Genomic DNA, 115,343 nt, shown 5'->3' on the forward strand with positions numbered 1-115,343 from the left:
GCCTCCTCGGCCTTCTTCGCAGCGGCGGCCCCGTCGGCCGCACCGCCCGGAGCCCCGAGCTTCGCATCGCGTTGGTCGGCCCCCTCGGGACCGCTCCTCGTGAAGGCGAACGCGGCGGCGGTGGCCCCGGCTATGGCGATCACGGCGACGCCCAGGCCCAGGCGTCTGCGGTTCTGCGCCTTCCTCCGTACTTTGCGGGTACTCCGAGACTCCGTCCGGGCAGCCGGAGCGGTGTCGGTATCGGCCATCGCAGTCGTCCCCCTGAGATCCCCGCAGCCGGGCCGCGTATGGATGGTTCATACGAATATAGAACTTGTCGGCACTCATCCCACACTCCAGACCCCTCAACCCGTCGCTTCACAGCCAACTCACAGCCCCACACCGGGTACCCGCCTCGGGGCCGGGGCCCCGGTCTCAGGGGCTGTGGCCGTGTTCGGGCGAATGCCGACCCGATGTCGACTTCACCGACGAGTGGCCGGGTGAGTGTTGGCCGGGGGCGTCGACCTGGCCGGCGAAGGGCGGCGCTGCCGGCGCGCTCGCCGACTGGAGCGGGCCGAGGCTGACCGGTTCGTCCGGCTGGTCGCCGGCGTCCATCAGTCACACCCGACCACGAGTGCGCCCGCCCGGCTCCCGGTCAGGTTCCGAGGCGGGGCGGGCCCCCGCGAAGGGGGCGACGACCCGGTGCCGTCACGGTTGCGGCGTGCTTGTCGTGCCCGGTGTCGGAGCGGGCGCGGGCGGGCTCGAATGCGGCGGCCAGGAGTAGTCGAACGGTGGTGGGCTCCATGGCGCGGGATCAGGCGGCGGCTTGAAGGGGCCGGCGCGGTTGGCCATCAGGATCAACGCCGTCCCGGCGAAGAGCAGGCTGATGACGATCAGCGTGAGCCCGAGGGGATTGCGAGGGTTGTAGTAGTAGCGGTTCGTGCCCCACTTGCTTCGTTTGAAGACCGGCTCGTCGTCATCGTTCACAGACCGGATCCTATGGAGAACGCTCGAGTGTTCCCAGGTGACAAGGTCTTGTCCCGTCAACCCATACGTCTCCTTGATGCAACACCCCTTGGTCCGTGCGTAGTTGCCATGTTTGGATCAAGAGAGGTCGAGGGAGGCGATATGTCGGGGGACTTCGAACGGGAGTGGCGCGGACGGTCCATGGCCTTGGCGGAGCGGTCTGCGGACATGAGGTTGAACGGGGCACCGGCTGGGCCTTTGGCGAACACCGCAGTGAAGGGCTTCGAGGGCTGGGACACCGCCCCGGGCCTGAAGAAGGTCGCCGACACGTGGGACAGGCAGGTCACGGTTCTGATGGGGAGGCTGGGGTCCGAGAAGAGCGCCGTGCGCGGCGCCTCCGGACGCTTCATCGGCAACGACATCGGCCTGGGTGACCAGTTCCGGCCGATCGGTCAGTCGAAACTCAACGGGCTGTGGGGGGTAGCAGGTGCTGACGTACTACGAAGTGATGACCACGGACCTGAGCCTGCTGACGACGGCGGCGGGCAAGTGGGATTCCATGGCGGCTGAGCTGAAGAAGGTCGAGAGCCGTTACGGGGAAAGCGTCCAGAAGATCACCATGTGTGAGAGCTGGAGCGGTATCAGCGTCGGGGTGGCCCATACGAGCTTCGCGGCCACGCGCTACGAGTACTCCGCCGCAGATCCAGGCCAAGGCCGTCGCAAGCCTCCTGCGCGATGCGCACAGCCAGTTCACCGAACTCAAGAAGAGGGTCGAGAGCGCGCGGGACGATGCGATCAAGGCCTGGCATAGGCGCCACGAACTCCCTGATCGACTCCTTCGCGACCCAGCAGCACGCCGACAGGACGGTGGCGCACAATCACGCGAAGGGCGAGGCTCAGCAGAGCTATATCACTGGTCGCGAGGACGCGTACTCCGCGCTCCGGACAAGGAAGTAGAGCGCCATGCCCACCACACCCGCGCAGCGGTCGCCCCGCCGCCCCCGCCGCAGGATGCGCGCCGCCATCATTGCCCTGACAGCCGTGGCGGGCACACTGGCCGGGCTGCACCTCTGGCTGAACACGAACGCGTTCGGCAGCTCCACGCTCTGCGGAGGCGCGGTGGCCACCGAGGAGGCCGAGGCCGTGCTCACCGGGCCGGGCAGGATCTCCGACCGCCCCGGACCGCGCAGGACAACGGCCGACGGTGAAACCGGGTTCGACTGCGTCATCGAACGCAGCGCGGCGGGGCTCCCCGGTTCGAAGACCGGGCGCCTGCATGTTCAGGGCACCCGCGAGCGCGGCGACTTCGCCTTCACCGGCGGCCGCTGGCCCGATCCCTCAACGGTGTCGTTCTTCCCGGGCGGGGGCGTGGCCCCGGGCCGCGGCTGGGTACAGCTCCCTGCGGCCTGCACCGACCGTCAGGCGGGCGTGGCCGAGGCGTACGCGGAGGTGGGCGCGGACCCGGCCAAGCTGGTTCGGCTCCTCACCGACACCGCGAACCGGATCAGTGGCAGGTCCGGCTGTGCGCAGAGTGAGCCGCTGAGCGCGCCCGACCGGATCGCGCCCGCCGCGCCGCAACGCCTGGCCACGGCAGGCAGCGTGTGCGGCTTGTCCGGCTTCACGCTCCCGGCCGTCCTGCGGGAGACCGTCCAGGACTCCGGCTCCACCTGGAGCTGTGGAACTGCCGCGGGGGAGGGTGCGGAGCAGGCCTACGCGACCTTCTCGGCGACCCAGGACCCCGCTGTCATCGCGGGGATCCGAAAGTCCGAGGGGTTCACGGGACAGGGATTCGACGCCACCCACACCGTCACCGAATGCTCCGGCAAGCCCACCTACTTCGCCATGGAGACGGGCTTCCGCTACACCGAATCCCTGGGCACCGGCGCGCCCGCTCCGCGGGACCTGTTCATCGCCTTCACCAAAGCGGCCGGGGCGAGATTCGGCTGCGCCAAGCCCGTAGAGGCCCATTGAGATGTCGGCAAGGCCCCGTCGTGGCCGCCGGGGCCGTATCGGCCAGGTGCCGAGAGAACGGAAGGTGCGCCGACCCCTGGACGGCCGCGCTGTGCGTCCTGCGCATGACCTCATCACCATATGACGCCGACCGGACCGACCAGATGGAGACCGTCCACCCATGTTCACGAAGATTGGCCTCGCCCGGGCCATTGCTCTCTCAGCCGTACTCAGCGCCACTGTGGCTGGATGCGGCGACGGCGCCGGGAAGGTGCCGGACGCAGACGCGGTGTCGCTCATCAAGGCTGCGAACACCCGGATGCTGAACGAGTCGTTCCATTCGTCGGGGAATACCACGGCCTTCGCCGGTGCGAAGCAGGAGATGTGGTCGGATCCTGCTCAAGGCCTCCATGTGGAGGTCACGGGGGGTATATCGGGCGACATCTACTGCAAGGACGGAACCTCGTACACCAGCGCCGATCTGTTCGCCGGTGCCCTGCGGCAGCGCGGCCAGCAGGTCACCGTCCCGGCAGAACTCAGGTCCTCTTACGTGGCCACGAAGGCGGAACAGGGCTGCGACATGTACTACAAGATCGCGGAGACGGGGCGCCGAACCGAGGGCAAGGACCGGGCCGTCGACGGCAGGCAGGCGCAAGCGGTAGAGGTAGCCGCAGGAAAGTCCGAAGACGTCTACTTCATCGACAAGGACCAGCAGCGGCTGCTCCTGCTGCAATCGCAGCGCGACGGCCGCACCAGCAGCACCACGTACGACGGCTTCGGGGAGAAGTTCACCATCACTCTTCCTGTCGCCGAGAAGATCCTGACCATGGACGCTTTCCGCTCCCGGGTCACGAAGTACTGACCACGCCCCTCGGACCGGGTCCCCGCATCGACCTCCGCCGCCCGTGCCATCCCCCGGTGCGCTGACACCTGGTAGCTCCGGCTCGCTGAGCGTCGCGGCGATCTGGAAGTCCTGCTTCGTCTCGTCCGAAGTGAGGACGTTCACGGGTAGCGGTTTCGCCACCTCGCCGTCACAGGCGGGCGACGGCGCGGCCTGGATGGCTTACGCGACCGCCCAGCTGGACCGCGGGGGAAGGCTTCAGATGATGAAGGTGGGCTGTTCGGCAATGCCCAGCAGGCTGCGGCCGTAGATCTCCCGGCCGAGGTCGGGGTTGACGACGCCGTGGCGGGAGGCGGTGTTCAGGTCGCGCCAGATCCGCTGGAGGGCATTGGTCCGGGCGAAGGCGCCGGCACCGGATACGGAGACGAGGCGGTCCACTGCCTCACGGCTGCGGGTTGCGGCGACTGCGGTGTCCATGCGGACCCGGGCCCGCTGCGCGATCGTGAGCTGCCGTTGCTCGGCGGCGGCGCGGTCGAGGTCGTCCGCGGCCCGGTAGGCGTGCAGGTGGGCGGTGTCGATCAGGGAGGCGGCGTCGGCGACGGCGAGTTGGACGCTCGGCGAGTCGGCCAGACGCGCGTAGGTGGTCAGGGACATGGGCTTGCGGGCAGCGGTGTCGAGGGTCAGGTCCAGGGCGGCCCTGGCCATTCCGAGCATGGGGGCGACGACCGTGAGGGCGAGCATCGAGGCGGCTGCGACCGCGATGCGGGGCTCGCCTTCGTGGCGGGTGGCGTAGGCGCCGGCCAGGACACCTCCCATGTCGAGCGTCCGGTGGGCCGGCACGTGCACCCGGTCGGCGACGACGGTGTTGCTGCCGGTACCCGCCATGCCCGCCACGTGCCACGTGTCCTCGACCCGGATCTCCTCGACCGGTACCAGGGCGATCAGCGGCGCCCGGTCCGCGGCCTGCGGAGCGATCGCCAGGGCCACCCACCGGGCATGGTCGATGCCCGAGGCCCAGCCCCACCGGCCCGATATGACCACGTCGCCGGTCGAGCCGGCGACTGCGGTGCCAGACGGGGTCAACGACGCGGCGACCGCCGCGTCGCGGTCCTTGCCCCAGACCTCGGTACGGGCGCGGTCGTCCGTCATGGAGGCGATGAGGCTGCCCCCGGTGAAGATGTTCGCGATCCAGGCGGCCGATCCGTCACCGCGGGCCAGTTCGGCCGTCACCTCCATGCAGGTGCGCACCCCGGCTCCGTACCCGCCGTGGGCGCGAGGGGTACCGAGACGGAACATGCCCGCTTCGCGCAGGGCCAGGGCAGCGCCGTCCGACACCCGGCGCAACCGTTCGCCCTCCTCGGCCTGCCCGGCGAGAACGGGTACGAGCCCGGCGGCCGCGGCCGTCAACTCGGCGCGGGCGTCGGTCTCCTCGGTCGGCGAGGGGGAGAGCGGAGGCGGGTTCTTCACGGCAGGGCTCCACGGGGTGGGGGTCGGTGCTGAGGGCGCACGAGGCCGTCCGCGGCCGGCTGTGCGGCCGCACTGACTCATCGCGTGGGCAACACTGTAGGAAGAGCAGCGCGGGCACGGGAGGAACATCCGTGCCACGACGGGGGGGATACGGGTGACACGGGCAGCGGCGGCAGCGGCAGCGGGGGCGGCGAGCGGCGCGGCGTGGCGGCAGCGGGCATCGTTCGACGTTCCGCTGCACCACCCGCACCGGCAGGATCTGCTGCACGAGCAGTGGGGGCGCCGGCTCGGCCACATCGCCCACGTACGGCACCTGCGGCTGCCTGCCGACCGCACCGCCGGGGTCCACCGGACCCGGGTGGAGCGCCGCCTGGTCGGCGACGTCGCCGTCAGCCGGCAGTTCAGCGACCCCATCGAGGGCGTCTCGGGCAGCGGGAACACGGACAGCCGCGCCGACCTCGTCGCCGTCCACGTCATCAGCAGCGGCAGCCTGCTCATCGAGGACACCGGCCGGCGAGCCGACATCGGCCCCGGCATGCTCTGCGTCCGCGACCTGCACGCCTTCTGGCGGTTCGCGTACACGGAGCCGACCGACTGCCGGGTGCTCATCCTGCCCAGGGCGGGCCTGCTCGACCATCTGCACCGGACCCGGCTGCCGCCCCTCACCGTCGTTCCTGCCACGACTCCGGAGTCCCGGCTGCTGCTCGCCCACCTCGACGCCGCCTGGGCCCTGGCGGACGAGCTCGGTCCGGCAGGAACCCGTGCCGCGGGCACGGCGCTGTCCGTACTGCTGACCGGACTCCTTCAGCCGCACACCGACACCGACCTCCCGCTGCAGACACTGCATGCCGCGGCCACCGCCCACGCCGAACGCCGGCTGATGGATCCGGGCCTGAACCCCGCCGCCATCGCCCGGGCGCTGAACGTCTCCGTCCGCACCCTCCATCGCGCCTTCGACGGCGAGACCGTCATGGCCTACGTCCGCCGAAGGCGTCTCGAGGGCGCCCGGAGCGACCTCGACCGCCCCGGCAGTCCGTACACCGTTGCCGAGGTGGCGGCACGCTGGCAGTTCGCCGACCCCAGCCACTTCCGCCGCGCCTACCGCAACGCCTACGGGCAGTCACCCCGAGCAGCAGGGGGGGCGTGATCGGGGGCGTCAGACCATGAGCAGCAGCCGCGTGTTCGGTGCCAGCTTCCGGTTCACGCTGGTGCTCTGCACGAAGATGGTGAAGTCGTCGTTGTGGTCCGGCTTGACGCGGACCTCCGTGTCGGGCAGGCCGAGCAGGGCCCGGGCCTCCGGTCCCGTGTACACCTGGTCCGTCTTCTTCTCCAGCACCGCGATCTGCTTCCGCGCCTGAATCTTTTCCGACTTGCTCAGCTGGTAGAACGCACAACCGGTCCGGTAATTCTGCCCGCACTCGATGACCCATTCCCGGATCGCCGCATCGCGGGCCACGGGAATCAGCTGGTACTGCGACGGATCGACCGGGGTGAGACCGGCCGCGGCGATGGTTTCCTTGTTGACCACCTCGGCGCCGGTGGAGAACACCGCCTTCGATCCCCGGATGCCCTTGGTGCGGCCCATCATGAAGTTTTCGGTGGCCTTCAGGATGACCTGTCCGGCTTCCTCCAGGCCCTGTGTGCTCGTGGCGTCCCAGATGGCGATGTTGTCCTTGGGGAAGCCGCACTGCATGGCCTCGCGCTTGCCCATCTGGTCCGGCACGAGGACGGCCAGCGTCCAGTTGTCCTGCTGCGTTTCGATCATCGTGGCCACGGCCTGCACCAGGTCACGAGGGCTGCGGGAAGGGGCGTCCGGGCAGCGGTGACTCGCGTTCTCCTGCCCGTCGGTCAGGACGAACGTGAGGAAGCTGTGGTCGCCGTAGAGCTGGGCCGTCTGCGCGAGCTCCCGCTGCGACTTCAGCGTGGCCGCCAGCAGGGCCGTCATTCCCCCGGCCCGGTACAACTGCTTCAGGGACGGCATGCGCAGCACGTCCTTGTCGTAGATGACGCACTCCACCTTGTCCGCGAAGACGTACACCGTGACACGGGTTTCCTGGTCCAGTTCCTGTGACCGGCGGGCCAGATAGGCGATCTGCTGATCGGCGACTTCGACCACCTTGCGGCTCAGGTGCGACATGGACGAACTGGCGTCCAGCACGAGAGCGACGTGATTGATGTAGTTCTGCTTTCCGGACATGGCGGCTCCCCCGTTTTCCGATTCGATACCTCGATCCTCCCATCCACCACTGACAATCGATCTTGGAAGAGACCCGGGTCCGGATGCGGCGTTCGGGGACGTGCGCGTGGCCTCCTTGACCGGTCGGGCCGCCGCCCGCAGAGTCGGCATGCGGTGCCGTGACAGCGCCGCTCGACCCCGTCCCAGCCGGCTGCGCCGCCCAACGGCGGTGGACGGCCTCGACCCCCGGGAGTGACTGCGCTGATGGTCGTCGACCTCGTCGTGATCGGTACGGCCATCACCCTGGGCCCCCTGCACAACAGCGCCTTCATCCTGCTGCTCTCCTCGCGGCGTGGCGCCCGCAAGGGCCTGGCGTTCCTGCTGTCGTGGCTCGTCGACCTGGTGGCGGTCATCGCGTGCGTGCTGCTGCTGACCGGTGGCGTGCCCCCGGCACTCCACAGCGCGCCGTCGACCGCCGTGGCCTGCGCGAAACTCGTCATCGGTGCGGGGCTGGTGCTGTACGGCGCACACCGCCGCCGTCGCCCGCCCCGTCCGCACGGCCCGCCGCGCTGGACCGCCCGGGTGGACGGTGCCTCACTGGCCACGGCCGCCGGGCTGGCCTGGCTGCTCCAGCCCTGGGCGCTGGTCGGAGCCGGCGCCGCCACGGTCGTCGCCGCGGACCTCTCCTCCGTCGCCGACTGGCTGGCCCTGACCGGCTACTGCCTGCTGGCCACGCTCAGCCTCGTCGTCATGGAGATGTACACCGTCTGGGCGCCGCAGGCCGCGGGCGCGAAGCTGAACGCTCTGCGCAGCTGGCTCGCGCACCATCAGGAACAGCTGGTCATCACGCTCTCCCTGCTCGTCGGCCTGTGGCTGGTGGCGCGGGGCATCTACGATTTGGTCGCCTGACGGACGGCCGCGTTTCACTGCCTGCCGGGGCTCGTAGCCGTGGCTAGGCTCGGGTCGTGGGACAGCCCGAGCAGCGAGCCGAAGGCGCAGGACCGTTCACCACCCGCCTCCTCTGGAACCGCCCCGAAGGGGGAACGGTGGTGTGGGAGTCCCGGCCCGCGCGCAGGCGCGGGGCACTCTCGCTCCGCGGCCCCGGGGACGCGGTCACCCTGTCCGCGAGCGCCGACGCAGAGGCCCTCGGCCGCCTTCGCAGACTGAACGCCATTGCCTCCGGCGCGTTCGTCGTCGGAGGAGCGCTCTTCGCTCTCGGAGCCGCCGTGGCCCAGTTCGGCTCCGGCGACGCGCTCGTGAGCGCCTCGATCTTCTTCGCGGGCGGTCTGTTCTTCAACCTCGGGGGCTACACCTCGCTCCTGCAGGTGCTGAACGCGCCTCGCCACACACCGGGCAGCGGCCGACTGGCCACGGCCGACTGGAGGTGGTGGGGGTACGAGCCGATGCGGCTGGACTGGCTGGGCACGTTCGTGCTGTTCATGGGGACGCTCGTATTCGCAGTCAACCTGCTGGACTCCTTCCTCCAAGGGCTCACGGCCCAGCAGGTCAACCGGCTCGTCTGGACCCCCGACGTGGTCGGTTGCGTACTGTTCCTGGTTTCCGGCCATCTCGCGTTCGCCGAGATCTGCCACCGGTTCCGGCCCTGCCTGCGCTCGCGGAGCCTGGGCTGGTGGGTCGTCGCCGTGAACCAGCTGGGGTCGGTGCTCTTCATGGTGTCGGCGCTGGCCGCGTTCACCCGGCCGGCCACCGGAAGCCTGGTCAACTCCGACATCGCCAACTGGGGGACGCTGTCAGGCGCCCTGTGCTTCTCGGCCGGTGGCGTACTCCAGGCCTTCGAACGACCGTAGGCACCGACCGGCAAGGGGCCGAACCCCGTCACCAGGAACACCCGGCCGGTGCTGGTTCGGTGCCGGCTGGGGAGAGTTGGGCGCGTCCCGTTTCTGTTCGCCGACGATCACGGCGCGTAATCGTGTCCGGAAACGCGCCAAATCGCACACAGCGCCTACCGTGAGGAGGAAGGGTCAGTCCGCCAGTAGCTCGTCGCGAACCGGAATCCAGTTCAGGGCAGACCGGATGCCGTCCTCCAGGGACAGCTTCGGCGTCCACCCCAGCAGCTCGGCCGCCCGGTCGCTCTTGGTGTAGCCGCCGGCCACGTCACCGGGCCGTGGGTCGGCGTCGATGGTCTGCAAGGGCGTGCTGACGACGTTGTTGAAGGCATCGCACAGCTCGCGGACGGTGGTGCCGGAGCCGGTGCCCAGGTTGATCGCGATCGAGCGCTTCTCCTCCGTGAGGATGGAGTCGAAGCGCTGGATCGCGGCGATGTGTGCCGCGGCGAGGTCCCAGACGTGTACGTAGTCGCGGATGCCCGTGCCGTCGCGGGTCGGGTAGTTCGTGCCCGTGATCGGGAACGGGCGGCCCTCCTGGTGTGCCTGGATCAGTACGCCCAGTGCGTGGCTGGGCCGCTTGAGCTGGAGACCGGTGCGCAGCTCGGGGTCGGCGCCGACGGGGTTGAAGTACCGCAGCGAGAGCACGCGGGGCCCGGCGACGGCGATGTCGGCGAACATCTCTTCGCAGTGCGCCTTGGTCCGCGCGTACGGGCTTTGCGGGGCCAGCGGCGAGTCCTCGTTCACCGGTGAGCCGGCCTCGGCCTGGTAGATGGAAGCCGAGGAACTGAAGATGATCCGGTCGCAGCCGTTGCGGTGCAGGTGGCCGACAAAGGAAAGGCTCTTGGACACGTTCGCGTCGTAGTAGCCGATCGGGTCCGCGACGGACTCCGGCACCACGATCAGCGCCGCGCAGTGGACCGCGGCTGAGATGTCCGGGTGCTCTGAGAAGATCCGGTCCACCAGCGCGCCGTCCGCGATGTCGCCTTCGTAGTAGGTGCGGCCCTTGGTGAACTCGAGGCGGCCACGGACGAGATTGTCGAGGATCACGGGGGTGATCCCGGCATCCAGGCAAGCTGAGGCGACGGTGCTGCCGATGTAGCCGGCTCCTCCGGCGATGAGGACGGTTGTCACGATGATCTCTTCCTGGTCGATCCAGCCCAGTAGGCAACCAGCGGCCAGGCTAGCGGAGAGCGGGGCGACGCCGTCGCGGGTGCAACGGAAGGACGGACCCTCGGCGTAGGGAGCGGCAGCCTGCCAGTCGACGGGCTGGGACGGCCTGCTGCGTGGCTGACTCTCGGGCGTTTTCGGTCTGAGGACGTTCCCTATGCCGTGAGCTGCGTGAGCATGCGGGCTGAGTTCTCGGCGTGGAGGCGGGTGAAGTACTCGGTTCCGATGATTCGGTTCCGGGTCTTGTCCGGGAGGCGGGACAGGAGCGCGGGGAGCGGGCGTTCCCTGGCGACCTCGCTGCGGTGCGCGAGGATCGCGGACCACTTGCGGTCGAGCCACGGCCGGACGTCGACCGTCGCGGTGATCATTTCGTCCGGCAGGCTCAGGACCGACTTGTCCACCCCGGCGAGCAGCGGCCCCAGATCACCGAGGGCGGAGTGGGGGTGGGTAGCGGCGTACAGGGCCTTCGGCTGCCAGGGTTCCCCTGCGTCGGGGTAGAGCTGTTCCAGCCCGGCGGCGGTGAAGGCCAAGGTGGTTACGCGGTGGGTGTGGCGGTGGTCGGGGTGGCCGGTGAGCTGACCGTAGGCGTCGTGGGTCACCACGATCTCGGGCCGGAACTGCCTGATGTGACTCACGAGCCGCTCGATCACCTCGTCGAGTGGTGCGTCGCAGAGCCGTGGTCGGCTCGGGGCGGAGTCGGGGACACGGTGGTCGGCGTACCCCAGCATGCGTGGTGCGCCGGCACCCAAGGCCGCGACGGCATCGGCCAGTTCGGCGGCGCGGTGACTGTCGGGGGCCCAGGTGGAGGTGACGACGGCCGTCCGGGAGCCGGAGGCGGCGTGCTGTGCGAGGACTCCTCCGGCGACGAGGGCCTCGTCGTCGGGGTGGGCGAAGACGCCGAGCAGACTGGGCAGCGGCACGATTGCCTCCTGGGGCTTTTTCAGGACGGGCTTCACGGCCAGTCCGCTGGTGCTGGTGCTGGTGCTGGTGCTGGTGCTGGTACACGCGTGCCGGTGAGGTGGTGGGCGCGGCGAGGCGCGCTGGTGCCGATCCGGGTACCGGGAGGCAGATCGTCCAGGGTCGCGGGCGGTTGGCCGGCGGGCAGGACCAGGACGTCGCGGACGTCCTCGCGGGGCAGGACCACTCCGACCGTGATCCCGGGGTTCCGGTCGTGGGGGCCGGGGAGCTCCTTGGCGCAGGCGATGGTGGCCTCGACCCGGCCGTCGAGGAGGTGTTCGTCGGCGCGGCGGGTGAAGGCCCCTTTGCCGCCGATCTCCGCCAGCGGGCCGCGGTGTTGGTCGCCGCCAGAGGTGATCTTGAGGATGGTGAGGTCGATGTCGGGGTAGTGCGAACGGAAGGCCCGGCCTGATCCGTAAGACACCCCCTAGGCCGGGTGCCCATGCGGAAGGGCCTGGTCCTGGTGGTCGTGGTCATCGTGGATCGCTTTCACAGGAGGCGGCGCGGTGTGCGGTGGCCCGGAGACGCGCCAGTGCCTCCATGAGGGTCTGTGCGTGCAGTACGAGGTGGTGGAAGCCACCGGCGCTCCCGCCGCCGAACGGCCCGTTGGTCCAGGTGATCACCGTCCGCTGCCCCCTCCGCTCCTCGTGCCCTGCCCAACGCCGCGGCCGGCGGCACCGTCACGGTCCGGCCAGCTGACCACGATGCGAGCACCGGCCTTCTCGACGACGTCGCCCGCGGGGAGTGCGCTGTCGGGTGTGCCGGCGGGCACGATGGTCAGTGCGGGGACGGCGCGGCCGCGCAGTTCACGGTCCCAGGTGTGGACGGCGGCTGCCATGGTGTCCGCAGCGGCCCTGCCATCGGGGCCGAACCCCTGAACTCCGAACTCCCACGTGGATGCGCCGGTCGCGTCGTCGTGCTCGCGGCGCTCCACCATCAGGCAGGCCAGCGACCGGCCGGTGACGATGGCTTCGGCACCCACCCTCTTCGGCAGCCGTACGGGGCCGGGCCGGTCAGGGTCGCCGGTCACCCGGCAGAACCCGGTCAGTGAGGTGGCCAGCCACAGTTGCAGGTCCTCGAACGACTCGCCCCCGCGCACGGTCACCCCGGTCCAAACCTCCACCCGGTCAGCCGCAAGGGCCCGGTCCAAGCCGTCCACCGGGGCCGGCGGAGTGTCCTCCCACTGGATTGCGTAGCCAGTCTCCCCGAGCGGCACCGCCGTCTCGTCCCACCGGCCGATGCCCTGCATCGGCACGAACCCGCAGGGGCTGGTCCCGGTCGAGCGCAGCGTGCCGCCCCGGTGGCGCAGCCCGATGGCGCGGGTGAAGCCGCCGATCCGCAAGGGCAGGACCAGGTGCCCGCCTTCGGCCAGCTGAGCACGCCAGGCCCACGGCACGTCGTTGGCGGCGACCGTGACCAGGATGGCGTCGAAGCCCGCTTCCGGCAGCAGATGCCCGGGGGCTCCGTGGGCGCCGTCGCCCAGGACGGGCCGTGCTCGCTCCGCGTACCCGGTCTCGGCGAGGAACCGCTCGGTCCGGGCGTGTACGTACGGGTCGATCTCCATGCACACCACCGACCCGGTGGGCCCGACGAGTTCGGCGATCAGGCACGCGTTGTAGCCGCCGCCTCCGATCTCCAGCACCCGGTCTCCCGACCGCAGGCCCGCCCGGTCGAGCATGACGGCCTGCATCCCGGGCTGGGACACCGAGCTCGTCGGCCGGCCGGTGTCCTCGTCGAGCACGGTGGCGACGGCCTCGTTGGCGTAGGCGCGCCGGAGCGGCTGCTCGGGAAGGAACGCGTGTCGGGGGACGGCCGTGAAGGCCCGCCGGAGTTCGGGGGTGTCGGTCCGCCCGGCCTCGGTCAGGTCCCGCACCAGCTGCTCCCGCAGCCTGACGGCGGTCCGCGGCTCCCCGAACCTCAGCGTCACGTTCCCGGCGGGTCGTGGGGTGTGGTGCGCGGCCGGTACGCCGGGCAGCAGGCCGGGCCAGACGACGTTCAGGGCTTGGGCCGAGGCGGTGAACAGCGGTTGCGTCAGGCTCCGCAGCACGGGAAGGGCGTGCCACTCCCACCGCGTGACCAGCTCGGGCTCCCGCGCCGAAGGCTCGCCGGTGAACTCGGTGATCCGGGTGACCTCGGTGACGCGGGTGAAGCCGTGAGCGGCGTCGCACAGGGTGCCCAGCAGCAGCACCGCCTCCGGTCGCGCGGCCAGTCCCGCTTCCTCCTCCAACTCCCGTACGGCCGTGGCCTCGAACGCCTCGCCCGGCTCCACCTTGCCCGCCGGCAGCTCCCACATCGTGCGTGAGGGGTTCCAGCCGAGGAGGACCTGCCCGCGGCCGTTGGTGACGACGACCGCGACGCCGGCCATCGCGGCCGGCTTCGGAGTGCGCTTCTCCGCGTAGACGACGGCGCCGACCTTGGGCCGGCGCAGCAGCAGGATCGTGGAGTCGCCGGCTTCGACGCGTTCGGTGTGTACCCAGCCGTCGCGGAGCAGGTCGATCTCGGCGTCGTCCAGGCAGATTCCGCGCAGCTTCTCCGGGTGACGGTCGGCGTGCGGGGTGATGACGCACAGGGTGCCCTCGGGCTCCAGGAGCGCGGCGAGTTCGGCCACGGTGCGGGTGCGGTCGGGCAGGTGGGCCAGGGCCCGCCGCATGGTGATGACCCGGTACCCGCCGCCTACGGGGGCGATGGAGGCGAGGTCGCCGCCGGTGACGTCGAGCTGGTGGTAGTCGATCGTGTCCGACGGGGCGGCGGAGGCGCGCTCGACGGCGGCTTCGGCCCAGTCGACCGCGTCGACCCGGTACCCCGCTCCGGCGAGGAGACGGGCCAGTTCGCCGGTCCCGCAGGCGACGTCCAGCGCCATCGCCTCCCGAGCGTCGTCGGGGAGGGCAAGGTGTTCGCCGAGGACGGCCTTCTCGGTGTCGGTGAGCGCCCGGAAGTCGCGGCCGCCGTCGTAGTGGGCGTGCCAGTCCTGCATGGTGGGTGTGGTGCTCATGTGGTGCGTGCTCCTTCGGGGGTGTTCAGGGCTCGTCGACCGGTGCCGGAAAGCGGGTCATCCGCATCTCCGCAGCGTCGGCGGGTGTGGCGAGGAGGGGCGAGGGCCATGCCGTGGGCTTCCTCTTCGGGACTACGAGCGGTGGGCGGCATGGAGGCGGAGCAGGGTCCGGCGGCCGCGTTCGGCGACCTCGGGGTCGTCGTGGGCGCTGCCGTGGACGATGCCGGAAACGGCGTCGAAGGCCGACTCGCAGTCCAGGCGGAGCTCCTCGGCCGGCGTGAGCGGTCTGCCGTACCCGTCGAGGAATGCGGCGCGCAGGTCGGGCCGGCCGGTCCAGGTGTCGCTCAGGCGCACCATGTCCCGCGTGGCGGTGCCGTACTCCGACCGCTCGAAGTCGAACAGCCGAAGCCCGCCGTCCTCGGTGAGAAGGACGTTGCGGTACTGGAAGTCCCCGTGCGTCGGCACCACGACGGGCGGCGGCAGGTCCGCGTATGTGCGCGCCAGGGCGAGGACCAGATTCTCGTCCCCGTTCGCCAGGTACGGCCGGGCCGCGTCCAGTTGGTGCTTCACGTCGGCCGCAGCCGACGCCGGTTCGGCGGGCTGCTCCGGGGCGCTGCCGTGCAGGGCAGAGGTCAGGCGGCCCAACTCGTACTGGACTCTCACCTCGGAATCCGTATCGAGGACCGTGCCGTGCAGCGGCCGCCCCGCCAGCGAGGTGACGACGACGGCCAGCGCCGCGGTGTCGGCCGCGACGAGGCGGGGAGCCCCTGGGCCGAGCGCCGGCACCCACCTCCGGTACGCGGCCACCTCCCGCTCGTGGAACTTCGACCCCCGGTGCCGCTTGAGGTACCAGGTGCCGCCGCCGGAGTCGGTGATCCGCCAGACCCGGCTCCCGGTGCGCATCCAGGAGACCTCCACCGCCTCGGTGATCCGGCCGACGGCCTGCTCGGCGAACACCCGCAGCCGGTACGGCAACTCCACCCCTCCGATGGGCGGGCCGGGCAGGAGGCGGGTGCGGTCGGGGACGCCGGGGGCGTACCGGATCGGGTCGCCGGGCTGCTGGAAGTGCACGGCGGCGGGCAGCCCGGCGCGGTAGGCGTCCAGGCCCGCCCGGCAGTACGCCACCATCGGCTCCGCCAGCCCGTCCAGCGGGTACCAGCCCATGCCGTCGCACCGGTCCGGCTCCATCACCCGTGGCCGACCCGACCACCGCCGCACCTCGAAGAACACCCCGATCCGCGAAGTGGTGCCTACGGGAGGGCGGTGGTGGATGGTGGCCGCCGCGGTGACGTCCTCGGGGTCGATGAGTACGCCGGTCTCCTCGCGGGCCTCCCGGATCACCGCCTCGACCACGTCCTCGCCCGGGTCGAGGTGCCCGGAGGGCAGGTGCCACAGCCCGGACGCGTACACCGGCCCGGCGCGGCGGGACAGCAGCACCTCGGGGCCGTGCTCGCCGGTGCGGCGCAGGACGAGGTGGACGTCGACGGGCACGGTGTGCCGGGCGCCGCCGCTCACCGGCCCACGCACCCGCCGGTGCGTGCCGCGGTGGTGGGCACGTGTGCCTTGCGCAGCAGTGGCACGTCGGTATCGGTCATGCGCGGTCCTCGGCGGGAAGAGCGTCGTGGTCGCCGGCGGGCTGTGTGGGGAGGCCGTCGGCGAAGGCGGCGGCCTGGACGAGGTAGGCGTCGCGGAAGTCCCCGGTGCCGGTCTTCTCGTCCATCAGCTCCGCGAAGGTCCCCGACTCCGCGACCTGCCCGTCCTTCAGGACGTGGATCAGATCGGCGTGGCGTACGGAGTGCAGGCGGTGGGTGATCAGCACGATCGTCTGCCCGGTGTTCGCCGCCAGGGCCCGGATCTGGTCGAAGACCCGCTGCTCGGCGACCGCGTCCAGTGCGCTGGTCGGCTCGTCCACGATCAGGATCTCGGCCTGCCGGTACTTCGCCCGGGCGATCCCGACACGCTGCCACTGGCCGCCGGAGATCTGGTGCCCGCCCCGGTACCCGCGCGCCAGCAGGGTGCCCAGCCCGCGCGGCAGGCCGGCCAGAACCTCATCGGCCCCGGCGTACGCGGCGGCCTCCTCCACCGCGCGGTCGTCGATCGGCAGGCCGGACTCGCCGATCCCGACGTTGACGCGGAACGTGAAGGGCCAGTGGAAGAAGTTCTGCGACATCAGCGCGACCCGGGAGAACACCTGCCCGCGGTCCGCCGTCCGCGCGTCGACGTCGTCCCACCGGATGGTCCCGCCGTCCTCGTCCGGCAGGTACAGACCCGCGAGCAGTTTGACCACGGTGGACTTGCCCGAGCCGTTCTCACCCACCAGCGCGATGATCTTCCCCGTCGGGAAGGACACACTGACCTCCCGCAGCGTCGGCCCCGGCTCCTCGCCGCCGCTTCCGGGGTAGGTGAAGGTCACCTTCTCGAACCGGACCTCCCGCAGCCGCTCCGGCAGCGGCTCCCCGCCCGAGGGGATCGCACGGGCCTCGGCCTCACGGCACAGTCGCTCGTAGTCGGCGACGAAGAGGCTCTCCTGGTGCAGGTCGGTGATCTGCAGCACCAGGGAGTCCAGGCTGGAGGCTCCCGTCCGGATGGCCAGTACGGCCGTGCCCGCGACCGCGAGCTCCATCGCCCCGCCCCACAGCAGCAGACCGAGAGCCCCGTACGTGATGAGGGTGGCCACGCCGCCGGCGGCGTCGGCGACCAGGCCGATCCGTGCGGCCCGCCGGGCCAGCCGGGTCTGCTCCCTCTCGCTGGTCTCCGCCATGTTCCGGAAGTGCCCCAGGAGGAACGGGCCGACGTCGTGTACGCGCACCTCGGCCGCGGCCTCCTGCTGGGTCAGGAGCTGCCCCAACAGGTGCCCGGCACGCGCATGCTGGACGAAGGTGTGGAAGCTGATGTAGCGCTGCTTGGAGATCGTCAGCGAACTCCAAGCGCTCGGCAGGGTCATCAGCACCAGCAGCGGCAGCAGGACCGGGTGCAGGATGGTGAGGACGCCCGCCGCGGCGATCAAGGAGATCGCGGAGTTCAGAGTGTTGGTGCAGTAGCGGATCATGCGGCGGGCGGAGTCGGCCCCGTAGCGGGCCGCGTCCAGCAGCCGGTGGAACTCGTCGTCCTCCACGGCCGCGAGCTCCACCCTGTGCACCAGCCCCAGGTAGCGCTCGGTCGCCACCCGCTGCACCTTCGGCTCCAGCGTGCCGGTGGCCGCCGTGGACGCGGACCGCAGGAGCGAACCCAGCAGCGCCGTCACGGCCACGACGAGGAGCGCGGGCACCGCCCGGGCCAGCCGCTCGTTGGTGGTGCCCTCGGTGAGGAGGTGCCCGAGGACGCTGTTGACCGCGACCAGGCCGATGGCCTGGGTGATGCCGCGGCTGATCTCGGCGCCGAGGACGACCCGCAGGGCGTGGGCGTCGGCGAGGTGCGCGAGCCGCATGCCCGTGCCGACGAGCCGGGGCAGGCCCTTCGCCATCGCCCACAGGCCGAGCCCGAGCCAGGCGCCCTCGTGCCGGTCCCAGCCGATGTCGTAGGCGAGCTCGCCGCCGAAGAGGAGCCGCTCCGACTCCGACACCCCTGCGGTGCCGGATCCGGAAGAAGTCCTCTCGCTCATGCCACTCATGCCACTCACGCCACTCATGCTCCGCACCTCGTATCCGGTCGTGACCCACGGCGGCCGGCCGAGCCGTCAACATGGCGCCGCTCGCAGGGGCCGGGGCAGGGGGAGAGCGGCTGATGTTCGAATGGTGCAGGGGCTAAGCAGGTGGTGGGCGCAGGATTCACGACGTCCTCCTGATGGGCGCACGGTTGGTACTGGTGCTCCAAGAACGGCGCTGGATCGAGGTCGTCACGGCCGATTCGGGGGCAATTGGGGAACGCATGTTCTGGATCGTGCCAGTGGCCTTGGCGGGTCCGGGACGGTCGTCCTGAAACTCGCTCGAACAGGGATGCTCACCCGTGCGGGGGATTGTCTGCCGTGGCGAGGCGGCGTGTGGCGCGGCTCCCGGCGACGTTGAGCAGGTGCGGCGTACGGGCCACCCGGTCGCGGGCGCCGGTCCGTTCCGCACCACCAGGCCCGATGTCCGCTAGGTTCCGGCTCTGGCTCGTTCCGTGTACTGCGTATGTGAGAGGCCTTCACCGTGCTCGTCGCCAACACTCGTTTCAGCGTCCTGTCCGAGGACTTCGGCGCTGACCCCTACCGGTACTTCGCGCAGCTGAGGGAGCGGACTCCGGTGCACTACGAGCCGGCGATCGACAGCTACTTCCTCTCGCGCCACGAGGACGTGAAGCGGGTGCTGACCGACCATGACGCGTTCACCACCGAGACGCTTCAGGTGCGCGCGGAGCCGGTGATGCGCGGGCCGGTCCTCGCGCAGATGACCGGGGCCGAGCACACCGCCAAGCGGAAGATCGTCGTACGGGGCTTCACCGGGCAGGCACTCCAGGACCAGATACGTGCCATCCGCGCCAACGCCGCCGAGCTCATGGCTCCTTTCCTCGCCCGGGGCCGGATGGACCTGGTCAGCGATTTCGGCAAACCCCTCGCCGTCCACGTGACGCTGGACGTCCTCGGTCTGGAGAGACGGGACTGGCAGCAGGTGGCCGCCTGGCACGGCGGAGTCGCCGAGTTCATCACCAGCCTGGCCCTCACCCCCGAGCGCCGCCGTCACTGCCTGGACTGCGCCGAGCAGTTGGAGGCGTACCTCCTGCCCGTCATCGAACAGCGGCGCCGACACCCCGGCGACGACCTGATATCGAAGCTGTGCACTGCCGAGTTCGACGGCATCGCCATGAGCGATCGCGACGTCACCGCACTGATCATCAACGTTCTGGCGGCCGCCACCGAGCCCGCGGACAAGACCCTCGCCCTGCTCTTCAAGCACCTCATCGACCACCCGGAGCAGCTGGCGCAGGTCCGCCGGGACCCGGGCCTGCTGGCCGCCGCGATCGCCGAGACCCTGCGCCATACCCCGCCGGTCCAGCTCATCCCCCGTCAGGCCGAGGAGGACGCCGTGTTCGCCGGCGTCACCGTCCCGGCCGGGGCCACCGTCTTCTGCATGATCGGCGCGGCCAACCGCGACCCCGACGCCTTCACCGACCCGGACGCCTTCGACATCCACCGCCCGGACCTGGGCACCGCCCGCTCCTTCACCGCGGCCGCCCAGCACCTGGCCTTCGGTACCGGACTCCACCAGTGCGTCGGCGCGGCCTTCGCGCGCGCCGAGATCGAGACCGTCGCCGCCATGCTCCTGCCCCTGCTCGACGAGGTCCGTTTCAGCCCCGGCTTCCGCTACCGGGAGACCGGCCTGTACACCCGGGGTCCCCTCTCGCTGTCGCTGGACTTCACCCCCGTCCACCTCGGCGAAGGGGACCTCGGGCCCGCCCACAGGCACCTCTATTAGGATCTCCGTTCGGCCGGTCGAAGCCGGGTGGTGCACAAGGAAGTTGGGAGCCGCCATGGTGTCCGTGGGGGAAAGGCTGAGCAGAGCTCGCGTACGGGCCTTCGTCGGCCGGGACGAGGAACTCGGGCGCTTCGGAGAGGCTTTGGCCGGTGATCCGCAGGCGCCGTTCGCGTTCTACGTGTGCGGTCCGGGCGGCATCGGGAAATCGACGCTGCTGCGGCACCTGGCGGACCACGCCCGTGCGGCCGGGCGGCTGCTCGTCGAACTCGACGGCCGGTTCGTCAGCCGGGACCCGGCCGATTTCGAGCGCGCTGCCGGTCCGTTCCTGGATGTGCCGGGAACGGTCCTGTTCGTGGACTCCTTCGAGCACTGCCAGTGGCTGGAGGGCTGGCTGTGGCACCACCTCCTGCCCCGGGCCGCGGACGACACCCTGGTAGTCCTGGCCGGCCGGCGCGCTCCGCAGCCGCAGTGGACTGCCGACCCCGCCTGGTCCCGGCTCCTTCACGTGACCGAACTGGAGCCGTTCTCCGAGGAACAGGCCCGCAGCCTGCTGGTGGCGGCGCAGATCCGGCCCGAACTGCGGGACCGGGTACTGCGCTTCGCCGGAGGCAACCCGTTGGCCCTGTCGCTCGCGGCCGCGGCGGGATCGGAAGGCTGCGGCCGGGAGGAGATCTGGGCCCCCACGGCGGACGTACTGCGCACCCTGCTGGCGGGGCTGATCGGTGAGGTGCCCACGGCGGCCCACCGCCGCGCCCTTGAGGTGGCGGCGCAGGCCCATTCGACGTCCGAGGAGCTGCTCGCCGCGGTGCTGCCGGAAGAGGATGCCCATCTGCTCTTCTCCTGGCTGCGGGACCTGCCCTTCATGGAGTCCACCCACCGGGGGCTCCACCCGCACGACGCCGCACGCGAGACGCTCGCCGCCGACCTGCGCTGGCGGGCGCCCAACGCGTTCGAGGCGATGCGCCGGCGCCTCGCGGACGAGTACCTGCGCATACTGCGCGAGGCGCCCGAGGAGCGCGTGTGGACCGTCACCGACGAGCTCTTCTTCCTCTTCCGGGAGGGCGCCACCCTGGCCCGACTGCGGTCCTGGTCCCGTGAGGACGAGGTGCACGACCGTCCCCTGCACCCCGATGACATCGATGCCGTACTGCGCATGACCGAGGAGACCGAGGGAGCCGCCTCCGCGGAGCTGGTCCGGTACTGGACGCGGCGCCAGCCGCAGGCCTTCAGCGTCTACCGGCTCGTGAGCACGGGACGGATCGTGGCGTTCACGGCCCGGCTGGCCCTGCCGTCCCCGCCCGACCCCCAGGACCTGGCCACCGATCCCGTCGTCGCCGCCGCGTGGCGGTACACCGATTCCACCGAGCCGGTCAGCCCCGGCGAACACATCGGCGTCAGCCGCTTCTCGATCTACCCCGAGCGGTACCAAGTCCCCTCGCGCGTCATCGACTTGAGCAGCTCCCGGGCCCAGGCGGAGGCGGCCCGGGCCCGCGGGCGCGCGTACGGATTCGCCGTCTACCGGGACGCCGAGACCTGGGCGGAGCGCGTCAGGGGCACCCTCAGCGACACCGGGGCACGGCCGCGCGTCGGTGAGCACACGTACGGGCTGTTCGGCGTCGACTGGCGTCAAGTACCCGTGGAGTCTTGGCTCTTGCGATTCATATCCACCACCACCGACGAGCCGGTCCGGTCCGGACTGTCGCCCGTCTCGCGTACGGCGTTCGACCAGGCCGTGCGCGAAGCGTTGGCCCACTGGCGAGATACGGACGCCTTCGCGGCCTGCGCCCTGATGCGCGCCCGTCTCGCGGCCGACTTCGCCGATCCGGTGGGGGAGTTGCGTGCCCTGCTGCGCCAGGCCGTCGACGACCTCGCCCGTGACCCGCGCGGAGTACGCGCCCGCGAGGCCCTGGCGGCGGGCTACTTCTCCGGTGCGCCCACCCAGGAGGCCGCCGCCCGCCGCCTCGGCCTTCCGTACGGCACCTACCGCCGCCACCTGCGCCAGGGCCTGGACCTGCTCTCGGAAGCCTTGTGGCAGCAGGAGCTGCACGACCCCAGGTGACAACGGCAGTCGCGGGCCCCCGGCGGGACCGGCCGAACTGGCCGAACTGGCGGAACCGGCCGACCCCGGTGGACAGGTGCGGACACCAGTGGACACCGCCCCTGCCTGCCGGGCCTGGATAGTGGACACCGTCCGCGCCGAGTCTGTGCGCCATGAACGTTGCACACACGCAGACGGACCGGGCAGTACGCCGGACTCCCGGGCCGGGAGCGGTCCTCGCGGCGCTCGCCGCCGCCCAGTTCACCGTCATGCTCGCCACCTCGATCGTCAACGTGGCGCTCCCGCAGATCCGGGCCGGCACCGGGCTCACGGAGAGCGGGACCACCTGGGTGGTCAACACCTACGGCCTGGCGTTCGGGGCGCTGCTCCTGGCGGGAGGGCGGGTTGCCGACCTCCTCGGCCGCCGCCGGGTGCTGATGGCAGGGCTCGCCCTGTTCGCGCTCGCTTCGCTGGCAGCGGGGCTGGCCACCTCCGCCGGCGTGCTGATCGCGGCCCGTGCGGTGCAGGGTCTCGGGGCCGCCGCGATCGCCCCGGCCGCCCTCGCCCTGGCGATGGACCGGGCATCGTCCGGCCCCGAGCGCGGCAGGGCCCTGGGCGTGTGGGGAGCGGTCTCCGGCGCGGGAGCGGCGGGTGGCGTCCTGCTGGGCGGCGCGCTCACCCAGGCCTGGGGCTGGCCCTGGATCTTCCACTCGGTCGCGCTCGGAGCGGCGCTGGTCGTGGCCGCGGTGGCCGTACTCGTACCACGGGACGCAGGACGGGACACCGGACGGCAGGCCGGGCGGGACACCGGACGGCAGAGCGGGCGGTTCGACCTGCTGGGCACCGCCACCGTCACCCTCGCACTGACCGGCCTGGTCTGGGGCCTGACCACCGCACGCGGGGCCGGCTGGACAGATGCCCGGGTGCTGGGCGCACTCGGCGCAGCCGCCGCGCTGTTCGCGGCCTTCGCCGTGATCGAGCTCCGCCGGCCCGACGCGCTGATTCCGGCGCGTCTGTTCGCCACCGGCCGGGTCGCCGCGGGCAATCTGCTGATGGCCCTGCTGGGATCGGTATGGCTCGCCCTGTTCTTCTTCCTGCCGCTCTACCAGCAGCAGGTCCTCGGGTCGGGGCCCTTGGCCACGGGGGCGGGACAACTCCCGCTCGCCGTCGCCCATATGCTCGGCTCCGCCCTCGCTCCACGTGTCTCCCGGCGCTTCGGAGCCACCGCGACCGTGACCGCGGCCCTGCTGACCGAGGCCGCCGGACTGCTGTGGCTGTCGCGGATCAGCGCCGACGGAAGCTACCTGACGGACCTGCTCGGCCCGAGCGTCCTGGTCGGCCTGGGCCTCAGCATCGCCTTCGTCCAGCTCACCGCACTCGCCGTGGACGGCGTCCCGCGGGAGGACGCGGGCCTCGCCGGGGGACTGGTGAACACCACCCGGCAGGTCGGCGGAGCGATCGGCCTCGCCGCCCTGGCCACGCTGGCCGGCTCCGTCACCGCCGGCGCGTCCGCCGGTACGCCCCCACTGGAGGCCCTCACGGCCGGCTACCGCACCGCCTTCACGGTCTCGGCCGCGGTCCTGGCCGCCACGGCCCTCCTCGCGCTGTTCCTCACCCGCCCTACGAGTTCACGTACGCCGACCACCCCGACCACGCCGTCCCACCTCAAGTCCGTCGCCGAACAAGCTGTCTGAGCACACGTCACATCCACGAGAAAAGAGTCCAGCCATGACCACTGCGAAGCCGTACCTGACCGGCCACTTCACCCCCGTCGCCGACGAGATCACCGCCACCGGTCTCACCGTCGAGGGCACCCTGCCCCCCGAGCTGACCGGCCGCCTGCTCCGCAACGGCCACAACCCCAAGCCCGGCATCACCCCGACCCACTGGTTCAAGGGCAGCGGAATGGTCCACGGCATCCGCCTCAGCGGCGGCCGCGCCGAGTGGTACCGCAACCGCTGGGTGCGCACCCCCGCCCTCGACGGCGCCCCCTACATGACCGAGCACGGCCCGGACCTGACCGCGAGCGCCGCGGGCACGCACGTCATCGAACACGCCGGACGCCTGCTGGCGCTGTGCGAGGCGAACCTCCCGTTCGAGCTCACCCCCGAGCTGGAAACGGTCGGTGCCTACGACTTCGACGGAAAACTGCGCAGCGCGATGACCGCGCACCCCAAGGAGGACCCGGTGACCGGGGAGCTCCACTTCTTCGGGTCCTCGCCGTTCCCCCCGTTCCTGACCCACTACGTGTCCGACGCCAAGGGATCGATCACCCACAGCGCCGAGGTGCCGGCGGCGACCGCCGCACTCAAGCACGACTTCGCCCTCACCCGCCGTCACGTGGTCTTCGTCGAGGGCAACGTCACCTTCGACCACACGGAAGCCTCCGGCATCCCGTACAGCTGGAGCGACCAGCAGCCCGCCCGCATCGGCGTCATGCCCCGCGGCGAAGACGGCGCCCGGCACATCCGCTGGTTCTCCATCGAACCGGGCAACATGCTCCACGTCTCCAACGCCTACGAGGACGGCCAGGGCCGCATCGTCCTGGAAGGCCCCACCGTGGACCGCGAGGGCTTCCGGCTCTCCTGGAACTGGTGGGTCGGCGCGCCCGGGCGCGGCAGCGAGCCCGTCAGCCGCTCGTACACCCGCCGTTGGGTGCTCGACATGTCCGCCGGCACCGTCGACGAGCAGATCATCGACGACCTGCCGGTGGAGTTCCCGACCCTCAACGAGGACTACCTGGGCGCCGAGAACCGCTACCAGTACGCCATCTCCTTCCCGAACGAGGAGGGGCTCGGCGGCTACGGCGTCGTCAAGTACGACCGCGCCAGCGGTGCACGCCGCATCCACCAGGTGGGCGATGCCCGGATGCCCAGCGAGGCCGTGTTCGTCCCCGCCGCCGATGCCACGTGCGAGGACGACGGCTATCTGCTGACCGTGGTCTCCGACCTCAAGCAGGACGCCTCGCAGCTCCTGGTGCTTGACGCCTCCGGCCTCGAGCGGGTCGCCACCGTCCACCTTCCCCACAGGGTGAGCGCCGGACTCCACGGCTCCTGGATCCCCGACGGCGCCCTGTAAGGCGCCACGGGCCGACCAGGAGCAGGAACCTGCCGGAGCCGCGGCACCTCGCGGCTCCGGCACGGCCCCGATTCCGCACCGGCCGAGGCCCGTAGACGACCGGAGAAGGCGGACATGACAAGCAGTCGTACTTGAGGCGGAGCGGACTACCCGCGGCTCGGGCGGTGTTCGCGGCCTTGCGGAGGGATTCCGGAGCCGAATTTCGGCCAACTGCCCGGATTTCGCGTGGTACGGGAGAGGGACCAGGGACGGCTCTTCCAGGGGATTCGGCGACGCCCTCCGATGCAACACAGTGGGCACACCAGCGATTTCACCGGAAGAAGGACGGCATGCCTCCCATGAAACGCCTCGCACCGCTGCTCGCCACCGTCGGGCTCGTCGCCACCTCCCTGCCCCTGCTGACGGCTCCCCAGGCGGCCGCCGCCCAGACCCCCGGCTACATGCGCCAGAAGCCGGCCTGGCACCGCTGCAGCCCCGACCAGCCGGTGACGTACGAGTGCGCGACCCTCAAGGTGCCGCTCGACTACCAGCACCCCGAGGGGCGCACGCTCGACCTCGCGATATCCCGGATGAAGAGCGAAAACCCCGGAAAGCGGCACGGGGTCCTGCTCTTCAACCCGGGCGGTCCCGGCACTCCCGGGCTGTTCCGGCCGATGGTCCTGAACGCGGAGATGCCCAAGGACGTACGGGACCAGTACGACCTCATCGGCTTCGACCCGCGCGGGGTCGGCAAGAGCAGCCCGATCACCTGTGGCGGGCTGAGCCAAGCGGAGCAGGGCATCGGGGGCGCGTACCGGCCCGAGACCTTCCCCTCGGACGTGGCCTGGGCGCGGGGCATCGCCGACAAGTGCCGGGAGAAGTCGGGCGACGTCATCCCGCACATCACCACCCGCAACACGGCCCGCGACCTGGACGTGATCCGTGCGGCGCTCGGCGAGCGGAAGATCTCTTACCTGGGCTACTCGTACGGGACCTACCTCGGCGCGGTGTACTCCCAGATGTTCCCGCAGCGCACCGACCGCTTCGTGCTGGACAGCGCGGTGGACCCGCAGCGCGTCTGGCGCGGCATGATCCAGGTATGGGCCACCGAGGCGGAGCCCGCCTTCGCACGGTGGACGCGGTGGGCTGCCGAGCGCTCGGACCGGTACGGGCTCGGCACCACGCCCGAAGAGGTGTCCGCCACCTTCTGGGGCCTGGTGGCCCGGGCCGACCGGGATCCGATCGTCCACAACGGGCAGAAGGTCACGGGTGACGATCTCAGGGCCGACCCGTCGCTGTTCGCCTCCCCGTACGGTGCCTCGGCCGTCGTCAAGTTCCTCAAGTCCTTGGCCGAGAACGGGCCCCGGCCGACGGACGGCGACGCGCCGGATCTGAAGCAACTGCTCGCGGGCTCCCGGACCTCCGGGCCGAACGCCTCCGCGCCGAACACCGCGGCGGCGGGGCCGGCAGCCGCCTCCGAATCCGTTGACGGGGCCACGCCCGCCTACTGGTCCGTCGTGTGCGGGGACACGGACGCCTGGCCGCGCGACCCCGATCAGTACGCGCGGGACGCGGTGCGGGACAAGGCGAAGTACCCGCTGTACGGGGACTTCGCGTCGAACATCAAGCCGTGCGCCTTCTGGCAGCGGCCCGTCGAGCCCCCGACGCCCATGAAGACCCGGGCCGACGTACTGACCGTACAGAACGAATGGGACCCGATAACCCCGCTGGCCAGCGGCCAGGGCCTGCACCAGGCGCTCAAGGGCTCGCGCATGGTGCTGGCGCTGGGCGGCGAGAAGCACGGTGTGTACCTCTCCGACCCGGCTTCCTGCGCCGACGTCACGGTCAACAAGTACCTCGCCACGGGCCGGCTGCCCGCCGCAGACGTGACCTGCCAGGACCCGCCGCCGTTCCCCTAGGGATGCCGAAGCGCGGTGCTGACGGCCTGGCTCCGGCCGGACGAAGGTCGCCTACGGCCGCGACCCGCCCTGGAGGCGGCCGGTCAGGACCAGGTCGCCGTCCGGGGTGCGCCGTGCGAGTGCGCCGGTGCGGAAGTAGCCGTCGGCGGTGAAAGAGCGTGCGTTGTGGTCGGGAGCCCGGTAGTAGCCCCGCAGGGTGTACGGGCCGCGGGCGAGGAGTTCGCCGGACTCCCCGTCGGGCACGTCCTTGCCGTCGGCGTCGACGATGCGGATCTCATCGTCGGGCGAGAGCGGGCGGCCCTGCGCGGTGGGCACGGTCCCGTCCGGATCGGTGGGCCGGGTGAGCGTGAGCAGCCCCTCGGCCATGCCGAAGACCTGCTGGAGGCGACAGCCCAATTCGGGGCCCATCCGCTCGGCGGTCGTATGCGGCAAGGGCGCGGCGCCGCCGATCTGCACGAGTCGCAGACTGCTCAAGTCGGCCTTGGCCGTGGGAAGTACGTCGAGCCAGTCCTGGGCGGCGGCGGGCGTCACGGACGTGATGGTGACCCGCTCCCGTGCGATGGCCGCAAGGCATTCGGAGGGGTCCGGGTTCTCGGCCAGGACGACGGTACCGCCGACGGACAGCGTGCCGACGATGCCGGGGCAGCCGAACGCGAGGTAGGACTCGGCGGGCAGCGCGGCGAGATACACGTCCTTCTCGGTGAGGGACACCAGCTCGGCGGCTGCCCGCGCCTGGTAGGCGTAGTCGTTGTGCGTGCGCGGAACGAGCCTGGGCACCTCGGTGGCAGCGCCGGAGAGCAGGAAGAACGCCACCTGGTCGGCGCTCTGCGCGGGCGTCGGCCCGGGCGGGGAGTCGAGGGAGCCCAGCGGGAAGTAGTGGCAGCCCGCCGGGTCGGTCGAGAAGCCGCCGTACGGGGACGACTCGCCCGGGGCCTCGAAGGTGAACACCCGTCGCAGGAACGGCCCTTGGGCCGCGATGTCCGCGGCCATCGCGGTGTGGTCGAAGCCCCGGTACGTCGAGGGACCGACGTAGCCGACGGCCTCCGTGATCCGCACGACATGAGCCACCTCGGACGCGCGGTGCGAAACGGGACAGAGCACCGGGACCGCGCCGATCCGCATCAGCGCGAACACGGTGGTGACGAACTCGGGCACGTTCGGCAGCTGGACGACGGCCCGCTGCCCGGGCCGCAGGCCCCGCAGTCGAAATCCGGCGGCCATGCGGTCCACGCGCCGGTTCAGGCCCGCGTACGTGATGCGGGTGCCGCCGCCGTGGACGAGCGCGGTCCGCGGTCCGTACTGCTGGGCCCAGCCGCGCAGCAGGTTGTCCAGGGTGTTGCCACGCCAGTGCCCGGCCGCCCAGTAGCGGTCGGCGAACTCCTCGGGCCAGGGCGTGCAGCCGGCGAGCATGGATGCCATTCGTTTCCTTCTGTCCCGTTCCTGGGACAAGCCAATCCCTCACCACCCGCATGTGCAATGCGCCTTCCCCACCACGAAGGCCGCACGCGATCAGCGGAAAGTCCAATCAGGGACTGCGGACCAGGGGGCTACGACCAGAGCCGGAACCGTTCCCAGCCCTCGTCCGCGGTCCGTTCGTAGCGCAGGCGGGTGTGGACGCGGTTCTTCGCCGCCTGCCAGAACTCCACCTCCGCCGGAGCCAGGGTGTAGAGCGTCCAGGCGGAGTCGACGAGCGACGGCGCCTGCTCGATCAGGGCCAAGGACTTCGCCAGGGCGTGGTCGCGCTCCGCGGGGTCCGCCAGGTACTGGCTCTGGCGGGACAGGAGCGATTCGGCGCGGGCGGTGGCCGACCGGGCGAGGAAGTCGGAGGCGTTGTCCTCCGCGGATCCCGGGGCGACGGTCCCGCGCAGACGCACCTGCCGGCCGTGCTCGGGCCAGTAGAAGGTGAGCGCCGCCCTCGGGTGGACGGCCAACTGGTGCCCCTTGGGGCTGAAGCAGTGCCCGGCGAACTGCCATCCCGAGCCGTCCACCCCCTTGAGGATCAGGACCCGGGCGTCCGGATCGCCGGCCTCGTCGACGGTGGACAAGGTCATCGCGTGCGGATCGCGCAAACCGTCCGCCACGGCGTCGGACAGCCAGGACAGGAACAGCTGAACGGGCTCGGCCGGAGCCCGCTCCGGCTCGAACTCCGGAAGCGGTCCCGCGAACACCTCTAGGCCCCGCAACCACCCGCTGACGGTTCTGCCGTGATCGCCATCGCCATCGCCCACAGGGACCCGCCTCCTCCGCGTCGAACCTCTACAGTCCATCCTGCATCTGCGGCCGATGTTCGACAATCACCTGGCAAATGCTTGGCCGATGGCCTGAATCTCGCGGCGAGTGAGCAGGGGAGATATTGGAGGTAGCGACAACAACGGGTCCGGGCGGTGGCCGGGACGCACAAAGCCCCTGCGTGCCGAACACCGCTGATCGGCATGCAGGGGCGGCGCCATCAGCCGTGCAGCAGCCGCGTCCAGTCTTCGGGGACCCGGTCGGCCGGGCCGGGGGCCGGTTGGTCCGCCGGGTGGGCGGACGGCGGGGTCAGCGCGGGCCCGGACTCGTACAGGGCGTCGGTGTCGTAGTTCCAGAACCACTCCTCGCCCGGCTCGAAGCTCTGCACGAGCGGATGGCCGGCGGACTTCCAGTGGGCCGTGGCGTGCTGGGCCGGGGAGGAGTCGCAGCAGCCGATGTGGCCGCACTGGGCGCAGCGGCGCAGGTGGAACCACCAGCCGCCCACCGCGTTGCAGTCGGCGCAGCCGGTTCCGGCGGGCGGGACGGTCGGGTCGATTCCGTTGATGTCTTCGGTCATGCCGGCTCCTGGGCGGTCTCGGATTCGGGGGCGGTCAGCGGCAGCAGCACCTGGAACCGGGTGTCACCCGGTGCGGACTCGACCTGGAGGCTGCCGTGGTGCTTGTTGACCGCGATCCGCCAGGAGATGTCGAGGCCGAGACCGGTGCCCTCGCCGACCGGCTTGGTGGTGAAGAAAGGGTCGAAGATGCGGCTGCGGATGTCCGCAGGGATACCGGGCCCGGTGTCGCGGAACTCCACCAGCAGCCGGTCGCCCTCGCGTGCCGTGCGGACCGTCAGCGTGCCCTCGCCGCCGGTGCTCCCGATGGCGAAGACGGCGTTGTCGATGATGTTCGTCCACACCTGGTTGAGCTCCGCCGGGTAGGCGGGCACGTCCGGCAGGGAGCGGTCGTAGTCCTTGACCACCCGCACCCCTCGGCCGATCTTGCCGGACAGCATCAGCAGGGTGCTGTCGAGGAGTTCGTGGATGTCGACGACCCGGTGCGGGGCGCGGTCGAGCTGCGAATACTGCTTCGCCGCGTCCACGAGGTGGGAGATGCGGGTGGTGGAATCGTTGATCTCGTCCATCAACAGCTCGGTCTCGACCGTGTAGTTGAGCCAGCCGATGGCTCCCGGCAGGATGTCCTCGGCCACGGTCGCCGCGACCTGCTCCAGCCAGTCCGTGTCGAGCCCGGCCTGGACGAAGGTCGGCGCGATCCGCCAGCCCTCCTGGATGCCGTGGTCATCGAGCCAGTCGGTGAGTTCGTCCTCCCGGTCGGAGGCCTCCAGAGGACTCAACACCGGTGCCTTGGCCACGCGTTCGGCGGTGCGTTCCTGGATCTCGATGAGTTCGGCGAGCGCCTCGCGCGAGTAGGGGCCCTGGGCGATGACGGCCAGCTTGTGCCGCATCTTGCCCACCCGTTCCCGCAGCGTCGCGGTGGCCCGTACGGCCGCCGCGGCCGGGTTGTTGAGCTCGTGGGTGAGACCGGCGGACAGCGATCCCAGCGCCAGCAGCCGTTCGCGCTGGCCGATGGCCCGCTGCGTGTTCCTCGACCCGAAGAACAGTCCCTCCAGGAGGTGCGCGGCCATCGGGAACCAGTCCCGCATGATGTCCGCGAACGACTCGGCGGGCAGTACGAAGAACCGCGTCGGCTCCGTCACCCGCATCGAGTTGGTGTACGTCTGCGGCACCTGGTCGCCCAGGTAGGCCTGCATGGCTCCCGCGTACACGCCGCGCTGCGAGGTCCGGCTCACCTCGACGTCGTCGCCGCCGACCCGGCGGGACAGTACGACGGTGCCCTCGATCATCACGTAGAAGCAGGTGGCCGGGGCGCCCTCGGTGTAGACGGGGCCGACGTCGAACCGCTCCACCCGCCCCTCGGCGCACAGCCGCCCGAGCTGCTCCGGGGAGAGCTTCTCGAACAGGAACAGCGAGGAGATCTCCTGCGGACTGCAGGGCATGAACCGGCCATCGCTCATGACTGCTCCAGGTACCGGTGGACGAGCATCACGGCCATGGCTCCCTCTCCGACGGCGGACGCGACGCGCTTCGCGGACTGGGCGCGCGCGTCGCCCGCCACGAACACGCCGGGAATGTTGGTCTCCAAGTGGTAGGGCGGCCGGTCCAGTTCCCACTCGGCGGGCGGCCGCCCGTCCGGAGTGAGGTCGGGCCCGGCCAGGATGAATCCGTGCTCGTCGCGCAGCACCGTACCGTCCAGCCAGTCCGTCAGCGGGGCCGCGCCGATGAACACGAACATCCACTGGCAGTCGACGAGTTCGGTCGCACCGCTGTCCACGTCCCGCAGCGTCAGCTGTTCCAGGTGCCCGTTTCCGTGCGCCTCCTCGACGACGGTCCGGGTCCGCACCGTGATGTTCGCCGTCTCCTCGATCTGCTGGATCAGGTAGTACGACATCGACGCCCTCAGGGACTCCCCGCGTACCAACAGCGTCACCGACTTCGCGCCGCGCGCCAGGTACATCGCCGCCTGCCCGGCGGAGTTGGCGCCGCCCACGATGTACACGTCCTGCCCCTGGCACGCGGCCGCCTCGGTGAGCGAGGAGCCGTAGTACACCCCGCAGCCGGTCAGGGAGTCGCAGCCCGGCGCGTGGAGCTGCCGGTACGACACCCCGGTCGCCAGGATGACGCTGTGCGCGGCGACCGCCGAGCCGTCGGAGAAGTGGACGACGCGGGCCGCGCCGTTGACCTCCAGCCCCGTGACCTCGCACGCCGTGAGGATCTCCGCGCCGAACCGGCTCGCCTGGCGGCGGGCCCGGTCCGTGAGCTGCGCGCCCGAGACGCCGTCGGGGAAGCCGAGGTAGTTCTCGATGCGGGAGCTCTGGCCGGCCTGCCCGCCGGTCGCCGACCGCTCGACGAGGACGGTACGCAGCCCCTCGGAGGCCCCGTACACCGCCGAGCCGAGCCCGGCGGGACCGCCGCCGATGACGACGAGGTCGTAGAAGTCGGCGGTCGGCGTGGTCGCGAGCCCCACGTGGGCGGCCAGCTCGGCCGCCTCCGGCTCGATCAGCGCGGTGCCGTCCGGCGTGACCACCAGGGGCAGCCGCTGCCCTTCCGCCCCGGCGGCCTCCAGCAGCCGCTGCCCCTCGGGCTCGTCGGACGAGTACCAGCGGTACGGCACCTGGTTGCGGGCCAGGAACTCCCGTACGCGCGAGGAGCCCGCCGACCAGCGGTGCCCGACCACCTTGGTGGCGGGTACCGGCCGGTAGTCGCTGGAGCGCCACGCCGTGAGCAGGTCGTCCACGACCGGGTAGAGCTTCTCCTCCGGCGGGTCCCAGGGCTTGAGCAGGTAGTGGTCGAGGTCGACGACGTTGATCGCGTCGATGGCCGCGTCGGTGTCGGCGTACGCGGTCAGCAGCACGCGCCGCGCGCCCGGGTACACCGCCAGGGCCTGCTCCAGGAACTCGATGCCGTTCATCTGCGGCATGCGGTAGTCGGCGAGGATCACCGCCACCAGGTCGCCCCGCAGCTTCAGCTCGCGCAATGCCTCCAGCGCGGACTCGCCGGACTCGGCGCGCACGATCCGGTAGTCGGCGCCGTAGTGACGCCTCAGGTCACGGGCGATGGCACGGGAGACTCCCGGGTCGTCGTCCACGGTCAGGATGACGGTCCGCGCCGTATCGGCGGCCTGTGCCATACGTCTCCACCCCGAGTGCTCTGGGCGGGCCGCACGGCGAGCCGCCCGCGCCGGTTTCCCGCCCATCGTATGTTCGATGGTCCCGGCGCGCTCCGGAACGCCGCGAACGTGCGCTCCGGGTACACGCCTGGTCGCTCCCGGTCGCTATTCGGAGGGCATGGCCTTCTTGGAACGCCTTTCCATCTCCTCCGGGGAGACGTCCTCCACGTGCGTGGACACGTTCCAGCGGTGGCCGAAGGGGTCCTCGAACTGCCCGGTGCGGTCACCGTAGAACTCGTTCTTGATCGGCGAGCGCTCCGTGGCGCCGAGGGAGAGGGCCTTGGCGAAGACGGCGTCGACGTCGTCCACGTACACGTGGAGGGTGACGGGCGTGCCGCCGATCGACTTCGGGGAGCGGAAGTCGATGTCCGGGTACTCGTCGGCGAGCATGATGACCGAGTTGCCCAGCTGCAGCTCGGCGTGGCCGATCCTGCCGCCGGGCGCGGGCATCCTCATCCGCTCCGTCGCGCCGAGTACGGATACGTAGAAGTCGATCGCCGCCGCGGCTCCGTCGGCGCAGAGGTACGGCGTGACCCGCGGGTATCCCTCGGGAATGGGGTTGACGGCCACCGGGCTCCGCCTCTGCGAACCGTGGCGATCGCCGTCGACCGCCGCCTGCGACCACTGATATCCCGATCCCGCGTGACACGCTCCGGCGCCGCGCGACAGCGCCGCGACGGTTGCCCCGAAGGGCCCACGGCCGCTCTCCGGCGGGTTCAGCGGACCGCCACCACCACGTGGCTGTTGCCGAACTGCCAGACCGTGCCGACGTGCTCGAAGCCCGCCTCGCGCAGCAGTGCGAGGTGGTCGGTGAGGGTCAGCTCGTTGCCCTCGCAGTGCGGGTGGGTGCGGCGGTCACGGGTGGCGAGGAGGGGCGTCAGTTCCGGGTCGGCCCGCACACCCGACCACCACGACTCCCAGTCCTCGTGCGTGAGGGCCTGCTGGCGCTCGGCGCGCCGCCGGCCGATGTCCACGGCGAGCTCGTGGACCTTTGGGGAGTCCGGGTCCAGATGGTCACCGTTGACGAGGACTCCGCCGGGGCGGATGCGCCCGGCCAGCTCCGTGTACGTGCGCCGCAGCGTGTCCTCGCCGAGGTAGTGCAGGGCCGTCGTGGAGACGGCCGCGTCCACCGGGCGGTCCAGCGCGAGGGCGTCGAGCCAGTCCGGCTCCCCGATGCGGGCCTCGGCGAAGCGCAGGGCGGTTCCGTGGTGTGCCCGCCCCAGCTCCAGCAGCAGCGGATCGGCGTCGACGCCCACGACCTCGGCGGCGGGCATGCGCTCCGCCAGCCGCGCGGCCAGGGACCCCGGCCCGCAGCCCAGGTCGAGGAGCAGGGGAGCGGGGTGGCCCGCCGTGACGCGCTCGACCACGTCGGAGATGACCGTGAACCGCTCCTCGCGGTCGATCGCGTACCGCTGCTGCTGCCGCTCCCAGCGTTCCACCCACCGGCTGGCCGCCGCGACTGTGCCCGCGCCGCTCACGTTCATGTTTCTGTCCACTCGTGCTTGTGCCGTTCTCACGGCCCTGAACTCCACATGAAAATCATTGCAGATTGGTGAGGGTGCCGAGCAACTTCTCGATCTCCTCCGCCGTGTTGTGGACGTGCAGGCTGACCCGCACCGAGCCGTCCGGCTCCGTGGCGCCCGCCTGACAGTGGCCGTCGGAGCGCACCATGAAACCGCGGCTGTAGAGGATGAACCCGAGGTCTCGGGAGGGGATCTCGCGATGCTGGAACGCCACGATGCTCCGGCGCCGCTGCACCTCGGAGTCGGCCGCCAGGCTGGAGCGGCAGCCGAGCACCTCGTACGCGCCCAGCCGGCTCAGGCCGTCCGTCAGCCGGGCCGCCAGGGCCACCGTCCACGCCTCGATCCGGTCCGTACCGGCCGCGTCGAGCCAGTCGAGGGCGGCGGCCAGGCTCGTGATGCCGACGGTGTTCGGGGTGCCGGCCCAGCCGCCCGGGCGGAACTGCGGTCCGTGCCGGCCGCGGGCCCAGACCGCACCCGTACCCGGCAGCGCCATGGCCTTGTGGCCGGAGAACACCACGAAGTCCACGTCGAGTTCGGCCACCGAGAACGGCAGGTGCCCGATGCTCTGCGCGGCGTCGAGGCAGATCGGGACATCCGGCCCGACCACCCGGCGTATCCGGTGCACGTTCATGTCGACGCCGTACACGTGGTGCACGTGGGTGGCCGCCACGAAGCGGGTGCGCGGGCCCACCGAGGCGGCGAGCGCCGCCGGATCGTAGTCGCCGGAGCCGTCCTGGTACGGCAGCTCCCGTACCCGGATCTTGACGCCCTGCCGCGCCAGCAGCTCCCGTACCTCCAGCCACGGCGCCAGATTCGCCTCGTGATCGGCGAACGGGACGACGACCTCGTCCCCGTCGGCGAGCCGGTCCGCCAGCCAGTCCCGGGCGACCGTCCGCAGCCCCTCGGAGGCCCCGCTGGTGAAGTGCACGGACGAGCGGTCCGGCGCGGGATCGCCCAGGAACCGCTTGACCCGGTCCCGGGCCCGCTCCACCGCGGCCGTCGTCGCGTTGGCCCAGGGGTACGAGCCGCGGCCCGCGTTGGCGTTGGAGGTGGTGAGATAGCGCTGTGCGGCGTCCAGTACGGCCTGCGGCTTCTGGGCGGTGGCCGCACTGTCCAGGTACGCCAGCTCCGGGTTCGCCACGATGATCGGGAACTGGGCGCGCAGCGGGCGCTGCCAGGAGCGCAGTTCCTCCAGGGCGTCGGCCACGTCAGTCACGCACCAGCGGCGCGCCCGCATCCCGCCACGCGATGATCCCGCCCGCGAGGCTGCGTACGTCGGGATGCCCCATCCGGGTCAGCAGTGCGGCGTAGCGCGCCGACTGCTCGCCGACCGGGCACGCCAGCAGCACCGGCTGCCGCCTGCCGAACGGCAGCCCGCCCCGCACCAGTTCGTCGAAGAGCTCGTCCACGATGTTCACCGATCCGTCGATGTGCAGCGCGGCGTAGGCGAAGGAGCTGCGCAGATCGATCACCAGCGGCCGCTCCGCCGCGATCCACTTCTGCGCGTCGGCCACCTCGATGACCTGCGCCGCCCGTACCTCGGTATCGGTCAGCGCGGACACGGAGTTCCGCGCGGGCGGACGGCCCAGCAGCTCCGGGCGGCGCTGTTTGACGTAGCCGAGATAGCTCTCCACCCGGTCGCAGACGATGAAGACCGCGGTCCTTCGCCCCGGGCCTCCCGTCAACTCGGCGTCGATGGGCTGCAGATGGCGCACGGTGCCGTGGTAGGCGGCGCCGCCGGTCGGACCGGCGAGGATGCCGCAGCGCCGGACCAGGGCGAGCATGCCGTCGATCGCGTCGTCGGCGCTGACCGACTCGATCGTGTCGTACGTGGCCGGGTCGAAGAGGCCGACCTCGTGGACCTCGTCGATGTTGCGGATGCCGGGGATGAAGTCCGACTTCTCGCCCACCAGCCCGATCACCCGTACGGCCGGATCGTGTGCGCGCAGGGACCGGGCCACGCCGGTGGAGGATCCGGCCGTGCCGACGCAGGCGAGGAACCAGTCCGGGGCCCGGCCGTCCAGATCCGCCACGATCTCCGGGCCCGTACCCGTCGCGTGTGCCTCGGTGTTGAGCGCGTTGAAGTACTGGTCGGTGTGCAGGTGGGCGCTGCCGGACTCGTTCAGCCTCTGGTGGAAGAGGGTCAGCGGGTCCTCGGTGTCCGTCGGGTCCAGGCATTCGCTGCGGCCCGGCAGCTCCTCGATCTCGGCGCCCAGCAGCAGGAGCAGGTCCTTGACCTCCGGGATGCGCATCCGGTTGGTGACGCTCTTGAACGACAGTCCGTGCATGCCCGCGATCACGGCCAGCGCCTTGGCCGTGTTGCCGCTGGACAGCTCGACGATGGTCTCGCCCCGCTCCTGGGCGCCGGGCAGGCCGGACCGGGCCATGTTCCAGGCGGCCCGGTCCTTGACGGAGCCGAAGGGGTTGAGCATCTCCAGCTTCGCGTAGAGATCGATGTGGCGCAGGCCGTGTACGGCCGGATCGATGCGGACCAGCGGGGTGTTGCCGATGGCCTCGGTGATGCTGTCGTACCTCATGCCCGTCCCCCCGAATCGGTGATCGGCCCGTACTCCTCGATGGGCCAGTACTCCTCGTCCAGACACCAGTGCCAAGAGCCCTCCGTCTGACGGACCGCCACCTTGCGGGCCACCGGCTGCTGTTGGGCGCGGGTGGCGCTGAAGTCCATGCAGTATCCGGCGGTGTTGGCGAAGCCCAGCAGATCGCCCGGGTGCGGCAGCCGCGGCAGGAACACCGTTCTGCGGGTGATCAGGTCGGCCTCCAGACAGAGGTTGCCCATGAGGTGGACACCGACCGGCTCCTGCGGGCCGGCGCCGGCGGGGCCGCCCTCGCGGGGCACCAGTACGGGGTCCATGAGGATCCCGTGGTCCTCCAGGGCGACGTCGCTCGCGTTCATGGCGAGGCGTACGAGTGCGGGGCCCGCGTCCTGGCGCCGTACCTCCAGCACCCGGGCCAGGGACAGTCCGCACTGGTCGGCCAGGGCCCGGCCCGGCTCCGTGTACAGGTCGTAGAGGCTCTCCAGCAGCAGGGTGCCCAGTGCCCGTCCAAGAGTGGGGGCGGGCTGCGACAGGAGCGCGTCGAGGTAGCCGGCGCCGGCCACCGGGCGGTGGGCGGGGTACAGGCTCAGGGCGCCGCGCAGCGTACCGCCCTCGGCGTGCAGTCCGTACCCGTGGCCGCCCCAGGTGAGGGGCGGGCGCCGGCCCATCACCGCGGCGGCGAGCTCGCTCGTGTAGCGGTCCCACTGGGCGGCGTGGGCGAGGTAGCTGACCCCGAAGCCCCCGCCGATGTCGACCACGCGCGGCTGGAATCCCCGTAATCGCAGCTCGTCCATGGCCCGCAGGCAGCCTTCGAGGGCGATGGCCTTCTCGTCCGGGCTCGTCGTGTCCAGGTGGTAGGCGACGCCGATCGGATCGACGGAGTCCCGGTGGCGTTCGAGCAGGTCCAGCAGCGGCCCGAGCGCCTTCACGGAGGTGCCGAACCGGCTCCTGCGGGAGAGCATCCTTGGTCCCGAGGTCTCGAACTCGCAGAGGCGGAGCAAGACCTTCGGGCGGGGCAGGCCGTGGCGGCGTACGAGGCCCGCCAAGGCCTCCAGCTCGCCGGGGCCGTCGGCGTTCACGGTGACCCCCGACCGCGCGGCGAGCCAGAGGAACGCCGGATCCTTGGGGCCGGTCGCCATGATGCGGTCCGCGGTGAAGCCGGCGCCCAGGGCGCGGCGGAGCTCGCCGACGGACGCCACGTCCACGGCGGCGTCCGCGGTGGTGAGCCGCCGGACGAGGGACCGGGAACGGTTGGCCTTGTGGGCGAAGAAGACCTGCCCGCCGAGCCGGTGGCGGCGGTAGACGGAGCGGAAGCCCTCGGCGTTATCCGCGATCTGCTCGGGCACGAGGACGTTGAGGGGCGAGCCGAGGGCGTCCACGAGCATGTGCAGGAACGGGGCCGAGCCGAGCAGCGCGGCGAGCCGCGGCGCCAACCGAGGTTCCAGGTACAGGGGGCCGGTGTCCATCCCAGCTGCTCCTCCCGCGCGCCGATCGTACGACGATATTCCTCGCGGCCCTGTTCATGCCCTGCTGGCATGGTTTGGACGCGTGCTGGCGGGAGTTGGCCGAAATGCGACGGCGCCGTCAGAGTGCCAGGTGCATGAGGATCTCGTCGCGGTCGTCGCCGGGCGCGACCCGCAGACCGCCGGGCCAGCGCCCGATCTCGCACCAGCCCAGACGGCCGTAGAACTCCTCGAGCCCCAGCCCGGCCCGGACGGCGATGTGCAGCTGCTCCAGCCCCATCTCCTGCCGGGCGAGTTCGCGGACCCGGTGCATCAGCGCCGTACCGATGCCACTGCCGCGGAAGTCGGGGTGGGTCATGACGTGGTTGACGGCGCCGCAGTGCGCGACGAGCGGATGGGGGTCACGGCGCACAACGAGCCACCCCGCGAGCTTCCCGCCGACCGTGGCGATCAGCATCCGGGCTCGGCGCGGTTCGAGCGCGCCGACGAGCAGGCCCAGGGCCGGGTCGGCCTGGCCGGCGGTCACCGGCGGCATGGGGAGCCCCCGGGGGATGACGGCGCCCCCGGCGTTGATGACCCGTACCCAGCAGTCGACGAGCTGCTCTCGGAGTTCGGCGGGCAGCTCCCGCGGGCGGGTGATCTGCGCGAAATCGACTGGTTGCAGGGCTGTCATGCACCGCAGCTTGCCAGACGCGGGATCGACGCGGGCCCCGGCCAGACGCGGGATCGACGCGGGCCCCGGCCGGGCGAGGGCCGAGCCGGGGCCCGCCGTGCGCGGGGTCGATCAGTCCGTCGTCGCCGTGCCCGGGCGGCCGAAGTGGCGCGCGGTGGGCACCAGCGCCGCCGCTGCCGGTACGAGGAAGCATGCGGCGGCGCATGCACCGAGTACCGCCGTCACCCCGAAGGCGTCGATGGCGGGGGCGATCAGAGCGAGCCCGACGGGTGCCAGGCCGTACGACACCAGGAAGTCCAGCGAGGAGACGCGGGCCAGTTTGTCCGGGGCGACCTCGCGCTGGGTGGCCGTGAACCACGGCACGTTGAACAGCTCGATGCCGATCCCGGCGACGGCGTACGCGGCGACGACCACCACCGGGTGGACCGGCAGCATCAGGCTCAGCGGGGCGAGGCCGTACGCCGCCAGCCCGGCGAAGGCCGCCCAGCCCGGGGAGCGCGGCCGCCACCGGGAGATGGCCAGGGCCCCGCCGAGCGCGCCCACGGTGTACGCGGTCATGGCCGCGGCCAGCACCCACTCGGTGCCGTAGCGGTCCCGGCTGATCAGCGGCAGCGCGACGCTGGTGGCGGAGTAGCCGAGGGCGATGACGGCGACGAGGGCGGCGAGTCCGGCGAGGAACCACGGGTGGCGGCGCGCCTCGCGTATGCCCTCCAGGAACTCCGTACGGAAGTCGGCGCGCGGGCCGGGCTCCGCGGCCGACTCCTCGGCGGCGGGCGCGGAGGCCGTGGCGCCACGGCCCTGGCCGGGTACCAGCGCGGCGACCAGCCAGAGCAGGCCGATGCCCAGCAGCAGCGCCGGTACGTCGAGGAAGGCGGCGAGCAGGGCGGTCAGGGCGGGTCCGGCGAGCGTGGAGCCGCGGATCGCCATGGTCATGGCGGCGTTGGCCTGCTGGCGGCGCCCGGGCTCGACGGTCTCGGCGGTGAGCGCCTGGAACGCCGGGCGGCAGGCGCCCTGTCCGGCCCCGGCGAGGGCGGCGGCCGCCGTCATCAGCACGAGCGAGCGGCCGAGACCGGCGGCGAGCAGGGGTGCGGCGACCGCCGCCGCGAGGGCGGACCAGAGCACGACCGCGCGGCGGGAGTGCCGGTCGGCCAGTACGCCGCCGACGGCGACGGCGGCGAGGAAGCCGGCGGTGCGGGCGGCGAGGACCAGGCCGAGGCCGGCGGCGCCGAGATCGCGGTGGAGCACGGCGAGCCCGAGGACGAACGGCAGCGCCCAGGTCGCGAGCCCGGAGGCGGTGGTGCCCGCCCACAGGCGCAGGAACACGGGGTCGCGGAGGACCGAACGCGGGGGCGGGGCGCCGGTCTTGGCTGCGGTCGGCGTGGGTGTGGTCGCCACGTGTGGGGGCTCCTTCGGGGACGGGGGAGGGCTCGGCGGACCGGCCCCGGATGTCGTTAATGAAAATGAATACCATTACAGTACTCTTCGAACGTGGCACTCCTGCCCGGTGCACGACCACACCCATGCCCTTCCTCCCAGACCGGAGAATCCATGCGCCACCCCGCCCGCCTCGGGATAGCCCTGACCCTCGCCCTCGCCACCGCGGGCTGCTCCACGGCAGCCGGCGGAGGTTCCCGGGCGGACGGCGAGCCCGCCGCCGAAGCGGTCTCCGTCACCAGCTGCGGGCGTCAGGTGTCCTTCGCCGCGCCGCCGCAGCGGACCGTCGCCCTGGACCAGACCTCGACCGAGATCCTGCTCGAACTCGGGCTTCAGGACCGGATGGCGGGGACCGCCAACCTCAAGACGAAGATCCCCGCACCGTACGAGGCCGCGTACGCCAAGGTCCCGGTCATCGCCCCGAAGATCGCCACCGGTGAGCAACTGCGCTCCGCCGCACCCGACTTCGTCATCGCAGGTTCCGCGGACCTCTACACCAAGGACCGCGCCGGCACCCGCGAGGAGCTGGCCGCCCTCAAGGTCCCCACCTTCGTCAGCGCCGTGGACTGCCCCCGGCAGAACCCGGCCGGCGCCTCCCCCTTCGATCTGCTCTTCTCCGACTACGAGAACCTGGGCACGCTCTTCGGCGCCCGGGAGCGGGCCGACCGGCTCGCCGCCGACCAGCGCGCGGCGGTCGCCAAGGCGGGGGAGAACGCGGCGAAGGCCCCCCAGGGCGCGGACCGGCCGACCGTCGTCTATCTCTACTCCGTCTTCAACGGAATGCCGTACGTCGCGGGCAGGACGGGCCTGCCCAGTGAGATGAGCCGGATCGCCGGCGCGAAGAACGCCTTCGACGACGTCGACGAGGACTGGCCGGAGGTCACCTGGGAGGAAGTCGCCGAACGCGAACCGGACTTCATCGTGATCGGCGATCTGTCCGAGCGAGGGCGGCCCGGCGACAGCGCCGCCGAGAAGCGCGCCGAGATGGCCCGGCACCCGGTGGTCTCGAAGCTGGCCGCGGTCCGCGAAGACAAGATCCTGGAGGTGCCGGGCATCGAGCTGGACCCGTCCGTACGCTCCGTACACGCCCTCGGGCTCCTGGCGAACGGCATGAAGGACCTCGGGTATGTCCGTTGACCCGGCCACCCGGAGGGGTCCTGCCGGGACGGCCCGTGCGCTCCGCCTGCTCCTCGCCGCGGGCGCGCTGGCGGGCTCGGTGGCGGCGGCCGTGCGCATCGGCGCCGCCGACATCGGCTGGGCCGGCCTCGCCCGCGTCCTCGGCGCCCGTCTCGGCCTGGACGTACGGCCGTTGGCGCCGCTCGTCGACTCGCTCGTCTGGGACCTGCGGCTGCCGCGGGTGCTGATGGCCGCCCTCGTCGGCGCCTCGCTCGCCGTGTGCGGCACGGTGCTCCAGGCGCTGACCCGCAACGCCCTCGCCGACCCCTACCTGCTCGGCGTCTCCTCCGGTGCGTCGACGGGAGCCGTCACCGTCCTCGTCCTCGGAATCGGTGCGAGCACGCTCGGAGTCACCGGCGGCGCGCTCGCCGGTGCGCTGCTCGCCTTCGGCCTGCTCCTGCTCCTCCTGCGGCGCACCGGCCTGGATTCCGCCCGAATCGTCCTCACCGGCGTGGTGATCGGCCAGCTCTTCACCGCGCTGACCTCGCTGGTCCTGATGGCCTCGGCGGACGCGGACACCACGCGGGCCGTCACCCACTGGCTGCTCGGCTCGATGGCGCCGGCCCGCTGGAACACCGTCGCGGTCTGCGCGATCGTCACCCCGCTGGGGCTGCTGGCGGCGTGGCTGTACTCGAACGCCCTCGACGGGCTCGCGTTCGGCACCGACACCGCCGCGTCCCTGGGGATCGGCGTACGGAACACGCGGATGGTGCTGCTCGTGGTCACCGCCGCGCTGACCGCGGTCGCGGTGGCCACCGTCGGCGCCATCGGCTTCGTCGGGCTGCTCGTCCCCCACGGGGTGCGGTTCCTCGTGGGGCCGCTGCACCGGGTGCTGCTGCCGTACGCGGCGCTCGCGGGCGCGGTGTTCCTGGTGTGGACGGACGCGCTCGCGAGGATCGCCTTCGCACCCCGCGAGGTACCCGTCGGCGTGATCACCGCTCTGCTCGGCGTACCGCTCTTCCTCCTCGTGCTGCGCAAGCGGGGTGAGCTGTGAGGATCACCGCCGAGAACGTGAGCTGGTCGGTGGCGGGTTCGCAGGTCGTACGGGAGGTCGCCGCGGACATCGCGCCCGGCGAGACGGTCGCCCTGCTCGGCCCCAACGGCTCGGGCAAGTCCTCGCTGCTGCGCTGCCTGGCCGGCCTGCGGGCTCCCGACACGGGTACGGTCCGCTACGACGGCGAGTCCGTACGGGACTGGAGCGCGCGGCGGATCGCCCGCCACGTCGCCTTCGTCGCACAGGATCCGGGCGCCGACAGTGACCTGCGGGTCGCCGACGTCGTGGGCCTGGGGCGGACCCCGTTGCGGGACCGCTGGCGCGGACCGGAGGCCGCCGACCGGGCGGTGGTCGCCGATGCGCTGGAGCGGGTCGGACTCACCGCGCTCGCCGGCCGGTCCTGGAAGGCGCTGTCGGGCGGTGAGCGCCAGCGCGCCCACCTCGCCCGCGCGCTGGCCCAGCAGCCGTACGGGCTCCTGCTCGACGAGCCCACCAACCACCTCGACGTCAAACACCAGTTGGACCTGATGGAGCTGCTGGCCGGGAGCGAGCAGACGGTCCTGGTCGCGCTGCACGACCTGTCGCTCGCCGCCCGGTACTGCGACCGGCTGCTGCTCCTGCACCACGGCCGTCTGATGGCCTCCGGCACCCCCGCCGCCGTTCTCACCGCCGAGCGCCTCGCCGAGGTGTTCGAGGTCGACGCCGAACTCACGACGGACCCGCTCGGCCACCCCTCGGTCACCTATCGCGGGCCGCTCGGCACTCCGCTTCGATCGCCGCAACCCACCCTGTGAAAAGGAGACTTGTGCACCACGCAAGCCCCGTCCCCAGCCCCGCCCCCACCCCGGCCCCCACCCCGGCCCCCGCCCCGGCCCCCGCCCCCGCCCTCGTGCCGTCCTCCGTGGACGGGCTCATCGAGGCCGTCCTGGCCGGCGAACACGGCCCGCTCCCCTCCGCACTCGTCGCCACCAGCGTGTTCTGGATCCACCACGGCACCCGACTGGCCGGCGGCGACACCACGTACCTCAACCAGTACGTCCTGGTCCGCCTCGGCGGCTCCTTCGGCGGCTGCGCCTTCGAGGCGGGCGAGATCGCCCCGGCGATCTGCCGCGACTCCTGCGGCACTCCGCTCGACCGCCTGCTGCGCGAGGCCCCGCGCCCGCTGCGGATCGCCGCCCTCGACGCGTACCTGTCCGAGGCCCGACCGCACCGGGTGGCCGCGGCGGCGGGCGACGCCGAGCCCGTCGCGCTCCCCACCGGTACCCCCGAGATGCGCGCGAAGGCCCGCGACACGGCCATAGCCGGCCTGCTCGACATCGAGGAAGGGGCCCTCGTGGGCCTCATCGGCGTCGTCAACCCACTCGTCGCGGCGATCCGCGAACGCGGCGGCGAACCGCTGCCCTGCGACTTCAACCTCAAGGTCACCCAGTGGGGCGACCCCGTCACCGACGACATGCACGCGGTGCTGGAGCGCGCCGAGGCCGTCGTCGCCACCGGAATGACGCTGAGCAACGGCTCGTTCGACACCATCCTGGAGCGCTGCCGCGCCCGGGGCATCCCGCTGATCGTCTACGCGCAGACCGGCAGCGCCGTCGCCCGCGCCTTCCTCGGCTCCGGCGTGAGCGCCCTGTCCGCGGAGCCCTTCCCGTTCTCCCAGTTCAGCGCCGAGGAGACGGTCCTGTACCGCTACCGGACGGTGAGCTTCGCGTGATCCGCACCGGCACCGGACACGCCCCCTGCCACCACGGCGAGATCCTCCAGGGCGTGTTCCTCGACACCGACGGCCGGCGGTGCGCCGGTCTGGTCACCCTCCCCATGCCCGGCCCGGGCAGCCGCGCCGAGTTCGTCCGCAGGCCCGGTACCGAGCCCGCGGCGCTCACCGCCGTACCCGCCGACCGTACGAAGGCGGTACGGGCCGCGGCCCTCGCGGTGGCGGAGTGCGCGCGGCGGACCGGACAGCCGCCCTGTGGCGGGGAGTTGAGGCTCACGAGCGACATACCGGTGGGCCTGGGCATGGGCAGCTCTACCAGCGACGTGATCGCCACCATACGGGCCGTCGCGGATTCGTACGGACTGCGGCCGGCCCCCGAATCGGTCGCCCGGCTGGCCGTGCGGGCGGAACTGGCCTGCGATCCCCTGATGTTGGACGGCCGGCCGGTGCTGTTCGCCCAGCGGGAGGGCCGGGTGCTGGAGGCCCTCGGCCCGGCGCTGCCCCCGCTGGTCGTCGTGGGCTGCGCCCTCGGGGCGGGCGCGCCCGTGGACACCCTGTCCCTGCCCGTGCGGGAGCCCGCCGACGGCGACGTACGGGCCTTCGAGCGGCTGCGTACGCTGCTGCGACGGGCGGTGGCCACCTCGGACGCCGCGCTCCTCGGCGAGGTCGCCACCGCAAGCGCCCGGCGCGGCCAACAGGCCCTGCGCCACCCCGAGTTCGAAGCGTTGACCGGTATCTCGCGGCGGGTCGGGGCGGTCGGCGTACAGATCGCGCACAGCGGCGCGGTGGCGGGCGTGCTGTTCGACGCGGCCGCGCCCGGCCTGCGGCACCGCGTGCGCGGCTGCCTGCGGGCCCTCGACGCCCACGGCATCCCCGCCACCCGGACCTTCACGACTTTCGACACCACCACCAGCGAGGAGCTCCCGCATGGACCAGCACATCGCCGAGGCGATCGGCCGGCCGGACCTGGTACGGCTCGACGACCGGCTCCTCTGCCTGCGCTTTGAGACCATGAAGGTGGTCTCCGCGCTCGCCGCGGTGCGCCATCTGCTGGACACCGGGGCGGTGCGCCGCGGGGACACCCTGCTGGACAGCTCCAGCGGCATCTACGCGTACGCCCTCGCGCTGGCCTGTCACCGGTACGGCATGCGCTGCCACATCGTCGGTTCGACGACGGTGGACCACACGCTGCGCACCCAGCTCGCCGTACTGGGGGCGACGCTGGAGCAGATGGAGCCGTGCAGCGACCTCAAGCTCGACCAGAAGCGACGGGTGGAGCGGATCCACGAGATCCTCGCCGAGCACCCCGAGTACCACTGGATGCGGCAGTACCACGACGACGTCCACTACCTCGGCTACCGCGCGATCGCCGACCGGATCCGGAAGGCGGCGGCGGGCGGTCGGACCGGCGAGACCGCCGGGCTCACCCTCGTCGGCGGGGTCGGCTCGGGGGCCTCCACCGGAGCCCTCGCCCGCTACCTGCGCGGCGCGGCCGCGGCCGCCCCGGCCGACGTGGAACTCGTCGGGGTCCAGCCGTACGGCAGCCTCACCTTCGGCGCCGAGCACGTCCTGGACCCCGAGATCATCATCGCCGGGATCGGCAGCTCCATCCCGTTCGGGAACGTCTCGCACGAGCTGTACGACACCCTGCACTGGATCTCGTTCGACGCGGCGCTGGCCGGCAGCGTCGACCTGCTGCGCCGGCACGCGGTCTTCGCGGGGCTCTCCACCGGCGCCGGCTATCTCGCCGCCCGCCACGAACGCGAGCGTGCCCCCGAGCGGACGGTCCTCTTCATCGCCGCCGACACCGGGCACCGGTACGTCGACACCGTCTACGCCCGCCACCGGGAGGCGGCCGCGATCGGTGACCTCGCTCCGCGGGAGGTCACCGACCAGGGGCAGCTGGCCCTCCCGTGGTGCCGGATGGGCTGGAACCGGGCCCCGGCGGCGGCCGCGGCGGTGGGCCCAACCGCTCGCGGTTGACCGGTATGTGGCGAGCGTCATATGTGCGCGTTCGAACTTCGGCGTTCCTCCTGCGTCCAGTCCTTGAGGGATCCGCGGGGGGCTCAACAAGGGACAGCGAAATGCCCGACGAGACGACACTCCTTCCCCCGTACCTGAGGGGCCGCTTCGCCCCGGTCCCCGAGCAGCACACCGCCACCGATCTCACCGTACGGGGCACCCTGCCGCCCGATCTGGACGGCCGCTACCTGCGCAACGGCCCCAACCCGGTGCCCGGACAGGGCAAGGGGCACCGGTTCACCGGCCCCGGCATGCTCCAGGGCATCCGGCTCGGCAACGGACGCGCACGGTGGCACCGCAACCGCTGGATCCGCACGCGGGAGCTGGAGGGGCAGACGTTCATCCGCCCCGACTTCAGCGTCGACCTCACCGCGACGCCGGCCAACACGCACGTGATCCGGCACGCCGGCACCGTCCTCGCCCTGTGCGAGGCGGGCCTTCCCTGCTGGGTCTCGCCCTCGCTGGAGAGCCCGCGGGTGGTCTTCCCCGTGGCGCTGCGCTGAGACGGCCCGGTCGGCCCGGTCGGGCCGGGGCGGCCGACCGGGCCCTCGGGCCGGGGCTGGATCCCCGGCCCCGGCGCGCGGTCAGCGGATGTCGAACCGGTCGAGGTTCATCACCTTGTCCCACGCGGACACGAAGTCACGTACGAACTTCTCTCCCGCGCCCTGGGACGCGTAGACCTCCGACAGGGCCCGCAGCTGCGAGTGCGAACCGAAGACGAGGTCGACGGCGGTGGCCGTCCACTTGACCTCGCCCGTGGCCCGATCGTGCCCCTCGAACACGTTCTCGGCCGCGGCCGACGCCTTCCACTCCGTACCCATGTCGAGCAGGTTGACGAAGAAGTCGTTGGTCAACGTCTCCGGCCGGTCGGTGAAGACACCGTGCGCGGACCGGCCGAAGCCTGTGTTCAGGGCGCGCATGCCGCCGATCAGGACCGTCATCTCGGGAGCGGTGAGATTCAACAGGTTGGCGCGGTCCAGCAGGAGGGTCTCCGGCGCGAGCTTCTCCCCCTCCCGGAGGTAGTTGCGGAACCCGTCGGCCCTGGGTTCGAGCACCGCGAACGACTCCACGTCGGTCTGCTCCTGCGAGGCGTCCGTACGCCCCGGCGCGAACGGGACCGTGATGTCGTACCCGGCGTTCTTCGCGGCCTGCTCGACCGCCGCGCATCCGCCCAGGACGATCAGGTCGGCGAGCGAGACCTTCGTTCCGCCCTTCGCCGACGCGTTGAAGTCCTGCTGGATCTCTTCGAGGGTCCCCACCACCTCGCCCACCTCGGGCAGGGCGTTGCTCTCCCAGTCCCGTTGCGGCGCGAGCCGGATCCGGGCCCCGTTGGCCCCGCCCCGCTTGTCGGTGCCGCGGAAGCTGGCCGCCGACGCCCAAGCGGTGGTGACCAGTTGGGGGACGGACCGCCCCGAGGCGAGGATCTTGGCCTTGAGGGCGGTGACGTCCGCGTCCGAGACCAGCGGGTGATCGACCTGGGGGACGGGGTCCTGCCACAGCTGCGGCTCGGCGACCCACGGGCCGAGGTAGCGCGGGAGGGGTCCCATGTCGCGGTGCAGCAGCTTGTACCAGGCCTTGGCGAACGCCACCGCGAGCTGGTCCGGGTTCTCGTGGAAGCGCTTCGCGATCGGCGCGTAGACCGGATCGACCTTCAGCGCGAGATCCGTCGTCAGCATCATCGGGGCGTGCCGCTTCGACGGGTCGTGGGCGTCGGGCACCGTGCCCTGGGCGGCCGGGTCTGTGGGAGTCCACTGGTTGGCGCCGGCGGGGCTGGTCGTCAGCTCCCAGTCGTATCCGAACAGGTTGTCCAGGTACCCGTTGTCCCACTTCGTCGGCGCGGTGGTCCAAGCGCCTTCGAGCCCGCTCGTGAGCGCGTCGACGCCGACGCCGGTGCCGGACGCGTTCTTCCAGCCGATGCCCTGCTGCTCGATGGGGGCCGCTTCGGGCTCCGGACCGATGTAGGCGGGATCGGCGGCGCCGTGGCACTTTCCGAACGTATGGCCGCCGATGATGAGCGCGAGCGTCTCCTCGTCATCCATCGCCATGCGGGCGAACGTCTCGCGAACGTCCCGGGCGGCGGCCACCGGATCCGGATTGCCGTTGGGCCCCTCCGGATTGACGTAGATCAATCCCATCTGCACGGCGCCCAAGGGACCGGAGAGGTCCCGGTCGCCGCTGTAGCGCTCGTCGCCGAGCCAGGTGTCCTCGGGACCCCAGAAGATTTCCTCGGGTTCCCAGGTGTCCTTACGCCCGAAGCCGAATCCGAACGTCTTGAGCCCCATGGATTCGATGGCGCAGTTTCCGGCGAAAATCAGAAGGTCGGCCCAGGAGATCTTCGGTCCGTACTTCTGTTTGACCGGCCAGAGCAAACGGCGTGCCTTGTCCAGGCTCGCGTTGTCCGGCCAGCTGTTGAGGGGGGCGAAGCGCTGCGAGCCGGCGCCGCCGCCACCCCGGCCGTCGGCGATGCGGTACGTACCCGCGGCATGCCAGCTCATCCGGATGAACAGCGGCCCGTAGTGGCCGTAGTCGGCGGGCCACCACTCCTGGGACTCCGTCATCACCTCGAAGACGTCCCGTTTCAGCGCGTCGACATCGAGGGTCGCGAACTCCTTCGCGTAGTCGAAGTCCTTGCCCATCGGATCGGACAGGGGCGAATTCTGGTGGAGGACTTGAAGGTCCAGCTGATTCGGCCACCAGTCCCGGTTCGTCCTGGGTCGAGTCGGTGCGGGGGTCGGGGAGGGAATTGCTGGGTTCTCGCTTTCGCTGCCGGACACGTCCGCCCTTCTTCCTGTCTCGGTGTCTTCTTCTTCTTCTGCTGCTGCTGCTGCTGCTGCTGCTTCTGCTTCTGCTGCTGACTGCTGGGCGTCCGTATGGTCGCGCACCGCAGACCGCACCGCTACGAGAACACGCAGAACTCTTCCGGCCGCTGAGGAATTCGAGAAAAGGCGGTTTTTCGGATGAACGAGATCGGCCCGGACGGGTGACGTGTCCGGCCTTGCGGCGGGTCGCGGGTCGGGGACGGGCCGGGCCGTCAGGATGGCCCCCTCCCGACAGTGAGAAGGAGTTGTTCGTGCTCGAGAGACAGCGTCGCAAGAACGCCACCGAGGTCACCTTCGTGCTGCCCGACGGGGACCCGCCCGGACCGGTCAGCGTGGTGGGAACGTTCAACGGCTGGCAGCCCGGATCCCACGTCCTCGAATCCCGCCCCGACGGGACGCGCGCGGTGACGGTGGCGCTGCCGGCGAAGGTCACCCACTCCTTCCGCTACCTCGCGGCGGGGGACTACTGGTTCAACGACGAGGGCGCCGACGGCCAGGACGGCCCCAACTGCCGACTGCAGACCTGATCCCGCCCCCGGGCGTGGTGCCCGCCCTGCCCTCACGGCCAGGGCGGGCACCACCTCGGGTCCGGGGGCGTACGGGCCTGCGCACCGCCGGGGGTGTCAGGCCCCCGCCGCGCCCTGGTCCCGGGCGGCCGTGCGGCGGGCCGCCGCGGCGTCCGTGACGTCGAGGAACACCTGGTCCAGCTCGGGCCAGCGCGTCTTCAGCTCCTCCTTGATGCGGACCATCGCGTCCTCGACGGTCTCGCTGTCGTACCCGGGCGTCAGGTCGACGCTCGCGGCCAGCAGCGCCGAATCAGGACTCAGCCGCATGGTCAGCAGGGCGGTGACCGAGTCGATCTCAGGCTGCTTCAGCAGCAGCTCCCGTACCCCGCGCTGCACCTCGGGATCGGCCGCCTCGCCGATCAACTGGGCCCGGGCGCCCTTGCCGAGCGTGTACGCCACGTAGACCAGCAGGACGCCGATCAGGATGGAGGCGGACGCCTCGTACGCCACCTGCCCGGTCGCCATGTGGAGGCCCATCCCCGCCATGGCCAGCAGGACGCCGACGCAGGCGGTGCTGTCCTCCGCGAGGACGGTCCGCAGCGTCGGGTCCCGGCCCACCCGGATCTCCTCGCGCAGGCTGTGGCCGGCCGCCGCGGCCGCGCCTCGGACCTGGCGGACGGCTCGGGCCAGCGAGGCCCCCTCGGCGAGCAGCGCCACGAGGAGCACGGCGAAGCCGATCAGATATCCCTCGTGGGACTCGGAACCGCCCGAGCGGAACGCCTCGATGCCCAGGAACACCGAGAAGCAGCCTCCGGTGACGAAGATGCCGACGGCGGCCAGCAGGGACCAGAAGAAGCGCTCCTTGCCGTAGCCGAAGGGGTGGCGCCGGTCGGCCGGCCGCCGGCTGCGCTTGACCGAGGCCAGCAGGAAGACCTCGTTCATGCTGTCGGCCACCGAGTGGGCGGCCTCGGACAGCAGCGCGGGAGAGCCGGCGATGACTCCGCCGACGGCCTTGGCGACGCAGATGACCAGATTGGCCGCGAGGGCCACCCAGACGGTGAAGCGGGTCTCGCTGTCCCTCTTCCGCTTCCGCGCGGAGTGCGTACGGGTGTCACCCACGACGTCGGCCTGTCCGGTCGCGGCCGCCCTCAGGTCTTCAGCAGCCGATTGAAGAACGAGCGGTACCGCTGCAGAGCCAGCCGCAGCTCCTCGGTGGGCACCTCCTCGCCGCGGCCCCACTGGCCGACCAGCGACTGCTTGTGGTCCGCGAACGAACGGGCGAGCGTCTGCATCACCTCCGCGACCAGGGTGTCCGCGGAGCGGACCGCGTCCTGCGGGTCGTCCACGAAACGACCCTGGATCTCGCGCCATGCCGTCCGGTACTCCTCGGTGTCCTTGCCGTCGAGCAGGGGCTGGTCCTCGGCCTCGTCGGGAGCGTCTGGCGTGCCCGCCTCCGCCTGGTTGCCGCGGGCGTCGTCCTGCTCCGCCGCGGTCTCCGGAGTGGCCTCGCCGGGGTAGACCGCCGCCCCCGCCGCTCCTGTCTGCCCGCCGGGGTCGGCCAGGTCCTGCGTGCTCAGACCGCTGCCGCCCGGGCGCTCCTCGCCCTCGGCGCGGTCTTCGGACTCGCCGTTGTCGCGCATGTCATCGACCTCCTCGGTCGCTCAGCAGCTCGTCGAACAGGGCGCGGTAGTGCACCATCGCCCCGCGGAGCTCTTCCGTCGTCGCCTGTCCGTCCGTGCTGCGCACCTTGACCGTGTGCGCCGCGCGATAGTGCTGGAGGGTGCCCGCGTGGGCCACCGAGAGGTCGCGGAGATTCTCGTCGTACCCCTCGGTGGGGTAGCCCCGTTCCTTCATCAGCCGGGACACCAGCTCGTCTGCCTGTGTCACGGACCCTTCGGGGCGGTCCACGAAGTGCTGCTGTACGTCGCTCCAGTCCTGCGCGTACGCCTGGCGGCGATCCTCCGGAAGCTCCTTGATGGCGAGGTAGGCATGGCGCTCCTCGCGGGCGTGCAGCTCCCGGTCGGCGGCAAGTCGGCCGCCCTCCTGCTCGACGGTGCGCTCGTACTCCGGTCCGAACCGGTCCCGCAAGTGGCGCCGTCGCGACATCGTCCACAGTCCTGCGGCGAGCGCGATCAGTACGACCGCCACGGGCACGATGATGGCGATCAGAGTTCCTGTTGACATGGTGGGCCTCCGTCCCGGGGGCTCGTCGATGTTGGTGTGCGGGTGCCTGCCGGCGCGTGGGTCAGCCGCGACCGGAGCCGGCTCGTGCGCCGGACGCGGCGAACTCCTGGACGAACGCGCCGCAGAACGCCTCCAGGTCGTCCGGCTTGCGGCTCGTGATCAGCGTGGCGGGCTCCGCACGGCAGACGTGCACCTTCTCGTCCACCCAAGTGCCGCCCGCGTTGCGGATGTCGGTTGCGAGGCTGGGCCAGGAGGTGAGGGTCCGGCCGCGTACGACGTCCGCCTCCACCAGCGTCCAAGGGGCGTGACAGATCGCGGCGACGGGTTTGCCCGCCTCGAAGAAGTCGCGGGTGAAGCCGACGGCCATCTCGTTCATGCGCAGGGCGTCGGGGTTGGCGACGCCGCCGGGCAGCACGAGCGCGTCGAAGGCATCCGAGGTGTCACCCGCCAGGACGTGGTCGACGGCGAAGGTGTCCCCCTTGTCGAAGTGCCGGAACGCGCGGACGCGGTCGGGCCCGGTCGACACCAGCCGCGGATTCCATCCGGCGTCGAGCGCGGCCTGCCAGGGCCGGGTCAGTTCGATCTCCTCGACGCCCTCGGGCGCCGTGAGGAATGCGATACGCATCTCGTACCCCTTCGTTCGGTATCGGATCGTTCCGGCACCGCGGGCTCTTCGCCGGGGTACGGCCGGTGCCGGTGCCGGTGCCGGTGCCGGTTCGGGTGCGGCACGGGCGAACCGGGCCCGTCTCGTACCGGGGCGCCTGCCCGCACGGGAGCGTCTCAATCAGCGTCGCGCGGGCTCGCCGTCACGGTTGCGTGCCGTTGCCAGGGCCGATGCGCCCGGGCCGGTGTGCGGCCATTCGGTTGCTCCGGGGGGCGGCCGGAGGCCGAACGGCCCCGCCACCGCCGCGCCGTCACCCGGCGTCGGGCTAGGGTCGGGAAACGGACCGTCCTGCGGCAGCCGGAGGGGCGAACGCGGACGGAGAGCCGCCGAGAATGACCCACCCGGTCGCGGGTATCCGTTCCGGGCCGTGTCCCCACGCGGAGGAGGCCCGCGCGCATGCCAGACGATGATCGGGACGAGACCCCGGCGGAGCGGGCCGATCGCCGCTGGAACGAGACGCTCCAAGAGGTGCGCGTCGCCCAGACCGGGGCCCAGATCCTCTTCGGCTTCCTGCTCAGCGTCGCCTTCACCCCCCGCTTCGCCCAGCTGGGCCCCTTCGACCGGGGCCTGTACGTCGTCACGGTGGCACTGGGCGCCCTGGCGACCGGGACCATGATCGCCCCGGTCGCCTACCACCAACTCCTGGCCGGACACCACCTCAAGCCGCAGCTGGTCCGGGCGGCGGGCCATCTGGTCTCCGTCGGCATCGTGCTCCTCGCACTGACCGTGACCCTCTCGGTGCTGCTCCTGCTGCGGGTCGCCACCTCGCACTGGATCGCCTGGCCGGTGACGGCCTGTGTCACGGGCTGGTTCGCGATCTGCTGGCTGGTGATGCCGAGCATGCTCCTGCGCAGCAAGACCAGGAGCGGGTGAGGGACGGAGCGGGCAGGTTTCCGGCGTCGGCGGGCGGGCAGGCGCACCGCGGGGGTCGTACGACGCTTTCGAGGAGTGACACGTCATGGAAGACCAAGGCGGCGCCGGAGGCGCTCCCCTGCACGGTCACGACGACGAGCAACGCCGTCGCGCCCCCCACGTCGAACGGACCGGGCCCGGCAAGGACGAGCACACTGTCCGGGCGGCGGACACCGACGAGGCGAGTCGTCTCGACAGGCCGGGGGAGGTCCCCAAGAAGGGCCCCGGTCCGGTACGCGAGATCCCCCACGGGGAGAGCGGGAAGGCCGACGGCTGACCCCCGGGAAGAGGGCCCGCCAGTCACTCACGGACGTCCGGCCGACCGGCTCCAGCCGGGGCGCGAGCCTCAGTCAGGAGGTGGCGGCCGCTAGTGGGGTGTGGGCGGGCGGAACGGTCTCCGGCGCCGGGGCGGGGCCGGGGGGTGTGCCGTCGCCGAGCGGCCTTCCGCCCAGCGCCGCGCGGCCGTGCGGGGCGAGCCAGCCCGACAGGTCCGGGCCGAGCGGCACGATCCCGGTCGGGTTGATGTCGTCGTGCACCAGGAAGTAGTGGCTCTTGATGTGGTCGAAGTCGACCGTGTCGCCGAATCCGGGAGTTTGGAACAGGTCCCGGGCGTACGCCCAGAGCACCGGCATCTCGGACAGCTTCTGCCGATTGCACTTGAAGTGGCCGTGGTAAACGGCGTCGAACCGCACGAGCGTGGTGAACAGCCGGACGTCCGCCTCCGTGATCGTTTCCCCGACGAGGTAGCGGGCGCCCTCCAGCCTCGCGGAGAGCAGGTCGAGCCGCCGGAACAGACGCTCGTACGCGGCGGCGTAGGACTCCTGCGACCCGGCGAACCCGGCCCGGTAGACGCCGTTGTTCACGTCCTGGTAGACCACCTCGTTCACGGCGTCGATCTCCTGGCGCAGGGCGGGCGGGTAGAGCGCCGGTGCCCCGCCGCGGTGGTACGGCTTCCACTCCAGCGACATGTCGATCGTCACCTGCGGGAAGTCGTTGGTCACGACCTGGCCCGTCGGTACGTCCACGATCGCCGGGACCGTGATGCCCCGGGCGTAGCCGGGGTCGCGGGCGAGGTACGCCTCCCGCAGGCGCTCGATTCCGAGTACCGGGTCGCGGCCGCCCGGATCGAGGTCGAAGCGCCAGCTGCGCTCGTCGTGCGTGGGCCCGGCGATGGCCATGGGCAGCGCCTCCTCCAGGCCGAGGAGGCGCCGTACGATCACCGCCCGGCTCGCCCAGGGGCAGGCACGGCTGACCACCAGCCGGTAGCGGCCGGGCTCCACGGGATACCCGTCGCGTCCGTCGGCGGTGATCCGCGTGGTGAGGTACCGGTCGTCGCGCGAGTACTCCTTGCCGCGCGTCACATAATTCATGTGGGTCGCCTACCCGCGAAGCGCTGCGGCGAACGTCGGCGGGGGTGCTCCGGCGGGTGTCCTGGGGGATCTGCCGACGGGGTAGATTGTGTGATCACACAGCTTGTGCGGCATAAATCCGTAGAGTAACCGGTCGGTAGCTCTGGATAATCGTGCCTGTTCTCGGCTAGCGTCTTGATCGCGCCGCCACACCCAGGGCACTCGGCCCTGCCGGGACTCGCGGCGCAGGGGAATTACTCACGTTGACGACTGCCATACAAGGCATCTTCGCCGTCCGTCCCTACACTCCTCACTGCCAGGTCATCCACGACGAGGGCGACCACGCCGTCATCGGCATCTCGTCCGGCAACTCCTACTTCACCCACGACCGCGTGCTCGAACTCGCCCGGTGGGGACTCGACAACTTCCGGGAAGTCGACCTCATCTGGACGGACATGCACGTGGCCGAGATGTTCGTGGCCCTCGGCTACCCCGAGGTCGAAGCGCAGCGCAAGGCGGTGAAGAACCTCCGCGGCGTACGGGCCAAGGTCACCGCCGCCGTCGCCACGCTCGACCCGGAAGGAGAGCGGCTGCGCGGCCGTCCGATGTCCGCGCTCCTGGAGCTCCCCGCCTACCAGCGCATCCGCTCCGGCCTCGACACCCTCATGGCCGACGACCCCGAGTTCCGCGAGGTGTGCGACCAACTCGCGGCCCGGTTCCTCGCCGACAAGCTGGCCGGCCAACCGCCCACCGAACTCCAGCGCGAGGTGTGCATCAAGTACGTGTGCGCCGAAGTGCCGCTGTTCCTCGACACCCCGGCCATCCTCGGGGTCTCCTCCTCGCTCAACTGCTACCACCAGGCACTGCCGTTGGCCGAGTTGCTGTACGCACGGGGCTGGGGTCTGCGCGCCTCGCGCAATCAGGGCCACGCCGTCATCACCCCCGCCGAAGAACCCGAAGGACAGGACCGCCGCGCATGACCAGCACGATCGAACCCACCACGGCGGCCGCGGCCGACGCGCTCACCCGGTTCCCGTTCGACGCCGACGGCACGCGACTGCCCGACGAGATCGCACACCTCCTCACCGACGAGCCGGTCAAGAAGGTCCGCACCATAGCCGGGGCGGAAGCGTGGCTGGTGTCCTCCTATCACCTGTGCAGGCAGGTGCTCGACGACCCCCGGTTCTCCCTCAAGGAGACCTCCGCCGAGGGGGCGCCCCGCCAGTACGCGCTGACCATCCCCCCGGAGGTGGTCAACAACATGGGGAACATCACGGGCGCCGGGCTGCGCAAGGCCGTGATGAAGGCCCTCAACCCGAAGGCCCCCGGGCTGGAGGAGTGGCTGACCGGCCACGCGCACGCACTCGTCGACCAGCTCGTCACCACCGGGGTGCCGGCCGATCTGCGCCGCGACTTCACCGTCCCGTACTCCACCGGGCTGCACTGCCACATCCTCGGCATCCCGCAGAGCGACGGCCCCGACCTCTACCGGTCGCTGCACATCGCGTTCATGAACAGCCCCCGTACCATCCCCGCGGCGGGCATCAACTGGGACCGCGACATGGGCCACATGATCGACCGGCTCGACGACCCGGCGACGACGGGCCTCATGGCCGAACTCGCTGCCCTGCGCAACGACCCCGACTACGCGCACCTGACGGACGAGATGCTCGCCACCGTCGGCGTCACGATGTTCGGCGCGGGTGTCATCAGCGTCATGGGATTCCTCACCATGGCACTCGTCTCGCTGATCCAGCACCCCGAACTCAAGGCCGAGTTGATCGCCGACCCGGCGCTCGTGCCCGCCGCCGTGGACGAGTTGCTGCGCATCAACCTGTCGATCGCCGACGGCCTGCCCCGCATCGCCACCGAGACCATGCGGCTCGGCGATGTCACCGTGCAGAAGGGGGAACTGGTCCTCGTCCTGGTCGAGGCCGCGAACCACGACCCCGCCGAGTTCGAGGACCCGCACACCGTACGCCTCGACCGGCCGAACCCGAACGCGCACCTGTCGTTCGGCGGCGGCGGCCACTACTGCCCGGCCACCGCCCTGGGCAAGCGGCACGCGCAGATCGCCATCGAGGTGCTCCTCGAACGGCTGCCCGGCCTGGACCTCGCCGTGCCGATCGAGCAACTCGTCTGGCGCACGGGGTTCATGAAGCGGATCCCGGAGCGGCTGCCCGTGCTCTGGTGAGCCTGCGCGTGAGCGTGCGGGTGAACTGAACGTACGGCGCCGAGGGCCGGGTCTGACCAGCCCGGCCCTCGGCGCATACGCCCGTCACCTCTCCGCCACGGCCTCCAGCGGGCTCAGCGAGGCGGCGCGGCGTGCCGGTACGGCGGCCGCGAGCACGCCGATCGTCAGGGACACCAGGCAGACGAGCAGCAGCGTCCCCCAGGGCAGCTCCAGGGAGTACTGCTTCATGGCGCCGTTGGTCAGCGACCCGACCGCCCAGGCCCCCAGCAGCCCGCCCGCCAGGCCCAGCAGCGTGCCGAAAGCGGCGACGGTCACCGACTCCAGGCGGACCATCCGCCGGATCCCGGCGCGGTCCATACCGATGGCACGCAGGACGCCGATCTCGCGGGTGCGGTCCGCGACCGACATGGCCAGGGTGTTGACGATGCCGAGCAGTGATATCACGGCGCCGATGGCGAGCAGACCGTACATCAGGGTCAGCAGGTCGGCCAGGGAGCCGGCGGCCTCGTCGACGAGTGCCTGCCGGTCCTTCACCTGCACCAGCGGGCTGTTGCCCGCGGCGGCGCGCAGCCGGTCCTCGGTGGTCTTCGAGACCGCGGCGCCGTCGGCGCGGACGAGGATCCGCTGGACGGAGTCGGGCAGGAAGCTGTCCCGCTGTACGTCGGCGCGCGAGCCCAGCACGTCCCCGGCGGTGGGGTTGTCCTCGTAGACGCCGACGACGGTGTACTGCGTGAACTCCTGGTTGCGGCCGATGCGGGCCTTGACCTGGCTGCCCGCGCTCGCGCCCTGCTCGCGCGCGACGGCGGCGGAGAGGGCGACGCGGCCCGGTCCCAGGTCCTTCAGGGAGCCGCTGACGAAGTCGAGCTTCATGACGTCGTTCACGGTGGCGGGGTCGACGCCGGAGATCTTGCGGACGCCGCCGCCGGTGAAGAGCGTGGAGTCCGCGATGCCCGCCGCCGTCCTCACCCCGGGGGCGCCGGCCACCCGCTTCTCGGTGCCCGGGTCGATGGCGGTCATGGCGCTGCGGCTGCCGATCACGTAGTCGGCGCCGAGGCCGGCCGCGGCCTGCCGGTCCAGGGCCTGCCCGGTGGAGTTCCCGATGACGGCGAGCCCGGCGACCAGCGCCGTACTGACGATCAGGGCGGAGGCGGTGGCCGCGGTGCGCCGCGGGTCGCGCAGCGCGTTCTCACGGGCGAGGTGCCCGGTGATCCCGAAGCGGCCGGTCAGCCGTCCGGTCAGCCGGATCACGGGGACGGCGAGCAGCGGCGCCAGCACGATCAGGGCGACGACGACCAGGGCGCAGCCGAACATCGCGTTCTGCAGGTTCTCCTCCGAGGCGTCCTTCGCCCCCGTGAGCGAGACCAGCAGCCCGGCGCCGGCGGCCAGCAGGACCAGTCCCACCGCACCGCGGACCCGGGAAGCGGCCGCGGTGGGCGGCTGCTCGCAGGCGCGCAGCGCCTCGATGGGCGCGACCCTCGCCGCCTTGCGGGACGGCAGCCACGCGGCGAGCACCGTGACGCCCACGCCCACGCCGAGCGCCGCCACGACGGGGAGCGGGCCGATCACCAGGGGGCCGTCGGGCAGGGAGTCCTGCGAACTGCTCAGGAGGCCGGGCAGTACGGAGGCGATGCCGAGGCCGAGCACGAAGCCGGCCGCCGACGACACCAGGCCGATCAGGACGGCCTCCCAGAGGATGGAGCGGACCACCTGGCGGCGCGAGGAGCCGATCGCCCGCAGCAGCGCGATCTCCCGGGTGCGCCGGGCGACGAGCATGGTGAAGGTGTTGACGATGAGGAAGGAGCCGATGAACAGCGAGACCCCGGCGAAGATCGTCGGCATCTTCTGGTGGCCCCGGGTCAGGGTGTCGGTGTAGGTGGCCTGCTGGGTCGCCTGGGCGGTCCCGGTGACGGCCTCGGCCCGGTCGGCCGGGAGCAGGACGGTGATCCGCTCGGCGAGCTTGAACTCGTCGGTGCCGGGCTCGGCGGACACGTCGATCGACGTGTACCGGCCCGGTGACGCGAACAGCTCCTGGGCGGTCGCCTTGTCGAACACGGCGAGGGTGCCTCCGGCCGTCACCCGCGAGTCCTCGGTCCTGACGATGCCCACGAGCCGCTTCTTCAGGACCGGGCCGTCGATGGCCAGCGTGACCGTGTCGCCGATCGAGAACCCGCCGGCCGCCGCGGTGCCGCTGTCCACGGCGAGTTCCCCGCCGCCGCGCGGGGCGCGGCCCTCGACCAGCGGATGGCGGCCGTCCCTGCCGTCCTTGCCGGGTACGTAGGCGGAGGCCAGGTTCGACCACGCCTTGCCGGCCCGCAGCGGACGGCCGTCCGCTCCGTTCAGGGTGGCCGAGCCGTCGGCCGCGGGCCGCGCGGCGGCGACGCCGGGTACCTCGGCCAGCTTCCGTACGAGCGCGTCGTCGAGGGCACCGGCCTGTTCCTCGGAGGCCCCGGGCGGGGCGGACTTCGGGGTCACGCTCACCGCGATGTCCGCGAAGTTCTTCGACGCGGCGGCACGGTAGGCCGCGGCGGAGGACTCCGCGAAGACGAGGGTGCCGCAGACGAACGCGACACCCAGGCAGACGGCGAGGACGGTCATGACCAGACGGGCCTTGTTCGCCAGGACGTTGCGCAGGGCTGTTCTCAGCATGGGCAGCTTTCGGGGACGTGGGCGTACGGGGAGCCGGGGGCGGGGAGGGGGAGGGAGCCGCGGGTCAGCTGGTGCGGGAGCCGGCGTCGAACGCCTTCATCCGGTCCAGGACCCGGTCCGGGGTGGGCCGGGACATCTCGTCGACCAGCCGGCCGTCGGAGAGGAAGACCACGCGGTCGGCATAGCCGGCGGCGACCGGGTCGTGCGTCACCATGACCACGGTCTGGCCGAGCTCGCGCACAGAGTCGCGCAGGAAGCCGAGGACCTCGGCCCCCGCGCGGGAGTCGAGGTTGCCGGTGGGCTCGTCGCCGAAGATGATCGCGGGCCGGGAGGCCAGGGCCCGGGCCACCGCCACGCGCTGCTGCTGCCCGCCGGACAGCTGTCCGGGCCGGTGGCCGAGCCGCTGGGAGAGGCCGACCATGGAGACCACGCGGTCCAGCCACTGCTGGTCGGGGCGGCGGCCGGCGATGCTGAGCGGCAGCGTGATGTTCTCCAGCGCGGTCAGCGTCGGCAGCAGGTTGAAGGCCTGGAAGATGAAGCCGATCCGGTCGCGGCGCAGCTCGGTGAGTTGCCGGTCGTTCAGGGTGCTCAGCTCGGTGGTGCCGATGCGTACGGAGCCGGAGCTGACCGGGTCGAGCCCGGCGGCGCAGTGCATCAGGGTGGACTTGCCGCAGCCGGAGGGGCCCATGATCGCGGTGAACTCGCCCTCCCGGAAGGCGATGCTGACACGGTCCAGCGCGACGACGCGGGTGTCGCCGCTTCCGTAGACCTTCGACAGGTCGCTGGTGGCCGCGGCGAACCCGGTCGTGGGGTGCGGCGCGAGGGCGTCAAAGGGTGCGGCGGTCACGGGGACTCCTCTTCGGTGCGGGTGGATGCACTTCGAAGGGTGTCCGGGGCGTGTATCGGGGCCGGGGCCGCCGTGTATCGGCGTCCGCGTCGCTTCGTATCAGTTGCGTAGAGGGGTGGGGCGGGCCCGTCAGGACGGCGGCAGGCGCAGGGTGGCGACGGCGCCGCCGTCCGGGGCGTTGTCCAGGCGCAGCTCGGCGCCGAGGACCCGGGCCTGGCCCAGGGCGATGGTCAGGCCCAGGCCGTGGCCCGAGCCGCGCTCCGCCGCGCCCGTGTGGAAGCGGCGCGGACCGTCGCGCAGCAGGTCGGGAGGGAAGCCGGGGCCGTGGTCCCGTACGACGACGGTACGGCCCTCGACGGTGACCTCGACCGGGGTCGCGCCGTGCCGGTGGGCGTTGACGACGAGGTTGCCGACGATCCGTTCGAGGCGGCGCGGATCGGTTTCGACGGTCTCCTCGGTCGCGGCAGCCGCCGCACCGGGAGATTCGGTCACGGTGACCGGCGCGTCGAATCCGGTGCGCGCCACGGCCTCGCGGACGACCGCGCCGAGCGGCACATGGGCGCGGACCGGGTGCTCGGCGCCCGCGTCCAGCCGGGAGATCTCCAGAAGGTCCTCGACCAGACCGCGCAGATCGCGTACGCGGCCCCTGACCAGGTCCTCCGTCTCGCCGGGCGGCAGCAGATCGGTGGCGGCGAGCAGGCCGCCGACCGGGGTGCGCAGCTCGTGGGCCACGTCCGCCGTGAACTGGCGCTCGGTCCGCAGCCGCCGGCCGAGGCTGTCGGCCATGAGGTCGACGGTGGCGGCGATGTCGGCCACCTCGTCGCCGCCCTTGGTGGGCCCGGTACGGGCGTCCAGGTCACCGGCGGAGATCCGGGCGGCGGTCTCGGAGACCCGGCGCAGCCGGCGGCCCAGCAGCCCGGCCCCGTAGGCCGCCAGGGGCACGGCCGCAGCGAGCGAGACCAGGGAGGCCACCGCCATGCTCATGTCGAGCCGGCGCAGGTCGTGGAGCTCCGAGTTCATGCCGACCTGGAAGGCCAGGACCGGGCTGCCCGGTCCGCCGACCCGCTGGGCGGCCCAGACGCTCGGCCCGACGTTGTTGTCCACGTGCCCGTCGTAGGCCGTGTGCCGGTCGCCGTCGGCCGGGTGGCCCAGTACGAGGGGCAGCTCGGCGGGATCGAGCGCGGCACCGTCCACCAGCGTCCCGGTGCGCCGGTAGGTCTCCATGGCCGCGTACACGCCGTTGAACGCCCGCATCTCGGCCCGGCTGCGGATGTCGCTCGCGGTCCACAGGTGGACGAGTACGCCGACGGCCGCCGCGACGAGACAGGCGGTGGCCGCGGCCAGCGCGGCGATCTTCCAGCGCAGGGAGACGCGGTCCGGCCGGGGGAGGCGACGGTACGGGCGCACGGTCTCAGCGCCTGAGCTTGTAGCCGAAGCCGCGGACCGTCTCGATCCGGTCCCGGCCGAGCTTCCGGCGCAGCCGCTGCACGCACAGGTCCACGACCCGGCTGTCGCCGTCCCAGCCGTACTCCCAGACGTTGCGCAGCAGGGTGTGCCGCTCCAGTACGACGCCCGGGTGGGCGGCGAACTCCAGCAGCAGCTTCAGCTCGGTCGGGGTCAGCGCCACCGGGCTTCCGGAGACGAAGACCTCCAGGCCGGCGGTGTCGAGGGTCAGGTCCCCGAAGACCAGCAGGTCCCCCTCGGAGGGGGCCGGCTCCTCGCCCGCGGCGCGCCCGGCTCCGGCGGCCGAGGGCGCGTAGGTCGCCCGGCGCAGCAGCGAGCGGATGCGGGCCACGAGTACGTAGGTGTCCACGGGCTTGACGACGTAGTCGTCGGCCCCGGCCTCCAGACCGGCCACGATGTCGAGGCCGTCGCCGCGGGCGGACATCATCAGGATCGGTACGAGGCTGGTTTCCCGGACCCTGCGGCACAGGCCGATGCCGTCCAGGCCGGGCAGCATCACGTCAAGAATCAGCAGGTCGAAGCCGTCGTCGTCGCTGCCGCTGCCGCTGCCGCCGCCGCTGCCGCTGCCGTTGTCGCGGTCGCCGTCGCGGAAGAGCTCCAGCCCCGCGAGCCCGTCGGCCGCGGCCCTCACCCGGTAGCCGTAGCGTTCGAGGGCGACCGTGAAGGAGCGGCGCATCAGCTCGTCGTCCTCCACCAGCAAGACGCGCACGGGGCGCGGAGAGGCCGGGGAGGGGGCGGACGAGGACACGGGGAGGACTCCTGTGCGGGCGGACGGGTGGGGGTGGGGGCGACCCGAACGGAACGATACGGCAGGTGGCGGGCGCGGCGACGGCCTCGCCGACCCGGTCCCCCGCTTCGATGGACAACCAAGCGCTCGCTGATACGCGGCGGATACAAACCCCGCCCCGGAGTCACTCTGGTTGCCGCTCCGGGGCCGTGGGGCTTGACTGGAACGCATGGACGAATCACGCCGGGCCTGGATCACGATCTTCGGCGTCCTCTTCGTCATCCTCGCCGACCTCGCGGCGATCGTGCTGATGAACACCGTCGGAAAGTGACCGGCAGACGGATCAGGAACGGAGAAGCGCGGGGCCGCGCCCCCCAACTACCGTGTTGGTCATGGACATCACCATTCACACGAGCTTCCTGCCGCACGACGACCCCGAGGCCGCGCTGGCCTTCTACCGCGACACCCTCGGGTTCGAGGTCCGCAGCGACGTCGGGCACGGCAAGATGCGCTGGATCACCGTCGGCCCCGTCGGCCAGCCCGGCACTTCCATCCTGCTGGCGCCGCCGGCCGCCGACCCCGGCATCACCGACGACGAGCGCCGCACCATCGTCGAGATGATGGCCAAGGGCACGTACGGCTGGATCCTGCTGGCCACCGGGGACCTCGACGCCACCTTCGAGAAGGTCCGGGCCGGCGACGCCGAGGTCGTCCAGGAACCGACCGAGCAGCCGTACGGCATCCGCGACTGCGCCTTCCGCGACCCCGCGGGCAATCTGATCCGCATCCAAGAACTCCGCTGAGCCGCGCCACCGAGCAGAGGGGGGTTCTCGTATGTGCAATCCCGCATGGGGGCGCGCACTCACCGAGGCGCAGCGCCTGAAGGATTTCGCCCGGCTGCGCCGCGTCCGCGACCGGATCGACCGGGAGTACGCGCAGCCGCTGGACGTCGAGGCGCTCGCGCGCGGCGCAGGCATGGCGGCCGGGCACCTCAGCCGGGAGTTCCGGCTCGCGTACGGGAAGTCGCCGTACGCCTATCTGATGGCGCGTCGCATCGAGCGCGCGGCGGCGCTGCTGCGCCGGGACGACCTCGGCGTCACCGAGCTGGTCGGCATACCGCCGAGCGCCGGTGAACCGGTCAGGAATCGAGAAGCACCGGCCGCCTCGCCGCAACTAGCGTGAGGGACATGAACTCCATCGCATCCGTCACCCTCGAGGTGGCCGACCCCACGGCCGCCGACCGCTTCTACACCGCCTTCGGTCTGGGCGGCCGGGTCCGCCTGCGCGCCTCGCAGGCACCGACGACCGGCTTCCGCGGGTTCGCGCTCTCGCTCACCGTGTCCCAGCCGTCCGTCGTCAACGGCTTCATCGGCGCCGCCCTCGACGCCGGTGCCACGTCGCTGAAGCCCGCCGCCAAGTCCTTCTGGGGCTACGGCGGCGTCGTACAGGCACCGGACGGGACGATCTGGAAGGTCGCGACGTCGGAGAAGAAGGACAGCGGCCCGGCCCCGCTGCAGTTCGACGAGATGGTGCTCCTGCTGGGATCCGCGGACGTGACCGCGAGCAAGCGGTTCTACATCGGCCGCGGACTCACCGTCGAGAAGAGCTTCGGCAGCAAGTACGTCCAGTTCCAGGCCCCGACGGGCGGGGTCAAGCCGGCGCTCTACGGGCGCCGCGCCCTCGCCAAGGACCTCGGCGTCCCCGCCGACGGCACGGGATCGCACCGGCTCGTGCTCGGCGGCGACGCCGGGGCCTTCGCGGACCCGGACGGGTTCGTCTGGGAGGCGGCGTCGCTGACGCCCGCGCCCTGACCCGCCGCCGAGCGACCGATGACCGACCGCAGCAGTGGAGGAAGAAATGACCGGCGTACCACCGCGTGGGCTTGAAGAGAGGGTGCGGGACACACGCGCGCGACTGGAGAGCGACATCGATCTCTGGGTCGCGACGCCGGGTTCCCCGGGCGTCCACCTCATCCCGCTCTCGTACCTCTGGGACGGGGCCGCGGTCCTCGTCTCGACTCCGCGCGCCTCGGTCACCGGCCGCAATCTGCTGGCGGACGGGCGGGTCCGGCTCGGCCTCGGGCCGACGCGTGACGTCGTCATGATCGACGGCGTCGCCGAGCCGGTGGACCTCGCCGATCTCGCGGAGGGGACGGGCGACGCCTTCGCGGCCAAGACCGGGTTCGACCCGCAGGGGCTCGACGAGCCGTACCAGTACTTCCGGATCCGCCCGACGCGGATCCAGGCCTGGCGGGAGGCCGACGAGCTGCAGGGCCGCACGCTCATGCGCGAGGGCCGCTGGCTCGGCTGACCGCCCCTTCCCAGGTGAATTCGGTGGCGAACTCGGGCCGTTGCGTACCAACATGCGCCGCATGAGCGATCAACCCGCGCGATGGACCGAGGCAACCGTCTACCCCGACATGTGGGCCGACCCGGACGACGATCCCCGCAACAACGAGAACAGTCCGGACGGCGAGCTCGCGACGCTGCAGGACTTCCTCGCGAACTACCGCCTGACCCTGCGGATGAAGTGCGAGGGTCTGGACGCGGAGCAGCTGGCCCGCCGGTCGGTTCCGCCCTCGTCGATGTCCCTGCTCGGCCTGCTGCGGCACCTCGCCGAAGTGGAACGGGACTGGCGGAACTGGATCACCGACGGCGAACCGGTGCCGAAGCTGTACGGCGCGAAGGACGCGGACTTCCACGGAGCCGTCGCCGAGCAGGCCGTGGTCGATGCCGCCTACGCGGATCTGGAGCGCGAGCAGGCAGCGACCGACGCCGCGCTGGCCGAGCACCCGGATCCGGGCGAGCGGGTGGGTAAGGACGGGATCGCGATCCGGGAGCTGCTGGTGCACCGGATCGAGGAGTACGCCCGGCACTGCGGGCAGGCCGACCTGTTGCGCGAGTGCGTCGACGGCAGGGTGGGCCAGTAACGCTCCACAGCCCGGAGACACCTCCGACCGGCGGGAGGCGGAGGTGTCGCCGGGAACCGTCGGCAGGAGCTGTCAGCGGGCCGTGCCGAAGTCCTGCGTCCAGTAGGAGTTCGGCTGCGCGAGGCCCACGCCGATCTCCTTGAAGGCACAGTTGAGGATGTTCTCGCGGTGCCCGGGGCTGTTCATCCAGCCGGTCATGACCTGCTCGGGCGTGCTGTAGCCGTACGCGACGTTCTCGCCGTACGTCATCCAGCTGAAGCCGCTGCGGGTGATGCGCTCGCCCGGGTCCGAACCGTCGGAGCCGGTGTGCGACATGTTGGAGTGCGCGGCCATGTCCTGGCTGTGGTTCAGCGCGGCGGCCGTCAGCTTCGGATTGACGGTGAGCGCCGAGCAGCCGACCTTGGCGCGCTCCTTGTTCACGAGGGCCACCACCTCGGCCGCCGGGCCGGAGGCCGTACCGGTCGGGGTGGTCGGCTGCTGCGCGGTGGGCGGAGCCGCAGGCTTCGCGGGGGCCGGGCGCGCGGGCTTCGCGGCGGGGGGCTGCTGCGTCGGCTCGGTGGCCGGCTGAGTCGGCTCCGGGGCCTGCGTGGTCTGCGCGGCCGGCGTGGCCGTCGCCGTCTCGACCGGGACCGGGGCGTCCGTCGGCTCCGTCAGGGTCTGGATCGACTCGGTGGGGGAGGGCGCGGTGTGAGAGGGGCGCATGCCGTGCCTGCCGCCGGCCTTCGCCCCAGTTGCCCCGTTGGTGTGCAGGCATGCCATGGCGGCCGTGGGTATGCCCACGAGGCCCAGGGTGACGGCGGCGATGGTTATTTTCTTGTAGTGCGTCTTCTTGCGGTGCTTGTGCATGCGTGACCTCACGTGGTTTCTGCGATGCGTCCTGCGCCTGAGCTGCTGGAGCGCGGGGGCCGGGCCGCCATTCTTAGAAGCCCCGGAACGGGCTGGCAAGTCTCGCCGCCGGGCCGCGGGGCAGGGCCGGGCGCCGGGCTTGAAAAGGGCGGACAGTCGTGCTGACCGGGTGGTCGGACGGCCGCGTGAGATCGGGACCCACCATCAGACATGGCTGTGACGTGGCAAGTTGCCGCAGGCGCTGCCCTTGCACGAGACACCCATGTCGGGTGAAGAGGGGAATGTCGATTCGAGTGGGACAAATATCGACATGTCGGGGAAGGGTGAACGGACGTAATGCTTCCGTGATCAGTTGTCCCGTGGTGATGCATGTCACTGTTTCGCGTGGAACCAAGCGAGGCTCAGGGGCGGGCGGTGCACGCCCGCCCCCGGCTGGTGATCAGAACCAGTTGATGGTGAGGGGGAAGGTGGTGGTGGCGGTGGCTGTGGTGGTGTCGGTGGCGGTTGCGGTGATCTGGAGGGTTCCGGTGGTCCAGGGTTTGCCGGTGATGCGGCCGGTGTTGGTGTCGATGGTGAGGCCGAGGGGGAGTCCGGTGGTGGTGTAGCGGAGGGCGGGTTTGCCGCCGGTGGCGGTGAGTTGGATGGTGCAGGACTGGTTGAACTTGCAGGTCCGGGGGCCGGGGTTGGCCAGCTTCAGGTCACCGGGAGTCGGGGTCGGGGTGGGCGTGGGAGTCGGCGTGGGGGTCGGCGTCGGGGTCGTGGAGCCGTCGAAGACCTCCGTGATCGGCTGGACGTTCGCCGCGTTGCCCGCGTGCGTCGCCGTACCGAACAGGTCCTCGAAGGTGCGCAGCAGGTGGTGGTGGTTGAAGGCGGTGGCGTACGTGCCGGTCTTCACCTTCGCCCCGTAGAACACCGTGGCGATCTGGTTGGAGCCGAGGTAGTTGTCCTCGTCCCACGTCAGCACCAGCAGGCTGTTGTTGGCCTTCGCCCACTGCGCGTACGCGTCGATGTTGTTCTTCGTCCACGTGTCACCCGTGTTCACCGAGCACGAGTGCATGTCGTTGCACTGGTTCGGGACGACGAAGGACAGGTTCGGCAGTGCCGCGAAGTTGTTCTGCGGGAATTGTGTCCAGGTTTTCCCCGTATTCAGCGGTACGTTCTTGAAGGCGAACCACGGGTTGTGCTTCTGCGCGTACTGGCCGTTGGTGCAGGCGGTGGACCCCTCGGCCGGCAGGTCCTCGTTGTACGACGCGAAGGTCTTCCCGGCCGCGATCAGCTCCTGGCCGAGGTTGGCCGCGCTCATCGACTGCGGGGTGTAGCAGCCGTCCCCGGTGATGCCCTGGGTGGCGCCGGAGAACAGGTTGAAGTAGTTCGGCTGGCTGGGGTGGGTCAGCGCCTTCATGCCGGTCAGTCCGGCACCGCCGTTCGCGAGCTGGTTGACGTACAGGGCGTTCGCGCTGCCGATGATCTCGCCGTACTGCTTGTTCTCGTAGACGACGACCACCACGTGGTCGTAGGTCGGCAGGGCTGCCGCGACCGCAGGTGTTCGCGAGGTCGCCGAATCCGTCTCGGCCGCCTGCGAGTTGGCCACGGTGAACGCGCCCAGCAGGCAGAGCGTGCCGAGTGCGGCCACGAGCGCGGACCGGCGGGCCCTGCGTCTCGTGGCGGCCATGGGTGAGGGCATGAGCGGTTCCTCCTCGGTGTGGGTGTTCATTGCTCGTGGGTGGTTCATTCCTCCCGCCGGGCCGCACCGGCCACGGCGATGTTCAGGAAGCGCGGTACCGGCCGGCCCCGGCCGCGGAAGTCCTCCGCCACCGCGGCCCGTACCGCCGTCAGGCGGGACGCGGGCAGCAGCACCAGCACGCTCCGCCCCGGCCGCCGCCCGGGCGGCCACGCGCTCAGCGCCCCGGCCCGGCGGGCGCAGGACACCGCCCGGGCCAGCTCGGCCGCCCGGTCCGCGGGATCGCCACGGACGGCGAGGAGCACCAGCCGCGTCCCCGAAGCGGCCGGATCGAAGGCGACGTGACGCCGCTCCTCCCCGGTGTCCGGCAGCAGGGCCTGGCCCGGCCGGGCGAACAGCACCGCCCTGCGCAGCGCGTCGTCGCCGTCCGGCAGCGCCCCCGCCAGCAGCCGGGCCAGCCCGTCCCGGTCCGGTTCCGCGTCGGTGGCCGGGGTGTGTACGTCGGCCACCGCGAGTGCCATCGCACAGTCGGCGGGCTCCGCCGTGGCCAGCCCGGCGGCTTCCGTGAGCGAGCCCTGGAGGTGCAGGTCGGTCCCGCCGCGCCCGTACCCGGCGCGGGCCAGTGCCCGCAGCAGTGCGTACGGGCGGACGGCCCAGGCGGGGGCGGCGGGCGGCGGACCGTCCGGGGTCAGCGGAAGATCGCAGCTGTCGGCGGGGTGCCCGAGGGAGCTGAGCCGCACCAGCCCGTCCGTACGCGGCGCGGCGGCGGCCGCCACCGGCCAGCCGGCTGCCGCGACCAGCCCGGGCGAGCCCAGGTGGAAGGCGTACGGGGCGCTCCAGACGGCGGTCGGCGGCCGGCCGTGCGCGGCCTCCAGGGCGTAGGCGACGAGCCGGAAGAGCGGATCGGCGGTGGCCCGGCGCGCCAGATCCGGCGGCACGGGACCGACGGGCGGGGGGCCGAGGGGGACGGGAGCAACGGGGACGGAGCCGACGGGGAGGGTTCCGCCGGGCTCGGAGCCGAGGGGCACGGTTCCCCCGGGCTCGGAGCCGGCGGGCGTGGCGCCGCCGCCGCGCGGCGTGGCGCCGGTCCGGGCCGCCGTCACCGGTCCTCCCCGACCGCCGTCGGCAGCCGGTCGTCCCGGCGGGCCAGCAGCCGGTAGGCGTTCCCGCCGTCCGTCCGCCGGGCCAGGGTCGTCCGCAGCGCGTCGAGCGCCGCCGCACCGGCGAAGCAGGGCAGCGCCGCCGCCCGTACGGCATGCGCCAGCGCCCGCCCGCGGCGCGTGGCCGGAGGAGCCCACGGGCGGTCCGGGTCCGGTGCCAGCCGGGTGGTGGTCAGGGCCACCGCGCCGAAGAAGTCGTTGCCCTGGTGGGCGGCGCCGTGCTCCTCGGCCAGGACGGTGAACCCGCGGTCGGCCAGCGCCTCGCGCAGGTTCGAAGCCGGGATCAGGTGCTGGTGCTGCGGCTGGAACCACGGCAGCCACGCGGATCCCAGCAGCCGTGCCATCCGCGATTCGGGGTCGGGCAGCTCGATCGCCAGGAACCCGCCGGGGGCGAGGACGGCGGCCGCGGTGTCCAGCTCGGTGAGCGGATCCCGGGTGTGCTCCAGGTAGTGGTACATGCTGACCACCTCGTACCGGCCGGCCAGCTTCTGCGCGAACTCCGGGAACTGGCCCTGGAATCCGGTCTCCACCCAGCCGCGCCGCTCTGCCTCGCCGACGCCGTCGCCCATGTCCAGCCCGTCGAAGCGGGTGTCCGGCCAGACGGCCCGCGCCGCGTTGCAGAAGTGGCCGTGCCCGGTCCCGACGTCGAGCCAGGAGGCCGGGGCGTCCGCCGTGTGCGGGCGGAGCATCTCGGCGCGCTTGCGGTACGAGTCGCCGAGCCGTCCGAAGACCGTCCCGGCACCCTCCCCGCCATGCCCGTCGTAGAAGTCCCGGTAGTAGAACTCCAGTCCGTCCAGGGTCAGTCGGGGGTTCTGGAAGACGTGGCGGCAGTCCGCGCACTGCTCCAGGGTGAACCGGCCGGGCTTGCCCTGGAGGAGATCGGGCACCCGGACGCGCACGAAGAGCTGCTGGGAGCCGCACCAGGGGCAGCCCGTCCGCCGCGGTTCGAGGAACCGGTCGGTGCCGAAGGCCAGTTCGGACCGGTACGCGGCCGCGCGGGCGGTGTCGGCGCCGGTGTCGGCGTCAGCGTCGGCGGCCGTACGGAGGACGGCGGCGGCCGTACGTACGGCGGCGCCGAGGGAACGCGCCGGCCGGGCGGCGGTGGCCCCGGGGAGATCGGCGGGACGCAGCGGGGCGCCCGGCCCCCCGAGCACCAGGTACGGCTGCAGCCAGTACAGCCCGGCGGCGGCCGCACCCCACCGGCCCTGGCGCCCGGCGAGCCCGGCCAGCAGCCCCAGCCCGGCGAGCTGCGCGGCGGCCAGCACCCCCGGCGGCAGCCCCTGGGCCCGCAGTTCGGCCGCCCGTACCGCCCCCGCCGGATCGCCGGCCCGGCCGACGGACAGCGCGGGGGCGATGGCCAGGCCCGTGGAGTCGGCGGCGTACTCCTTCAAACGGCGGGTCAGCGCCAGGAGATCGGCGGGCTCCCGGCCGGCGGCCTCCAGGCCCGCGTCGTCCGGACACGGCCAGAGCAGGTCCGCCCGGCCCGGCTCCGCGCCGCTCGCGCCCAGACTGCTCGCGCCCAGACTGCTCGCGCCCAGACTGCTCGCGCCCAGACTGCTCGCGCCCAGACTGCTCGCGCCCAGACCGGTCCCGCCCAGACCGGTCCCGCCCAGATCCACCCCGGCCCTCGCCAGTACCTCCTCGGCGACGAGCACCGCGTACCCCGCCCCGCGCCCCTCCGCGAGCCGGTCCTCCCGGTATCCGGCCGGGTCGACCAGCCGCAGCAGCCCCAGTACCCGCTCGGCGGCGAGATCGGCCGGCAGCAGGTCCAGCACCCGCAGGCCCTCCCGGTCGGCGTGCGCGCAGGCGGCCAGGAACGTGGCCGGGTTGACCTCGACCCCGCGCGCGGTCAACAGCCGCCACCCCGCGGCACGCGGCAGCCCGTCCGCCGCGGACGGGGGCGCGGGCAGTACGGGGATCGTCCGCAGCCGGCGGCGGGCGCGCACCGTACCGGCGCCGAGCGCGGCCAGAGCCAGCGCGGAGGTCCAACGGACCCGGTGGAAGGGGGGAGGTGTCATGAGAGCTTCTCCAACCGGTCGGCCGCGGCGGCGGCTCCGCCGGCCGCGGCGAAGGAGGCCTGGATCCGCCGGGCGGCCCGGCGATGGCCGGGATCGTCCAGCACGGCCGTGAGCGCATCACACAGTTCCTCGGCCCGGGTCCTGCCGAAGCGCACCCGCACCCCCGCCCCCGCCTCGACGACCTGCCGGGCCACGATCGGCTGGTCGTCGCGGATCGGCGAGACCACCAGCGGCAGCCCGAAGGCGAGCGCCTCGCAGACGGTGTTGTGCCCGCCGTGGCTGACCACGGCGTCCAGGTGCGGCAGCAGCTCCAGCTGCGGCACCCGCTCCTGGAGCAGTACGTTGCGCGGCACCGGCCCGACCAGCGAGGCGGGCGCGGCCAGCACCAACTGCACGTCGTCCGCCAGCCGTTCGGCTGCCTTCAGTACGGTGGCGTAGAACCGCCCGCCGGCCTCCTGGTTGAGGGTGCCCAGCGAGACAAGCACCCGCCGTCGCTCCGGATCGAGCCGCTGCCACGGGAAGTGCGGGGCGGCCGGCCTGGCCCCGAAGGCGGGTCCGACGAAGGCGTGATGGACCGGGAACTCCGCGCCGACGCCGACGAGTTCGGGAGTCGAGAAGACGATCACCAGTCGCTCGGAGAACCGCGGATCCCAGTCCGCGTCCGGCATCCCGCAGGCCGAGAGGAAGCCGGAGATCTGCCCGGAGACCCACTCCCCGACCTTCGGGAAATCGGCGAAGGGGCGGGTCAGTTCGGCCGACGTACTGGCCGAGGTGGCCCAGGGGATCCCCAGCCTGCGCGCGACCACCGGGCCGGCCAGCGCCTGCTGGTCGGCGACCAGCAGGTCCGGCTCGAAGGACTGCACGGCCTGCGTCACCCCGGCCACCATCGCCAGGCCCAGCGGTACCAGCGCCTCCTCCCACAGGAAGCGCAGCGCCCCGACCCCGCGCAGATCGCGCCAGCGCTCGTGCAGGGCCGCGTAGCCGCCGCCCGCCTCGTCCCCGGCCGGCAGAATGCGGGCGTGCGCGGGCAGCAGCCGGGCCAGCGCCCCGGCCGGCCCGGCCCAGGCCACCTCGTGCCCCCGGGCGGCCAGTTCGGCGCCGACCGCCACCGTCGGGTTGACGTGTCCCGCCAGCGGCGGGACCGTGAACAGCACCCTCATCGGACCAGCGCTCCCGCCCGCGGGGCGCGTGCCCTGCGCACCGCTGCCGCCGCCGTCGCTTCGAGATGGGCGAGCACGGTCTCCCGTAGGACCCCGCTGCTCTCCTTCAGTACGTCGTGGCCGAGGCCGGGCAGGATCTCGATCGTGGCGCGGGGCGCATGGCGGGCCAACTCCACTGCCCCCGGGACCAGTTCCGAGTGTTCGCCGCAGACGATCAGCGTCGGGCAGTCCAGCCGGGCGAAGTCGGCGGTCGTGAAGGTGCGGCTCGCCGCGATGTCGTCGATCAGGCTGGTCCGGTTCAGCAGTTCGTCGGCGATCGAGGTGAGGTTGGCGGCCTTGCGCAGCCGCAGGGTGAGCAGCTCGGCGGGGACCGGGCTGTCCTCCAGGCTCAGCGCGGCAGCCGACAGGGTGTCCACCATGTTCTCCACCCAGGCCCCGCTGAGCGGGGGTTCGAGCAGGGTCAGTCCGGCGACGAGATCCGGGCGGGCGAGGGCCGCGTGCAGGGCCAGCGTGCCGCCGTAGCTGTTGCCGACCAGGTGCACCGGGCGCTGCCCGAGGCCCAGCGCGCCGAGCAGCGACACCAGATCCCGTACGGCGGTGCGGCTGTCGTAGCCGGTGGCCGGGCGCTCGGTGCGGCCGTGGCCGCGGAGGTCGTAGAGGACGGCCTCGTGGCCCGCCCTGGCCACCGGGACGGCCAGGGGGCAGTAGAAGGAGGACAGGTTGTCCACGACCAGCCCGTGCAGGAACACGACGACGGGACGGTCGGGACCGGCGGCCTCGGCGGTGGCCGGGAGCCGCTGGACGTGGAAGCGCAGGGATCCCGCGGGGACGAAGGCCATGGCGGGCTCAGCCGGCCGTGGGCGCGGAGGCCGCCGCAGCCGGGGCCGTCATCGGCGGGGCTGGCGTCGCGGACGACGTACGGGCCAGGGAGGCGTGGGTGATCCGGCCGATGTGGGTGACGAGTTCGCCGACCGACATGGCGAGGATCGCGTCCATGTCCTTCTCGGCGAGGAAGCCCATCAGGTCCACCTCGGACCCGTAGCGCTCGTGCAGCAGCTCGGCGAGGGCGACGAACTCGATGCTCTCCAGGGCGAGATCCTCGTTGAAGCTCGTACTCATGGTGACCTCCTCCGCGAGAAGGAACTCGTCGCCGAGGATCTCCACGAGCATGCCGGTGATCTCGGCGAGGATGTCAGTGGTGGTGGCCATGGCTGGTCTCCGTGAGGTGGAAGGGGACGGGGGAGGGGGCCGCGGGGTGGGCGGTCCAGGCGACGAGGTACTCGCCGGAGCCGGAGCCGGAGCCGGAGCCGGAGCCGGAGCCGGTCGTGCTCCCGGCCTCGGCCGGGGGCAGGGAGGCGGTACGGACCGGGTACGGCTGCCCCTCGGGCGACAGCACGCGCAGCCCGCCCGATCCGGGGTCCTCCGTGACCCGCCAGTCCCGCGGCCGGCCGCCGAGCCCGGTGCCGCGGGCCTTGGCGGCGGCCTCCTTCGCGCACCACAGGGCGGTGAGCGCGGCCGCCGGCCCGGTGCCCTCGCGGGCGGCCAGGTCCTCGGCGAGGAGCAGCTCGGCCGGGGTGAGCGCGACCCGGATCAGCGCGTCGGGATCGGCCGTGACCGGCTCCACGTCGATGCCGACGGGGTGGGACGGGTGGGCGAGGGCCACGGCCACCCGGTCCTTGTGCGCGATCGACAGCCGGAAGCCGCGGGCCAGGACGCCCTCGGGGACGGGCCGGCCTGCCGGGTCGTTGCCGACCGGGACCTCCACCGGGAACACCGGACCGGCGCCGCCGTCCCAGAGCAGCTGCCGCAGTGTGTCCTTGGCGGCGATGCGGCCCAGCAGCCAGGGCGCCCGGGCGCGCGGCGCCAGCCGCTCGTACGCCGCGCGCTCGGCGGCGCCGAGGTAGCGGCGCATCACCAGCTCCTGCGAGGCGGGATCCGTCCACCGCCGCCGGGCCAGGCACCAGCCGGCGGGCTGGGGCTCCCCGATCCCGCACACCTCGGGGGTGAACTTCATCGGCCACACCCGCTCGTCCGCGCCGAAGCGGCGGTACGTCCAGCCCTCGATCCGGGCCCACAACCGGCCGGCGCCGTCGAGGAGTTCGAGATCACCGCGGACGGTGACATCGCGGACCTCCCGGATCCGGGCCGTGGCCGTGACCAGGGCGTGCGGCGGGGGCGGGGGCCCGTAGAACCGGATCCGGTCGACGGTGGCGGGGAACACCAACCGGTCGACGGGGAGCCGGAGTTGCATCCAGTGCCCGAAGAGCTGCCCGGCGGCGTCGAGCAGCGCACCGGGGTCGGGGAGCGCGCGCAGGACCCCGTGGATGCCGTCCGAGCCGACGGACCGGACCTCGTGGACTCCGGCGAAGCGGGGCCCGTGGAACATCCACCGGTCCCGGTACAGGGCCTCGGCGCTGACGGGGGCGGGGCGCGGATCGCGCAGCGGTGTGGGGTCGGGCGCGGGCGGCCGCGTGTGGCCCGGGCCGAGCAGGACGACGACGGAGGCGTACGGGCCCAGCCCGATCCGGATCCGTCCGGGGCCGTCGGCGCGGACGCTGACCTCGACGTCGAGGGCGGGCGCGGCGGGGAGCCACCGCATGGCCCGTACATCGTCGTAGCCGAGGACGGCGGCGCCCGGCGGGGCGTGCCGGCGGGCCGCGTCGGCGGCCAGCTCCAGCATGGTCGTCATGGGTACGACGGGGAACCGGTCGGAATCCTCCGGCCAGCCGTCGGGCTGCAGGTACACGCAGTGGTCGCGTACGTAGGGCAGGGCGTCGAGCGAGACCCGGAGCCGGCGCTGCCCCGCAGCCCTCCCCGAACCCTCGGGCTCCACGACGGATCCGGCAACCGCTCCCGGGCGCGGGTCCTCGTGCACCGTGTCCAGCGCGGACAACAACACCGGCCGTCCCGGCTCCGGCGAAGGTCCCGGCGGCGCCGTGCCGGTGAGGGTGCCCAGGCGGGTTCGGGTGTCCTCGGGGAGGTGGACCAGCGGGGAGCCGAGGTCCAGGGGGACGGGCCGGCCTCGTACGGCCGGTCGGGCGGCGGGGGCCGGATCCCGGAGCCGGTCCCAGTGCGGGGCGTGGCCCTCGGTCCACAGTGCGGCGCAGGTGCGCCGGAGGGCGGCCAGACCCGACAGGCGCGGGGAGGACGTGGCCACCGAGAGGTGGGGGCGGTCCCGCAGGGTGTCCTCCACGAATCCGGGCAGGCTGCCCGGCCCCATCGTCACGAACGTTCGGACTCCCGCCTCCTCGTACAGACGGATCGTCAACTCGCGGAAACGAACCGGCTCCAGCAGGTGCCGTACCACCAACTCCCGTACCTCGGAAGGATCGTCAGGGAAGGGCGCGCACGTCGTCGCCGACCACACCGGCAGATCGCCCGGGCGCAGCGGGAGCCGCGCGAACGCCGCCCGGACCTGCCCCAGGTACGGCTCCCACATCGGCGTGTGGAATCCCGACCGGAACGGCAGTTCCTGCCCGAGCACCCCCTCCGGCCGCAGCCGCTCCAGGACCTGCGCGATCTCCGCCGGATCCCCGCACACCACCGACTGGTGCGGGCAGTTGTCGTGGCTGACCACCACCCCGTCCAGGCCGTGCAGGGCGGCCTCGGCCCGGCGCGCCGCGCAGCCCAGCGCCGCGTACACGAGATCCGGGACCTTCAGCGACCCCGGCCGCAGCGAGTCCAGGAACGAGTCGGCCGCGTCCTGCGGGTACATCCCCCCGGCCACCATCGCGGCCCACTCGCCGAGACTGTGCCCGGCCAACACATCGGCGGTCACGCCGAGTTCCGGCAGGATCCGGGCGAAGAACCGGCCCGTCGCGAGGGCGTCCAGCGCCCGTTCCATCAGCTCGGCGCCCCGGCCGAGCCGCGGCCGCTCCAGCCCCATCCGGTCCGCGACATCGTCCAGCACCGGAGCGAACTCCGGTTCCAGGCCGGGGAACAGGAACGCCGTCGCGCCGCCCAGCGGCTCCGGGGTGAACCACACGTCCCCCCGCCCCCGCCAGGCCCGGCCGCGCTCCACCGCCTTCGTGGCGAGGGCGAGACGCTGCGGGGTCGGCCCGAGCACGGCCAGCCGGCACGGCCCCTCGCCCGTGGACGCCGACCCGGCGGCCAGCAGACCCGCCAGCTCCGCCGGACTGTCCGCGCCGAGCAGCAGTACGTCCTCCCGCGCACCGGTCGCGGCCCCCACCGCCGGCCGGCCCGCGGGCCCCAGGGGCAGGAAGCGGCGTACGGGCGGAGCCGGTGCGGTGGAACCGGGGGCCTCCTCCAGCACCGCGTGCGCGTTGATCCCGCCGAAGCCGAAGGCGTTGACCCCCGCCCGGCGCGGCTGCGGGCCCCGCTCCCACGGCTCCGCCGCCGTCACCGGCCGCATCCGGGTCCGGGCCAAGTCCGCGTGCGGCTCCTCCAGGTGCAGGGTCGGCGGCAGCACCCCCTCGTGCACGGCGAGCGCCGCCTTGATCAGCCCGGCCATGCCCGAGGCCTGCATGGTGTGCCCCACCATGGATTTCACCGAGCCGAAGCCGACGCCGGGACCCGTGGTCTCGCGCGGGCCGAACACCCTGGCCAGCGTGTCCAGTTCGGCCGCGTCCCCGACCGGTGTACCGGTGCCGTGCGCCTCCAGCAGCCCCAGCGCGCCCGGGGCCCGCGGATCCAGCCCGGCCTCCTGCCAGGCCTGCTCCAGCGCCCGCACCTGGCCGGCGACCAGCGGGCTCATCAGGCTGGCCGCCCGGCCGTCCCCGGCCACTGCGGTGCCGCGGATCACGGCGTAGATCCGGTCGCCGTCCCGTTCCGCGTCCGCCAGCCGCTTCAGCAGCACCACACCCGTGCCCTCGGACAGCAGGGTTCCGTCGGCCCGCCGGTCGAAGGGCCGGATCCGCTCGCTCGGGCTCAGCGCCCGCAGCTGCGTGAACACGCTCCACAGCGTGGCGATGTGGCAGTGGTGGACCGCCCCCGCGACCACCGCGTCGCACCGCCCGCCCGCCAGCAGCCCCACCGCCTGGTCCACTGCCAGGAGCGAGGAGGCGCAGGCCGCGTCCAGGGTGTAGGCGGGACCGCGGAAGTCCAGCCGGTTGGCCGTGCGGGCGGCCGTGAAACTCGGCACCAGCCCGATCGAGGCGTCCGGCCGCTCGGGACCCAGGGCGTCCTGGAAGGCGGACCGCACCTCGGAGATCCGCCGCTCACCCAGCTCCGGCGCGAGCTCCCGCAAGGTCTGGGCCAACTGGTGTGCGGTGCGAACCCGTTGGTCGAGGCGGGCGGTCGCCACCCCCATGAACCCGCCGCGCCCCAGCACCACCCCGATCCGGGAGCGGTCGGCCGGCAGCCGGTCCTCGCCGCCCGCGTCGGCGATCGCCTCGGCCGTGGCGTGCAGAGCCAGCATCTGGTCCGGCTCGGCCCCCTCCACCGCGGTCGGCATGATCCCGAACCGGGTCGGGTCGAAGGCCGCCAGCCCGTCGACGAAGCCGCCGCGCCGGCAGTAGAAGCGGTCCCCGCGCACGGCTCCGGCGGCGCCCTCCGGGTCGTAGTACACCTCCGGGTCCCAACGCCCGGGCGGTACCTCCGAGATGGAGTCCGTACCGGCGAGCAGATTGCGCCGGTAGGCCGCCAGGTCGGCGGCGCCGGGGAAGACGGCGCCCATCCCGACGATGGCGGCGTCGGTCGGCCGGGGGCCGCGTCGCACCGGCTCACTCATGGGCCGCGTCCTCCTCGGCCATCAGGACCACCTGTACGTCGCCGCCGTGCGCGAGTTCGGCGAGGAACGCGCCGGTCCCGGCCTCGGGGGAGATGAGAGGGATGCCGCGCCGGGCGTAGGCGCGCTCCAGCTCGGGGGTGACCATCCCGCCCGCCTCGGCCGCCCAGGGGCCCCAGTCGACGGACAGGACCCGGCCCGGGAAGGTCTCGGCCCAGGAGAGGGCGAGCCCGTCGAGGGCGTCGTTGGCGGCGGCGTAGTCGGTCTGGCCGCGGTTGCCGTACACCCCGGCGACGCTGCCGAAGAGGGCCAGGAAGGCCGGGGCGGGCGTGCTGCCGTGCTCGGCGGCCGCGGCGGCCAGGTGCCGGGCGCCGGCCACCTTGGTGGTGAACACCTCGGTGAACACGGCCGGTTCCTTGTCGCAGAGCAGCCCGTCGCGCAGGGTCCCGGCGCCGTGCACGATGCCGTCGAGCCGGCCGTGCCGGGCCCGTACGTCGGCCACGACGGCCCGTACGGCGTGCGCGTCGGTGACATCGGCGCAGTGGTACCGGACGGATCCGGCGGCGCCGGCGAGGGCGGCCAGCGTGGCCCGTACCTCCCGCTCGGCCAGAATCCGCGAGGCCGCGGTCTCGATCTCTGCGGGGGTTCGAAGCCCGCTGCCGATGAGCGCGGCGCGCAGTGCCACCCGGTCACCGGCATGGACGAACTCGTCGTCCCGGCCGACCGGTTCGGGGGTCCGCCCGACCAACTCGACGTGACACCCGGTGGCCCGGGCCAACGCGACCGCCGTCCGAGCCGTGATTCCCCGAGCCCCACCGGTGAGGAGTACGACCGACCCGGGCCCGAGGGGGCTCGCGCCGAGCGTCCCGGCGGATGCGGGGAGTGGTGCAGGTACCGGGCGGCGGGTGACCCGCAGGCCCTCGGCGGTGTACCCGACGGAGGCGAGCCCTGCGCCCTGGTCGCAGAGCTCGGCGAGCAACTGGGCGGCGATCCGCCCGGGGTCTTCCTTGGGATGCAGATCAACGGCGCGGACGAGGGTGCCGGGGAACTCCAGGGCGGCGCTGCGGGCGAAGCCGGGCAGTCCGCTGCCGGGGGTGGAGCCGAGGATCAGCCGGCGGACACCGCCGGTGAGGGCGCGCTTGTACCCGGGGAAGGCGCCGGGGAGCACGGCCTCCTGGCCGGCCCGCAGCGCGGACAGGTCGACGATGCCGTCGAACCCGGCGTCGGCCTCGGCCAGCACCTCCGCCCGGGCCCCGTGCGCCTCCAGTGCCCCGCAGAGCGCGAGAGCCACGCCCTGCCCGTCCTCGACGACCCCGATCCGCAGCCCCTGCAGGGCGCCCGGATCCCCTCCGGCCGCCGCCACGCGCTCCACATCGACCCGCATCCGCCGAAGCGGCCCGGCCGGTGCCGGTCCGGCTGCCGCCGGGGCCGCTGCCGGGGCCGGGGCCGCTGCCGCCGCCGGATCCGGCCCGCCCGCGGCGGCTGCCTGGGCGGAGGCGTGGGCGGTGACCCAGTCGACGATGCCGCGCAGGGTCTTGATCCTGGACAGTTCCTCGACGGCCGACTCGGTGGAGCCGCCGGGGTCGGTGGGGAGCCCGATCCGGTCGGCGAGGGCTCCGATGATCTCGACCCGCTTGATGGAGTCGATCGAGAGGTCCGCTTCCAGGTCCAGCTCGGGGTCGAGCATGTCCCGCGGGTATCCGGTCCGGGTGTGGACGATCTCCAGAACGGCGTCCATCACCTCCTCGGCAGACCCCGCCCCGACCTGGGGCCGAGGACCTCGGTCGCCGGCAGCATCCAGACCGTCGGCGAACTCCGCGGAATCCGTCCCGCCGAGCCCTGCCGGCCCGTAGCCGCCCGCGCCGACTCCCTCGGCGTCCGCCGGACCGGCCTGCCCGGGGTTGCCTACCGGCCCCTGCCCGTTCGCGAGTTCCCAGGTGCCGGGCCAAGCCCGGGCACCATCCGTACCGTTCGCTCCGACTCCTGCGGTGTCCGGCCAAGCCTGGGTACCCGCCGGTTCGGCCGGAGCCGGAGCGGTCTCCAAATAGCCGAGCATGACGGCCCGTTGGGCCTCGATCAGCTCGCGGGAGCCGCGCAGGTACTCAAGGACCGCCTCCTGGCGTCGGTCGGGCGCCGGCGCCGGAGGGGGACTCGAAGAGCCGGGCGCCGTCTGCAATCCGGGTACCGGCGGAGGCGACATCGAGCCGGGCGCGGGTGCAGCCGCCGGAGCGGAAGCGGTGGGCGCCGTGGGCAGCGGCGGGCCGGGCACCGCCGCCGAGGGCGGTACGGGTACCTCGACGCGGCGCGGGGGCTGGAGGCCGCCCGGGATCGGGGTTCCGGCCACCGTACGGACCAGGTGGCCGTCCACCAGCCAGCCCGGGCGGCGCGGGGCGCGGTCCGGGAGGCGGGTCGTGCGGCCACGGAACAACGGCTCCGGGGTGATCGGGACGCCGGCGGCGGCCAGTTCGGCCAGGGCCGTGACCAGCCGGGCCAGCCCGTGCTCGCCCGGCACGTCCAGCGGGACCACCGTATGCGGCCGGCCGGCCAGGATCCGGCCCACCAACCCGGACAGGACCTTGCCCGGCCCCGCCTCCACGAACGTCCGGACGCCGGCCGCGTACATGGCCTCCACCTGCTCCACGAACCGGACCGGCTCCGCGACCTGCCGGGACAGGAGAACGCGTACGGCATCCGCGTCCGCCGGGTAGGGCGCCGCCGTCGTATTCGACCAGACCGGGACGGCGGCATCGGCAACCACCGTCCCGGCCAGCTCAGTTGCCAGCCCGGCCGTCGCCTCCGCGACCACCGGACTGTGGAACGCGCACGCCACCGGCAGGGGCTGCGCCGAGATTCCCGCCGCACGCAGCGATTCCACGGCCGCAGTGACGGCCGCGGTCGAGCCCGAGATCGCGCACTGCCGCGGCGCGTTGTGATTCGCCACCACGCACCCGGCCCGCTCCGCGATCTCCCGGACCTCCTCCGGTGCGGCCGACACCGCCGCCATCGACCCCGGGTCGTCCCCGGCGGCCGCCAGGATCTCCTCGGCCCGCCTCGCGCTCAGCCGCAGCAGGCTCTCCGTGTCGTACGCTCCCGCCGCCCACAATGCGGTGAGCTCCCCGTACGAGTGCCCCGCCACGCAGTCAGGCCGTACGCCGAGCCGCCCCAGCAGCAGGTGCGCCGCCGCACCCGTCAGCCCGAGGGCGGGCTGGGCGACCCGGGTGTCCGTGACCGCGGCCCGCTGTGCGGCCCGCGCCTCGGCCGTGAACGCCGCCGGCGGGAACGCGGCCGAGACCACCGCCCGCGGAGCCGTGTCCAGCAGGCCCCGCAGTCCGGGGAAGGCCATGTACAACTCACCCAGCATGCCCACCCGTTGACTGCCCTGCCCGGGGAAGAGGAACGCCACCTGCCGCGGATCCGCGGACTCATCCCGTACGTGGACCCCGTCACCCGCGGTGAACCCCCGGGCGCGCTCCAGCCGGGCCGTCAGCTCGTCCAGGTCGGCGGCCACGACCGCCACCCGCACCGGCCCCTCGCCCGCGCACGACTCCGCGGCCAGGTCCCGCAGCGCCCACGGACGCCCCGCCGCGTCGTTCTCCTCCAGCCGCGCCGCGAGCCGGGCCATCGCCCGCCCCGCCGCCCGCCGGTCCTCGCCGCGGAAGCAGAACAGCTCGGCGGGCCAGTCCTCCCGGCCCTGCTCCGGCTCCTCGGCTCCCGCGTAACCGGCCAGCACGGCATGGTAGTTGGTTCCGCCGAAGCCGAACGCGCTGACCCCCGCGATCCGCCGCTCCACCGGCACCGCCCACGGCCGGGCCTCGGTGTCGAAGACGAAGGGGCTGGTCTCGGCCTGCCAGGCCGGATTCGGCTGGCCGATGTGGAGCGTCGGCGGCCGGACCCCCGCATGCACCGCTCTGGCCGCCTTGATCAGCCCGGCCAGGCCCGCCGCGCACTTCGTGTGCCCGAGCTGCGATTTGACCGAACCCAGCGCACACGAGCCCACCCCGGCCCCGGACGCGGTGAACACCTCGCTCAGCACGCCCAGTTCGGTACTGTCACCGACCACCGTGCCCGTGCCGTGGGCCTCGACCAGCCCCACCTCGCCCGGCGAGACACCCGCCCGCGCATAGGCCCGCTCCAGGGCCCGCCGCTGCCCCTCCGGCCGCGGAGCGGTGAGCCCGAGGGAGCGGCCGTCGCTCGACGCCCCGACCGCCTTGATCACCGCGTACACCCGGTCGCCGTCCCGCTCCGCGTCCGCGAGCCGCTTCAGCACCAGCGCGCCCACCCCCTCGCCGAGCGCGATCCCGTCGGCCGCGGCGTCGAAGGGCCGGCAGTGCCCGCCCGGCGACAGGGCGCGCACCGAGGCGAACAGCAGGTAGTCGTTGATCCCGTTGTGCACGTCGGCGCCCCCGCACAGCACCATGTCGCTGTCCCGGTCGCGCAGTTGGCGGCAGGCCAGGTCCAGCGCGGCCAGCGACGAGGCGCAGGCCGCATCGACCGTGCAGTTCGCGCCGCCGAGGTCGAGCCGGTTGGCCACGCGGCCCGCGATCACATTCGCGAGGATCCCGGGGAAGGAGTCCTCGGTCAGCCGGGGGAGCTGCTCGTCCAGGGCGGGCGGAAGTTCGCCGAGGTAGGCGGGGTGCAGCGCCCGCAGCCCGTACGCGCCCGCCAGCTCCGTACCGGCCTCGGCCCCGAAGACCACCGAGGTCCGCGAGCGGTCGAACTGCCGGTCCTTGCCGTAGCCGGCGTCCCGCAGGGCCCGCGCCGAGATCTCCAGGGCCAGCAGCTGCACCGGCTCGATCCCGGCCAGCGAGGACGGCGGGATCCCGTGCGCGAGGGCGTCGAAGGGCACCGGGTCCAGGAATCCGCCCCACCGTGAGGGGGTGCGCTCGCCGGCCCGCGCCGGATCGGCGTCGTAGTAGAGCGCCGGGTCCCAGCGCTGCGCCGGGACCTCCGTCACCGCGTCCCGGCCGGCCAGGATCTGCGCCCAGTAGGCGGCGAGGTCGGGCGCGCCCGGATAGGCGCAGGCCATCCCGACGATGGCGATGTCGAGCGGATCGGACCCGCCGCCGGGAACCTGCTCCCCGGCGGCCGAAGCGGAGATCTCCAGGGCCCGCCGCTCCAGCAACTCCGTCGCGCCCCCCATCACCTGGGCGTGCAGGGCGGCGATCGTCGTCGTTCCGCTGCGCAACGTGGCGGCCTGCCCCAGCATGAACAGCCCGTCCGCGTACTGTCGTTCCTCGCCGACGGCCTCCAACTCCGCCGTCTCGCCCCGGCGCAGCCCCTTGCTGGCGATCCGCAGCCGCCCCAGGTTCAGCCGCTCCAGCTCCTCCCACATCTCGCGCGGCTCGGTGCCGCCCTGCGCGAGCCGCTGCCGGGTCTCCTCGAAGGTGCGGGCGTACGGCGTGTCGGCGCAGCGCGTGGCATGGCCGGGCGCGGTGTGCAGCAGTACGGTGTCCGCGCACTCCACCGCAGCCCGCTGGAAGCGGGGCGTGACCGCTCCCGCCGCCACGGCCTCCTCGGTGAACAGGTAGGCCGTGCCCATCAGTACGCCGATCCGGGCACCCCGCTCGGCCAGCGGGGCGGCGGCCGCGACCGCCATCGCCGCGGAGCGTTCGTCGTGGATCCCGCCGGCGAACAGCACGTCCAGGGCAGTTGGTTCGGAACAGGCGAGCAGCCGCTCGATCTGCTCCTCCCACAGCGGGAACGAGGCGCGCGGCCCGACATGGCCGCCGCACTCCAGTCCCTCGAACACGAACCGCCGTGCCCCCTCGGCGAGATACCGCTCCAGGAGGCCCGGCGAGGGCACGTGCAGATGGGTCAGGGTCCCGGCGGCCTCCAGCGGGGCCGCCTGCGCCGGGGTGCCTCCGGCGATGATCGCGTACGGCGGCCGGGTCTCGGCCACGGCCGCCAGCTGCTCCCGCCGCAGCTCGGGCGGGGCGAAGCCGAGCAGGCCCACGCCCCAGGGCCGGTCCCCGAGCCGCTCGGCGGTCCGGGCCAGCAGCCGGCGTACGTCCGGCCCCTCCATGACCGCCAGCGCCAGGTACGGGACCCCGCCCGCGGCGGCCACCGCCTCCGCGAAGGCCGCCTGGTCGCTGACCCGGGTCATCGGGCCCTGGACCACGGGCCGGGCCGCCATGAGCGGCCGCACCCGTGCCGCGGCCGCCAGATGCCCCGTGACGGCAGCCCGGACGGCCCGGAGGACACCGCCCGTGGTGCGGTGGCGCGCGGCCAGCCGGGCCGCGGCGGCTCCGTCCTGGCCGACGGGCAGCAGCTGCGTCCGCAGGTCCCGGGCCCCGAGCAGGGGCGCGGCCGGCCCCTGCGGCGAGGGCAGGTCGGGCCGCGCGTACACCCGGTGACCGTCGACCAGCCGGGTCTCCGAGCCGTCCATCGCCCGTACGGCCGCCGCCACTTCGGCAGGCAGCCCGGCCTCGCCCTCCGGCGTCAGGGCCAGTTGTACGTCGACCAGCACGCCCGAGGCTCCGCCCGCGACGGCCGCGGCCGCCGTATGGAGGCCGATCCCGCCCCGGGCCACGACGGGCACTCCGATGCCGGAGCCGGCGAGCAGTTGCTGGAGCAGGACGAAGGTCGTGGCTCCGCCCACCCGGCCACCGCCCTCGTGCCCCTTGGCGACGACCGCCCGGGCCCCGGCGGCCACCGCGGCCCGGGCCTCCGCCAGCCCGGTGGCCTCGGCCCAGACCCGGGGCCGCCCGGACGCCGCCGCCCAGTCGGCCACCCGCTGCGGGGTGTGCTCGGCGGCGTCGGCGAGCAGCACCGTGTCCACCTCGGAGGGCAGCTGCTCCGGCCCGAGCGGGCAGCCGGCGGGCACCCGTACGCCGTAGCGCCGCCCGGGGCCGAGCCGCCGGGCGAGCTCCGCGAAGGCGGCCCGCGCGGCGTCGGGATCCCGGCCGAGGTCGAGCAGCCCGAGGCTGCCCGCCCGCTCGGCGGCGATCACGATCCGGGGCTGCGGCTCCTCGAAGGGGCTGAGCGCGACCACCAGGTCGCGCGGGGCTGCGGACTGCGGGGCGGCGGCCGGGGCGTCGGCGGACGGGGCTCCGGCGGACTGCGGGGACGGTTCGCCGGACTGGGGGGACGGCATGGGCTGGGGGGTCACGGGCGCTCCTCATCGAGTGCTGTGTCACATGTCGCCGGTTGCGCAGAGGCTGGGCAAGGTGCGGCGGTGCACCCCCGGGCGGGCCGGGGCGCAGGGGTGAGCGGGGTGCGGGGCCTGCGGGGGCACAGGGGCGAGCGGGGTGCGGGGCCTGCGGGGGCACAGGGGCGAGCGGGGGCGAGCGGGGCGCAGGGGCGAGCTGGGCCGAGCGGGGCAGCGGGGAGTGCGCGCAGGCAGCTCCCCGCCGGTAAGGGTGGCCGGGCGACCCGTCTGGGTGGGACGGGCTTGAACGTTGGTCAATTCCCCTGACGCCGGGATGCATCGTGCGGTGGCCGCCGTGCACTGTCAACGGATATGCGGAGTAAGGTCCTTCACGTACCGGACGGCTCAGGCGCACCCCGACGGCGTCACCTGCCGGCTCCCGTCAGGCCGCCGACCTGCGGTATTCCCCGGCGGGGCGGGCGCCGCCGGAGCGGGAGTCGGCGTACGGCAGGGGCCCGGTCTCATGCCCGGCCGGTATGCCTCGGCGCCCCCTGGGTATGAACACCTCGCCAAATTCGTGCAGTTGTTCACCATGACGCCCCTTACAGGGTCGACCTCGCGCGGTTACCGTCCGGTCATGACCCCCACACTCGCGCAGCTTCGTTACCTCGTCGCCGTCGCGGACTGCGGTTCCATCACCGGCGCGGCCGCCTCGGTCTTCGTTGCCCAGTCCGCCCTGTCGCGGGCCGTCCAGGCCATGGAGCGCGACCTCGGCATCGAGCTCCTCGCCCGCCGGGGCAGAGGGGTGGACCTCACCCCAGAAGGGACCCGGGTGGTCCGACTGGCCCGTACCGTGCTCGACGCGGTGGACGCCATCGACGACATCGGGACCCCGAACGGCAAGGGCGGACGGACCACCCTCACCCTCGTCGCCACCCCCACCCTGGCCCTCGACCTGGCCTCCGAGCTGGTCCCGGCGTACACCGCGCGCCATCCCGGCGTGCACGTACGGCTCCACCAGCACGACGGCCGGGAGTCGCTGGTACGGGAACTCCTGGACGGAACCTCCGAGTTGGCCCTGGTCGACCTGCCCGTCGACAAGGAGCTGTCCACGCATCACATCCAGGAACGTGAGGTGGTGCTGGTCTCGCCCCTCGGCGCCCGGCTGCCCGACCCGGTGCCGTTCCGGATGCTCGACGGGCTCCCGATGGTGCTGCCGACCCCGGGCACCGGGCGGCGTACCGAGATGGAGGCCATGTTCAGCTGTCTCGGGGTCCGGCCCGTGCCCGCGTTCGAGGTCGACGAGCGGCTCGCCTGGGTGACCGGCGTGACCGACGGCCGCGGCTCCCTCATCTGGTACCGGGACGTGGTGCTGAGGGCCTTCGGCAGCCGCGCCGAGATCCGCTCCTTCACCCCGCCGCTGCTGCGCCCGGTGGGCATCGCGCACGCCCGTAGGCCGCTGACCCGCGCCGCCCGGGCGTTCATCGCGCACGCCCGGCACAACGCCCCCGTCCGGGAACCGGCGCGCTGACCGGAAGCCGCCGGAAGCCGCGGGAAGGCGCCGAAAGTCACCGGAATCCCACCGGAACCCGCCGGGTTTCGGCCAGGCATGCCGGCCCGGCATTGAATGATGCTCAAACGGGGGGCCGCCGGGCCTGGCGATCACCATCTGATGTGCCATCACATGGTGCGCATGTCTCGACTCCTCACACCCCCACGGGCCGCCGCCCTCGCGACCGCGGCCCTCGCCACCGTGCTGCCGGCCACCGCATGGCTGGCCGCCGGCCCCGCCGGCGCCGCCACCGGCCCGGCCGCCACCCCCGGAGCCGGGGCCGCGGCCGCCGCGCTCGCCCCGGAGCGCGAGTGCACGCTGCCCGGCGGCATGGCCGAACTCAGCGGGCTCGCCATGAGCCGCAAGCACCCGGGCATCTTCTACGCCGTCAACGACAGCGGCAACACCAACCAGGTCTTCGCCGTCGACTGCACGGGCGCAACCGGCCAACTCAAGGCCACCTTCACCCTGTCCGGCGTCGGCAACACCGACTGGGAGGGGCTCACGATCGGCAAGGACGCGTCCGGGCAGCCGGTGATCCTGGTGGGCGACATCGGGGACAACTTCAGCGGCCGTGCCGAGATCCTCGTGCACTCCTTCGCCGAGCCCGACCAGCTCGCCAACGCCACCGTGACCCCGGTGACCTACAGGTTCGCCTACGCGGACGGCCGGCACGACGCCGAATCCCTGCTCGCCGACCCCCTCACCGGTCAGCTGTACATCGCGAGCAAACTCATCGGAGCGACGGGCCAGTTGTACAAGGCCCCGCTGCCCCCGCAGACCGGACAGGTCAACACGCTCACCGCGGTCCGGCCCGGCCCGGCCTTCGCCACCGACGGCGCCTTCTCGCCGTCGGGCGCCTCGTACACCCTGCGCAGCGGCGGGCCGTTCGGCGCGAACACGGCCTCCGTGTACGACACCGCGGGGACCAAGCTCGCGGACGTCACCCTGCCCGCGCAGCCACAGGGCGAGACGGTGACCTACTTCGACTGCACGAGCCTGCTCGTCGGGTCGGAGAACGACACCCAGATCTGGCGGGTCCCGCTACCGCCGGAGGCCACCCCGGGCTGCGGAAGCACCCCCACGCCGACCCCCACCCCGACCCCGACGCCGACCCCCACCCCGACCCCGACCCCGGCTCCCGGTGACCTGAAGCTGGCCAACCCCGGCCCCCAGACCTGCAAGTTCAACCAGTCCTGCACCATCCAACTCACCGCCACCGGCGGCAGACCCGCCCTCCGCTACACCACCACCGGACTCCCCCTCGGCCTCACCATCGACACCAACACCGGCCGCATCACCGGCAAACCCTGGACCACCGGAACCCTCCAGATCACCGCAACCGCCACCGACACCACCACAGCCACCGCCACCACCACCTTCCCCCTCACCATCAACTGGTTCTGAGACCCCGCCCGGCAGCGGAGCCCGTCAGTACACGTCGCGGGCGTACCGCTTCTCGGCGGAAAGCTGCTTCAGGTACGCGGCGGCCTCGTCCTCGGTCAGGCCGCCGTGGGCCACGGCGATGTCGCGCAGCGCCCGGTCCACGTCCTTGGCCATCCGGCTCGCGTCACCGCACACGTAGAAATGGGCGCCCTCCTGCAGCCAGGACCACAACTGGGCGCCCTGTTCGCGCATCCGGTCCTGGACGTAGACCTTGGCCCGCTGGTCACGGGAGAAGGCCAGGTCCAGACGGCTGAGCGTGCCGTGCCGGTGCAGTTCCTCCAGCTCCTCGCGGTAATAGAAATCGGTGGCCCGGCGCTGCTCGCCGAAGAACAACCAGTTCCCGCCGTGGTGGCCGAGGGCGCGGCGGTGTTCCAGGAAGCCCATGAACGGGGCGATCCCGGTGCCCGGGCCGACCATGACGGCCGGTGTCTCGGGTCCTGCGGGCGGACGGAAGTGCGCCGAGCGCTGGACGAACAGCGGTACGGGGCTGCCCGGTTCGCAGTCGGCGAGGAAGGCGGAGGCCACGCCCTTGCGGTGGTGGCGGCGTGGACCCTCGTAGCGCAGGACCGAGACGGTGAGGCTGACCTCGCGCGGGTCGACGAGAGGGCTGGAGGATATGGAGTACAGGCGCGGCTGGAGCCGCTTGAGGCGTTCGGCCCACTCCTGGGCGCTCAGCCGGACCGGGAACTCGGCCAGGATGTCCACGGGTTGGCGTCCCCACGTCCAGCGGGCGAGGCCGTCCCTGTTCTCGGGGCGCGTCAGCTGCCGGAGCCTGCGGTCGCCGGTGTGCTCGGTGATGAAGCGCAGCAGGTCGGGCGTGACACGGGTGATGTCCAGGTGCCGGCGCAGCGCCCGGGCGAAGGGCATGGGCTGGTCGTGTCCGGGTACGGCGACCTCGGCATCGGCGGCCAGGCCGGTGGCGGCCAGCCATTCCGTCACCAGCTCGGGGCAGTTGACCGGCTGGATGCCGAGGGCATCGCCCGCCTCGTACGCCGGGCCGTCCTCGCCGAGGCCGAAGGTGAACCGCCTGACCTCCTTGGTGGCGCCGGCCAGACTCAGCAGCCGGTTCCCGGACAGCCGGGCGGTGTGCCGGGCGGCGGCCCTGCCCGGGGCCGCAGCGGGCCGGGGCGGCTCGGCGGCTGCCACCGGGGGCGCGGCGCCGGCCGCCAGGGCACTGCGTACCTGCCCCAGCCAACGGCCGGCGGACTCCTCGTCATCGGGCTCGCAGTCCACGCGCGGCAGGAGTCGCCGGGCTCCGAGCTCTTCGAGGCGCCGGTCGAGCCGGCGGCCGTGGCCGCAGAAGGAGTCGTAGGAGGAGTCCCCGAGGGCGAGCACCGCGTACCGGACGTCCTCCAGCCGGGGCGCGTCGGCCGCGCTGAGCGCCTCCCAGAACGCGGCTCCGTTGTCCGGGGCGTCGCCGTCGCCGAAGGTGCTCGTGACGACCAGCAGATCCGTGCCCGGCCCGAGGGAGGCGGGAAGCCGGTCGGCCATGCTGTGCACGGCCGCCGCGGAGCCGTCCTGGGCCAGCGCTGCGCCGACGGTCGCGGCGAGGGCCTCGGCGTTGCCCGTCTGGGAGGCCCACAGGACCATGGTCTGCCGGGTCGGCGTACCCGCAGTGGCGGGGTCCGGTGCCGGAGCGGAGGACGGCGCCGCGGCCGGAGCAGCGGACGCGGGCACCGAGGCGAGGGCCGTCGCCGTACGGGAGTACGTGCCGGCGAGCACCCCGTCGACCCAGAGCGAGTGCCCTTCCTCGAAGGGGGCGCCGGCGGGAAGGAGCGGGACGTCCGTACCGGGCGGTGTGGAGGCGAGCCCGGCGAGGAATCCCGCGAGGTACTGGCGCTCCCGGTCGGAGAGGGCGGGCGGCGTGTGCCCGTCCAGCCCGAACAGGGAGGTGAGGGCGGGGACCGCGGTCGCCGGCCGGCCGGTCACCTGGTGCATCAGCGCCGTCGTGGTACGGCCGGGTCCGGTCCCCTCGGCCGCGGCGGCGCCGGACCCGCCCAAGGCTTCGGTGGAGGGCGCGGCCGCGGGAACCGGTACCCGGGTCCTGGCCAGCGTCACGGCGCACACCTTGAACTCGGGCTGGAAGGAAAGGGGGTCGACGGCGTCGCTGGTGACCGCGTTGACGCTGAGGTACTCGCCGAACAGGTCGTTCCAGTGGAACGGGGCGAAGCAGTTCCCGGGCCGCACCCGGTCGGTGACGACGGCCGGCAGGACCGCCCGGCCGCGCCGCGAGGCCACCTCCACCCCGTCGCCCTCCGCGATGCCGAGGGCGGCCGCGTCCTGCGGGTGGATCTCCACGAACGGGCCCGGGTTGAGTTTGTTCAGCTTGGCGACCCTGCCCGTCTTGGTCAAGGTGTGCCACTGGTGCTGGAGGCGCCCGGTATTCAGGACGAACGGGTAGTCGTCATCGGGGAGTTCGGCGGCCGGGAGGTGCGGGCGGGCGAAGAAGGAGGCCCGCCCGGAGGCGGTGGGGAAGGCCAGGCGCGGACGGCTGCCGTCCGGGTGCTCGACCGGGGTCTGGCTGACGCCGTCGTTGAGGTACCGGACCGGGTTGCGGTCCGGTCCGCCCGGGGCGGCCGGCCACTGCACCGGCCCGCCGCGCAGCCGCTCGTACGAGACGCCCCGCAGGTCCCAGCCGGTCGTGGGGTTCCAGGCCCGCCGCAGCTCCTCGAAGACCTCCTCGGAGCTGCGGTACGTGAACGCCTCGGCGAATCCCATCTCGCAGGCCACGCGGGCGATCAACTGCCAGTCGGGCAGGGCCTGTCCTGGCGGGTCGACGGCGCCCCGGACCAGGGTGAGGTTGCGCTCGGAATTGACCATCACGCCGTCCGCCTCGGCCCAGAGGGTGGCGGGGAGCACGATGTCGGCGTAGGCGTTGGTCTCGGTCTCCGCGAACACGTCCTGGGTGATGACGAGTTCGGCGGTCTCCAAGGCCTTGATGACGGTACTGCGGTTGGCGACGGAGGCGACCGGGTTGGTGCAGATGATCCAGCACGCCCGTATCTCGCCGGCCGCCATCTTCTCGAACATCTCGACGGTGCCGCGCCCGACGTCCGTACGCAGGGTGCCCTGCGGCAGACCCCACAGCTCCTCGGTGAAGCGCCGGTCCCCGTCGACGAGGACCGACCGCTGGCCGGGCAGGCCCGGTCCCATGTAGCCCATCTCCCGGCCGCCCATGGCATTGGGCTGGCCGGTCAGGGAGAAGGGGCCGCTGCCGGGGCGGCAGATCGCCCCGGTGGCCAGGTGCAGGTTGACCAGGGCGTTGGTGTTCCAGGTGCCGTGGGTGGACTGGTTGAGGCCCATGGTCCAGCAGCTCATCCACTCGTCCGCCTCGCCGATCCAGCGGGCGGCCAGCCGGATGTCCGCCTCCGGTATCCCGGTGATCTCGGCGACCGCAGCGGGCGGGTAGTCCCGCAGGAAGGCGGGCATGTCCTCCCAGCCCTCGGTGTGCTCGGCGATGAAGGCCGGGTCGGTCCGGCCGCCCTCGACCAGCAGGTGCAGCAGCCCGTTGAGGAGGGCGAGGTCGGTGCCCGGCCGTATCTGCAGGAACAGGTCCGCCTTGTCGGCGGTGGCGCTCCGCCGGGGGTCGACGACGATCAGCTTGGCGCCGGCGGATTTGACCCGGTCCATCATCCGCAGGAAGAGGATGGGGTGGCAGTCGGCCATGTTGGCGCCGATCACGAAGAAGGCATCGGCCCGTTCGAAGTCCTCGTACGAGCCGGGCGGCCCGTCGGCGCCCAGCGAGAGCTTGTAGCCGGTGCCGGCGCTCGCCATGCACAGCCGGGAGTTCGACTCGATCTGGTTCGTGCGCAGGAACCCCTTGGCCAGCTTGTTGGCCAGGTACTGGGCCTCCAGGGACATCTGGCCGGAGACGTACAGGCTCAGCGCGTCGGGGCCGTGCGCGTCGAGGACGGCCCGCAGCCGCTGGGCCGTCCGGGTGATGGCCGCGTCCACGGCCACGGCGGCGGGCTCGGTCCCCCGCTCTTCGCGGACCAGGGCGGTCCCGAGCCGGCCGGGCGCGGCCAGCAGGTCCGCGTGGGTGGCGCCCTTGGTGCACAGCCGCCCGGCGTTGGCCGGGTGCTGTTTGTCGCCGACCGTCTTGGCCACCGTACGGCGGCCGTCGGCGCCCCGGGCGATGTCCAGCACGATCCCGCAGCCGACGCCGCAGTACGAGCAGACCGTCCGTACGGATCCGGTGGCCGCGTCCCCTGCGGCCGGGACCGCCGCTTCCCGTATGCGCCGGTTCGCCGCTTGCGCCTCGGACACGGGAGACCTCCTCGGAGAACACCGGCCGACCCCCAGAACCCCGGGCGCCGCGGCCGTGTGCAGGTCGATCCCGTGGCGCCCAACGTAGGAAATCCCTGTTGCGCCCATGTGACGGGCGGTGCCGCCCCGGGGTTACAAGCGGCTGCGCGGGCGCCCCCACCGGCCGTGAGGCGCGCGTCCACGTAAACACGACCGGGTCAGCCGTGCCAGATCTTCTCGTACGCTTCCTGGTAGCCCTCGGGGTCCCAGGAGGTCACCCCGGCGCTGTTCTCGGCGGTCGCGATGTGGACGGGAGCCACGTATCCGCTGGCCGGCTGCCCGGCGAACGCGCGGTTGAACTCGTCGACGATCTGCCAGCCCTGCTGCGAGAGCGGCTCCGGGACGGTGGCGGCCTGGTACTGCTCGCTGTTGATGCGCCGGAAGGCGGACGGGTCCCCGTCCCCGGCGCCGATGTTGAAGGGCGGCCCGGCGCCGGGCTTGCCGGCGGCGCGGAAGGCGGGCGCGGCATCGTCGAAGTAGAGGTCGTTGATGGCGACGGAGTACGTCCACCGCTTCTGGAACCGGGACAGCAGCGAGGCGACCTCCTGGGGGGTGCGCCGGCTCGCGTCCGGGATCGGGATGTTCTTGTGGGCCAGGAGCTCGGCGCCCGGGCAGGCGGCGAGCCGCTGCTCGATCAGCTTGGACTTCGTACCGGCGAACGGGATCGAGTCGTCGGTGAACACGACGACCCCGGCGGCCCCGCCGGACCGGGCGATGACCCAGTCCGCACTGGCCTTCGCCACCTCCTCCACCTTCGTCGTGACGTTGGTGAAGAGCCGGGGGTTCGTGCTCGGGCCGGGGGCGCTGACCGCGTGCCAGCCGATGAGCGGGATGCCCGCGGCCTCGGCCCGCGCCACCTGCTGCGAGGTCAGCCGGGGATCGAAGCCGCCGATGACGATGCCCGAGGGTTTGAGGGTGATCGCCTGGCTGAGCGCCGCCTGGATGCCGGCCGGGGTGCCCTCCCCGTCGATCACCCGGACGGTCCAGCCGATGGCCTGCGCGGCCTCCCGTACGCCCTTCGCGACTCCCGCGACGCCCGGGTTGGTCATGGTCTGCGCGACGTAGACGAGGGTCTTGCCGGGGACCGCCGCGGGACCGGTGGTGGGGCCGTTCCACGCGGTGTCGGTGCTCTCGGCCCGCTGGACGGCCGCCTTGGCCTCCTGGAGGACGGCCGGGCAGCCGGCGGCGGACGGGCCGGTGGCGTTCGGCGAGCCGCCGCCCCCGCACCCGGCGACGGCGGTGGCGGCCGCGGCCAGCAGGGCGGCGGCCGCGAGGGCGGTCCTGCGGTTCGGGTACTTCGGGTACACAGTGCTCCTGGGCTGGTTTAGGGGGTGGCGGTGGCGATGCCGGTGTCGTCGTCCGCCGTCGCGATGGCGTCGGTACGCAGCCGCCGCCGGGCCGAGTAGCCGGCCAGGCCGACCGCGATGAGCAGCGTGCAGCCGTTGAACAGCGGGGTGGCCCAGAACTGGGCGCCGAGCTGGCCGATCCCGGCGAGCCCGACGGCCAGTACGGTCACGGCCACGAGGGTGCCGATGGCGTTGGCCCGGCCCGGCCTGATCGCGGTGGAGCCGAGCAGGGCTCCGACGAACGCGGGCAGCAGGTAGTCCAGGCCGACGCTCGGGTTGCCGATCTGCTGCTGCGCGGCGAGCAGCACGCCGGCGAACCCGACGACCGTGCTGGAGCAGGCGAAGGCGTAGACGCAGTACCGGTGGGTGGGGATGCCGAGGATCTCGGCGGCGCGGGGGTTGGAGCCGATGACGTACAGGTACCGGCCGAAGGGCAGCCGCTCCAGCACCAGCCAGAGGACGATGACGAGGCCGAGGACGTAGAAGGCGGGGACCGGCAGGCCGAGGAACCGGGCGTCGTAGATGTCGGTGAAGGCGGCCGGAAGACCCTCGGGACCGGGAACGATCCGGCCCCCGTCGGTGATCCAGCCGGTGACGGCGTACATGATGCTGCCGGTGCCGAGCGTGGCGATGAAGGCGTCGATGCGGGCGAACTCGACGATGACCCCGTTCACGGCGCCGGCCAGCGTCCCTCCGGCGACGACCGTGAGGCAGGCGAGCGGCCAGGGCCAGCCCTTCTCGACGATGAGGAAGAGCACCATGACGTGGGCCAGGCCCAGGCCGTAGCCGATGGACAGGTCGAACTTGCCGCTCGCGATGGGGACCGTCACGCCGAGCGCCAGGATGGCCGGGATCGACTGGTTGGAAAGGATCGAGGAGACGTTGTCCAGCGTGGGGAAGGTGTCCGGCAGGAGGACGGAGAAGAGCAGGAACAGCAGGACGGTCAGGGCCAGCAGGCCGTACGTGCCGATGAAGTGGCCGTGGCCGCGCCAATGCCCGTGCCCGCGCCGCTGGGCCGGAGGCGTGGGGCGGGACGAGGGCGGACTCACCGGCCCTCCGGGCTTCCGGTGATCGCGGGCAGGGCCGAGGCGGTGCGGGTGAGTTCGGTGACGTTCAGCGCTTCCCCCGCGAGCTCGGCCACCACGGTCCCGCGCCCGAACACCAGCGCGCGGTGGCACACGTCGGCGATCTCCTCGAAATCGCTGGAGATGAGCAGGACCGCCAGCCCGGCGCCCAGCGCTTCGTCGAGGAGCCGGTGGATCGACGCCTTGGCACCGACGTCCACACCGGCCGTCGGCTCTTCGAGGATCAGCAGGCGCAGACCGCCCCGGAGGCGGCGCCCGACCATGACCTTCTGCTGGTTGCCGCCGGACAGGGTGGCGATCGGCACCTCGCTGTCGGGGGGGAGTACGGAGAACCGCTCGATCAGGGCGGCGGCCTCGGCGCGCTCGCGCCGCGGAGCGACCCAGTGCCAGCTCGGCACTCCGGCTGCCCGGGGATTGGCCAGGAAGTTCTCCCGTACCGTCAGTTCCGCGGCGCAGCCCTCCTCCTGCCGGTTGCCGGCGACGAAGCCGACCCCGCCACCGAGGGCGGCGGCGACCGTACGGGGGTGGTACGGGCGGCCGTCGAGCAGCGCCCGCCCGCCGATCGGCGGCAGCGCGCCGGCGAGGGCGCGGCCGAGGTGCATGTGGCCGGCGCCGGTCAGGCCGACCATGCCGAGGATCTCGCCCTCGCGCAGCTCCAGGCTGACGGGTCCGGTGCGTTCCGTCGTCACGCCGTCGAGGCGCAGCACGGGCGGGCGGCCGGCGGATGCCGCCGCGGGGGCTGCGGCGGGGGGCGGGGGCCCGGCCGGTTCGTGGCCCACGATGTCGCGGACCAGCCGGTCCGGGCCGTACGCGGCGAGGGGCCCCTGGCTGACGAGCCGGCCGTCGCGCAGGACGGCGAAGGAGTCGGCGACCTCGTACACCTCGTCGAGCCGGTGGCTGACGTAGAGGATGCCGTGCCCCCGGTCGCGCAGGGCGTGCAGGACGTCGAAGAGGCGCGCGCAGTCCGCGGCGGGGAGGGTGGCGGTCGGCTCGTCGAGGACGAAGAGCTCCGCCCGCCTCGCCAGGCCGCGGGCGATCGCGACCAGTGAGCGTTCGGCGGGAGCGAGGTCGGCGATCCGGGCGTCGGCGTCCAGGTGCCCGGCGACGGTGCCCAGCGCCTCGGCGCAGCGCTCCCGGGTCCGCCGCCAGGAGATCAGGCCGTGGCGGCGCGGGTATCCGGTGCCCAGGGCGATGTTCTCGGCGACGGTCATCCATTCGACCAGGCCGAGATCCTGGTGGATGAATGACATGCTGCGCGAGGCCGCTTCGGAGCCGAGCGGGTGCCCGGCCACGCTCACCTCTCCCTCGTCGGCGCGGTGGACCCCGGCGAGCACCTTGATGAGGGTGGACTTCCCGGCGCCGTTGGGGCCGAGGAGGGCGAGGACGCTGCCGCGGTGGACGTCGAGGCTGACCGCGTCCAGGGCGACGGTGCCGCCGAACCGCTTGCCGAGACCGCGCATCCGGACGAGGGGTTCTGCGCCGGAGCGCGAGCGCGAGGGCGGGGGCGTGGGGGTGACGGGAGTGGCGGGAGTGTCATGCACGGACTTCTCCGGGGCCGCCTGGGGAGGTGGTGCTGCGGGAGATACAGCGCGAAGCGGTGAGGACACCCGTGATGCTACTGCCGGCTATGGAGATATGGGCGATTTGTCGGCCTTCAGGCCGCGTCCAGGGCGCATTCGGCCCAGATGACCTTGCCGTGCGTGGTGTACCGGGTGCCCCACGCGTGGGCGAGCTGCGCGACGAGGAAGAGGCCGCGGCCACCCTCCTCCGTGGTGGCCGCCCGCCGCAGGTGCGGGGCGGTGCTGCTGCCGTCGGAGACCTCGCAGATCAGCGAGCGGTCGTGGACCAGGCGTACCTGGATGGGCTCGGTGCCGTAGCGGACCGCGTTGGTGACCAGCTCGCTCAGCATGAGCTCGGCGGCGAACGCCAGCTCGTCCAGCCCCCAGTCGGCGAGCTGGCGGGTGGCGGCGGCGCGGACGCCGGCGACCAGGGACGGGTCCGCGGAGACGTTCCACGTGGCGATCCGGTCGGCGGGCACGGTACGGGTGCGGGCGACGAGCAGCGCGATGTCGTCGGCGCGATGCTCGGGTGCGACGGCGTCGATGACCGCCTGGCAGGTGTCCTCGGGCGAGCGGTCCGGCCGGGCCAGGGCGTGGCTCAGCTGGTCGAGGGCCACGTCGAGGTCACGTTCGCGGTCCTCGATCAGCCCGTCCGTGTACAGGACCAGCGTGCTGCCCTCGGGGAGCTCGATCTCCGCCGTCTCGAAGGGCAGGCCACCCAGGCCCAGCGGAGGTCCGGCGGGCAGCTCGGGGAACGTCACCCGGCCGCCCGGGTGGACGAGCGCGGGCGGGGGGTGCCCGGCGCGGGCCATGCTGCACAGTCGCGTCGTGGGGTCGTAGACGGCGTAGAGGCAGGTGGCGCCGACGATGCCGGTGCTGCCGGAGTCGTTGTCGCCGCCCTCCTCCCGGTCCAGGCGCACCAGGAGGTTGTCCAGGTGCGTGAGGAGCTCGTCGGGGGCGAGTTCCAGCTCGGCGAAGTTGCGGGCGGCCGTACGCAGCCGGCCCATGGTGGCGGCGGCGTGCAGGCCGTGGCCGACGACGTCCCCCACGAGGAGGGCGACGCGGGTGCCGGAGAGCGGGATGACATCGAACCAGTCGCCGCCCACCCCGGATTCGGCGGGCAGGTAGCGGTGCGCGACCTCGACGGCGCCCTGCTCGGGCACGCCGTGCGGAAGCAGGCTCTCCTGCAGGGCCAGGGCCAGGGTGTGCTCGCGGGTGTAGCGGCGTGCGTTGTCGATGCAGAGCGCGGCGCGGGCCGCGAGCTCCTGGGCCAGCCAGCTGTCGTCCTCCCCGAACGGGGCGGGGTCCTCGGAGCGGTAGAAGCTGGCGATGCCCAGCAGGACGCCGCGGGCGAGAAGGGGAACGGAGATGAGGGAGTGCACGCCGCGGGCGAGGATCCCCCGCGCGTGCTCGGGCTCCTGGTCGATCCAGCCGATGGCCTCCCTGAGGTCGGGCGCCAGCACCGGCTGCCCACTGTCCAGGCACCGCATGTGGGGGGTGCCGGAGCGCAACTCCACCCGGCCGACGGGGTAGAAGGGGCAGTCCTCGCGTATGCCGTGGACCACCGCGCGGTGCAGCTCGCTCCGGGGATCGGCGGATTCCTCGCCGCGCAGCACCGCCTCCGGCACGTCGATGGTGACGTAGTCGGCCAGGCGCGGGACCGCCGTCTCGGCGAGTTCCCAGGCGGTGCGGGTCACGTCCAGTGTGGTGCCGATACGGGTGCTGGCCTCGGCCAGCAGCTCCAGGCGGCGGCGCGCCGCGACGGCGTACTTGCCGACTTCCGGCTCGCCCACCAGCACCAGTCCCCTGACCTTGCCGGGGGCGGGTGCGCCGGGCGCGGGCGGGTACGCCTCGGACGGGCCGGGAGGCGTTTCGTGCGGTGCTCCGTGCGCTTCGTGGGGTGCTCCGTGCGGTGCTCCGTGCGCTCCGTACGGCGGTTCCGCGCCGGTCGCGACGCAGAGGTGGTGCGCGGGCGGCGGCTCGCCGGTGAACACGGCCTCCACGACGACGCCCTCCACCCCGGAGAGGCTCGTGACCGGGCTGCTCATCAGCGTGACCCCCCGCCCGTGGGGCAGGAACACCTCGACGGCGGCCCGTCGGGTCGAGGAGATGAGCTCCGTGGCCTTCTCCTTGAGGATCATCTGATCGTGCAGGTCCAGCCCGCTGTCGCCGAGCTCCTCCAGCCCGATCATCGGACCTTCCCCGGGACCCGCGCCGTTTCCGGCCAGGTGGCCGGCGTCGAGGTACGCACGCAGCAGCGCGCGCTCCCGCGCCGAACGCTGCTCCATCAGCCGCCGCTCGATGGATTCCGCGGCCCGGCGGACCAGGACGGGCAGCGACGGGTGTTCGTAGCCGTGCGGGTACCCGAAGCAGAGCACGCCGACGATGTGCCCGCTCAGGTGGTCGCGGATCGGGATCGCGGAACAGGCGTTCGACTGGGAGCGCTCGGCGAAGTGCTCCGCCCCGTAGACCTGGACCAGGTGCCGTTCGGCGAGCGCGAGACCGATGCCGTTGGTCCCCGCGAACCGCTCGGCGAAGACGAAGCCGGGGACGCTCTGGATGGGGGGCAGGCTCCGGGCCAGGGTGGGTTCCCCGAAGCGGCGCTGGAGCACCGTCCCGTTCCCGTCGGCGAGGGAGACGTTCATCTGGCTGCCTGCGAACCGGGACGCCAGTTGGTCGAGCACGGGCTGGGCCGCGTGCACGAGCCTGCTGTCCGGGTCGAAATCGTCCCGGTAGGGGAGGTCCGTCTGGTCCGGCGAGAGTCCGAGGGACTGGCAACGCTGCCACGAGTTCAAGATCGGGCTGCGTACCCCGTCCGCGATCGGCTCGCCCACCAGGAACCGCTCACGGGAGCGTGCGGGGCCGATCTGCTCTCCCGTGGCCCCCATACGCATCACTTCCCCTTACCGAGCGCTCGGCCGCAGCGAGGCGCCACAGCGGAGCGCTTACACCGAGCAAGTGCTTTCCGAGTATATTCCCACCTATTTGTCCGCATCAGAGGATGGCGACCGGATTGACGGGGGAACCCGTCCCGCCGGGCACGTTCAGCGGTGCCACGACGATCATGAACTCGTGGCGCCCCTCCTCGGCGCAGGCGGCCGAGAGCGCCTCCAGGTCCAGGTTGTCCAGCAGCGGCACCCCCATGGCGGCCACGGCGAGGGCGTGGACGGGGGAGTGGACGCCCTCGACCGGTGAGGGGCGCAGGTCGCTGTCCCCGTCGCCGCCGAGCAGGGCGACGGCGCGCTCGGCCAGCAGCGGCACGGCGTCCACGTGGAAGCCCGCGCTCGCGGCGTCGGAGTCCCAGGGACCGAGCTCCCGGCTGCGGCGGAAGCGGCCGGAGCGCAGCAGCACCGCGCATCCCTCGTCGATCGTCACGCCCAGTGCCCGCTCCGCGGCGAGGACGTCCCGCGCGTGGACGGCCTGCCCGGGCTCCAGCCAGTCGACCCCGAGAACGGCCGGCAGGTCCAGGAGCACGCCCTTGGTGACGAGGGGGCCGAGAGCTGCCACCGTACCGAAGCGGGCACCCCCGGCGCCGATGGCCTCCCGCGCCGGGCGGCCCTCGTAGAGTCGCCCCTCGTACGCGACGTGTGACAGCGCGTCCAGGTGGCTCACGGCCTTGCCGTGGTAGTCGACCGCGAGGAAGTCCTTGTACGTGGCGGGCTCCGGGGCCTCCACGTCGCCGAGGTCGGTCATGTAGTGCAGGGCGGGCCTGCGGTTGTCCGGTCCCGGCCGGGTGTCCCAGGGCAGGCCCAGCGGCACCGCAGCTCCGGACCGGACCAGGGCGGCGGCCCGCCGTACGTGGTCCGGGGTGACCCGGTTCCAGGCGCCGCGGTCGGCCGGGGTCCAGCGGCCCCACGTGCGGACCTCGGCGAAGATCGCGTCGAACTCCCGACGGGAGACCCGGCGCTCGGGGCTGCTGCTCATCCGGACTCACCGCTCCCAGGCTCGGCGGGGCCCCGCTCCGGGGGGAGGGCGGGGCCGGGGAACGGGCGCCCCGACGCCCGCACCGCGTCACATGCCCGCAGGCCGCGGGCTCTACGCCTGACGGGCCCCGCACGGGCGAACGGTGGCGGCAAGCGGCTTCGGCGGCGCAGGCTGGATCCATGCGGGTGCCCTTCCGCTCACCTCCTCCACCGGGAGCAGGCGGCCACCACCAGGTCCTTTTCGTAGTCGCGGAGTGTCTGCCCTTCGCGATCGCGCTCTCGGTGCTGACCATCGAATTCACGCCCGCGCACGTGCTGTACACCGGCCCCCTCCTGGTGGCGACGCCGGCGCTGGCCGCGGTGGCGATGGGTCCCAAGGGCACGCTGGTGGCGGTGGCGCTGGCCGTGGCCGTGAGCGTGACCACCGCGACGTACAACGGGGCCTGGGGCAGCCAGCAGGTCTACACCAACTTCCTGGCCCTGTTCCTGGTGTCGCTGGCGAGCCTCGCGACGAGCAGTACCGTCCGCAAGCGGCGGGAGGACGAACTCGAACAGGTCCGCCGGATCGCCGTGGCGGCCCAGGAGGCCGTGCTGCGGCCCGTCCCGGTCCGGCTGGGTGCCCTGCGCGTGGCCGGCATGTACCTGGCGGCCGAGACGGGGGCACAGATCGGCGGCGATCTGTACGAGGCCGTGCAGACGCGGTACGGGGTCCGGGTGATCGTGGGCGACGTCCGGGGCAAGGGCCTGCCGGCCGTACGGGCGGCCGCGGCCGTGCTGGGCGCGTTCCGGGAGGCCGTGCACTACGAGGACGAACTGGTGGGGGTCATAGGCCGCTGCGAGGCGGCACTGCTGCGGGACGCGGCCGTGCCGGGCGTGATCGACCCGGAAGTACTCGTGGAAGGATTCGTCACCGCGCTGGTGGCACAGGTGCCGGACGGGCCCGTCGTCGAGGTGGTCAATCGCGGCCATCCGCCCCCGCTGCTGCTCCGCGACGGAACGGTCCGCGCCCTGGAGCCCGCCTGCCCGCTGCCGCCGCTCGGTCTGGCGGAGTTCATCACCGGGCCTCCCGGTGTGGTGGACAGCTACTCCTTCGCGCCCGGGGACCGTCTGCTCCTCTACACCGACGGCGTCATCGAAGCCCGCAACAGCGCCGGCGACTTCTTCGCCCTGCCCGGGGCGATGGGGGCGGTGGAGGCGGCGCCCGACGCGCACGGGTTCCTGGACCAGCTGCACCGGGCACTGCTCCGGCACACCCGGCACCGCCTGGCGGACGACGCGGCGATGTTCCTCGTCGACCGGTGAGGATCCGTCCGAGGCGGCGTTTGGGGCAGGTGTTCGATCTGGCCTGAATGTTGTCGTACCGCTCCGTAAACGCCGTGCGGGTCAAGATCGCCGTATCGAGGTAATGGCAACGGCTCAAGGGGCTGGTGTGGCGCGCTGACGGTTAGTGTGCTCCCGGATCTGGACGGATTGCCCGGAATTCCGCCCCCTGACTTTCTTCTTCCACCGGTGACGTGTGCGCGTCGCCGGTCACCGTCCCGACGAAGGAGCGCCTGCCCGATGACCGTGGACACCAGCCCGGAGGCGCAGCTCGAACCGCCCCGGCAGACCAGCCTGGGCACGGCGGCTGCCCGCAACCTCGCCACCACCACCAAGTCCGCACCGCAGATGCAGGAGATCACCTCCCGCTGGCTGCTGAAGATGCTCCCCTGGGTGGAGACCAAGGGCGGCACCTACCGGGTGAACCGCCGGCTGACCTACACCGTCGGCGACGGCCGCATCGAATTCGTCCAGGACGGCGCCCACGTCCGGGTGATCCCCCGTGAGCTCGGCGAACTCGCCATGCTGCGCGGCTTCGACGACCTGGAGGTGCTGACCGCGCTCGCCGCCCGGTGCGTCCAGCGCGACTTCCGTGCCGGTGAGGTGCTCGTCGAGCGCGGCACCCCGGCCAACGACATCCACCTGATCGCCCACGGCCGGATCAACCAGACCTCCGTCGGCAAGTACGGCGACGAGGTCGCGGTCGCCGTACTCGCGGACGGCGACCGGTTCGGCGACAACGCCCTGCTCGACGGCGCCGGCGGCTGGGACTACACCGCGACCGCCGCCACCGCGGGCACCCTGCTCACCCTGTCCCGCTCCGACTTCGCCGCCGTACTGTCCTCGGCGCCGCATCTCCAGGACCACGTCCAGCAGTTCGGCTCGCTGCCGCACCAGCGGCAGAACAAGCACGGCGAGGCCGAGATCGCCATGTCCGCCGGCCACACCGGCGAGGCCGAACTGCCCGGCGCCTTCGTCGACTACGAGCTCAACCCGCGCGAGTACGAACTCTCCATCGCGCAGACCGTCCTGCGGGTGCACACGAGGGTCGCCGACCTCTACAACGAGCCGATGAACCAGACCGAGGAGCAGCTCAGGCTCACCATCGAGGCGTTGCGCGAACGCCAGGAGCACGAGCTGGTCAACAACCGGGAGTTCGGTCTGCTCCACAACGCCGCCTTCAAGCAGCGGATCCAGACCCACTCCGGCCCGCCCACCCCGGACGACCTCGACGAGCTGCTCTGCCGCCGCCGCGGCACCAAGCTCTTCCTCGCCCACCCCAAGACGATCGCGGCGATCGGGCGCGAGTTCAACGCCCGCGGGCTCTACCCGGACCACGTCGACCTCGGCGGACAGCAGGTCCCGGCCTGGCGCGGAGTCCCGATCCTGCCGTGCAACAAGATCCCCATCAGCAAGGAGAACACCAGCTCGATCCTCGCGATGCGTACCGGCGAGGACAACCAGGGCGTCATCGGCCTGCGCCAGACCGGACTGCCGGAGGAGTACGAACCGGGCCTGTCGGTGCGGTTCATGGGCATCGACGAGCGGTCGATCATCTCCTACCTGGTCTCCACCTACTACTCCGCCGCCATCCTGGTGCCCGACGCGCTCGGCGTGCTGGAGAACGTACAGATCGCCCGCAGGCACGACTGACGGGCCGGGCGACCCGGGGCCGCGCCCGGGAACCGGGACAGCCCCACTACCTCACCAAGGAGTTACGGATGCCCGATCCCGGGCCCTCCCCTGTGCAGTCGAGCCTCCCCGCCGCCGCGGCCGCCTTCGGGACGTACGGTCACGGCCGCGGCGTCGAAGCCGTCGGCTGCATCCGGCCCGAGCAACTCGCCGTGCCCGCCCCTGCCGGGCCGCCGGCTCCCGCCGGCGCACCGAGCCCCGCCCTTGAGCGGATCCTGCGCGGCCCCAGCGGTCTGGGGACGGTGGGCCTCCACCTGGCCCGGCACGAGGAGCCGCCGCCGGCCGCGGCGCCGGAGCCGCCCGAGCCGGCGGCGGGCCGTCCGATCCCGGGCCTCTACCACCACCCCGTACCGGAACCCGACCCCGTACGGGTGGAGGAGGTCAGCCGCAGGATCAAGGCGTGGGCGGACGAGGTCGACCTCTACCCGCCGGAGTGGGAGGACCAGTTCGACGGCTTCTCCGTGGGCCGGTACATGGTCGCCTGTCACCCGGACGCCCCCACCATCGAGCACCTGATGCTCGCCACCCGGCTGATGGTCGCCGAGAACGTGGTCGACGACTGCTACTGCGAGGACCACGGAGGCTCGCCCGTCGGCCTCGGCGGACGCCTGCTGCTGGCCCACACCGCGCTCGACCCCCTCCACACCACGACCGAGTACCAGCCGCAGTGGTCGGAGTCCCTGCGGTCGGACGCCCCGCGGCGCGCGTACCGCTCGGCCATGGGGTACCTCCTCCAGGGGGCCACCCCCTCCCAGGCCGACCGGTTCCGGCACGACATGGCCCGGCTGCACATGGGGTACCTCGCCGAGGCGGCCTGGGCCGAGACCGACTACGTCCCGGAGGTGTGGGAGTACCTGGCGATGCGCCAGTTCAACAACTTCCGCCCCTGCCCCACCATCACCGACACCGTCGGCGGCTACGAACTGCCCGCGGACCTGCACGCCCAGCCCGCCATGCAACGGGTCATCGCGCTCGCCGGCAACGCCACGACCATCGTCAACGACCTGTACTCGTACACCAAGGAACTCGCCGTCCCCGGCAAGCACTTGAACCTGCCCGTGGTGATCGCCGAACGCGAGGGCGTCTCCGTCAAGGAGGCCTACCTGAAGGCGGTCGAGGTCCACAACGACCTCATGCAGGCCTTCGAGGCCGCGGCCGCCGACCTGGCCGTCGCCTGCCCCGTCCCGAGCGTGCCGCGCTTCCTGCGCGGCGTGGCCGCCTGGGTCGACGGCAACCACTACTGGCACCAGACCAACACCTACCGCTACAGCCTGCCCGACTTCTGGTAAGGATGGATTTATAAGTGACCAACATCGATCTCACCGTTGCCCCCGCCGCCGCTTCCGCCGCTTCCACCCCTTCGGCGTTCATCCCGGCCCCGGCCACGCCCTACCAGGGCGACATCGCCCGCTACTGGGACCACGAAGCCCGGCCGGTGAACCTGCGTCTCGGCGACGTCGACGGCCTCTACCACCACCACTACGGCATCGGTGACATCAACCGGGCGGCCCTCGGAGACGCCGAGGACAGCGCATACGAGAAGAAGCTGATCGCCGAGCTCCACCGGCTGGAGTCGGCGCAGGCCGACGTCCTCCTGGACCACCTCGGCCGGATCGGGCAGGACGACACGCTCGTGGACGCCGGCTGTGGCCGCGGCGGATCGATGGTCATGGCCCACGAGCGGTTCGGATGCAAGGTCGAGGGCGTGACGCTGTCGGCGAAGCAGGCCGACTTCGCGAACCAGCGCGCCCGCGAGCTCGGCATCGAGGACTCCGTCCGCGCCCGTGTCTGCAACATGCTCAACACGCCGTTCGAGACGGGGCAGGCCGCGGCCTCCTGGAACAACGAGTCGAGCATGTACGTCGACCTGCACGACCTGTTCGCCGAGCACTCCCGCGTCCTGGCCGTCGGCGGCCGGTACGTGACCATCACCGGTTGCTGGAACCCCCGTTACGGCCAGCCCTCGAAGTGGGTCTCCCAGATCAACGCGCACTTCGAGTGCAACATCCACTCCCGCCGGCAGTACATGCGGGCCATGGCCGACAATCGCCTCGTACCGCAGGCCGTCATCGACCTGACCCCCGCGACCCTGCCGTACTGGGAGCTGAGGGCCACCTCCTCGCTCGTCACCGGCATCGAGGAGGCGTTCATCAACTCGTACAAGGACGGCTCGTTCCAGTACCTGCTGATCGCGGCCGACCGCGTCTGAGGGGGCGGCGGGCCCGTGACCCGCGGGCCCGGCTACTCGGAACGACGCTCCATCACCCGTCGGGCCGCCTCGCTCTCGGCGGCCGGGGGTGACAGCTCGTCCAGGGTGTCGATGTCGGTGTCCGTCTCCAGCTCCTCCTCCCAGGCCGCGGCGAGCCGCTCCTGCTCGTCGCGCGGCAGGCCGTCGACGGCCTCGCGGTGTGCCGGGTCGAGGGCGGTCAGAAAGCGGTCGACGGCGTCGAAGGACATCCCGTACTCCTTGGGCGGCTGGATGGCTGGATGGCTGGGCGGGAGGCAGTGTTCCCGGCCCAGGATGTGAGAGACGGCCCGGCCGGGGCCGGGGACGCGGCCCGGGCCGCACCCGGATGGCGGTCCCCGCTCACCCCGTGGCGCCGCCGGGAAGCCGATCATCGGTGTGTCATACGTGCTCCTGCGGACGGGGCCCCTTCAATGGGCAGCCTCCGACCGAAAGGGCACGGCATGACCTCCCCCGCGCAGCACACCCGCCGAGCGGTCGTCACGGGCGCGTTCGCCCTGGCCGCCGGCTCCGCGCTCTCCCTCGTCCCGGCGGGCCGCGCGCACGCCGCGGCAGCTGCCGCGGCCGGACCGGAGATCGTGAGCTGTGCCGGCTGGGGGGCGCGGGCCGCTTCCGAGGCCGTGGTGGTCCTGGCCAACCGCCCGGAGCGGATCATCGTCCACCACACGGCGACGCTCAACGTGACCGACTACTCGCAGCAGCGCGCGTACGCCCTGGCCCGGGCGATCCAGACGTACCACATGGACGCCCAGGGCTGGATCGACACCGGTCAGCACTTCACGGTCAGCCGCGGGGCGTTCGTGACGGAGGGCCGCCACAACAGCCTCGCGGAACTGCGCACCGGCAAGCGCCAGGTGCGCGCGGCGCACTGCGTCGGGCAGAACACGGTCTCGATCGGCATCGAGAACGAGGGCACGTACATGACGGAGGAGCCGCCGGCGGCGCAGTTCGCGGCGCTGGCGGACCTGTGCGCCCACATCTGCACCCAGTACGGCCTGCCCGCCTCGGAGATCTACGGCCACCGGGACTTCAACTCCACCTCCTGCCCCGGCGACCGCCTCTACGCCCTGCTGCCGACCCTGCGCAAGCAGGTGGCCATCCGCCTGGGCACCCCCCTGACCGACCCCCAGACGGACCCGATCCAGGACCTGATCCACGAGGCCACCACCCACGCCCTGTCGCCCTTCCCGGAATACCTCCCCGAGCGGCTGCTGCGCCAGGTCGTGTCGTCGAAGTCCCCGGCGGGCGGCTGACGCCGTTCCTGTTCGTGATCCTCGTGACGGCCTCCGGCTCCGCCTCCGCCTCCGCCTTAAACGGAGGCTGAACCACCGCCCCGCGCCCGCTCGTTCCGCATGAGAGGGAAAGAGAGAAACCCCCGAACGCGGACGACGACGAGGATGCGGAGACCCCCATGAGCCATCCGTACGGCCTGATGACGCCGGAGTTCTTCCGGAACCCGTACCCGGCCTACGCGCGACTGCGCGCGGACGAGCCGGTGCACCACTACCCCGAGCTCGGCGCGTGGCTGCTCAGCCGCTACGACGACGTGGACGCGTTGCTCCGGGACCGGCGGATGTCCGCCGAGCGGGTCGGGCCGCTGCTGCCCAGGGCGGACGCGGGCCTGGCGGACGAGGTGGCGCTGCTCGGCCGCTTCTTCGGTGACTGGATGGTCTTCGCCGACGCCCCCGACCACACCCGGCTGCGTGCGCCGATGACCCGCACCTTCTCCGCCCGCAACATAGCCGCGCTGGAGCCCTTCATCACCGAGCGCGCCGAGCGGCTCATCGAAGACGCCCTGGAAATGGGCGAGTTCGACCTGATCGAGGACATCGCGATGCCGCTGCCCCTGGCGGTCATCGGCCACGTGCTCGGCGTGCGCCCGGCCGATCTGCCCGGCTTCAAGCAGTGGTCCATGGAGCTGATGGCGGTGCCCGCGATGAGCGGCGAGCCCCAGGCCCGGATGCGTACCGCCGCGGCGGCCGTACGCAATATGGAGGCGCTCTTCACCGAGCTGATCGCGGAGCGCCGCAGCCGGCCCACCGACGACCTGCTGAGCGTGCTGGTGAACACCGGGGCCGACGGCCGGCCGCTGACCGACGAGGAACTCGTCTCGACCTGCGCGCTCATCCTGGCGGCCGGCCACGAGACCACCGCCAACGTCATAGGCAACGGCGTGATCGCCCTGCTGACCCACCCCGACCAGCTGGCCGCGCTGCGCGCCGACCCGGATCTCCTGGAGCCGGCCGTCGAGGAGTCCATGCGCTACGACAGCCAGTCGGGCTGGGTCGGCCGGATCACCACCGAGGAGGTGGAGTTCGGCGGCGTCCCGATCCCGGCGGGCGGCCTGGTCTTCGGCCTGACCGGCTCCGCCAACCGCGACGAGCGGGTCTTCACCGACGCCGACCGGTTCGACATCAAGCGCCCCGCCGTACGCCACCTGACCTTCGGGCACGGCCTGCACGTGTGCCTGGGCGCTGCGCTGGCCCGGCTGGAGGCCCGGATCTGCATGGGGCTGCTCGTCCGGCGGATGCCCGACCTGCGCCTGCTCACCGACGAGTTCGAGTGGATCGAGGGCATCGCGCTGCGCGGTGTGGTCCACCTGCCGGTCGCCGCTCGCTGAGCACATCGGGCGGAGAAATCCGGCACGAGCCGGTGCCGTGAGGTGTGTTGGAGGACGCCCTGACACGGGTACGTGACGAGGTATTCGGCATCTGAGCCCCACCACTTCAGTCAGTGAACCAGTTGCCCGCCTTCACACGTATTTTCGTGACGAAAAGCGGACCCAGGACCGGACTTCGGACGGCCCGGACAGCGCACCCATCCGGACAGGAGTGATCCACATGTCCCTGCTCGCCACGATCCTCGTCGTCGTCGGCCTCTGGTGTGCTGCCTCGGTCGCCCTGGCTTGCTGTTTCAGCGCCTACCGCATCTGGTGCCGCAGCGGCAAGCGGCCCCAGGCAGTGATCATTCCCGGCGAGAGAGCGGCGCAGTCCGGTGAGTCGAGGTAACGGGCCGCCTCGTCGATCGTCGTGTCGTCCACCAGTCCGGTGGCCACGATCGACTCCCTGGCCCGGTCCCAAGTCCCCACCCAGAAGCGACTGATGGGACTGCCCGGGATCAGGGGAGGCACCCGTATCTCGGCGGCCACCGACACGAGACCCGCGTCCCGCAGGTGCTGTGGGTACTGCGCGACCCACGAGACGTCGGTGCCGATCGTGTCCCGCAGCCCCTGCCACATGGCCTGCATGACCCTCGTGTACGGGGTCTGCGGCGCGGTACGGCTGGTGAGGTCGATGGCGTCGCTGAGGACCAGCACCCCGCCCTCGGCCAGCAGGCCGCCGAGCCGGGAGATCATGCTCCGCCACGAGGGCAGGTGCATCAGTACGAACCGGGCGTGGACGAGCTGGAAACGACGGCCGGGGTCGAAATCCGGCGCACTGACGTCCGCCTCCAGGACATCGAGCCCCGGCAGCGGACGGGCGGCGAGGAAGCGGACGTCGCGGTCGACCGCGAGCACGCTCGCCACCTCGGCCTCCTCGACCAGCCGCCGGGCGACGGTGCCGGTCCCGGCTCCCACGTCCAGGCAGTCCCAGCCGGGCCCCGCGCCCAAGGCCCGCAGGCGGTCCATCGTCATGTCGTCGTACGTGAGCGCCCCGAGGTCGATGCGATCGTCCTCGCCGGCCTGCTCGGGCCGGAACACCGCCTCGCCGTAGCGCCCGCGCCCGGCACCTGTGCTCATGCGTCCCATTATCGCCGCCCCGCCCCGGCCCCGCCCGGCGCGCGGGGACGCCCGGCGGCCGCTCCCGGACAGCCGGTCAGCCCCGTGGACCTCCGGCCGCCCAGCGGGCGAGCTCGGTGCGCGTCGGCGGGTCGGCGCCCTCGCGGGTGCAGGTCAGGGCCGCCGCGCGGGCGGCCAGCGAGAGCGCCGAGGCCACGCGCCGGTCCAGGTGCGCGGAGCCCGCGGCCTCGCGCAGTGCCGTACGGGCGCGGGCGGCTTCGGGTGCTCCGGCCAGGTCCGCGGAGGCCAGCAGTCCGGTGTGCAGCAACCCGCTGGCCAGGCCCGCCATGAAGGCGTCGCCCGCGCCCACGGTGTCGGCGACCTTCACGGCGGTCGCGGGCACATCGCAGTGGCCGCCCGGCCAGAAGACCCGCGCACCCGCGCCGCCGAAGGTCACGACGACGAGCGCCGGGCCGCTCCCGTCGGCCCAGCGGCGGGCGGCCTCGTCCGGGGACTGCCCGGGGTAGAGCCAGGCGAGGTCCTCCTCGCTTGCCTTCACCACGTCGCTCAGCGCCACGAACCGCTCGGCGCGAGGCCGCTCCCGGTCGGCCCCCGCGAGCAGCGCGGGCCGGATGTTCGGGTCGTACGAGACCGTGGCGCCTGGCCGGGCGGCCTCGACGGCCGCGAACACCCGGTCCGCGCCCGGGGCGAGGGCCGCCGCGATCGACCCGGTGTGGAGGTGGGCCGGCGCCGGGCCGGAAGCGGGTGCGGCGAGCGCGGCGAGCGGCGGATCCCAGGTGATGTCGAACGTGTAGTGCGCGGTGCCCGCCGCGTCCAGCCGCGCGGTGGCCGTCGAGGTCGCCTCATCGGTGACCGACCCCGGGGTGAGCACCACGCCGCTGCCGCGCAGGTGGGCGTGGAGATCGCGGCCCGGCCCGTCGCGGCCGATCCGGGTGGCGAGCCGCACCGGGTGGCCCAGCCTGGCCAGGCCGAGGGCCACGTTGGCCGGGCTGCCGCCCGGGCGGGCGCGCCGGACCCCGTCCTCGCCGGTCAGGACGTCGGTGATCGCCTCGCCGATGACGAGGGTCGGGCCGGTCGGCGCACTCGGGGCGGTCAGGGCGGGTCCGGGTCCCGGTCCCGGTTCCAGTCCCGGTTCCGGTCCCGGTCCCGGTCCCGCCGTCACGGGGTGACCAGGATCTTGCGGCCCTGTCCGGCCCGGAACCGTCCGAGGGCGGCCGCGTAGTCGGTGAGCGGCAGCCGGTCGCTGATGAACACGTCCGGGTCCAGGACGCCCGCGGCGAAGAGCTCCGCGGCCCGCTCGTAGCTGTGCAGGACCGCCATCGACCCGGTGATGGTGATCTCCCGGTTGTAGATGCGGTACGGCTCGATCGTGGCGCGGGCCGCGTAGTCGGCCACCCCGAACTGGAGGTAGGTACCGCCCCTGGCCACCCGGCCGATGGCGTCCTGGATGGCCTGTTCGCTGCCGGTCGCGTCGATGACGAGGTCCCAGCCGCGCGGCCGGTCGATCTCGTCCGGGGAGCCGACGGCGTGGGAGCAGCCGAGGGTACGGGCCGTCGCCAGCCGCTCGGGGTTGATGTCGACCATGTCGACGGCGACGGCGCCGGTGCGCTTGGCGAGCTCCATCATCATCAGGCCCATCGTGCCGGAGCCGTAGATCAGGACGCTGCTGGCGAGCTGGGCGCGCAGGACGTCGTACCCCCGTACCGCGCAGGAGAGCGGCTCGATCAGGGCGGCGTCCTCGACGCGGACGTGGTCGGGGAGCCTGACGCAGTTCGCGGCCGGCGCGACGGCGAACTCCGCGGCCGCACCCGGGACGGTGACGCCGATGGCCGCGTAGCGTTCGCAGAGGTTGTTGCGGCCGATCCGGCAGTAGTGGCAGGCGTTGCAGTACAGCGACGGGTCGACCGCCACCCGGTCGCCGATGGCCAGCCCGGTCACGCCGGGGCCGTACGCGACGACGGTGCCGGCGAACTCGTGGCCCGGCACGATCGGCAGGCTGGGCGCGAACTCGCCCTGGAGGATGTGCAGATCGGTTCCGCACAGGCCGCACGCGGCGACCTGGACCACCACCTCCCCGGGGCCGGGCTTCGGGTCGGCGACGTTCTCGATCGTCACGACGCCGGGAGCGCTGATGACGGCTGCTTTCACTTGACTGCTCCAAGGGAGAGGCCCTGGACGAGCTTGTCCTGGGCGGCGAACCCGGCGATGAGGACCGGCAGCGAGATGCACACGGCGGCGGCGCACACCTTCGCCAGGAAGAGCCCCTGGCTGGTGACGAACCCGGTGAGGAAGACGGGTGCGGTACCGGCCACGACCCCGGTCAGGACCCGGGCGAAGAGGAGCTCGTTCCAGCTGAAGATGAACGAGATGAGCGCGGTGGCGGCGATGCCGGGCGCGGCGACGGGCGCCACGATCCGCACCAGGGTGGTCGGCAGCCCGGCGCCGTCGATGGAGGCCGCCTCCAGGATCTCCTTGGGTACCTCGGCGAGGAACGAGCGCATCATCCACACCGCGATCGGCAGGTTCATCGAGGTGTAGAGGATGACCAGGAGCCAGATGTTGTCCAGCATCCCGGTGTTCTGGGCGATGAGGTACAGCGGCAGCAGCCCGGCCACGGCGGGGAGCATCTTGGTCGAGAGGAAGAAGAACAGCACGTCGGTCCACTTCCGGACCGGCTTGATGGACAGGGCGTACGCGGCCGGCAGGGCCAGCGCCAGGACCAGCAGGGTCGATACGACGCTCGCCGTGGCCGAGTTGATCAGCGGCGGCCACGGGCTCGTCCCCGTGCTCGCCCCGAAGAACTCCCGGTAGCCGTCCAGGGTGAGCGCGGCGCCCACGCTGGGCGGGTTGGTCGCGGCGTCCTGCTCGCTGTGCAGCGAGGTGAGGACCATCCACGCGAACGGCAGGAAGAACAGCAGCCCGCAGAGCCAGGCCACCAGGCCCCAGACACTGCGGCGGACGAGGGCGATCACAGCGCCTCCTCGCGGAACAGGGACGAGACCGTACGCAGGGCGAACGTGGCGATGAGCATGGAGCAGACGACGACGAGCACGCCCTCGGCGGAGGCCTGGCCGTAGTCGTGGGCCTGGTAGAAGGTCTCGTAGACGGTGTAGGGCAGGTTGGCGGTGCCCAGACCGCCGGAGGTGAGGGTGAAGACCGCGTCGAAGTTCTGGACGACGTAGATGCTGCCGAGGAGGGCGGCCAGCTCCAGGTAGCGGCGCAGGTGCGGGAAGGTGAGGTGGCGGAAGACCTGCCAGGTGCCGGCGCCGTCGACGTGCGCTGCCTCGACGATGTCGGGCGGCCGGCTCTGCAGCCCGGCGAGCAGGATCAGCATCATGAACGGCGTCCACTGCCAGATCAGCGACACCTCCACCGCGACCAGCGGGAGGCCGGACATCCAGTCGGGCTGTGGGGCGCCGTCGCTGCCGAACAGGCTCCAGATCCAGGTGAGCGAGCCGTTGATCAGCCCGTACGAGGCGTTGTAGAGGGCGTGCTTCCACAGCAGGGCGGAGGCCGCCGGAACGACGAGGAACGGCGCGATCAGCAGGGTGCGGACGATGCCGCGGCCCACGAAGCTGCGGTCGAGCAGCAGCGCCAGCCCGAGGCCGAGGAGGAGGCTGGTGAGCACCACGGCCGAGGTGAGGACGACAGTGGTGAGCAGCGAGGATCTCAGCGCGGGATCGGTCAGGGCGTTGCGGTAGTTGGCGAGGCCGCCGAAGCCCCGGTCGTCCGGCGCCAGGGCGTTCCAGCGCATGAACGAGATGACCAGGGTGGCGACGAACGGCAGCTGCGTCACCGCGATCAGGAAGACCAGGGCCGGCAGCAGGGGGGCTCGCCGGGCCCAGGCGCCGCGGGGGCGGGATCCGGTGGGGCGGGCGGCCCGGTGCAGGCCGCCGCGCAGGGCGGTGCCAGGGGGTTTGGCCGTCAGAGGGGCGGTCATGGGGAGCCTCCGTCCTTCCGCTCAGTTGCCCGCGTACTTCTTGGCGACGGCCTCGGCGCGGGACTGGCCCGCCTTGAGGGCCTCCTCGACGCTGGTACGGCCCGCGATGGCGGAGCTGATCTGCTGGGAGACCTCGGTGCCGAGGTCGGTGAACTCGGGGATGCCGACGAACTGGATGCCCGGGGCGGGTCGCGGCTGGACACCGGGGTTGGCGGGATCGGCCGTGGTCAGCGCGGACTTGGTGGCGTCGGCGAAGGCGGACGCCGCGGCCACGTACTGCGGGTTGGCGTAGGTGGAGGTGCGCTTGCCGGCCGGGAGCCGGGACCAGCCGAGCTGCTCGCCGACGAGGTTCTCGTACTCCTTGCCCGACGCCCAGGAGACGAACTTCCAGGCGTCGTCCTGGTGTTTGCCGGCCTTCTGCAGGCCCCAGGCCCAGGTGTAGAGCCAGCCGGAGCTCTTGGTCTGCTCCACGGGGGCGGGCGCGTAGCCGACCTTGCCCGCCACGGGGGAGGCCTTGTCCTCCAGGGGGCCGGCGGCGGAGGTGGCGTCGTACCACATGGCGACCTTGCCCTGCTCCATCTCGTTGAGGCATTCGGTGAACCCGGCCTGGGGGGCGCCGGCTTCGCCGTGGTCGCGGACCAGGTCGACGTAGAACTTCACGGCCTTGGCGAACTCGGGGCTGTCGAGCCGCGCCTTCCAGTCCTTCTCGAACCAGGTGCCGCCCATGGTGTTCACGACGGTGGTCAGTGGGGCCATCACCTCGCCCCAGCCGGGCAGGCCGCGCAGGCAGATCCCCTTCATACCGGGCCTGGCCCCGTCGGCCTTCGCCGCGAGCTCGGCGACCTGCGCCCAGGTGGGGTTCGGCGGCATGGTGAGGTTCTTCTCGGCGAAGACGTCCTTGCGGTACATGAGGAACGAGGACTCGCCGTAGAACGGCTCCGCGTAGATCTCGCCGGAGGCGGTGAGGGACTCCTGGATCGGGGGCAGGATGTCGCCCTGGTCGAAGGCGGAGTCGGCCTTGGCGCGGGCGGTGAGCGGGGCGAGCCAGCCGTTCTTGGCGTAGATGGGCGTCTCGTAGTTGCTGATGGTGGCGACGTCGTACTGGCCGGCCTGGCTGGCGAAGTCCTGGCTGATCTTGTCCCGTACGTCGTTCTCGGGCAGCGCGGTGAAGTTGACCTTGATCCCGGTGGCCTTGGTGAAGTGGTCGGCGGTGAGCTTCTGGAGGTCCACCATCTGGGGGTTGTTGACCATCAGTACGTTGATGGAGCGGCCGGCCGAGCCGCCGGCGGCTCCGCCGGCGCCGGAGCAGGCCGCGAGCACGGCCATGCCGAGGCCGACGGCTGCCGCTCGGGAGGCCCGGGAGGCTCGGGAAGCCCGGGAGGCCCGGGAGGTTCGGGCGGCTCTGCTGGTTCCTCGGGTCGTCATGGTGGTCCCCTTCTCGGTGGTGGTCGGGCATGGCGAGGACACGCGTGGCGTGCGGAGTTCGTTCTTGCGGGCGGGCTGGCTTGTGGCCGGGGCGGATCAGACGCGTATGACCTGCGGGCCCAGCAGCGAATACCGGTGGGCCTCGGCGACCGAGAGCCCGGTGTCGGTGACGATCGTCTCGAAGTCGGACACTTCGGCGAACCGGCAGAAGCTGCTCGCACCGAACTTGCCGTGGTGTCCGATGAAGATCCGTCTGCGGGAGACCTCCAGCGCCTTCGCCTTGACGTCGGCCACCACCGGATCGGGGGTGGTGAGGCCGCAGTCCCGGGAGATGCCGTTCGATCCCAGGTAGGCCAGGTCGATGACGAAGCCCGAGAGCATCGCGCAGGCCCAGGAGCCCACGCTGGCCAGCGTCCGGGCGCGGACCCGGCCGCCCAGGAGCAGGGTGGTGTGCGGAGAGTCGGCCACCGCCGCGGCCGTCGACAGCGAGGCGGTGACCAGGGTGAGCGGTCGGTCGGTGGGCAGCAGGGTCGCGAGCAGCTGCGGGGTGTACCCCTCGTCGATGAAGACGGTCTCCGCTCCGTCGAGCAGCTTGGCGCCCTGCGCGGCGATCCG

At 72.5% G+C, this 115,343-nt stretch carries 91 protein-coding genes (2 of these 91 only partly in view); 36 read left to right on the plus strand and 55 right to left on the minus strand.

The genetic code is table 11. From position 1 onward, the window contains the following. On the minus strand, window positions 1-248 hold the beginning of the coding sequence (locus ACIQU4_RS07480) for a hypothetical protein (RefSeq protein ID WP_403727046.1). The gene continues 1,075 nt to the left of window position 1, outside the view; 248 of the gene's 1,323 nt are visible here — the first part of the coding sequence; its start codon is at window positions 246-248; its stop codon lies beyond the left edge, outside the window. A gap of 439 nt (window positions 249-687) precedes the next feature. Further along, complete coding sequence (locus ACIQU4_RS07485; protein WP_403727048.1) at window positions 688-966, minus strand: hypothetical protein; 279 nt, start codon at window positions 964-966, stop codon at window positions 688-690. 237 nt (window positions 967-1,203) lie between these two features. On the opposite strand from ACIQU4_RS07485, the gene ACIQU4_RS07490 reads away from it, so the two are divergent. The 3 genes from ACIQU4_RS07490 (at window position 1,204) to ACIQU4_RS07500 (ending at window position 3,757) form a co-directional block, all read left to right on the plus strand. Then, window positions 1,204-1,515 carry a hypothetical protein gene (locus ACIQU4_RS07490; RefSeq protein ID WP_403727050.1) on the plus strand — a complete coding sequence of 104 codons (312 nt, stop codon included), beginning with the start codon at window positions 1,204-1,206 and terminating at the stop codon, window positions 1,513-1,515. 393 nt (window positions 1,516-1,908) lie between these two features. After that, window positions 1,909-2,916: a hypothetical protein gene (locus ACIQU4_RS07495; RefSeq protein ID WP_403727051.1), complete on the plus strand. Its 1,008-nt coding sequence runs from the start codon at window positions 1,909-1,911 to the stop codon at window positions 2,914-2,916. 160 nt (window positions 2,917-3,076) lie between these two features. Continuing rightward, window positions 3,077-3,757, plus strand: coding sequence for a hypothetical protein (locus ACIQU4_RS07500; protein WP_403727052.1), 681 nt, complete (start codon window positions 3,077-3,079; stop codon window positions 3,755-3,757). 237 nt (window positions 3,758-3,994) lie between these two features. On the opposite strand, the gene ACIQU4_RS07505 is transcribed toward ACIQU4_RS07500, so the two are convergent. Next, window positions 3,995-5,203 (minus strand): acyl-CoA dehydrogenase family protein, encoded by a 1,209-nt coding sequence (locus ACIQU4_RS07505; protein WP_403727054.1) that lies wholly within the window; start codon window positions 5,201-5,203, stop codon window positions 3,995-3,997. Between the two features lie 154 nt (window positions 5,204-5,357). On the opposite strand from ACIQU4_RS07505, the gene ACIQU4_RS07510 reads away from it, so the two are divergent. Beyond that, window positions 5,358-6,350: an AraC family transcriptional regulator gene (locus ACIQU4_RS07510; RefSeq protein ID WP_403727055.1), complete on the plus strand. Its 993-nt coding sequence runs from the start codon at window positions 5,358-5,360 to the stop codon at window positions 6,348-6,350. 9 nt (window positions 6,351-6,359) lie between these two features. On the opposite strand, the gene ACIQU4_RS07515 is transcribed toward ACIQU4_RS07510, so the two are convergent. Next, the gene (locus ACIQU4_RS07515) at window positions 6,360-7,400 is read right to left on the minus strand and encodes a vWA domain-containing protein (RefSeq protein WP_387282260.1); all 1,041 of its coding nucleotides are present in this window, start codon (window positions 7,398-7,400) and stop codon (window positions 6,360-6,362) included. Between the two features lie 243 nt (window positions 7,401-7,643). On the opposite strand from ACIQU4_RS07515, the gene ACIQU4_RS07520 reads away from it, so the two are divergent. Both ACIQU4_RS07520 and ACIQU4_RS07525 read left to right on the plus strand, forming a co-directional pair. Beyond that, a complete protein-coding gene (locus ACIQU4_RS07520) occupies window positions 7,644-8,288 on the plus strand; it encodes a GAP family protein (RefSeq protein WP_403727721.1) in 645 nt (214 codons plus the stop codon). A gap of 56 nt (window positions 8,289-8,344) precedes the next feature. Then, the gene (locus tag ACIQU4_RS07525) at window positions 8,345-9,187 is read left to right on the plus strand and encodes a hypothetical protein (RefSeq protein WP_403727056.1); all 843 of its coding nucleotides are present in this window, start codon (window positions 8,345-8,347) and stop codon (window positions 9,185-9,187) included. A 174-nt stretch (window positions 9,188-9,361) separates the two neighbouring features. Here ACIQU4_RS07525 and galE read toward each other — a convergent pair whose 3' ends face one another. From galE to ACIQU4_RS07555, 6 genes are all read right to left on the minus strand, one after another. Further along, a complete protein-coding gene (galE, locus tag ACIQU4_RS07530) occupies window positions 9,362-10,357 on the minus strand; it encodes a UDP-glucose 4-epimerase GalE (RefSeq protein WP_403727057.1) in 996 nt (331 codons plus the stop codon). Between the two features lie 191 nt (window positions 10,358-10,548). After that, window positions 10,549-11,313, minus strand: a complete 765-nt coding sequence (locus ACIQU4_RS07535; RefSeq protein WP_403727059.1) for a PIG-L deacetylase family protein — start codon at window positions 11,311-11,313, stop codon at window positions 10,549-10,551. A gap of 32 nt (window positions 11,314-11,345) precedes the next feature. Further along, the gene (locus ACIQU4_RS07540) at window positions 11,346-11,774 is read right to left on the minus strand and encodes a hypothetical protein (RefSeq protein ID WP_403727061.1); all 429 of its coding nucleotides are present in this window, start codon (window positions 11,772-11,774) and stop codon (window positions 11,346-11,348) included. Window positions 11,775-11,969: 195 nt separating this feature from the next. Further along, a complete protein-coding gene (gene fxlM, locus ACIQU4_RS07545; RefSeq protein ID WP_403727063.1) occupies window positions 11,970-14,342 on the minus strand; it encodes a methyltransferase, FxLD system in 2,373 nt (790 codons plus the stop codon). 132 nt (window positions 14,343-14,474) lie between these two features. Next, entirely contained in the window at window positions 14,475-15,857 is a 1,383-nt protein-coding gene (locus ACIQU4_RS07550) for a phosphotransferase (RefSeq protein ID WP_403727065.1), read from the minus strand. 76 nt (window positions 15,858-15,933) lie between these two features. Then, window positions 15,934-17,943, minus strand: a complete 2,010-nt coding sequence (locus ACIQU4_RS07555) for an ATP-binding cassette domain-containing protein (RefSeq protein ID WP_403727067.1) — start codon at window positions 17,941-17,943, stop codon at window positions 15,934-15,936. Window positions 17,944-18,469: 526 nt separating this feature from the next. Between ACIQU4_RS07555 and ACIQU4_RS07560 the strand changes: the two genes are divergently transcribed. From ACIQU4_RS07560 to ACIQU4_RS07580, 5 genes are all read left to right on the plus strand, one after another. Beyond that, a complete protein-coding gene (locus ACIQU4_RS07560; protein WP_403727068.1) occupies window positions 18,470-19,732 on the plus strand; it encodes a cytochrome P450, cyclodipeptide synthase-associated in 1,263 nt (420 codons plus the stop codon). Between the two features lie 64 nt (window positions 19,733-19,796). Further along, the gene (locus ACIQU4_RS07565; protein ID WP_403727070.1) at window positions 19,797-21,791 is read left to right on the plus strand and encodes an ATP-binding protein; all 1,995 of its coding nucleotides are present in this window, start codon (window positions 19,797-19,799) and stop codon (window positions 21,789-21,791) included. Between the two features lie 152 nt (window positions 21,792-21,943). Further along, window positions 21,944-23,464: an MFS transporter gene (locus ACIQU4_RS07570; protein ID WP_403727072.1), complete on the plus strand. Its 1,521-nt coding sequence runs from the start codon at window positions 21,944-21,946 to the stop codon at window positions 23,462-23,464. Window positions 23,465-23,498: 34 nt separating this feature from the next. Then, window positions 23,499-24,848, plus strand: a complete 1,350-nt coding sequence (locus ACIQU4_RS07575) for a carotenoid oxygenase family protein (protein WP_403727074.1) — start codon at window positions 23,499-23,501, stop codon at window positions 24,846-24,848. 329 nt (window positions 24,849-25,177) lie between these two features. Then, window positions 25,178-26,746 carry an alpha/beta hydrolase gene (locus ACIQU4_RS07580; protein WP_403727075.1) on the plus strand — a complete coding sequence of 523 codons (1,569 nt, stop codon included), beginning with the start codon at window positions 25,178-25,180 and terminating at the stop codon, window positions 26,744-26,746. 51 nt (window positions 26,747-26,797) lie between these two features. Here ACIQU4_RS07580 and ACIQU4_RS07585 read toward each other — a convergent pair whose 3' ends face one another. The 12 genes from ACIQU4_RS07585 to ACIQU4_RS07640 form a co-directional block, all read right to left on the minus strand. Further along, window positions 26,798-28,165, minus strand: coding sequence for a (2,3-dihydroxybenzoyl)adenylate synthase (locus tag ACIQU4_RS07585; RefSeq protein ID WP_403727077.1), 1,368 nt, complete (start codon window positions 28,163-28,165; stop codon window positions 26,798-26,800). Between the two features lie 128 nt (window positions 28,166-28,293). Then, window positions 28,294-28,914 (minus strand): pyridoxal 5'-phosphate synthase, encoded by a 621-nt coding sequence (locus ACIQU4_RS07590; RefSeq protein ID WP_403727079.1) that lies wholly within the window; start codon window positions 28,912-28,914, stop codon window positions 28,294-28,296. 281 nt (window positions 28,915-29,195) lie between these two features. Next, window positions 29,196-29,552, minus strand: a complete 357-nt coding sequence (locus ACIQU4_RS07595; protein ID WP_403727081.1) for a UBP-type zinc finger domain-containing protein — start codon at window positions 29,550-29,552, stop codon at window positions 29,196-29,198. Continuing rightward, the gene (locus ACIQU4_RS07600) at window positions 29,549-30,991 is read right to left on the minus strand and encodes an ATP-binding protein (RefSeq protein WP_403727722.1); all 1,443 of its coding nucleotides are present in this window, start codon (window positions 30,989-30,991) and stop codon (window positions 29,549-29,551) included. The genes ACIQU4_RS07595 and ACIQU4_RS07600 overlap by 4 nt, the downstream gene beginning before the upstream one ends. A gap of 14 nt (window positions 30,992-31,005) precedes the next feature. Beyond that, window positions 31,006-32,682 carry an FAD-dependent oxidoreductase gene (locus tag ACIQU4_RS07605; RefSeq protein ID WP_403727083.1) on the minus strand — a complete coding sequence of 559 codons (1,677 nt, stop codon included), beginning with the start codon at window positions 32,680-32,682 and terminating at the stop codon, window positions 31,006-31,008. A 144-nt stretch (window positions 32,683-32,826) separates the two neighbouring features. Further along, the gene (locus tag ACIQU4_RS07610) at window positions 32,827-33,291 is read right to left on the minus strand and encodes a VOC family protein (protein ID WP_403727084.1); all 465 of its coding nucleotides are present in this window, start codon (window positions 33,289-33,291) and stop codon (window positions 32,827-32,829) included. 146 nt (window positions 33,292-33,437) lie between these two features. Continuing rightward, entirely contained in the window at window positions 33,438-34,205 is a 768-nt protein-coding gene (locus tag ACIQU4_RS07615) for a class I SAM-dependent methyltransferase (protein ID WP_403727086.1), read from the minus strand. Between the two features lie 55 nt (window positions 34,206-34,260). After that, complete coding sequence (locus tag ACIQU4_RS07620) at window positions 34,261-35,481, minus strand: aminotransferase class V-fold PLP-dependent enzyme (protein ID WP_403727088.1); 1,221 nt, start codon at window positions 35,479-35,481, stop codon at window positions 34,261-34,263. Next, window positions 35,453-36,781, minus strand: a complete 1,329-nt coding sequence (locus ACIQU4_RS07625) for a pyridoxal-phosphate dependent enzyme (protein WP_403727089.1) — start codon at window positions 36,779-36,781, stop codon at window positions 35,453-35,455. The genes ACIQU4_RS07620 and ACIQU4_RS07625 overlap by 29 nt, the downstream gene beginning before the upstream one ends. Then, window positions 36,778-38,265, minus strand: coding sequence for a Y4yA family PLP-dependent enzyme (locus ACIQU4_RS07630; RefSeq protein ID WP_403727091.1), 1,488 nt, complete (start codon window positions 38,263-38,265; stop codon window positions 36,778-36,780). The genes ACIQU4_RS07625 and ACIQU4_RS07630 overlap by 4 nt, the downstream gene beginning before the upstream one ends. A gap of 118 nt (window positions 38,266-38,383) precedes the next feature. Beyond that, window positions 38,384-38,935: a GNAT family N-acetyltransferase gene (locus ACIQU4_RS07635; protein WP_403727093.1), complete on the minus strand. Its 552-nt coding sequence runs from the start codon at window positions 38,933-38,935 to the stop codon at window positions 38,384-38,386. Window positions 38,936-39,046: 111 nt separating this feature from the next. Further along, complete coding sequence (locus ACIQU4_RS07640) at window positions 39,047-40,330, minus strand: MFS transporter (RefSeq protein ID WP_403727095.1); 1,284 nt, start codon at window positions 40,328-40,330, stop codon at window positions 39,047-39,049. A 153-nt stretch (window positions 40,331-40,483) separates the two neighbouring features. Here ACIQU4_RS07640 and ACIQU4_RS07645 point away from each other — a divergent pair, with 153 nt between their 5' ends. The 7 genes from ACIQU4_RS07645 (at window position 40,484) to ACIQU4_RS07675 (ending at window position 46,775) form a co-directional block, all read left to right on the plus strand. After that, window positions 40,484-41,506 carry an ABC transporter substrate-binding protein gene (locus tag ACIQU4_RS07645; RefSeq protein ID WP_403727097.1) on the plus strand — a complete coding sequence of 341 codons (1,023 nt, stop codon included), beginning with the start codon at window positions 40,484-40,486 and terminating at the stop codon, window positions 41,504-41,506. Continuing rightward, window positions 41,496-42,539: a FecCD family ABC transporter permease gene (locus tag ACIQU4_RS07650; RefSeq protein WP_403727099.1), complete on the plus strand. Its 1,044-nt coding sequence runs from the start codon at window positions 41,496-41,498 to the stop codon at window positions 42,537-42,539. Before ACIQU4_RS07645 ends, ACIQU4_RS07650 begins: the two co-directional genes overlap by 11 nt. Beyond that, complete coding sequence (locus tag ACIQU4_RS07655; protein ID WP_403727101.1) at window positions 42,536-43,333, plus strand: ABC transporter ATP-binding protein; 798 nt, start codon at window positions 42,536-42,538, stop codon at window positions 43,331-43,333. Before ACIQU4_RS07650 ends, ACIQU4_RS07655 begins: the two co-directional genes overlap by 4 nt. Window positions 43,334-43,428: 95 nt before the next feature. Next, on the plus strand, window positions 43,429-44,250 hold the full coding sequence (locus ACIQU4_RS07660) for a Rossmann-like domain-containing protein (protein WP_403727724.1): 822 nt from the start codon (window positions 43,429-43,431) through the stop codon (window positions 44,248-44,250). Continuing rightward, a complete protein-coding gene (locus tag ACIQU4_RS07665) occupies window positions 44,247-45,257 on the plus strand; it encodes a GHMP kinase (RefSeq protein WP_403727103.1) in 1,011 nt (336 codons plus the stop codon). The genes ACIQU4_RS07660 and ACIQU4_RS07665 overlap by 4 nt, the downstream gene beginning before the upstream one ends. After that, entirely contained in the window at window positions 45,178-46,233 is a 1,056-nt protein-coding gene (locus ACIQU4_RS07670) for a pyridoxal-phosphate dependent enzyme (RefSeq protein WP_403727105.1), read from the plus strand. The genes ACIQU4_RS07665 and ACIQU4_RS07670 overlap by 80 nt, the downstream gene beginning before the upstream one ends. A gap of 101 nt (window positions 46,234-46,334) precedes the next feature. Beyond that, on the plus strand, window positions 46,335-46,775 hold the full coding sequence (locus ACIQU4_RS07675) for a carotenoid oxygenase family protein (protein WP_403727107.1): 441 nt from the start codon (window positions 46,335-46,337) through the stop codon (window positions 46,773-46,775). 81 nt (window positions 46,776-46,856) lie between these two features. Here the strand turns inward: ACIQU4_RS07675 and katG are convergent, their stop codons facing one another. Next, window positions 46,857-49,046: a catalase/peroxidase HPI gene (gene katG, locus ACIQU4_RS07680; RefSeq protein ID WP_403727109.1), complete on the minus strand. Its 2,190-nt coding sequence runs from the start codon at window positions 49,044-49,046 to the stop codon at window positions 46,857-46,859. Window positions 49,047-49,342: 296 nt separating this feature from the next. On the opposite strand from katG, the gene ACIQU4_RS07685 reads away from it, so the two are divergent. Continuing rightward, window positions 49,343-49,618 carry an isoamylase early set domain-containing protein gene (locus tag ACIQU4_RS07685; RefSeq protein WP_030153846.1) on the plus strand — a complete coding sequence of 92 codons (276 nt, stop codon included), beginning with the start codon at window positions 49,343-49,345 and terminating at the stop codon, window positions 49,616-49,618. A gap of 96 nt (window positions 49,619-49,714) precedes the next feature. Here ACIQU4_RS07685 and ACIQU4_RS07690 read toward each other — a convergent pair whose 3' ends face one another. From ACIQU4_RS07690 to ACIQU4_RS07705, 4 genes are all read right to left on the minus strand, one after another. Next, window positions 49,715-50,716 (minus strand): cation diffusion facilitator family transporter, encoded by a 1,002-nt coding sequence (locus tag ACIQU4_RS07690; RefSeq protein ID WP_403727111.1) that lies wholly within the window; start codon window positions 50,714-50,716, stop codon window positions 49,715-49,717. A gap of 29 nt (window positions 50,717-50,745) precedes the next feature. Then, window positions 50,746-51,237, minus strand: a complete 492-nt coding sequence (locus ACIQU4_RS07695; RefSeq protein ID WP_403727113.1) for a hypothetical protein — start codon at window positions 51,235-51,237, stop codon at window positions 50,746-50,748. Window position 51,238: 1 nt separating this feature from the next. Beyond that, window positions 51,239-51,781, minus strand: coding sequence for a hypothetical protein (locus ACIQU4_RS07700; RefSeq protein WP_403727114.1), 543 nt, complete (start codon window positions 51,779-51,781; stop codon window positions 51,239-51,241). A gap of 61 nt (window positions 51,782-51,842) precedes the next feature. Beyond that, window positions 51,843-52,406: a type 1 glutamine amidotransferase domain-containing protein gene (locus ACIQU4_RS07705; protein WP_403727115.1), complete on the minus strand. Its 564-nt coding sequence runs from the start codon at window positions 52,404-52,406 to the stop codon at window positions 51,843-51,845. A gap of 435 nt (window positions 52,407-52,841) precedes the next feature. On the opposite strand from ACIQU4_RS07705, the gene ACIQU4_RS07710 reads away from it, so the two are divergent. Together ACIQU4_RS07710 and ACIQU4_RS07715 are read left to right on the plus strand one after the other, a co-directional pair. After that, entirely contained in the window at window positions 52,842-53,318 is a 477-nt protein-coding gene (locus tag ACIQU4_RS07710) for a DUF6328 family protein (RefSeq protein ID WP_403727117.1), read from the plus strand. Between the two features lie 85 nt (window positions 53,319-53,403). After that, a complete protein-coding gene (locus ACIQU4_RS07715; RefSeq protein WP_403727119.1) occupies window positions 53,404-53,634 on the plus strand; it encodes a hypothetical protein in 231 nt (76 codons plus the stop codon). Window positions 53,635-53,707: 73 nt separating this feature from the next. Here ACIQU4_RS07715 and ACIQU4_RS07720 read toward each other — a convergent pair whose 3' ends face one another. Continuing rightward, window positions 53,708-54,727, minus strand: a complete 1,020-nt coding sequence (locus tag ACIQU4_RS07720; RefSeq protein ID WP_403727121.1) for a glutathione S-transferase family protein — start codon at window positions 54,725-54,727, stop codon at window positions 53,708-53,710. A gap of 242 nt (window positions 54,728-54,969) precedes the next feature. Between ACIQU4_RS07720 and ACIQU4_RS07725 the strand changes: the two genes are divergently transcribed. Beyond that, the gene (locus ACIQU4_RS07725; protein WP_403727123.1) at window positions 54,970-55,686 is read left to right on the plus strand and encodes a tRNA-dependent cyclodipeptide synthase; all 717 of its coding nucleotides are present in this window, start codon (window positions 54,970-54,972) and stop codon (window positions 55,684-55,686) included. After that, window positions 55,683-56,900, plus strand: coding sequence for a cytochrome P450 (locus ACIQU4_RS07730; RefSeq protein ID WP_403727125.1), 1,218 nt, complete (start codon window positions 55,683-55,685; stop codon window positions 56,898-56,900). Before ACIQU4_RS07725 ends, ACIQU4_RS07730 begins: the two co-directional genes overlap by 4 nt. Window positions 56,901-56,984: 84 nt before the next feature. On the opposite strand, the gene ACIQU4_RS07735 is transcribed toward ACIQU4_RS07730, so the two are convergent. The 4 genes from ACIQU4_RS07735 to ACIQU4_RS07750 all read right to left on the minus strand — a co-directional run bounded on the left by ACIQU4_RS07735 (window position 56,985) and on the right by ACIQU4_RS07750 (window position 62,533). After that, window positions 56,985-59,546, minus strand: coding sequence for an ABC transporter permease (locus ACIQU4_RS07735; protein ID WP_403727127.1), 2,562 nt, complete (start codon window positions 59,544-59,546; stop codon window positions 56,985-56,987). A gap of 64 nt (window positions 59,547-59,610) precedes the next feature. Next, window positions 59,611-60,393, minus strand: a complete 783-nt coding sequence (locus tag ACIQU4_RS07740) for an ABC transporter ATP-binding protein (RefSeq protein WP_403727129.1) — start codon at window positions 60,391-60,393, stop codon at window positions 59,611-59,613. 129 nt (window positions 60,394-60,522) lie between these two features. Continuing rightward, on the minus strand, window positions 60,523-61,800 hold the full coding sequence (locus tag ACIQU4_RS07745) for a sensor histidine kinase (RefSeq protein ID WP_403727131.1): 1,278 nt from the start codon (window positions 61,798-61,800) through the stop codon (window positions 60,523-60,525). Window positions 61,801-61,804: 4 nt separating this feature from the next. Continuing rightward, window positions 61,805-62,533: a response regulator transcription factor gene (locus ACIQU4_RS07750; protein ID WP_403727726.1), complete on the minus strand. Its 729-nt coding sequence runs from the start codon at window positions 62,531-62,533 to the stop codon at window positions 61,805-61,807. 443 nt (window positions 62,534-62,976) lie between these two features. Between ACIQU4_RS07750 and ACIQU4_RS07755 the strand changes: the two genes are divergently transcribed. The 5 genes from ACIQU4_RS07755 to ACIQU4_RS07775 are packed head-to-tail and all read left to right on the plus strand — an operon-like array spanning window position 62,977 to window position 65,513. After that, a complete protein-coding gene (locus ACIQU4_RS07755; protein WP_403727132.1) occupies window positions 62,977-63,387 on the plus strand; it encodes a VOC family protein in 411 nt (136 codons plus the stop codon). Window positions 63,388-63,418: 31 nt separating this feature from the next. Next, window positions 63,419-63,766, plus strand: a complete 348-nt coding sequence (locus ACIQU4_RS07760; RefSeq protein WP_403727133.1) for a helix-turn-helix domain-containing protein — start codon at window positions 63,419-63,421, stop codon at window positions 63,764-63,766. Between the two features lie 5 nt (window positions 63,767-63,771). Next, window positions 63,772-64,395, plus strand: a complete 624-nt coding sequence (locus ACIQU4_RS07765) for a glyoxalase (protein WP_403727135.1) — start codon at window positions 63,772-63,774, stop codon at window positions 64,393-64,395. Between the two features lie 46 nt (window positions 64,396-64,441). Further along, entirely contained in the window at window positions 64,442-64,894 is a 453-nt protein-coding gene (locus tag ACIQU4_RS07770; protein ID WP_403727137.1) for a pyridoxamine 5'-phosphate oxidase family protein, read from the plus strand. A 52-nt stretch (window positions 64,895-64,946) separates the two neighbouring features. Then, window positions 64,947-65,513 carry a DinB family protein gene (locus ACIQU4_RS07775; RefSeq protein WP_403727139.1) on the plus strand — a complete coding sequence of 189 codons (567 nt, stop codon included), beginning with the start codon at window positions 64,947-64,949 and terminating at the stop codon, window positions 65,511-65,513. Between the two features lie 72 nt (window positions 65,514-65,585). Here ACIQU4_RS07775 and ACIQU4_RS07780 read toward each other — a convergent pair whose 3' ends face one another. The 9 genes from ACIQU4_RS07780 to ACIQU4_RS07820 form a co-directional block, all read right to left on the minus strand. Continuing rightward, complete coding sequence (locus ACIQU4_RS07780) at window positions 65,586-66,359, minus strand: CAP domain-containing protein (RefSeq protein WP_403727141.1); 774 nt, start codon at window positions 66,357-66,359, stop codon at window positions 65,586-65,588. A gap of 439 nt (window positions 66,360-66,798) precedes the next feature. Beyond that, on the minus strand, window positions 66,799-68,073 hold the full coding sequence (locus ACIQU4_RS07785) for an alkaline phosphatase family protein (protein ID WP_403727143.1): 1,275 nt from the start codon (window positions 68,071-68,073) through the stop codon (window positions 66,799-66,801). Between the two features lie 14 nt (window positions 68,074-68,087). Continuing rightward, on the minus strand, window positions 68,088-69,143 hold the full coding sequence (locus ACIQU4_RS07790) for a galactokinase (RefSeq protein ID WP_403727144.1): 1,056 nt from the start codon (window positions 69,141-69,143) through the stop codon (window positions 68,088-68,090). Next, a complete protein-coding gene (locus ACIQU4_RS07795; RefSeq protein ID WP_403727146.1) occupies window positions 69,140-71,218 on the minus strand; it encodes a methyltransferase domain-containing protein in 2,079 nt (692 codons plus the stop codon). The genes ACIQU4_RS07790 and ACIQU4_RS07795 overlap by 4 nt, the downstream gene beginning before the upstream one ends. Then, entirely contained in the window at window positions 71,215-72,378 is a 1,164-nt protein-coding gene (locus ACIQU4_RS07800; RefSeq protein WP_403727148.1) for a glycosyltransferase, read from the minus strand. The genes ACIQU4_RS07795 and ACIQU4_RS07800 overlap by 4 nt, the downstream gene beginning before the upstream one ends. Then, window positions 72,375-73,217: an alpha/beta fold hydrolase gene (locus ACIQU4_RS07805; protein ID WP_403727150.1), complete on the minus strand. Its 843-nt coding sequence runs from the start codon at window positions 73,215-73,217 to the stop codon at window positions 72,375-72,377. The genes ACIQU4_RS07800 and ACIQU4_RS07805 overlap by 4 nt, the downstream gene beginning before the upstream one ends. Window positions 73,218-73,224: 7 nt before the next feature. After that, window positions 73,225-73,587: an acyl carrier protein gene (locus tag ACIQU4_RS07810; protein WP_403727151.1), complete on the minus strand. Its 363-nt coding sequence runs from the start codon at window positions 73,585-73,587 to the stop codon at window positions 73,225-73,227. Next, window positions 73,571-78,067 carry a beta-ketoacyl synthase N-terminal-like domain-containing protein gene (locus tag ACIQU4_RS07815; protein WP_403727153.1) on the minus strand — a complete coding sequence of 1,499 codons (4,497 nt, stop codon included), beginning with the start codon at window positions 78,065-78,067 and terminating at the stop codon, window positions 73,571-73,573. The genes ACIQU4_RS07810 and ACIQU4_RS07815 overlap by 17 nt, the downstream gene beginning before the upstream one ends. Continuing rightward, window positions 78,060-85,172, minus strand: coding sequence for an SDR family NAD(P)-dependent oxidoreductase (locus tag ACIQU4_RS07820; protein ID WP_403727155.1), 7,113 nt, complete (start codon window positions 85,170-85,172; stop codon window positions 78,060-78,062). Before ACIQU4_RS07820 ends, ACIQU4_RS07815 begins: the two co-directional genes overlap by 8 nt. A 616-nt stretch (window positions 85,173-85,788) precedes the next feature. Here ACIQU4_RS07820 and ACIQU4_RS07825 point away from each other — a divergent pair. Both ACIQU4_RS07825 and ACIQU4_RS07830 read left to right on the plus strand, forming a co-directional pair. Next, a complete protein-coding gene (locus ACIQU4_RS07825; protein WP_403727156.1) occupies window positions 85,789-86,682 on the plus strand; it encodes a LysR family transcriptional regulator in 894 nt (297 codons plus the stop codon). A gap of 162 nt (window positions 86,683-86,844) precedes the next feature. Then, the gene (locus ACIQU4_RS07830; protein ID WP_403727158.1) at window positions 86,845-88,110 is read left to right on the plus strand and encodes a putative Ig domain-containing protein; all 1,266 of its coding nucleotides are present in this window, start codon (window positions 86,845-86,847) and stop codon (window positions 88,108-88,110) included. 24 nt (window positions 88,111-88,134) lie between these two features. Here the strand turns inward: ACIQU4_RS07830 and ACIQU4_RS07835 are convergent, their stop codons facing one another. The 6 genes from ACIQU4_RS07835 to ACIQU4_RS07860 all read right to left on the minus strand — a co-directional run bounded on the left by ACIQU4_RS07835 (window position 88,135) and on the right by ACIQU4_RS07860 (window position 100,368). Then, window positions 88,135-92,385, minus strand: a complete 4,251-nt coding sequence (locus ACIQU4_RS07835) for a molybdopterin-dependent oxidoreductase (protein ID WP_403727728.1) — start codon at window positions 92,383-92,385, stop codon at window positions 88,135-88,137. A 227-nt stretch (window positions 92,386-92,612) separates the two neighbouring features. After that, window positions 92,613-93,761: a substrate-binding domain-containing protein gene (locus ACIQU4_RS07840; protein WP_403727160.1), complete on the minus strand. Its 1,149-nt coding sequence runs from the start codon at window positions 93,759-93,761 to the stop codon at window positions 92,613-92,615. A gap of 17 nt (window positions 93,762-93,778) precedes the next feature. Continuing rightward, window positions 93,779-94,849: an ABC transporter permease gene (locus ACIQU4_RS07845; protein ID WP_403727162.1), complete on the minus strand. Its 1,071-nt coding sequence runs from the start codon at window positions 94,847-94,849 to the stop codon at window positions 93,779-93,781. Further along, complete coding sequence (locus ACIQU4_RS07850) at window positions 94,846-96,426, minus strand: sugar ABC transporter ATP-binding protein (protein ID WP_403727163.1); 1,581 nt, start codon at window positions 96,424-96,426, stop codon at window positions 94,846-94,848. Before ACIQU4_RS07850 ends, ACIQU4_RS07845 begins: the two co-directional genes overlap by 4 nt. Before the next feature lie 113 nt (window positions 96,427-96,539). Next, the gene (locus ACIQU4_RS07855) at window positions 96,540-99,332 is read right to left on the minus strand and encodes a SpoIIE family protein phosphatase (RefSeq protein ID WP_403727165.1); all 2,793 of its coding nucleotides are present in this window, start codon (window positions 99,330-99,332) and stop codon (window positions 96,540-96,542) included. Between the two features lie 106 nt (window positions 99,333-99,438). Continuing rightward, window positions 99,439-100,368 (minus strand): cyclase family protein, encoded by a 930-nt coding sequence (locus ACIQU4_RS07860; protein ID WP_403727166.1) that lies wholly within the window; start codon window positions 100,366-100,368, stop codon window positions 99,439-99,441. A gap of 281 nt (window positions 100,369-100,649) precedes the next feature. Here ACIQU4_RS07860 and ACIQU4_RS07865 point away from each other — a divergent pair, with 281 nt between their 5' ends. From ACIQU4_RS07865 to ACIQU4_RS07880, 4 genes are all read left to right on the plus strand, one after another. Continuing rightward, on the plus strand, window positions 100,650-101,669 hold the full coding sequence (locus tag ACIQU4_RS07865) for a PP2C family protein-serine/threonine phosphatase (RefSeq protein WP_403727168.1): 1,020 nt from the start codon (window positions 100,650-100,652) through the stop codon (window positions 101,667-101,669). 258 nt (window positions 101,670-101,927) lie between these two features. After that, window positions 101,928-103,340 (plus strand): family 2B encapsulin nanocompartment shell protein, encoded by a 1,413-nt coding sequence (locus ACIQU4_RS07870; protein ID WP_403727170.1) that lies wholly within the window; start codon window positions 101,928-101,930, stop codon window positions 103,338-103,340. 68 nt (window positions 103,341-103,408) lie between these two features. Next, window positions 103,409-104,668, plus strand: a complete 1,260-nt coding sequence (locus tag ACIQU4_RS07875; RefSeq protein WP_403727172.1) for a family 2 encapsulin nanocompartment cargo protein terpene cyclase — start codon at window positions 103,409-103,411, stop codon at window positions 104,666-104,668. A gap of 14 nt (window positions 104,669-104,682) precedes the next feature. Beyond that, window positions 104,683-105,588 (plus strand): geranyl diphosphate 2-C-methyltransferase, encoded by a 906-nt coding sequence (locus ACIQU4_RS07880; RefSeq protein ID WP_403727174.1) that lies wholly within the window; start codon window positions 104,683-104,685, stop codon window positions 105,586-105,588. A 32-nt stretch (window positions 105,589-105,620) separates the two neighbouring features. Here the strand turns inward: ACIQU4_RS07880 and ACIQU4_RS07885 are convergent, their stop codons facing one another. Next, a complete protein-coding gene (locus ACIQU4_RS07885) occupies window positions 105,621-105,836 on the minus strand; it encodes a hypothetical protein (RefSeq protein ID WP_385588577.1) in 216 nt (71 codons plus the stop codon). Window positions 105,837-106,067: 231 nt separating this feature from the next. Between ACIQU4_RS07885 and ACIQU4_RS07890 the strand changes: the two genes are divergently transcribed. Both ACIQU4_RS07890 and ACIQU4_RS07895 read left to right on the plus strand, forming a co-directional pair. Continuing rightward, entirely contained in the window at window positions 106,068-106,877 is an 810-nt protein-coding gene (locus tag ACIQU4_RS07890; protein WP_403727175.1) for a peptidoglycan recognition family protein, read from the plus strand. Window positions 106,878-107,035: 158 nt separating this feature from the next. Beyond that, complete coding sequence (locus tag ACIQU4_RS07895) at window positions 107,036-108,244, plus strand: cytochrome P450 (RefSeq protein WP_403727177.1); 1,209 nt, start codon at window positions 107,036-107,038, stop codon at window positions 108,242-108,244. Window positions 108,245-108,544: 300 nt separating this feature from the next. Here the strand turns inward: ACIQU4_RS07895 and ACIQU4_RS07900 are convergent, their stop codons facing one another. The 7 genes from ACIQU4_RS07900 to ACIQU4_RS07930 all read right to left on the minus strand — a co-directional run. After that, complete coding sequence (locus ACIQU4_RS07900) at window positions 108,545-109,363, minus strand: class I SAM-dependent methyltransferase (RefSeq protein ID WP_403727179.1); 819 nt, start codon at window positions 109,361-109,363, stop codon at window positions 108,545-108,547. A 76-nt stretch (window positions 109,364-109,439) separates the two neighbouring features. Beyond that, window positions 109,440-110,525 (minus strand): carbohydrate kinase, encoded by a 1,086-nt coding sequence (locus ACIQU4_RS07905; protein WP_403727180.1) that lies wholly within the window; start codon window positions 110,523-110,525, stop codon window positions 109,440-109,442. Continuing rightward, window positions 110,522-111,511 carry a zinc-dependent alcohol dehydrogenase family protein gene (locus ACIQU4_RS07910; protein WP_403727181.1) on the minus strand — a complete coding sequence of 330 codons (990 nt, stop codon included), beginning with the start codon at window positions 111,509-111,511 and terminating at the stop codon, window positions 110,522-110,524. Before ACIQU4_RS07910 ends, ACIQU4_RS07905 begins: the two co-directional genes overlap by 4 nt. Then, entirely contained in the window at window positions 111,508-112,332 is an 825-nt protein-coding gene (locus ACIQU4_RS07915) for a carbohydrate ABC transporter permease (RefSeq protein ID WP_403727730.1), read from the minus strand. The genes ACIQU4_RS07910 and ACIQU4_RS07915 overlap by 4 nt, the downstream gene beginning before the upstream one ends. Next, a complete protein-coding gene (locus tag ACIQU4_RS07920) occupies window positions 112,332-113,303 on the minus strand; it encodes a carbohydrate ABC transporter permease (protein ID WP_403727182.1) in 972 nt (323 codons plus the stop codon). Before ACIQU4_RS07920 ends, ACIQU4_RS07915 begins: the two co-directional genes overlap by 1 nt. Before the next feature lie 21 nt (window positions 113,304-113,324). Further along, window positions 113,325-114,629 (minus strand): ABC transporter substrate-binding protein, encoded by a 1,305-nt coding sequence (locus tag ACIQU4_RS07925; protein ID WP_403727731.1) that lies wholly within the window; start codon window positions 114,627-114,629, stop codon window positions 113,325-113,327. Between the two features lie 195 nt (window positions 114,630-114,824). Then, window positions 114,825-115,343, minus strand: the 3' portion of a protein-coding gene (locus tag ACIQU4_RS07930; protein WP_403727184.1) for a DeoR/GlpR family DNA-binding transcription regulator. The gene runs 240 nt beyond the window's last position; the window shows 519 of its 759 coding nt (coding positions 241-759); its start codon lies beyond the right edge, outside the window; it ends in the stop codon at window positions 114,825-114,827.

It is taken from the genome of Streptomyces sp. NPDC090741 (genome assembly GCF_044769045.1).
In the GTDB taxonomy this organism is placed as follows: domain Bacteria; phylum Actinomycetota; class Actinomycetes; order Streptomycetales; family Streptomycetaceae; genus Streptomyces.

What these genes read in the sequence shown, in the direction of transcription:
- ACIQU4_RS07775 (WP_403727139.1), top strand. Translation starts at nt 64,947, where the DNA reads ATGCGCCGCATGAGCGATCAACCCGCGCGATGGACCGAGGCAACCGTC.
- ACIQU4_RS07575 (WP_403727074.1), top strand. Translation starts at nt 23,499, where the DNA reads ATGACCACTGCGAAGCCGTACCTGACCGGCCACTTCACCCCCGTCGCC.
- ACIQU4_RS07675 (WP_403727107.1), top strand. Translation starts at nt 46,335, where the DNA reads ATGCCCGACGAGACGACACTCCTTCCCCCGTACCTGAGGGGCCGCTTC.
- ACIQU4_RS07730 (WP_403727125.1), top strand. Translation starts at nt 55,683, where the DNA reads ATGACCAGCACGATCGAACCCACCACGGCGGCCGCGGCCGACGCGCTC.
- ACIQU4_RS07760 (WP_403727133.1), top strand. Translation starts at nt 63,419, where the DNA reads ATGTGCAATCCCGCATGGGGGCGCGCACTCACCGAGGCGCAGCGCCTG.
- ACIQU4_RS07855 (WP_403727165.1), bottom strand. Translation starts at nt 99,332, where the DNA reads ATGGGGGCCACGGGAGAGCAGATCGGCCCCGCACGCTCCCGTGAGCGG.
- ACIQU4_RS07605 (WP_403727083.1), bottom strand. Translation starts at nt 32,682, where the DNA reads ATGGCACAGGCCGCCGATACGGCGCGGACCGTCATCCTGACCGTGGAC.
- ACIQU4_RS07830 (WP_403727158.1), top strand. Translation starts at nt 86,845, where the DNA reads ATGTCTCGACTCCTCACACCCCCACGGGCCGCCGCCCTCGCGACCGCG.
- ACIQU4_RS07825 (WP_403727156.1), top strand. Translation starts at nt 85,789, where the DNA reads ATGACCCCCACACTCGCGCAGCTTCGTTACCTCGTCGCCGTCGCGGAC.
- ACIQU4_RS07890 (WP_403727175.1), top strand. Translation starts at nt 106,068, where the DNA reads ATGACCTCCCCCGCGCAGCACACCCGCCGAGCGGTCGTCACGGGCGCG.
- ACIQU4_RS07520 (WP_403727721.1), top strand. Translation starts at nt 7,644, where the DNA reads ATGGTCGTCGACCTCGTCGTGATCGGTACGGCCATCACCCTGGGCCCC.
- ACIQU4_RS07580 (WP_403727075.1), top strand. Translation starts at nt 25,178, where the DNA reads ATGCCTCCCATGAAACGCCTCGCACCGCTGCTCGCCACCGTCGGGCTC.
- ACIQU4_RS07805 (WP_403727150.1), bottom strand. Translation starts at nt 73,217, where the DNA reads ATGGCCTTCGTCCCCGCGGGATCCCTGCGCTTCCACGTCCAGCGGCTC.
- ACIQU4_RS07630 (WP_403727091.1), bottom strand. Translation starts at nt 38,265, where the DNA reads ATGGACACCGGCCCCCTGTACCTGGAACCTCGGTTGGCGCCGCGGCTC.
- ACIQU4_RS07735 (WP_403727127.1), bottom strand. Translation starts at nt 59,546, where the DNA reads ATGCTGAGAACAGCCCTGCGCAACGTCCTGGCGAACAAGGCCCGTCTG.
- ACIQU4_RS07720 (WP_403727121.1), bottom strand. Translation starts at nt 54,727, where the DNA reads ATGAATTATGTGACGCGCGGCAAGGAGTACTCGCGCGACGACCGGTAC.
- ACIQU4_RS07500 (WP_403727052.1), top strand. Translation starts at nt 3,077, where the DNA reads ATGTTCACGAAGATTGGCCTCGCCCGGGCCATTGCTCTCTCAGCCGTA.
- fxlM (WP_403727063.1), bottom strand. Translation starts at nt 14,342, where the DNA reads ATGAGCACCACACCCACCATGCAGGACTGGCACGCCCACTACGACGGC.
- ACIQU4_RS07700 (WP_403727114.1), bottom strand. Translation starts at nt 51,781, where the DNA reads ATGTCAACAGGAACTCTGATCGCCATCATCGTGCCCGTGGCGGTCGTA.
- ACIQU4_RS07895 (WP_403727177.1), top strand. Translation starts at nt 107,036, where the DNA reads ATGAGCCATCCGTACGGCCTGATGACGCCGGAGTTCTTCCGGAACCCG.
- ACIQU4_RS07900 (WP_403727179.1), bottom strand. Translation starts at nt 109,363, where the DNA reads ATGAGCACAGGTGCCGGGCGCGGGCGCTACGGCGAGGCGGTGTTCCGG.
- ACIQU4_RS07600 (WP_403727722.1), bottom strand. Translation starts at nt 30,991, where the DNA reads ATGCCCTGCAGTCCGCAGGAGATCTCCTCGCTGTTCCTGTTCGAGAAG.
- ACIQU4_RS07570 (WP_403727072.1), top strand. Translation starts at nt 21,944, where the DNA reads ATGAACGTTGCACACACGCAGACGGACCGGGCAGTACGCCGGACTCCC.
- ACIQU4_RS07705 (WP_403727115.1), bottom strand. Translation starts at nt 52,406, where the DNA reads ATGCGTATCGCATTCCTCACGGCGCCCGAGGGCGTCGAGGAGATCGAA.
- ACIQU4_RS07695 (WP_403727113.1), bottom strand. Translation starts at nt 51,237, where the DNA reads ATGCGCGACAACGGCGAGTCCGAAGACCGCGCCGAGGGCGAGGAGCGC.
- ACIQU4_RS07795 (WP_403727146.1), bottom strand. Translation starts at nt 71,218, where the DNA reads ATGACACCTCCCCCCTTCCACCGGGTCCGTTGGACCTCCGCGCTGGCT.
- ACIQU4_RS07495 (WP_403727051.1), top strand. Translation starts at nt 1,909, where the DNA reads ATGCCCACCACACCCGCGCAGCGGTCGCCCCGCCGCCCCCGCCGCAGG.
- ACIQU4_RS07810 (WP_403727151.1), bottom strand. Translation starts at nt 73,587, where the DNA reads ATGGCCACCACCACTGACATCCTCGCCGAGATCACCGGCATGCTCGTG.
- ACIQU4_RS07870 (WP_403727170.1), top strand. Translation starts at nt 101,928, where the DNA reads ATGACCGTGGACACCAGCCCGGAGGCGCAGCTCGAACCGCCCCGGCAG.
- ACIQU4_RS07615 (WP_403727086.1), bottom strand. Translation starts at nt 34,205, where the DNA reads ATGAACGTGAGCGGCGCGGGCACAGTCGCGGCGGCCAGCCGGTGGGTG.
- ACIQU4_RS07715 (WP_403727119.1), top strand. Translation starts at nt 53,404, where the DNA reads ATGGAAGACCAAGGCGGCGCCGGAGGCGCTCCCCTGCACGGTCACGAC.
- ACIQU4_RS07645 (WP_403727097.1), top strand. Translation starts at nt 40,484, where the DNA reads ATGCGCCACCCCGCCCGCCTCGGGATAGCCCTGACCCTCGCCCTCGCC.
- ACIQU4_RS07885 (WP_385588577.1), bottom strand. Translation starts at nt 105,836, where the DNA reads ATGTCCTTCGACGCCGTCGACCGCTTTCTGACCGCCCTCGACCCGGCA.
- ACIQU4_RS07515 (WP_387282260.1), bottom strand. Translation starts at nt 7,400, where the DNA reads ATGTCCGGAAAGCAGAACTACATCAATCACGTCGCTCTCGTGCTGGAC.
- ACIQU4_RS07585 (WP_403727077.1), bottom strand. Translation starts at nt 28,165, where the DNA reads ATGGCATCCATGCTCGCCGGCTGCACGCCCTGGCCCGAGGAGTTCGCC.
- ACIQU4_RS07670 (WP_403727105.1), top strand. Translation starts at nt 45,178, where the DNA reads ATGGACCAGCACATCGCCGAGGCGATCGGCCGGCCGGACCTGGTACGG.
- ACIQU4_RS07620 (WP_403727088.1), bottom strand. Translation starts at nt 35,481, where the DNA reads ATGCGGGCGCGCCGCTGGTGCGTGACTGACGTGGCCGACGCCCTGGAG.
- ACIQU4_RS07860 (WP_403727166.1), bottom strand. Translation starts at nt 100,368, where the DNA reads ATGAGCAGCAGCCCCGAGCGCCGGGTCTCCCGTCGGGAGTTCGACGCG.
- ACIQU4_RS07555 (WP_403727067.1), bottom strand. Translation starts at nt 17,943, where the DNA reads ATGAGCGAGAGGACTTCTTCCGGATCCGGCACCGCAGGGGTGTCGGAG.
- ACIQU4_RS07925 (WP_403727731.1), bottom strand. Translation starts at nt 114,629, where the DNA reads ATGGCCGTGCTCGCGGCCTGCTCCGGCGCCGGCGGAGCCGCCGGCGGC.
- ACIQU4_RS07780 (WP_403727141.1), bottom strand. Translation starts at nt 66,359, where the DNA reads ATGCACAAGCACCGCAAGAAGACGCACTACAAGAAAATAACCATCGCC.
- ACIQU4_RS07595 (WP_403727081.1), bottom strand. Translation starts at nt 29,552, where the DNA reads ATGACCGAAGACATCAACGGAATCGACCCGACCGTCCCGCCCGCCGGA.
- ACIQU4_RS07875 (WP_403727172.1), top strand. Translation starts at nt 103,409, where the DNA reads ATGCCCGATCCCGGGCCCTCCCCTGTGCAGTCGAGCCTCCCCGCCGCC.
- ACIQU4_RS07800 (WP_403727148.1), bottom strand. Translation starts at nt 72,378, where the DNA reads ATGAGGGTGCTGTTCACGGTCCCGCCGCTGGCGGGACACGTCAACCCG.
- ACIQU4_RS07625 (WP_403727089.1), bottom strand. Translation starts at nt 36,781, where the DNA reads ATGAGGTACGACAGCATCACCGAGGCCATCGGCAACACCCCGCTGGTC.
- ACIQU4_RS07650 (WP_403727099.1), top strand. Translation starts at nt 41,496, where the DNA reads ATGTCCGTTGACCCGGCCACCCGGAGGGGTCCTGCCGGGACGGCCCGT.
- ACIQU4_RS07815 (WP_403727153.1), bottom strand. Translation starts at nt 78,067, where the DNA reads ATGAGTGAGCCGGTGCGACGCGGCCCCCGGCCGACCGACGCCGCCATC.
- ACIQU4_RS07755 (WP_403727132.1), top strand. Translation starts at nt 62,977, where the DNA reads ATGGACATCACCATTCACACGAGCTTCCTGCCGCACGACGACCCCGAG.
- ACIQU4_RS07750 (WP_403727726.1), bottom strand. Translation starts at nt 62,533, where the DNA reads ATGCGCCGCTCCTTCACGGTCGCCCTCGAACGCTACGGCTACCGGGTG.
- ACIQU4_RS07765 (WP_403727135.1), top strand. Translation starts at nt 63,772, where the DNA reads ATGAACTCCATCGCATCCGTCACCCTCGAGGTGGCCGACCCCACGGCC.
- ACIQU4_RS07770 (WP_403727137.1), top strand. Translation starts at nt 64,442, where the DNA reads ATGACCGGCGTACCACCGCGTGGGCTTGAAGAGAGGGTGCGGGACACA.
- ACIQU4_RS07710 (WP_403727117.1), top strand. Translation starts at nt 52,842, where the DNA reads ATGCCAGACGATGATCGGGACGAGACCCCGGCGGAGCGGGCCGATCGC.
- ACIQU4_RS07920 (WP_403727182.1), bottom strand. Translation starts at nt 113,303, where the DNA reads ATGACCGCCCCTCTGACGGCCAAACCCCCTGGCACCGCCCTGCGCGGC.
- ACIQU4_RS07785 (WP_403727143.1), bottom strand. Translation starts at nt 68,073, where the DNA reads ATGAACACCCACACCGAGGAGGAACCGCTCATGCCCTCACCCATGGCC.
- ACIQU4_RS07635 (WP_403727093.1), bottom strand. Translation starts at nt 38,935, where the DNA reads ATGACAGCCCTGCAACCAGTCGATTTCGCGCAGATCACCCGCCCGCGG.